Annotated in this window: 108 protein-coding genes and 1 riboswitch (2 of these 109 running past the window's edge); of the genes, 58 read left to right on the forward strand and 50 right to left on the reverse strand. The window is 65.7% G+C overall.

Features of this window, described 5'->3' with window-relative positions; translation table 11 throughout:
* Both hpaA and GDH07_RS10800 read left to right on the forward strand, forming a co-directional pair.
* On the forward strand, window positions 1–725 hold the 3' portion of the coding sequence (hpaA, locus tag GDH07_RS10795; protein WP_022639084.1) for a 4-hydroxyphenylacetate catabolism regulatory protein HpaA. It extends 196 nt beyond the left edge of the window; 725 of the gene's 921 nt are visible here — the last part of the coding sequence; its start codon lies off the left edge, out of view; its stop codon occupies window positions 723–725.
* Between the two features lie 110 nt (window positions 726–835).
* On the forward strand, window positions 836–1,927 hold the full coding sequence (locus GDH07_RS10800; protein WP_152897517.1) for a DUF1176 domain-containing protein: 1,092 nt from the start codon (window positions 836–838) through the stop codon (window positions 1,925–1,927).
* 8 nt (window positions 1,928–1,935) lie between these two features.
* Here GDH07_RS10800 and GDH07_RS10805 read toward each other — a convergent pair whose 3' ends face one another.
* Genes GDH07_RS10805 through GDH07_RS10825 form a run of 5 tightly spaced genes read right to left on the reverse strand, consistent with a single transcriptional unit; the run spans window position 1,936 to window position 7,880 of the window.
* A complete protein-coding gene (locus GDH07_RS10805; RefSeq protein ID WP_053130705.1) occupies window positions 1,936–3,597 on the reverse strand; it encodes a GMC family oxidoreductase in 1,662 nt (553 codons plus the stop codon).
* Between the two features lie 35 nt (window positions 3,598–3,632).
* Window positions 3,633–4,934 (reverse strand): carbohydrate porin, encoded by a 1,302-nt coding sequence (locus GDH07_RS10810; RefSeq protein ID WP_152897518.1) that lies wholly within the window; start codon window positions 4,932–4,934, stop codon window positions 3,633–3,635.
* A gap of 53 nt (window positions 4,935–4,987) precedes the next feature.
* A complete protein-coding gene (locus tag GDH07_RS10815) occupies window positions 4,988–6,052 on the reverse strand; it encodes a 2,3-butanediol dehydrogenase (protein ID WP_152897519.1) in 1,065 nt (354 codons plus the stop codon).
* Window positions 6,049–7,314, reverse strand: coding sequence for an MFS transporter (locus GDH07_RS10820; RefSeq protein WP_152897520.1), 1,266 nt, complete (start codon window positions 7,312–7,314; stop codon window positions 6,049–6,051). Before GDH07_RS10820 ends, GDH07_RS10815 begins: the two co-directional genes overlap by 4 nt.
* 32 nt (window positions 7,315–7,346) lie before the next feature.
* Complete coding sequence (locus GDH07_RS10825; protein WP_022639076.1) at window positions 7,347–7,880, reverse strand: 2,4'-dihydroxyacetophenone dioxygenase family protein; 534 nt, start codon at window positions 7,878–7,880, stop codon at window positions 7,347–7,349.
* A gap of 281 nt (window positions 7,881–8,161) precedes the next feature.
* Between GDH07_RS10825 and GDH07_RS10830 the strand changes: the two genes are divergently transcribed.
* Window positions 8,162–9,136, forward strand: coding sequence for an AraC family transcriptional regulator (locus GDH07_RS10830; RefSeq protein WP_152897521.1), 975 nt, complete (start codon window positions 8,162–8,164; stop codon window positions 9,134–9,136).
* Between the two features lie 182 nt (window positions 9,137–9,318).
* Here the strand turns inward: GDH07_RS10830 and GDH07_RS10835 are convergent, their stop codons facing one another.
* The 6 genes from GDH07_RS10835 to hpaB form a co-directional block, all read right to left on the reverse strand.
* Window positions 9,319–10,440, reverse strand: a complete 1,122-nt coding sequence (locus tag GDH07_RS10835) for a class II histone deacetylase (protein WP_178124041.1) — start codon at window positions 10,438–10,440, stop codon at window positions 9,319–9,321.
* A 27-nt stretch (window positions 10,441–10,467) separates the two neighbouring features.
* Complete coding sequence (locus tag GDH07_RS10840) at window positions 10,468–11,634, reverse strand: MFS transporter (RefSeq protein WP_152897523.1); 1,167 nt, start codon at window positions 11,632–11,634, stop codon at window positions 10,468–10,470.
* Window positions 11,635–11,658: 24 nt separating this feature from the next.
* Complete coding sequence (locus GDH07_RS10845) at window positions 11,659–12,531, reverse strand: transporter (RefSeq protein WP_152897524.1); 873 nt, start codon at window positions 12,529–12,531, stop codon at window positions 11,659–11,661.
* A gap of 137 nt (window positions 12,532–12,668) precedes the next feature.
* The gene (locus GDH07_RS10850; RefSeq protein WP_152897525.1) at window positions 12,669–13,646 is read right to left on the reverse strand and encodes a helix-turn-helix transcriptional regulator; all 978 of its coding nucleotides are present in this window, start codon (window positions 13,644–13,646) and stop codon (window positions 12,669–12,671) included.
* 171 nt (window positions 13,647–13,817) lie between these two features.
* A complete protein-coding gene (gene hpaC / locus GDH07_RS10855) occupies window positions 13,818–14,330 on the reverse strand; it encodes a 4-hydroxyphenylacetate 3-monooxygenase, reductase component (RefSeq protein WP_152897526.1) in 513 nt (170 codons plus the stop codon).
* Between the two features lie 54 nt (window positions 14,331–14,384).
* Complete coding sequence (gene hpaB / locus GDH07_RS10860) at window positions 14,385–15,947, reverse strand: 4-hydroxyphenylacetate 3-monooxygenase, oxygenase component (protein WP_152897527.1); 1,563 nt, start codon at window positions 15,945–15,947, stop codon at window positions 14,385–14,387.
* Between the two features lie 401 nt (window positions 15,948–16,348).
* On the opposite strand from hpaB, the gene GDH07_RS10865 reads away from it, so the two are divergent.
* Both GDH07_RS10865 and GDH07_RS10870 read left to right on the forward strand, forming a co-directional pair.
* A complete protein-coding gene (locus GDH07_RS10865; RefSeq protein WP_022639068.1) occupies window positions 16,349–17,974 on the forward strand; it encodes a methyl-accepting chemotaxis protein in 1,626 nt (541 codons plus the stop codon).
* A gap of 83 nt (window positions 17,975–18,057) precedes the next feature.
* The gene (locus GDH07_RS10870; protein WP_152897528.1) at window positions 18,058–19,236 is read left to right on the forward strand and encodes a pyridoxal phosphate-dependent aminotransferase; all 1,179 of its coding nucleotides are present in this window, start codon (window positions 18,058–18,060) and stop codon (window positions 19,234–19,236) included.
* Window positions 19,237–19,295: 59 nt separating this feature from the next.
* Here GDH07_RS10870 and GDH07_RS10875 read toward each other — a convergent pair whose 3' ends face one another.
* Window positions 19,296–20,516, reverse strand: coding sequence for a multidrug effflux MFS transporter (locus tag GDH07_RS10875; protein ID WP_152897529.1), 1,221 nt, complete (start codon window positions 20,514–20,516; stop codon window positions 19,296–19,298).
* A gap of 90 nt (window positions 20,517–20,606) precedes the next feature.
* Between GDH07_RS10875 and pdxR the strand changes: the two genes are divergently transcribed.
* The 3 genes from pdxR to GDH07_RS10890 all read left to right on the forward strand — a co-directional run bounded on the left by pdxR (window position 20,607) and on the right by GDH07_RS10890 (window position 23,333).
* Window positions 20,607–22,079 carry a MocR-like pyridoxine biosynthesis transcription factor PdxR gene (gene pdxR, locus GDH07_RS10880; RefSeq protein WP_152897530.1) on the forward strand — a complete coding sequence of 491 codons (1,473 nt, stop codon included), beginning with the start codon at window positions 20,607–20,609 and terminating at the stop codon, window positions 22,077–22,079.
* A 76-nt stretch (window positions 22,080–22,155) separates the two neighbouring features.
* Entirely contained in the window at window positions 22,156–23,088 is a 933-nt protein-coding gene (locus GDH07_RS10885; protein ID WP_152897531.1) for a DHH family phosphoesterase, read from the forward strand.
* Window positions 23,089–23,090: 2 nt separating this feature from the next.
* Window positions 23,091–23,333, forward strand: a complete 243-nt coding sequence (locus GDH07_RS10890; protein ID WP_053130677.1) for a DUF7660 family protein — start codon at window positions 23,091–23,093, stop codon at window positions 23,331–23,333.
* 16 nt (window positions 23,334–23,349) lie between these two features.
* On the opposite strand, the gene GDH07_RS10895 is transcribed toward GDH07_RS10890, so the two are convergent.
* Window positions 23,350–24,270 (reverse strand): MurR/RpiR family transcriptional regulator, encoded by a 921-nt coding sequence (locus tag GDH07_RS10895; RefSeq protein ID WP_022643967.1) that lies wholly within the window; start codon window positions 24,268–24,270, stop codon window positions 23,350–23,352.
* 308 nt (window positions 24,271–24,578) lie between these two features.
* On the opposite strand from GDH07_RS10895, the gene GDH07_RS10900 reads away from it, so the two are divergent.
* The 13 genes from GDH07_RS10900 (at window position 24,579) to GDH07_RS10960 (ending at window position 39,252) form a co-directional block, all read left to right on the forward strand.
* Window positions 24,579–26,516 (forward strand): bifunctional 5-dehydro-2-deoxygluconokinase/5-dehydro-2-deoxyphosphogluconate aldolase, encoded by a 1,938-nt coding sequence (locus GDH07_RS10900; protein ID WP_152897532.1) that lies wholly within the window; start codon window positions 24,579–24,581, stop codon window positions 26,514–26,516.
* Between the two features lie 68 nt (window positions 26,517–26,584).
* Window positions 26,585–27,490: a myo-inosose-2 dehydratase gene (gene iolE / locus GDH07_RS10905; RefSeq protein WP_152897533.1), complete on the forward strand. Its 906-nt coding sequence runs from the start codon at window positions 26,585–26,587 to the stop codon at window positions 27,488–27,490.
* Window positions 27,487–28,296 carry a 5-deoxy-glucuronate isomerase gene (gene iolB / locus GDH07_RS10910; protein WP_152897534.1) on the forward strand — a complete coding sequence of 270 codons (810 nt, stop codon included), beginning with the start codon at window positions 27,487–27,489 and terminating at the stop codon, window positions 28,294–28,296. Before iolE ends, iolB begins: the two co-directional genes overlap by 4 nt.
* A gap of 30 nt (window positions 28,297–28,326) precedes the next feature.
* The gene (locus GDH07_RS10915; RefSeq protein WP_152897535.1) at window positions 28,327–29,148 is read left to right on the forward strand and encodes a TIM barrel protein; all 822 of its coding nucleotides are present in this window, start codon (window positions 28,327–28,329) and stop codon (window positions 29,146–29,148) included.
* 40 nt (window positions 29,149–29,188) lie between these two features.
* Window positions 29,189–31,126, forward strand: coding sequence for a 3D-(3,5/4)-trihydroxycyclohexane-1,2-dione acylhydrolase (decyclizing) (gene iolD, locus GDH07_RS10920; RefSeq protein WP_152897536.1), 1,938 nt, complete (start codon window positions 29,189–29,191; stop codon window positions 31,124–31,126).
* A 33-nt stretch (window positions 31,127–31,159) separates the two neighbouring features.
* A complete protein-coding gene (gene iolG / locus GDH07_RS10925; protein WP_053130656.1) occupies window positions 31,160–32,170 on the forward strand; it encodes a bifunctional inositol 2-dehydrogenase/D-chiro-inositol 1-dehydrogenase in 1,011 nt (336 codons plus the stop codon).
* Between the two features lie 189 nt (window positions 32,171–32,359).
* Window positions 32,360–32,542, forward strand: coding sequence for a hypothetical protein (locus GDH07_RS10930; protein ID WP_083456876.1), 183 nt, complete (start codon window positions 32,360–32,362; stop codon window positions 32,540–32,542).
* Between the two features lie 52 nt (window positions 32,543–32,594).
* The gene (locus GDH07_RS10935) at window positions 32,595–33,521 is read left to right on the forward strand and encodes a sugar ABC transporter substrate-binding protein (protein WP_152897537.1); all 927 of its coding nucleotides are present in this window, start codon (window positions 32,595–32,597) and stop codon (window positions 33,519–33,521) included.
* Between the two features lie 66 nt (window positions 33,522–33,587).
* Window positions 33,588–35,135 carry a sugar ABC transporter ATP-binding protein gene (locus tag GDH07_RS10940; RefSeq protein WP_152897538.1) on the forward strand — a complete coding sequence of 516 codons (1,548 nt, stop codon included), beginning with the start codon at window positions 33,588–33,590 and terminating at the stop codon, window positions 35,133–35,135.
* 70 nt (window positions 35,136–35,205) lie between these two features.
* The gene (locus tag GDH07_RS10945; protein ID WP_053130651.1) at window positions 35,206–36,228 is read left to right on the forward strand and encodes an ABC transporter permease; all 1,023 of its coding nucleotides are present in this window, start codon (window positions 35,206–35,208) and stop codon (window positions 36,226–36,228) included.
* A gap of 353 nt (window positions 36,229–36,581) precedes the next feature.
* The gene (locus GDH07_RS10950; protein ID WP_022643977.1) at window positions 36,582–36,986 is read left to right on the forward strand and encodes a TraR/DksA family transcriptional regulator; all 405 of its coding nucleotides are present in this window, start codon (window positions 36,582–36,584) and stop codon (window positions 36,984–36,986) included.
* A 690-nt stretch (window positions 36,987–37,676) separates the two neighbouring features.
* Window positions 37,677–38,912, forward strand: a complete 1,236-nt coding sequence (locus tag GDH07_RS10955) for a methyl-accepting chemotaxis protein (RefSeq protein ID WP_425502115.1) — start codon at window positions 37,677–37,679, stop codon at window positions 38,910–38,912.
* A gap of 124 nt (window positions 38,913–39,036) precedes the next feature.
* Window positions 39,037–39,252 (forward strand): hypothetical protein, encoded by a 216-nt coding sequence (locus tag GDH07_RS10960; protein WP_022643980.1) that lies wholly within the window; start codon window positions 39,037–39,039, stop codon window positions 39,250–39,252.
* 15 nt (window positions 39,253–39,267) lie between these two features.
* Here the strand turns inward: GDH07_RS10960 and GDH07_RS10965 are convergent, their stop codons facing one another.
* The gene (locus GDH07_RS10965; protein ID WP_022643981.1) at window positions 39,268–39,498 is read right to left on the reverse strand and encodes a hypothetical protein; all 231 of its coding nucleotides are present in this window, start codon (window positions 39,496–39,498) and stop codon (window positions 39,268–39,270) included.
* A 638-nt stretch (window positions 39,499–40,136) separates the two neighbouring features.
* Here GDH07_RS10965 and GDH07_RS10970 point away from each other — a divergent pair.
* From GDH07_RS10970 to GDH07_RS10980, 3 genes are all read left to right on the forward strand, one after another.
* Complete coding sequence (locus tag GDH07_RS10970) at window positions 40,137–40,607, forward strand: hypothetical protein (RefSeq protein ID WP_083456875.1); 471 nt, start codon at window positions 40,137–40,139, stop codon at window positions 40,605–40,607.
* Window positions 40,604–40,810 carry a hypothetical protein gene (locus tag GDH07_RS10975; protein WP_152897540.1) on the forward strand — a complete coding sequence of 69 codons (207 nt, stop codon included), beginning with the start codon at window positions 40,604–40,606 and terminating at the stop codon, window positions 40,808–40,810. Before GDH07_RS10970 ends, GDH07_RS10975 begins: the two co-directional genes overlap by 4 nt.
* A 126-nt stretch (window positions 40,811–40,936) precedes the next feature.
* Window positions 40,937–41,950 carry an ABC transporter substrate-binding protein gene (locus GDH07_RS10980; protein WP_152897541.1) on the forward strand — a complete coding sequence of 338 codons (1,014 nt, stop codon included), beginning with the start codon at window positions 40,937–40,939 and terminating at the stop codon, window positions 41,948–41,950.
* A gap of 42 nt (window positions 41,951–41,992) precedes the next feature.
* Here the strand turns inward: GDH07_RS10980 and GDH07_RS10985 are convergent, their stop codons facing one another.
* Both GDH07_RS10985 and GDH07_RS10990 read right to left on the reverse strand, forming a co-directional pair.
* Window positions 41,993–44,140 (reverse strand): TonB-dependent receptor, encoded by a 2,148-nt coding sequence (locus tag GDH07_RS10985; protein WP_152897542.1) that lies wholly within the window; start codon window positions 44,138–44,140, stop codon window positions 41,993–41,995.
* An 88-nt stretch (window positions 44,141–44,228) separates the two neighbouring features.
* Window positions 44,229–44,615 (reverse strand): DUF2946 domain-containing protein, encoded by a 387-nt coding sequence (locus GDH07_RS10990; RefSeq protein WP_178124042.1) that lies wholly within the window; start codon window positions 44,613–44,615, stop codon window positions 44,229–44,231.
* A 93-nt stretch (window positions 44,616–44,708) separates the two neighbouring features.
* On the opposite strand from GDH07_RS10990, the gene GDH07_RS10995 reads away from it, so the two are divergent.
* Window positions 44,709–45,146 (forward strand): DUF3995 domain-containing protein, encoded by a 438-nt coding sequence (locus tag GDH07_RS10995; RefSeq protein ID WP_152897544.1) that lies wholly within the window; start codon window positions 44,709–44,711, stop codon window positions 45,144–45,146.
* A gap of 40 nt (window positions 45,147–45,186) precedes the next feature.
* Here GDH07_RS10995 and GDH07_RS11000 read toward each other — a convergent pair whose 3' ends face one another.
* From GDH07_RS11000 to GDH07_RS11025, 6 genes are read right to left on the reverse strand one after another with little or no spacing between them, the layout of a single operon-like run.
* Complete coding sequence (locus GDH07_RS11000; protein ID WP_068578230.1) at window positions 45,187–45,555, reverse strand: Na+/H+ antiporter subunit G; 369 nt, start codon at window positions 45,553–45,555, stop codon at window positions 45,187–45,189.
* Window positions 45,552–45,830: a K+/H+ antiporter subunit F gene (locus GDH07_RS11005; protein ID WP_022643988.1), complete on the reverse strand. Its 279-nt coding sequence runs from the start codon at window positions 45,828–45,830 to the stop codon at window positions 45,552–45,554. The genes GDH07_RS11000 and GDH07_RS11005 overlap by 4 nt, the downstream gene beginning before the upstream one ends.
* Complete coding sequence (locus GDH07_RS11010; protein ID WP_152897545.1) at window positions 45,827–46,315, reverse strand: Na+/H+ antiporter subunit E; 489 nt, start codon at window positions 46,313–46,315, stop codon at window positions 45,827–45,829. Before GDH07_RS11010 ends, GDH07_RS11005 begins: the two co-directional genes overlap by 4 nt.
* A complete protein-coding gene (locus tag GDH07_RS11015; protein WP_152897546.1) occupies window positions 46,312–48,000 on the reverse strand; it encodes a monovalent cation/H+ antiporter subunit D in 1,689 nt (562 codons plus the stop codon). Before GDH07_RS11015 ends, GDH07_RS11010 begins: the two co-directional genes overlap by 4 nt.
* Entirely contained in the window at window positions 47,997–48,341 is a 345-nt protein-coding gene (locus GDH07_RS11020) for a Na+/H+ antiporter subunit C (RefSeq protein WP_011060906.1), read from the reverse strand. The genes GDH07_RS11015 and GDH07_RS11020 overlap by 4 nt, the downstream gene beginning before the upstream one ends.
* Complete coding sequence (locus GDH07_RS11025) at window positions 48,341–51,259, reverse strand: monovalent cation/H+ antiporter subunit A (protein WP_085598849.1); 2,919 nt, start codon at window positions 51,257–51,259, stop codon at window positions 48,341–48,343. Before GDH07_RS11025 ends, GDH07_RS11020 begins: the two co-directional genes overlap by 1 nt.
* A 198-nt stretch (window positions 51,260–51,457) precedes the next feature.
* Here GDH07_RS11025 and GDH07_RS11030 point away from each other — a divergent pair, with 198 nt between their 5' ends.
* On the forward strand, window positions 51,458–51,832 hold the full coding sequence (locus GDH07_RS11030; protein ID WP_152897547.1) for a hypothetical protein: 375 nt from the start codon (window positions 51,458–51,460) through the stop codon (window positions 51,830–51,832).
* 10 nt (window positions 51,833–51,842) lie between these two features.
* Here the strand turns inward: GDH07_RS11030 and GDH07_RS11035 are convergent, their stop codons facing one another.
* The gene (locus tag GDH07_RS11035) at window positions 51,843–52,844 is read right to left on the reverse strand and encodes a DMT family transporter (protein WP_152897548.1); all 1,002 of its coding nucleotides are present in this window, start codon (window positions 52,842–52,844) and stop codon (window positions 51,843–51,845) included.
* A 16-nt stretch (window positions 52,845–52,860) separates the two neighbouring features.
* Between GDH07_RS11035 and GDH07_RS11040 the strand changes: the two genes are divergently transcribed.
* The 6 genes from GDH07_RS11040 (at window position 52,861) to GDH07_RS11065 (ending at window position 59,300) form a co-directional block, all read left to right on the forward strand.
* A complete protein-coding gene (locus GDH07_RS11040) occupies window positions 52,861–53,424 on the forward strand; it encodes a helix-turn-helix domain-containing protein (protein ID WP_053130633.1) in 564 nt (187 codons plus the stop codon).
* Window positions 53,425–53,615: 191 nt separating this feature from the next.
* The gene (locus GDH07_RS11045; RefSeq protein ID WP_152897550.1) at window positions 53,616–54,818 is read left to right on the forward strand and encodes an SfnB family sulfur acquisition oxidoreductase; all 1,203 of its coding nucleotides are present in this window, start codon (window positions 53,616–53,618) and stop codon (window positions 54,816–54,818) included.
* Window positions 54,819–54,829: 11 nt separating this feature from the next.
* Window positions 54,830–55,303: an acyl-CoA dehydrogenase gene (locus GDH07_RS11050; protein ID WP_022643995.1), complete on the forward strand. Its 474-nt coding sequence runs from the start codon at window positions 54,830–54,832 to the stop codon at window positions 55,301–55,303.
* Entirely contained in the window at window positions 55,293–56,723 is a 1,431-nt protein-coding gene (locus GDH07_RS11055) for an LLM class flavin-dependent oxidoreductase (RefSeq protein WP_152897551.1), read from the forward strand. Before GDH07_RS11050 ends, GDH07_RS11055 begins: the two co-directional genes overlap by 11 nt.
* Before the next feature lie 57 nt (window positions 56,724–56,780).
* On the forward strand, window positions 56,781–57,692 hold the full coding sequence (locus GDH07_RS11060; protein WP_152897552.1) for an acyl-CoA synthetase: 912 nt from the start codon (window positions 56,781–56,783) through the stop codon (window positions 57,690–57,692).
* 174 nt (window positions 57,693–57,866) lie between these two features.
* The gene (locus tag GDH07_RS11065) at window positions 57,867–59,300 is read left to right on the forward strand and encodes an FAD/NAD(P)-binding protein (protein WP_152897553.1); all 1,434 of its coding nucleotides are present in this window, start codon (window positions 57,867–57,869) and stop codon (window positions 59,298–59,300) included.
* Window positions 59,301–59,376: 76 nt separating this feature from the next.
* Here the strand turns inward: GDH07_RS11065 and GDH07_RS11070 are convergent, their stop codons facing one another.
* The 6 genes from GDH07_RS11070 to GDH07_RS11095 form a co-directional block, all read right to left on the reverse strand.
* Entirely contained in the window at window positions 59,377–60,483 is a 1,107-nt protein-coding gene (locus tag GDH07_RS11070; protein WP_152897554.1) for a Gfo/Idh/MocA family protein, read from the reverse strand.
* A gap of 273 nt (window positions 60,484–60,756) precedes the next feature.
* Window positions 60,757–61,524, reverse strand: coding sequence for an SDR family oxidoreductase (locus GDH07_RS11075; protein WP_022644000.1), 768 nt, complete (start codon window positions 61,522–61,524; stop codon window positions 60,757–60,759).
* A 38-nt stretch (window positions 61,525–61,562) separates the two neighbouring features.
* Window positions 61,563–62,630 (reverse strand): phosphotransferase family protein, encoded by a 1,068-nt coding sequence (locus GDH07_RS11080; RefSeq protein WP_085598831.1) that lies wholly within the window; start codon window positions 62,628–62,630, stop codon window positions 61,563–61,565.
* 170 nt (window positions 62,631–62,800) lie between these two features.
* The gene (locus tag GDH07_RS11085) at window positions 62,801–63,757 is read right to left on the reverse strand and encodes a 2-hydroxyacid dehydrogenase (RefSeq protein ID WP_152897555.1); all 957 of its coding nucleotides are present in this window, start codon (window positions 63,755–63,757) and stop codon (window positions 62,801–62,803) included.
* A gap of 15 nt (window positions 63,758–63,772) precedes the next feature.
* Window positions 63,773–64,159, reverse strand: a complete 387-nt coding sequence (locus GDH07_RS11090; protein ID WP_022644003.1) for a VOC family protein — start codon at window positions 64,157–64,159, stop codon at window positions 63,773–63,775.
* A 128-nt stretch (window positions 64,160–64,287) separates the two neighbouring features.
* Window positions 64,288–64,827, reverse strand: a complete 540-nt coding sequence (locus GDH07_RS11095; protein ID WP_152897556.1) for a cysteine hydrolase family protein — start codon at window positions 64,825–64,827, stop codon at window positions 64,288–64,290.
* Between the two features lie 496 nt (window positions 64,828–65,323).
* Between GDH07_RS11095 and GDH07_RS11100 the strand changes: the two genes are divergently transcribed.
* Window positions 65,324–66,604, forward strand: coding sequence for a serine/threonine transporter (locus tag GDH07_RS11100; protein WP_152897557.1), 1,281 nt, complete (start codon window positions 65,324–65,326; stop codon window positions 66,602–66,604).
* Window positions 66,605–66,890: 286 nt separating this feature from the next.
* Here the strand turns inward: GDH07_RS11100 and acnB are convergent, their stop codons facing one another.
* Window positions 66,891–69,500, reverse strand: coding sequence for a bifunctional aconitate hydratase 2/2-methylisocitrate dehydratase (gene acnB, locus GDH07_RS11105; RefSeq protein WP_053130612.1), 2,610 nt, complete (start codon window positions 69,498–69,500; stop codon window positions 66,891–66,893).
* A 408-nt stretch (window positions 69,501–69,908) separates the two neighbouring features.
* On the opposite strand from acnB, the gene GDH07_RS11110 reads away from it, so the two are divergent.
* Window positions 69,909–70,379: a DUF1289 domain-containing protein gene (locus GDH07_RS11110; RefSeq protein ID WP_022644007.1), complete on the forward strand. Its 471-nt coding sequence runs from the start codon at window positions 69,909–69,911 to the stop codon at window positions 70,377–70,379.
* 45 nt (window positions 70,380–70,424) lie between these two features.
* Here GDH07_RS11110 and GDH07_RS11115 read toward each other — a convergent pair whose 3' ends face one another.
* Window positions 70,425–71,288, reverse strand: coding sequence for a universal stress protein (locus GDH07_RS11115; RefSeq protein ID WP_022644008.1), 864 nt, complete (start codon window positions 71,286–71,288; stop codon window positions 70,425–70,427).
* Window positions 71,289–71,520: 232 nt separating this feature from the next.
* Here GDH07_RS11115 and GDH07_RS11120 point away from each other — a divergent pair, with 232 nt between their 5' ends.
* The 3 genes from GDH07_RS11120 (at window position 71,521) to GDH07_RS11130 (ending at window position 74,301) form a co-directional block, all read left to right on the forward strand.
* Window positions 71,521–72,126: a MiaE family protein gene (locus tag GDH07_RS11120; protein WP_022644009.1), complete on the forward strand. Its 606-nt coding sequence runs from the start codon at window positions 71,521–71,523 to the stop codon at window positions 72,124–72,126.
* A gap of 171 nt (window positions 72,127–72,297) precedes the next feature.
* Entirely contained in the window at window positions 72,298–73,008 is a 711-nt protein-coding gene (locus GDH07_RS11125; RefSeq protein WP_031321582.1) for a response regulator, read from the forward strand.
* Entirely contained in the window at window positions 73,009–74,301 is a 1,293-nt protein-coding gene (locus GDH07_RS11130; RefSeq protein ID WP_022644011.1) for an ATP-binding protein, read from the forward strand. It begins immediately after the preceding gene.
* A gap of 111 nt (window positions 74,302–74,412) precedes the next feature.
* Here the strand turns inward: GDH07_RS11130 and GDH07_RS11135 are convergent, their stop codons facing one another.
* Together GDH07_RS11135 and GDH07_RS11140 are read right to left on the reverse strand one after the other, a co-directional pair.
* On the reverse strand, window positions 74,413–75,213 hold the full coding sequence (locus tag GDH07_RS11135) for a MipA/OmpV family protein (protein WP_053130607.1): 801 nt from the start codon (window positions 75,211–75,213) through the stop codon (window positions 74,413–74,415).
* Window positions 75,214–75,219: 6 nt separating this feature from the next.
* Window positions 75,220–77,043, reverse strand: a complete 1,824-nt coding sequence (locus tag GDH07_RS11140; protein WP_152897559.1) for a serine hydrolase domain-containing protein — start codon at window positions 77,041–77,043, stop codon at window positions 75,220–75,222.
* A gap of 166 nt (window positions 77,044–77,209) precedes the next feature.
* A riboswitch (yybP-ykoY riboswitch) is annotated at window positions 77,210–77,370 on the forward strand.
* 10 nt (window positions 77,371–77,380) lie between these two features.
* Here GDH07_RS11140 and GDH07_RS11145 point away from each other — a divergent pair.
* Both GDH07_RS11145 and GDH07_RS32680 read left to right on the forward strand, forming a co-directional pair.
* Entirely contained in the window at window positions 77,381–77,953 is a 573-nt protein-coding gene (locus tag GDH07_RS11145; RefSeq protein ID WP_152897560.1) for a manganese efflux pump MntP, read from the forward strand.
* Window positions 77,954–78,033: 80 nt separating this feature from the next.
* A complete protein-coding gene (locus GDH07_RS32680) occupies window positions 78,034–78,267 on the forward strand; it encodes a zinc-ribbon domain-containing protein (RefSeq protein WP_281356327.1) in 234 nt (77 codons plus the stop codon).
* 16 nt (window positions 78,268–78,283) lie between these two features.
* Here the strand turns inward: GDH07_RS32680 and GDH07_RS11155 are convergent, their stop codons facing one another.
* Window positions 78,284–78,850 carry a GNAT family N-acetyltransferase gene (locus tag GDH07_RS11155; protein WP_053130604.1) on the reverse strand — a complete coding sequence of 189 codons (567 nt, stop codon included), beginning with the start codon at window positions 78,848–78,850 and terminating at the stop codon, window positions 78,284–78,286.
* Window positions 78,851–79,108: 258 nt separating this feature from the next.
* Between GDH07_RS11155 and GDH07_RS11160 the strand changes: the two genes are divergently transcribed.
* Both GDH07_RS11160 and GDH07_RS11165 read left to right on the forward strand, forming a co-directional pair.
* On the forward strand, window positions 79,109–80,812 hold the full coding sequence (locus GDH07_RS11160) for a hypothetical protein (RefSeq protein ID WP_022644017.1): 1,704 nt from the start codon (window positions 79,109–79,111) through the stop codon (window positions 80,810–80,812).
* The gene (locus GDH07_RS11165) at window positions 80,799–81,149 is read left to right on the forward strand and encodes a hypothetical protein (protein ID WP_022644018.1); all 351 of its coding nucleotides are present in this window, start codon (window positions 80,799–80,801) and stop codon (window positions 81,147–81,149) included. The genes GDH07_RS11160 and GDH07_RS11165 overlap by 14 nt, the downstream gene beginning before the upstream one ends.
* A gap of 25 nt (window positions 81,150–81,174) precedes the next feature.
* On the opposite strand, the gene GDH07_RS11170 is transcribed toward GDH07_RS11165, so the two are convergent.
* The 10 genes from GDH07_RS11170 to GDH07_RS11215 form a co-directional block, all read right to left on the reverse strand.
* Window positions 81,175–81,501 (reverse strand): hypothetical protein, encoded by a 327-nt coding sequence (locus tag GDH07_RS11170; protein WP_152897562.1) that lies wholly within the window; start codon window positions 81,499–81,501, stop codon window positions 81,175–81,177.
* Window positions 81,502–81,560: 59 nt separating this feature from the next.
* Window positions 81,561–83,024 (reverse strand): amidase, encoded by a 1,464-nt coding sequence (locus tag GDH07_RS11175; protein WP_152897563.1) that lies wholly within the window; start codon window positions 83,022–83,024, stop codon window positions 81,561–81,563.
* Window positions 83,025–83,125: 101 nt separating this feature from the next.
* The gene (locus GDH07_RS11180) at window positions 83,126–84,232 is read right to left on the reverse strand and encodes a polyamine ABC transporter substrate-binding protein (RefSeq protein ID WP_152897564.1); all 1,107 of its coding nucleotides are present in this window, start codon (window positions 84,230–84,232) and stop codon (window positions 83,126–83,128) included.
* Between the two features lie 105 nt (window positions 84,233–84,337).
* Window positions 84,338–85,369: an AraC family transcriptional regulator gene (locus GDH07_RS11185; protein ID WP_178124043.1), complete on the reverse strand. Its 1,032-nt coding sequence runs from the start codon at window positions 85,367–85,369 to the stop codon at window positions 84,338–84,340.
* A 137-nt stretch (window positions 85,370–85,506) separates the two neighbouring features.
* Window positions 85,507–85,785 carry an Ada metal-binding domain-containing protein gene (locus tag GDH07_RS11190; protein ID WP_053131394.1) on the reverse strand — a complete coding sequence of 93 codons (279 nt, stop codon included), beginning with the start codon at window positions 85,783–85,785 and terminating at the stop codon, window positions 85,507–85,509.
* Complete coding sequence (locus tag GDH07_RS11195) at window positions 85,782–86,399, reverse strand: DNA-3-methyladenine glycosylase family protein (RefSeq protein ID WP_152897565.1); 618 nt, start codon at window positions 86,397–86,399, stop codon at window positions 85,782–85,784. Before GDH07_RS11195 ends, GDH07_RS11190 begins: the two co-directional genes overlap by 4 nt.
* 88 nt (window positions 86,400–86,487) lie before the next feature.
* Window positions 86,488–87,411: an alpha/beta hydrolase gene (locus GDH07_RS11200; RefSeq protein ID WP_152897566.1), complete on the reverse strand. Its 924-nt coding sequence runs from the start codon at window positions 87,409–87,411 to the stop codon at window positions 86,488–86,490.
* A 20-nt stretch (window positions 87,412–87,431) separates the two neighbouring features.
* Window positions 87,432–89,669 carry a TonB-dependent siderophore receptor gene (locus GDH07_RS11205; protein ID WP_425502116.1) on the reverse strand — a complete coding sequence of 746 codons (2,238 nt, stop codon included), beginning with the start codon at window positions 89,667–89,669 and terminating at the stop codon, window positions 87,432–87,434.
* A gap of 127 nt (window positions 89,670–89,796) precedes the next feature.
* Window positions 89,797–91,134, reverse strand: a complete 1,338-nt coding sequence (locus GDH07_RS11210; protein WP_124346621.1) for a HAMP domain-containing sensor histidine kinase — start codon at window positions 91,132–91,134, stop codon at window positions 89,797–89,799.
* A complete protein-coding gene (locus GDH07_RS11215; RefSeq protein WP_053130591.1) occupies window positions 91,134–91,826 on the reverse strand; it encodes a response regulator transcription factor in 693 nt (230 codons plus the stop codon). Before GDH07_RS11215 ends, GDH07_RS11210 begins: the two co-directional genes overlap by 1 nt.
* A 193-nt stretch (window positions 91,827–92,019) precedes the next feature.
* Here GDH07_RS11215 and GDH07_RS11220 point away from each other — a divergent pair, with 193 nt between their 5' ends.
* The 7 genes from GDH07_RS11220 to GDH07_RS11250 all read left to right on the forward strand — a co-directional run bounded on the left by GDH07_RS11220 (window position 92,020) and on the right by GDH07_RS11250 (window position 97,363).
* Window positions 92,020–92,715 (forward strand): helix-turn-helix transcriptional regulator, encoded by a 696-nt coding sequence (locus GDH07_RS11220; RefSeq protein WP_152897568.1) that lies wholly within the window; start codon window positions 92,020–92,022, stop codon window positions 92,713–92,715.
* A 5-nt stretch (window positions 92,716–92,720) separates the two neighbouring features.
* Complete coding sequence (locus GDH07_RS11225) at window positions 92,721–93,506, forward strand: PhzF family phenazine biosynthesis protein (protein ID WP_152898265.1); 786 nt, start codon at window positions 92,721–92,723, stop codon at window positions 93,504–93,506.
* A 98-nt stretch (window positions 93,507–93,604) separates the two neighbouring features.
* A complete protein-coding gene (locus tag GDH07_RS11230; protein WP_152897569.1) occupies window positions 93,605–94,249 on the forward strand; it encodes a hypothetical protein in 645 nt (214 codons plus the stop codon).
* Window positions 94,246–94,725 (forward strand): surface-adhesin E family protein, encoded by a 480-nt coding sequence (locus GDH07_RS11235; RefSeq protein WP_152897570.1) that lies wholly within the window; start codon window positions 94,246–94,248, stop codon window positions 94,723–94,725. The genes GDH07_RS11230 and GDH07_RS11235 overlap by 4 nt, the downstream gene beginning before the upstream one ends.
* A 10-nt stretch (window positions 94,726–94,735) precedes the next feature.
* Window positions 94,736–95,044 carry a hypothetical protein gene (locus GDH07_RS11240; protein WP_022644035.1) on the forward strand — a complete coding sequence of 103 codons (309 nt, stop codon included), beginning with the start codon at window positions 94,736–94,738 and terminating at the stop codon, window positions 95,042–95,044.
* A gap of 36 nt (window positions 95,045–95,080) precedes the next feature.
* Entirely contained in the window at window positions 95,081–95,425 is a 345-nt protein-coding gene (locus tag GDH07_RS11245) for a hypothetical protein (RefSeq protein ID WP_152897571.1), read from the forward strand.
* A 330-nt stretch (window positions 95,426–95,755) separates the two neighbouring features.
* Window positions 95,756–97,363 (forward strand): alpha/beta hydrolase, encoded by a 1,608-nt coding sequence (locus tag GDH07_RS11250; RefSeq protein WP_152897572.1) that lies wholly within the window; start codon window positions 95,756–95,758, stop codon window positions 97,361–97,363.
* A 36-nt stretch (window positions 97,364–97,399) separates the two neighbouring features.
* On the opposite strand, the gene GDH07_RS11255 is transcribed toward GDH07_RS11250, so the two are convergent.
* The 3 genes from GDH07_RS11255 to GDH07_RS11265 all read right to left on the reverse strand — a co-directional run bounded on the left by GDH07_RS11255 (window position 97,400) and on the right by GDH07_RS11265 (window position 99,198).
* Window positions 97,400–98,095, reverse strand: coding sequence for a hypothetical protein (locus GDH07_RS11255; RefSeq protein WP_152897573.1), 696 nt, complete (start codon window positions 98,093–98,095; stop codon window positions 97,400–97,402).
* A 76-nt stretch (window positions 98,096–98,171) separates the two neighbouring features.
* Window positions 98,172–98,726: a UPF0149 family protein gene (locus GDH07_RS11260; RefSeq protein WP_152897574.1), complete on the reverse strand. Its 555-nt coding sequence runs from the start codon at window positions 98,724–98,726 to the stop codon at window positions 98,172–98,174.
* 70 nt (window positions 98,727–98,796) lie between these two features.
* Window positions 98,797–99,198, reverse strand: coding sequence for a hypothetical protein (locus GDH07_RS11265; RefSeq protein WP_152897575.1), 402 nt, complete (start codon window positions 99,196–99,198; stop codon window positions 98,797–98,799).
* Between the two features lie 373 nt (window positions 99,199–99,571).
* On the opposite strand from GDH07_RS11265, the gene GDH07_RS11270 reads away from it, so the two are divergent.
* From GDH07_RS11270 to GDH07_RS11280, 3 genes are all read left to right on the forward strand, one after another.
* The gene (locus tag GDH07_RS11270; RefSeq protein WP_022644042.1) at window positions 99,572–99,790 is read left to right on the forward strand and encodes a DUF3079 domain-containing protein; all 219 of its coding nucleotides are present in this window, start codon (window positions 99,572–99,574) and stop codon (window positions 99,788–99,790) included.
* A gap of 106 nt (window positions 99,791–99,896) precedes the next feature.
* Entirely contained in the window at window positions 99,897–100,541 is a 645-nt protein-coding gene (locus tag GDH07_RS11275; RefSeq protein ID WP_152897576.1) for a DUF2239 family protein, read from the forward strand.
* Complete coding sequence (locus tag GDH07_RS11280) at window positions 100,541–101,440, forward strand: alpha/beta fold hydrolase (protein WP_152897577.1); 900 nt, start codon at window positions 100,541–100,543, stop codon at window positions 101,438–101,440. Before GDH07_RS11275 ends, GDH07_RS11280 begins: the two co-directional genes overlap by 1 nt.
* A gap of 113 nt (window positions 101,441–101,553) precedes the next feature.
* Here the strand turns inward: GDH07_RS11280 and GDH07_RS11285 are convergent, their stop codons facing one another.
* On the reverse strand, window positions 101,554–102,135 hold the full coding sequence (locus GDH07_RS11285) for an AidA/PixA family protein (protein WP_246195942.1): 582 nt from the start codon (window positions 102,133–102,135) through the stop codon (window positions 101,554–101,556).
* Between the two features lie 293 nt (window positions 102,136–102,428).
* Between GDH07_RS11285 and GDH07_RS11290 the strand changes: the two genes are divergently transcribed.
* The 4 genes from GDH07_RS11290 to GDH07_RS11305 all read left to right on the forward strand — a co-directional run bounded on the left by GDH07_RS11290 (window position 102,429) and on the right by GDH07_RS11305 (window position 105,402).
* On the forward strand, window positions 102,429–102,848 hold the full coding sequence (locus tag GDH07_RS11290) for a helix-turn-helix domain-containing protein (RefSeq protein ID WP_152897578.1): 420 nt from the start codon (window positions 102,429–102,431) through the stop codon (window positions 102,846–102,848).
* The gene (locus tag GDH07_RS11295) at window positions 102,845–103,720 is read left to right on the forward strand and encodes an alpha/beta fold hydrolase (RefSeq protein ID WP_152897579.1); all 876 of its coding nucleotides are present in this window, start codon (window positions 102,845–102,847) and stop codon (window positions 103,718–103,720) included. The genes GDH07_RS11290 and GDH07_RS11295 overlap by 4 nt, the downstream gene beginning before the upstream one ends.
* Complete coding sequence (locus GDH07_RS11300) at window positions 103,707–104,093, forward strand: DUF4180 domain-containing protein (protein ID WP_152897580.1); 387 nt, start codon at window positions 103,707–103,709, stop codon at window positions 104,091–104,093. Before GDH07_RS11295 ends, GDH07_RS11300 begins: the two co-directional genes overlap by 14 nt.
* Window positions 104,094–104,223: 130 nt before the next feature.
* Complete coding sequence (locus GDH07_RS11305) at window positions 104,224–105,402, forward strand: PrpF domain-containing protein (RefSeq protein ID WP_343038215.1); 1,179 nt, start codon at window positions 104,224–104,226, stop codon at window positions 105,400–105,402.
* Window positions 105,403–105,522: 120 nt separating this feature from the next.
* Here GDH07_RS11305 and GDH07_RS11310 read toward each other — a convergent pair whose 3' ends face one another.
* Complete coding sequence (locus tag GDH07_RS11310) at window positions 105,523–105,852, reverse strand: low molecular weight protein tyrosine phosphatase family protein (RefSeq protein WP_103324295.1); 330 nt, start codon at window positions 105,850–105,852, stop codon at window positions 105,523–105,525.
* Between the two features lie 171 nt (window positions 105,853–106,023).
* On the opposite strand from GDH07_RS11310, the gene GDH07_RS11315 reads away from it, so the two are divergent.
* From GDH07_RS11315 to GDH07_RS11325, 3 genes are all read left to right on the forward strand, one after another.
* Window positions 106,024–106,581, forward strand: a complete 558-nt coding sequence (locus GDH07_RS11315; RefSeq protein WP_246195943.1) for a helix-turn-helix domain-containing protein — start codon at window positions 106,024–106,026, stop codon at window positions 106,579–106,581.
* A 92-nt stretch (window positions 106,582–106,673) separates the two neighbouring features.
* The gene (locus GDH07_RS11320) at window positions 106,674–107,246 is read left to right on the forward strand and encodes an HD domain-containing protein (RefSeq protein WP_152897581.1); all 573 of its coding nucleotides are present in this window, start codon (window positions 106,674–106,676) and stop codon (window positions 107,244–107,246) included.
* A 33-nt stretch (window positions 107,247–107,279) separates the two neighbouring features.
* Window positions 107,280–107,786, forward strand: coding sequence for a GNAT family N-acetyltransferase (locus GDH07_RS11325; protein WP_152897582.1), 507 nt, complete (start codon window positions 107,280–107,282; stop codon window positions 107,784–107,786).
* A gap of 11 nt (window positions 107,787–107,797) precedes the next feature.
* Here the strand turns inward: GDH07_RS11325 and GDH07_RS11330 are convergent, their stop codons facing one another.
* Window positions 107,798–109,510, reverse strand: partial view of a penicillin-binding protein 1A gene (locus GDH07_RS11330; protein ID WP_152897583.1) — the 3' portion only. Its footprint extends 630 nt past the window's final position; the window shows 1,713 of its 2,343 coding nt (coding positions 631–2,343); its start codon lies off the right edge, out of view — the gene reads right to left on this strand; its stop codon occupies window positions 107,798–107,800.

The following is a 109,510-nucleotide window of genomic DNA, read 5'->3' on the forward strand; positions in this document are numbered from 1 at the left end:
ACCGGCAATACCTGGAGTCCGGGCCGATGTTCTTCCTCACGCCGCCGACCATCGCCCATGCCTTCGTCACCGAGGCCGATGCCGAGGGCCATGTGCTCACGGTGCGCCAGCAACTGGTATGGGAGTTGATCGGCGCAGACCCGGCCCTGGCCCCGGCTCCCCAGGTGCCGCCGGCGTGCGTGGCCCTGGGCCGGCTCGGTGCCGGGTTCGCCGGCGAGGTGCGGCGCCTGGAATGCCTGTTCCATGAATTGCAGCAGGAGATCGACGGGCAGCGGGCCGGGCGCGAGCCGGCGCTGCAAGCCTTGACCCGGTTGCTGCTGATCAGCCTGCTGCGGCTCTCGGCCAACTCCCTGGAAGCCCGCCCGGCGCGCCATGAAGACCTGCAGATCTTCCATCGCTTCAACGAGCTGATCGAGGCCCACTACCTGGAGCACTGGCCCCTGGGGCGTTATGCCGGGCAGATCGGGGTGACCGAGGCGCGGCTCAACGATGTTTGCCGGCGCATCGCCGACTTGCCGTCCAAGCACTTGGTTTACGAACGCCTGATGCAGGAGGCCAAGCGCCTGTTGCTGTTCACCGGCAGCTCGGCCAGCGAAATCTGCTACCAGCTGGGGTTCAAGGATCCGGCCTATTTCAGCCGGTTCTTCCAGCGCTATGCCAAGGCCGCCCCAGGCGAGTATCGGGCGCGCCAGGGGCTGGTCACGTCGCCTGTGCCGGGTCACTGAGTGCAACAGCCGGGCTGGGTGGGCAGGCGCCGCCCGCAGGCCTTGCCGGTGGTATTCGAAACCTGGCGAGCGTGGCAGAATCCGCGCCTTTTCCGACAAGGAGCGTCGTCATGCTGCGTCCCGTTGCGTTGTCCCTGCTGATGCTTGGCGCCATGGCCTGCCAGGCCCGGGAGCTGCCCGAGCTGACGCCGCTGTGGCAGCAGCAGAAGGGCTGGATCAGCGCGTGCGACAACCGCCGCGATTGCCAACTGCTCTATGTGCCGAACATCGAGTTTGCCGAGCAGGTCAACCACCTGACGCTGATCATCCGCAGCCAGGCCGGCCCCGCGGGGCGGGTGCAACTGCAACTGGAGCACCAGGGGGCGCCATTCCAGCTGCAGGCGTTGCGCCTGGATGGCCAGCCGCTGGAACCAGCCTTGCTGGCGGCTTTGGTCGAGGAACCGCAGGGCCCAGACAGTAACCCAGAGCAACAGTATTACCGGGTCGAGGACCAGGCCCTGGCCCGCCAGTGGCTGGCACGGCTGCAGGCCGGGCAGGTGCTGGAGCTGCCCGGTGAGGAGCCGGCCCAAGTGCTCCTGGCGACTCTGCCGCACTTGCTGCACCGGGTGGACCAGGTCCAGCACCGCCAGGGCACGGCCAGCGCCCTGGCCGAACCCGGCGAGCAGCCAGCGAGCTCGGTGCCCCGGGTCCAGCCGCCCCGGGCATTGCGTCCCTACCCGGGGGTGACGCCCCTTGGCGTTCAGGAACGTGCAGGGCTGCTGGCGGCGGTGCAGGCGGCATTGCCGGCACCGAAGGCCGTGCAAGACGATGACTACGTCATGCCGCCGAGGATCGAGGTCTATCCCCTGACCGAGCAGCAGGCGCTGGTGTTCGAGTTTTCCGACTGCGGCGCCTACACCTGCCTGTTCGATATCAGCAGCCGCTCGCGGAGCGCGCCATACGGGCTGCAAGCCCTGCAGATACAAGCGTTGCCGGCTGGCAGTGTCGACCATGCCGGTGGCCTCAACTATGACCCCGAGACCGGCCTGCTCAGCAGCTACCTGATGGGGCGCGGCATAGGCGACTGCGGTGAAATGGCCAGTTGGCACTTCGACGGCCAGACCTTCCAGCTTACCGACTACCGGCGCATGCCCAACTGCAGTGGCCTGGGCTACGACCAATGGCCGGTGCTCTGGAGCGCCGAGGTGCCGAAGCGCTCCTGAGCCCGGCATCAGGTGCAAGCCTCACCCTGGGGCACGAGGCTCGCTTGCGCCCGCGCGCTGGCCAGCACCAGGTCGGCGGCCTTCTCGCCGATCATGATCGCTGCGGCGTTGGTGTTGCCGGTGATCAGCTGCGGCATGATCGAGGCGTCCGCCACCCGCAGCCCCTGCAGGCCATGGACCCGCAGCTGGTCGTCCACCACCGCCCATTCGTCATGGCCCATCTTGCAGCTGCCCACCGGGTGGAACACCGTGCCCAGGTTGTGGCGGATCCACTGCTCGATCTGTTCCTGGCTCTGCACCTGCGGCCCGGGCACCAGCTCGTCCTGCAGGTGTTGGGCGAAGGCCCGGGTCGCCGCCAGCCGGCGCACCAGGCGCAGGCCGGCCACCAGCTTGCGCATGTCCTCCGGGTGGCTGAGGAAGTTGGCCTCGATCAGCGGCTTGTCCTGCGGGTCGGCCGAGTTGAGGCGCACCCGGCCGCGGCTTTGCGGGTGCATTACCGCCACATGCAGGCTGATGCCATGGCCTACCGGCACCAGGCGTTGCGGCTGGTTCTTCAACGCCGGGGCGACGATCAGGCCCAGCTCCGGCACCGGCGAGTCCGGGTCCAGGCGCAAGAAAGCCCCGGACTCCACCGTGTTTGACGTCAACGGCCCCCGGCGCCGGGCCAGGTACTGCCAGGGCGAGCGGGCCAGGGGCAGTAAGCCCCGGGGCGACAGGCCGTAGCTCAGCTCGGGACGGCAGCGGTACATCAACACGATGTCCTGGTGGTCCTGCAGGTTATGGCCGACCCCGGGCAGGGCATGGCGCTGGGCGATGCCATGGCGTTGCAGCTCCTCGGCGGGACCGATCCCCGAGAGCAGCAACAACTGCGGCGAGTTGATCGCCCCGGCGCAGAGGATCACCTCGCGCCGCGCCAGCAGCTGGCGCACCTGGCCGTCCTGGCTGACCTCCACGCCACAGGCGCGGTTGCCTTGCAGCGACACTCGATGGCTCAGGGTGCTGCTCAGCACCGTCAGGTTCGGGCGCTCCAGCACCGGGTGCAGGAAAGCCCGGGCTGCACTGCAACGCTCGCCGTTGACCTGGGTAACGTGAAAGGGCCCGAAACCTTCCTGCTCCGGCCCGTTGAAGTCCGGGTTGTAGCTCCAGCCCAACTCCGTGGCCGCCTCGAAGAACACCCGGTTCACCGGACTGGGGCTGCGCTGCTCGGCGACGTTGAGTTCGCCGCCACGACCATGCCAGGGCGCGTCCCCGGGCTCGAAGTGCTCCGAGCGCTTGAAGTAGGGCAGCAACTCGTCATGGCTCCAGCCCTGGTTGCCGGCGGCGGCCCACTGGTCGTAGTCGTGGCGATGGCCACGGATGTAGATCATGCCGTTGATGGCGCTGGAGCCGCCCCAGACCCGACCCCGGGGGCAGGGGATCGGGCGTCCGCCGCTGGTGGCCTGGGCGCTGAAGGCATGCATCCAGTTCCAGCGCGGGTTGGCGATCAGGCGGATGATGCCCGCCGGCGTGCGTATGTAGGCGCCCGGCAGCAGGCTGCGGTCGCTGGGGCCGGCCTCGATCAGGCACACCTTGAGGCTGGGGTCGGCGGACAGTCGGTTGGCCAGCACGCAACCGGCGGAGCCGGCGCCGACCACGATGTAGTCGTAGCTGTGGGGTGGAGTTTCAGGCATGGCGGTGACCTCTTGGGCAGTCGGGGAAATCCATCTCACAACCCCAGCAGCGAGCCGACGTCCAGGCTCACTTGCAGGCCGACGACAAAGCCGTTGCCGCTCAGCTCGCGGGCTTCGGGGTTGTAGAAATTGTCCGGGTTGATCAAGTACTGGACGCTAGGCTCCAGGGTTAGTTGCCGGGTCAGGGCGATGTTCGCGTTGGCTTCCAGGGCATAGACATTGCGCCGGCCCAGGCGCGAGTCGCCGTCGTTGGCGATCCGTGCCTGCTGCTGGAAGCGCAGTTGGTGATCGTTCAGGCGCAGGTAGCTGGCCTTGAAGTTGAGCTTGTCTTGCGGGCGGTCGAAGGGCGCGAGATAGGTCAGGCCGGCCTCGGCGAAGTGGCTGAAGGGTTGCTTGGCATCGGCCGCCGCCGACAGCGAGCCGAACAGCAGCAGGGCCTGTGGCGCGCTGCCTGATCCGCCGTCGGCGCGCCACACAGCCTGCTGGAACTTGAAGAAGGCGCCAGCGCTGCCGAAGGCGGTGGCGCCGGTCAGCGGGTCTTCCTGCTTGGAGGTGTTGTAGTAGCCGTTGAGCTCGTAGTGAAAGCCATAGCCGTCCTGCCGCTGGCTGCCCACGCCCAGCAGCAGGCTGGTGCCGCTGGCATCGTCGGTGCTGAAGTCCAGGCCCTGGCGATGCTTGAGGTAGTCCACCGGGTTGGATTCGAAGGCACCGCCATGCAGGTACCACTGCGGCGTCACCTGATACTTCAGGTAGCCGCCCCAGGCCCCGTAGGGTGGCGGCAGGATACCGGTGGAGGCCTCGATGATCGGGTCGTTGCAGGTCACCGTGCTCTCGCAGTTGTAGATGTAGAAATAGCGCCGGGCGTTGGTCCGCCCCAGGCTCAGGTCGACCTGGCCGTCGAGCCAGGTCTGCTGGTAGGTCAACAGGCTCAGCTGGTTGCTGGTCAGGTCGTTGTGGATCGGCGCGCCGCCGAAGTAGCTGCCGGCGGCCCCTTGCCAGTTGCGCGAGGTGGGTACGCCGGTCCCCTGGTCGAGGATGAACAGCGTCTGCTCGACATGCAGGGCCGCACCGTCCAGGCCGGCGAAGGTCGCAAGGTCGATATCGGCGCCGACGAACAGGTCGCCGCTGTTGCCGAAGCTGTGGGGCCGGGGGCCGGTATCGAGGTTCTTCATGGACAGGCTGAGGAACTGGATATGCGGGGTGACGCCTTGTCCGGCCAGGTAGTCGCCCAGGCCGGCCAGCGGTCCGCTACGCGGTTCGCTGGCGGTAGCGGCAAGGCCGGGCAGGGGCAACAGCAGGGCGGCCAGCAGCGGGCCGAGAGCATGGGTGGCATTCATGTCGGGTACTCGTTTGTTGTTGTTCTTGTGGTGAGTGATGAACAGCGCCTCGATCAGGCTTCGGCCAGGGCCGGGCAGGGGTTTACCAGCACCTTGATCTGGCACTTGTCCTGCAGCAGGACCTCGAAACCCTCCGTTACCGCCTGCTCCAGGGACAGGCAGCGGCTGACCAGCCGCGACAGATCCAGGGCCTTGCTGGCCAGCAGCTCCAGCAACTGCGGATAGACGTCGCGGTAGCCGACGCTGCCCAGCAGGCGCAGCTCGTTGTTGACCAGGTGGAAGGCATCGAATTGCACCTGGCCCATCAGCCCCACCAGCACCGCTTCGCCGCCTTTGCGCAGGCTGTGCAGGGCATGGTCCAGGGTCTGCTGGCTACCGGCCGCCTCGAAGGCGCTGTCCAGCCCGCCATCGCTCAACTGCCGCAGTCGCTGGCGCAAGTCGGGCGCCGCGCCATCCAGGGCTTGGGTGGCCCCAAGTGCCAGGGCCAGTTGCCGGCGCCCGGGGTCCAGGTCCACGGCATAGATGCGCTCGACCCCACGGAGCCGGGCCAGCATTACCAGCAGCAGGCCAATGGGCCCCAGGCCGAACACCGCGCAGCTGGCGCCGGGTTGCAGGCTGCTCTGGTTCAGGGCGTGGCAGGCCACGGCCGCCGGTTCCAGCAACGCCGCCTGGCGGAAACTGACGCTATCGGGCAGCCGGTGCAGCATGTAGGCCGGAACCAGCGCCTGTTCGGCAAAACCGCCGTCGCCCATCAGGCCGATGAAACCCATGGACTCACAGAGGTTGTACTGGCCCGCCTGGCAATACCGGCATTGGCCGCAACGGTATTCCGGTTCCACCGCCACCCGCTGGCCGAGCAGCCCGGGATCGACCCCGGGTCCCAGGGCCAGCACCTGGCCGCAGAACTCGTGGCCCAGGGTCACGGGTGCCCGGCAACCGGACAGCGGATGCGCCTGCTGCTGGGGGATGGAGTGCGGGCCATTGGCGTATTCGTGCAGGTCGCTGCCGCAGATGCCGCAGTAGGCGACTTGCAGCAGCACCTGGCCAAGGCCGGGCTGGCGCAGTTGTACCTGGCTCAGGCGCAGGTCGCGGGCAGCATGCCAACGCAGTGCTTTCATGGGCGTTCTCCTTGCAGGGTCGGTGAGTGGAGGTTCGCGGCCTGACGCCGGGCCAGCACCGCCGGCGCGGTTTCCTTGAGCAGCAGCGCCAGGGCCGCGGCCAGCAGCGCACCGGCGCAGGACATCCACATGACGATCGACAAACCGAAGCGATCGGCGGCGAAGCCGGCGAGGGTCGGGGCGACGAAACCACCCACCAGCTCCCCGATGCCCATGATCAGCCCCAGGGCCGTGGCCATGACTTCCCGGGGCACGGTCTCCGCCGGGATGGTGGCCATGAACAGGGTGAAGCAGCCCAGCCCGGTGTAGGTCAGCAGCATCAGCACGCCCAGCAGCCACGGCGTGGGCGCGAAGAGCAGGGCCAGGGGACAGCAGGCCGCCACCAGCGAGAACAGCACCAGGGTCGGGCGCCGGCCGATGCGGTCGGAAATCGCCGGTACGCCGAACCCCCAAAGCACCCAGGCACCGCCCAGGCAGCTCATCACCGTGCCCATGCTGGCCGGGCTGTAGTCGCGGACCTTGACCAGGAAGGTCGGGGTGAAGGAGATCAACACAATGAACCAGGTCAGGAAGAAGCAGCTGATCAGGGTGCACAGCAGGATGTTGCGGCTCTTGAGCAGCGCCAGCCGACTGATACCGTTGCTGCTCGGGCCCTGTACGGACGCTGCGCGGCTGGGCGCATCCGGCTGGACGTAGTGCCAGATCAGCAGGGCGATCAGCAAGCCGGGCACCAGCGAGATGATGAACGCATGGCGCCAGCCGTAGGCCTCGGCCAGGGCCACCAGGACCGGCGGGCCGATCACCGCCCCCAGCAGGCCGGCGGCCGAGCCTTGCAGCAGGCCCATGTTCAGGCCCCGACGGTGAGGCGAGGAAGCTTCCACCATCAGCGATTGCGACAGCGGCAGGATCGGCCCTTCGGCCAGGCCCATGATGGCGCGAAACAGCAGCAGGCTGAGAAAGCCGGTGACCAGACCCGACAGCGCCGAACACAGCGAGAACAGCAGCACCGCAACGATCAAGAGCGGCTTGCGCCGGCCCCGGCGGTCCGACCAGGCCCCTACCAGCGCCCCGGAAACCGCCCAGGCCAGGGCCAGCACCGAAGACAGCAAGCCCAGGTGGCGGTTGCCCAGTTGCAACTCGTCGGCCATGAAGGGGAACAGGAAGGACAGCGCCAGGCGGTCGAAAAACACGAAGCCGAAGGTCAGGAACAGCACCCCCAGCAAGGTGTTCTCGTAGCTGGCCTTGTTGTTTTTATAAGCCATGGTGATTCTCCGCACGCAGGTCGAGGCCGTGATCAGCGAAACAGGGTGTCGATATGGGCCGCGCCCAGGCCGATGTTTTCGTAGTGCGCACGGCACATGGCGATGTAGGAATGCACGTCGAAGTAGCCGTCGGGCTCGCCCTGTTCGTCGAGCCAGATCAATGGGCCCTTGACGATGAAGAACACCCGCATCGGCTGCTCGTGTTCGTAGGCCACCAGGGTGTGGCCTTCGCCTGGGGTCTCGTAGACGAAGTCGCCGGCGGTGGCGGTCCATTCGTGCTCCAGGTAACCCCACTTGCCGGACAGGGTGTAGGCGAAGACCTCGTGGGGGTGGTAGTGGCGGTTGACCAGCCCGGCGCTGCTGGCCATCAGGATGTCGCACCAGCGGTTCTCGCTGGGGGAGATCCACAGCGGGCGCGAAGATACGGTCTCGGTGAAGGGCACGTACAGGCTCAGGTCGTCGCTGGCGGCGTCGGGCAGGTAGACCTCGGGCTTGGCGTCGGGCTTGAAGCAGTTGGCGATGGGCTGCAGGTCTTTCCAGAACTCTCGGGTGGCGGCTTCAGGCATGGTCGGTCTCTCTTGTTGTCGTGGAGTCGTCGGTGCAATGCCAGCGGGGCTGACGGCACGACTCTAGGCCGGCCAGGGGCTGGCGGTTTGTCCGGATCGGACCGCTTTGTTGTCGGTTTCGGACGGTTGCTCCACGGCGGTTGCCAGTGGGCGGGGGAAGTTGACAGGTGAGATCATTCAGATATTAATGAATGGCCGCAGGCCACGGGCTCCGTGGCTCCAGGTGCCTGGACGGAGCCTTGCCGCCCGGGAAACATCCCGCTGCCATGAGAAGAACAACAATGTCTCCATGCGCCTTGCTCGAAACCCGCCACGCCAGCACCCAGTCCATCGACCGGGACCTGCGCCTGGCATTCTGGGAGGACTACAACGCCAGCACCCTGGTGGGGCTCAAATGCAACTCCTACGCCGAGAGCGGTTTCACCGCCCGCCAGGACAACCTGCACTTGAGCGCCATGCGCCTGGCGCGGATCGTCGGCAATGAACATGTCGTGGAGCGTGACCGTTCGATGATCCGTGGCGTGCCCAAGGAGTCGATCTTCGTCTCCCTGGTCACCGACAGTGGTTCGTTCTTCTACCAGGGCGGCACTTGTCAGTTGTTGGAGCCGGGCGAGCTGGTGGTGTATCGCACCGACAAGCCCTACCTGTTCGGTTTTTCCACAGCCATGCGCCAGTTCATCTTCGATATTCCCCAGGAGCAGTTCGCCCGCCGTTGCCTGCGGCGCTTCGACCAGCCGTTGAAGATCGGCGTGCAGGGCGGTGGCCAGCGTCTGTTGTTGCGCACCCTGGCCGAGCGCACCCGGGGGTTTTTCCAGCAACCCTTGTGCGGCGCGGCCGAGGACTACCAGGAGCAAACCTTCGAACTGCTGGCCAGCCTGATCGCCGGGCAAGTGGGGCAACGGCCGATCAACGCCTTGAGCGCCTCCTATCTGCTGGCGGCCAAGCAGTACATCCAGGAGCACCTGGCGGACCCGGAGTTGAGTTGCGAGCGGGTGGCGGCGCAGGTCGGTGTGTCGCCGCGCCACCTGGCCCGGTTGTTCGCCCTGGAGGAGTGGCTGCCCAGCCGCTTCATCCTGGAGAAGCGCCTGCAACAGGCCCAGCAACTGCTGTGCAGCCCCCGGGGGGCTGCGCTGGATATCAGCGAGATCGCCTATCGCCATGGCTTTGCCAGCCAGGCGCACTTTGCCCGGGCCTTCAAGGCCCGCTACCAACTCACGCCCAGTGAAGCGCGGCGCCACGGCTCCACGCCAGCTTGAGGGCGCCTTAAAAAACGTAGGCGAGGCAGCCAGCGCAAGGCAAAACCCGGGCCAAAAAGCGCATTTTACAAAGGGCTAAATGAGCATTTTGACCGGGCTGGCGCACCAGTCGGTTTTTAACGCAGCGATGACAACGCAGGTAGTTTTTAGAGGCGCCCTTGAGTGGCCGGGCGCCGCAGGGCTCAGTGAGCGAAGGCCTCCAGGGTCTGGGCCTGGCGCTCCAGCAGCTGGCGTTGCAGGGCCAGGACCGGTTCCTTGGGCTGCTGCAGGCGCACGAACTCCAGCATCGGGTCGGTGACCGCCGTGCGGATGCCTGACAGTGCCTCCAGGGTCGCCAGGCCACAGAACGGCACGTAGGCCTCGGAGTAGCCGCCTTCATGCACCAGCACCAGGCGCCCGCCACACAGGCGCGCGGCGGCGTCGCGCAGGCACTGGGTCATTTCGCGGAACGAGTCGCTGTGCAACAGCATCCGCGCCAGCGGGTCCACGGCGTTGGCGTCGTAGCCGCAGGCGACGATGATCAGTTGCGGCTCGAAGCGCTCCAGCGCCGGCACCACGATGCGCTGCATGGCTTGCAGATAGGCGTCGTGCCCGCCGCCGGGCAGCAGCGGAACGTTGATGTTGCAGCCCAGGCCCGGGCCGCGCCCACGGTCCTGCTCGCCGCCGTAGCCGGCCGGGAAACAGCCGTCCTGGTGCAGGGACAGGGTCAGTACATCGGCGCGCTCCTCGAAGATCGCCTGGGTGCCGTTGCCGTGGTGCACGTCCCAGTCGATCACCGCCACCTTGCCCAGGCCGTGGCGGGCCTTGGCCGCCTCGATGGCGATGGCGATGTTGGCCAGGAAGCAGAACCCCATGGCCTGGTCGGCCAGGCAGTGGTGTCCCGGTGGCCGGGACAGGGCGTAGGCGTTGTCGGCCTCGCCGCTGAGCACCGCATCCACCGCGGCGATGGCCAGCCCGGCAGACAATTTGGCGATTTCATAACTGCCGGGCCCCACTGGTGCCTGGTCGCCCAGCTCGCCGCCGCCGGCATCGCTCAGGGCCTTGAAGCGTTGCAGGTAGGCGGCGCCGTGGACCCGCAGCAGGTCTTGGTCGCTGGCCGGTTCGGCGCTGCGCAGTTGCAGTTGGCGGGTCAGCCCGCTGACATCCATCAGGCTTTTCAGCCGGCGCTTGGTTTCTGGCGACTCGGCATGTCCGGCCGCGGCCGGTGGCTGCACCCAACCGCCTACCGGCAGGGTCAGGCTGTGGGGGCTGGCGCTGTGCCACAGGCACAGTTCATCGAAGAAAAACGCGGTTTTGCAGGTCATGGTGATATCCATCGTTCAAGAAAACGGTTACGAGCGGGTGGGGCGGCAGCCCAGGACCAGCGCCAGGGACAACAGGGTGAGGGCGGCGCCGGCCAGCAACAGGCCGTGGAAGCCGCCGCTGCTTTCGATCAGGCGTCCGGCCAGGGCCGGGCCGATGGCCAGGCCGACGCTGATCACCAGGTTGGAGGCGTTCATCAACCGTCCGCTGCGATCCATCTGCGCCATGCGCGCCAACACCAGCGGCAAGATGAAGGTCCAGGTGAACTTGAATACCAGGGCCGCCAGGGCGAAGCGCGCCAGTTGCGGTTGGCCGTACAGCATCAGCACCGAGCCGGCCATCAGGCCGTAGCCCAGCCACAGCAGGCCGCTGCCGGGCAGGCGGTCGCCGAACAAGGTGGCGCACAGGGCGCCGACGATGCCCATCAGGGTGGCGATGGCCAGGATGTCGCCGCTGGCCTGGGGCGAGAGCCCGGCCTGGCTGCCGATGGCGCCGATGAAGGTCCAGACCCCGCTCAGGCTGATGTAGAAAGCGAGGATGCCGAGGATGCCCAGGCCGGCCTTGAGCCAGGAGATCGGCGGGGCTGGCGTGGCGGCGTCCAGTGACTGTTCAGCACCGGCGGGAAAGCACCGTGCCAGGGGCAGGCAGAGCACCATCAGCAGCGCCAGGATCAGATAGCAGGCGCCGAGGCCGAAGTGCTCGAACAGCAGCGGCAGCAGGCTCAGGCCAATGGCCCCCAGCACCAGCTGGCCCATCACCCAGAAGCCGTAGGCGCGACTGGGGTTGGGGCTGGCGGCGGCGCTGGCCAGGCAGATGATCATCAGCGAGCCGCCGGCCAGGGCGCTGCAAAAACGCGCCACCAGCAACAGCCAATAGTCATGGACCAGCATCGACAACAGGTTGGCGGCGATGAACAGCACGGCGCTGCACAAGGCGGCGCGGCGCCAGTCCAGGCGCTTGAGCCACCAGATGGCGGGCAGGGTGGCCAGGCTCATGGCCCCCAGCTCGGCGCTGAACAGGTCGCCGATCTGGGTCGGGCTCAGGTGCCACTGGCTGGCCAGTTGCGCGGCGATGGCCGGGGCCATCAGTAGCACCGCGGGGGTGATGGCGGCGAACAGCACGATGGCCGCCAGGAGCCCCAGGGGTTGGCGGGCAGATGGCGCGGTGTCGCTCAGGGCAGGGTTGTGGCTATGCATGGCCGGGCTTCCTCGGGCGGGGGGTCAGAACACGTGGACCAGGCGCAACAGGGCGTCGGTGCCGGCGAAACCGTTGTCGGTGGCGACGTTGCGCGACAGGCTGAACATCAGTTGGTTGCGCGAATCCAGCCAGTGGCCCAGCTCGAATCCGACCTGGGTGTAGCGCCGGTGGGTGTCGTCGATGCGTCGGTCGTTGATGCGCAGTTCGCCGCCATCGGCCTGGATCAGCCGCAGGGCGCCGTAGGTGCTGGGAGTGAAGTCGTAGGACGCGAAGGCTTGCAGGCGGTACAGCGGGTCCTGCTTGAGGTCGCTGCCCAGGTAGTCATCGTTGGTGGCGTAGAACTGGGCTTCGAGGTTGGCCTCCAGGACCCACTTCTCGCCCAGGCCCTGGGTGTAGTTGTAGACGAAGGTCGCGCCCCAGCGGTTGGCCCCTGGCGAGACCCCGGGCTCGCGGCTGTGGTACTCGCCCACCGGCAGCGTGATCAGGGTCAGCAAGCCGCTGTAGGTGCGACTTTGCGGCTGGTTGATGAAGAACAGCGTGCCGCCCACCTGGGGATCGCCGAAACCGCTCTCGCGACTACGGCGCGTGGCACCGGGCAGGCGCGCATCGGTGTCGACGAAGGGCACGATGAACTGCGGCGTGCACAGGGTGCCGCACAGGTCGCTGAAGAACACCTGGCGGTAGGCCATGGCATTGACCCGCAGGTCGGCCTTGCCGGTGGTGTCGGCCGGGCCATGGAAGCTGCCGGCGCGAGTGGCGGGCAGGTACAGCACGCCGAGGCTGGTGCCTACCGGGGCGGCGAAGAAGTCCCGGGCGTTGAGATCGGCGGCCTGGGGCGACAGGCTGGCCAGGGTGCTGGCCACGGCGAGCGCGGTACGGATGAGGTTCCTGGTCATGGGCGATGCGTCTCTTGTTGGCGTTGTTGTGCGGCGCAGGGCTTGCCGGCAGGCGGCAGGGGCTGGAAACCGGGCAAAGGCTGCCCGTGACCGTCACGGGTGACGGCGCGAATCAGCGTGGGAAGGCGCGACGATGGTCAGTCGGGCGGGGCGTGCAGCAGCTGGGCGATGCGCGCCTTGTCCTTGACCCCGAGCTTGCTGTAGATGGCGCGGATGTGATGGCGCACGGTGTTGGGCGACATGCCCAGGTCGCGCGCCACTTCCTTGTAGGTCTTGCCGTCGCCGAAGCTCTGCGCGACCTCGTTTTCCCGGGGGCTGAGCTGGGGCAGCAAGGTGCGGCTGCGGGCCGCCAGCAGGAACAGGTCGCCCACCGCCTGGGACTCCACTTGCAGGCACTTGCCTTCGTAGTTGCCCAGCTCCAGGGATTGCGGCAGCTGCGGGCCGCTCCAGTGCGGCCATTCGTTGAGCAGCAGTTCGACGAAACCACTCTCGGCGCAGTGCAGCACGCCGCGCTGGTCGCAGACCGCCAGGGCCAGGTTGCGCGGCCGGGTGAGTTGCTCGCGTGTGGCCACCAGGGTGCGGATCTGGTTGGCCGAGACCGCCGCCACCAGGTGCAGCATCAGGTTGTCCAGCAGCTCGCGGTCGTCTGTGGTGAAACGCGCTGCGCCGGGTTGGCGGTACAGGGCCAGGTGGCTGCTCAGGTGGGTATGGGGGTCGATGTGCACCACGCACAACAGCTCGCCGATGTTGTACAGGCGCCCCAGCCAGTTCAGGCCGGCGCCGTTGTCCGGGTCGGCCATATCGACGATCACCGACCGGCCCGGGACCTGGTGCACCCGGCTCACGGTGACATCGACATGGCGGATCGATTGCCAGTCCGGCAGGTAGCTGGGAGGCAGGCGGTACAGGTAGCAGCTGTGTTCGTCCGGCACGCCGTTTACCAGGGCCGAGCGGCCCCACCATGCGCTGTCGAAGGGCAGCAACCTGGCGATGCGGGCCAGGGCGTGCTGGTGCAGGTGCTCGATGTCTTTGTTCTGGGCCAGTTGCTGCAAGGCCAGGACCAGTTCGCTGAAGGCCTGCAAGCGGCCGGGCGCGGGCGGGTGGGATCGACTCATGGCGCGGTACCTCGGGGCGACGTTGTTATTGTTTTCGTCACTGAAGAATCGACGGCCGGTACGCCAGGGCAGGCGTGGGCAGGACCTGGGTCGAGTATCGGCGCCTGGACCGCTGGCCGCCATCCTACAGATGCAGGAGGCGGCGCGGGGGCCAGGCCGGGAGGGTGGGGTTCAGGCGGCCTGGCAGGGCCGGGGCAGGCGGTGGAAGCTGCGGCTGAAGTACACCAGCGAATCACCGCGCTCCTGCACGCTGATCTCGTCCAGCTCCACCAGCATCAGCGAGTGGGTGCCGATTTCCTGGACCTCGGTGATCCGTCCCTGCAGGCTGGCCAGGGCATCCTCCAGCACCGGCAGGGCCTGCAGGCCGTCGCGCCAGGGGTGCAGGCCGAAGCGCTGGTCCATGGCCACGCCGGTCATGCCGGCGAAGTGCCGGGCCAGGTCTTCATGGGCGCCGCTGAGGATGTTCACGCACAGCCGGCCATTGCCCTTGAACACCGGGTTCAGGGCGCTGTTGCGGTTGACGCAGACCATCAGCGTCGGCGGGCTGTCGGTGATCGAGCACACCGCCGTGGCGGTGATGCCGCAACGGCCGGCCGGGCCATTGCTGGTGATGACGTTGACCGCCGCGGTCATGTGCGCCATGGCGTTGCGAAAGGCGAGTTGCTTGGTGTCGAGTACGGACATGAGGGTTCTCCGAAGGCCTGGGTGGCGAGGGCACGTGGCCCTCGCTGCGCACGACTACTGGCGGATACGGTCGAGCATGTTGATGTCGTCGGGGTTGGTCAGGTGCGGCACGGTCCAGCCGTCGAGGTCGTAGTCGGCCAGGCAGCGATCCACCAGGGCGGTCATGGCTCGCATCGAGCCGCTGTCCTGGGCGTGGCGCAGGCACTGCATGCGGATCTCGTCCTGGCTACCGGCGTAGTTGATCTCGTACAGCTCGTGGCGGCCGCCGAACTCGGTGCCGATGGCATCCCACAACAGCTTGAGGATCTTGATCCGCTCCTCGTGGCCCATGCCTCCCGAACCGCGGCAATAGGTGCCCAGGTACTGGTTGAGCACGGGGTCCTTGAGGTCCCGGGAACCGGAGGGCAGGTAGATCAGGCCGCTGGCCACCACCTGCTCGATGATCTTCTTGATCTCGGTATAGGCCTGGGGCGCCAGCACCCGGTAGGCCTGCAGGGCCTGGGCGCTGGGCAGGTAGACACCGTTTTGCCACTCGCTGGCATTGCCGTGCATGGCGTCGGTCAGGGACCAGAACAGGTTGCGCCAGGCCACCACTTCGCCGACCTGGGCCTGGACCCCGCGAAACTCCAGGGCGCCGGTGCATTGCAGGGCCTTGACCAGCAGGCCGCTGATGAAGTCCAGCTTGACCGCCAGCCGGGTGCAGCCCTGCATCGGGAACAACCGGCCGAACCCGCCCTGGGGGAACCACTGCCGGCAACGCTCGAAGTCGCGGTAGATCAGCACGTTCTCCCAGGGGATAAATACCTTGTCCATGATCAGGATCGCGTCGTTCTCGTCGAAGCGGCTGGACAGCGGGTAGTCGAAGGGCGAACCGCTCATGCCGGCCTGGAGTTCGTAGGAGGGACGGCAGATCAGCTTCATGCCCCGGGTGTTCATCGGCGCGATGAACATCAGGGCGAAATCGGTGTTGTCCCCCAGCAACTGGGCCGAGCCCTGGCCGACGAAGTTGTAGTGGGTCAGCGCCGAGTTGGTGGCCACCACCTTGGCGCCGCTGACGATGATCCCGCCTTCGACTTCCTCGTCCACCGAGATGAACACATCCTTGACCTGGTCCACCGGTTTGTCGCGGTCGATGGGCGGGTTGACGATGGCGTGGTTGAGGTAGAGGCAGGCCTCCTGGATGCGCTTGTACCAGGTCCGCGCGTTGTCGGCGAAGGGGCCGTAGAACTCGGCGTTGGCTCCCAGGACGCTGCCGAAGGCCGCCTTGTAGTCGGGGCTGCGGCCCATCCAGCCGTAGGTCAGGCGCGACCAGTCGGCGATGGCGTCGCGCTGCTGGCGCAACTCGTCGGGGCTCCTGGCCGAACGGAAGAACTTGTGGGTGTAGCCGCCATTGTCGGTGTCGGTGGGCCAGCACAGTTGCTCATGGGTGGCCGGGTCGTGCAGGGCATCGTACAGGCGGGCCATGGACGCGGCCGAGTTGCGAAAGGCCGGGTGGGTGGTGACGTCCTTGACCCGGTCGCCATAGATGTAGATTTCACGGTCGTCGCGCAGGCTGGCCAGGTATTCGGCACCGGTCAGCGGGCGATCGGAGGAGGCACGAAAGTCTTCGGGTTTCATATCCAGTCTCGGCGTTGTTTTTATTGACCGGGACCATGATGGGCAGCGGCGGGCGGCGCAGAAATGGCTTTTTCGGCGAATGGCTTGCACTTTCCATGGGCTTGCCGGGAACTGCCGCGAACCGGAGCAAAAACTCCTGGGCAGCGCGTTTTGGCCCATCCCTGGACCGCCCATCAGTGCTTTATCGATTCACTTCGCGTTGTGGCATTTCAGTCCTGAATCAGCGGTCATTTCCGGGATTTTTTTTACGAATCAGCCATATGAAAGCGCAACTTCGGCCGATATCCAGGATAGGCCCAAGGACCCCGGTGCCAAGGTTTCCGACGTCGGCGCAGCGCTGATGCGCGGATCATTCAATGGCAAGGATGCTGATCGTCATGTTCTCCTGCGAGAGTCGCCCTATGACCCTGCGTAACCTGAATATCGCCCCTCGAGCTTTCCTCGGTTTTGCCTTCATTGCCTTGCTGGTCGTCGTGCTGGGGGTGTTCGCGGTCAATCGCATGTCGATCATCCGCGAGGCCTCGGTCGACATGGAAGGCAACCAACTGCCTAGCGTCAGCTACCTGGGCAACCTCACGGAGAACGTGCTGCGCCTGCGGATCTTGTCGTTCCGGGTGCTGGTCAACCGCGAACCGGCGGGCCTGGCCGAAGCCCAGACGCGCATCGGCGTGCTGGTGGACAAGGTGCGCCAGGCCCAGGCCGGTTATGCCGCGCTGCCGGCCGGCCCGCAGGAGGCCGCGCTGTACAAGACCTTCTCCACGACCCTGGAGAACTACCTGCAAGCCCAGAAGGAAATGCTCGAGCTGTCGCGCCAGGACAAGCTCGATGCAATGCGCCAGCTGATCAACACCCGGATCAAGGACGGTACCGACCAGATGGGCGAGCAACTGAACCAGTTGATCGCCATCAACGCCGCCGATGCCACGGCCGCCTCCAAGGCCGCCGGCGAGCACTACGGCAGCGCGATTGCCGGGATCGTCATCGTCGCGCTGATCGCTGCTGCGCTGACCATCATCCTCGCGTTGCTGCTGACCCGCAGCATCGTCAGTCCGTTGAACAAGGCATTGAACGCCGCCGAGGTGATCGCCGGCGGCAACCTGCGCCAGAGCATCGAAGTCGACGGCAAGGACGAACCGGCGCGCCTGTTGCAGGCCCTGGCCGAGATGCAGGCGAGCCTGCGCCGCACCATCGAGCAGATCGCCGGTTCGGCGACCCAGGTGGCCTCGGCTTCCGAGCAACTGAGCGCGGTAACCGAGGAAACCTCCCGTGGCGTCCAGCAGCAGAACACCGAGATCGAGCAGGCCGCTACCGCCGTCAACGAGATGACCGCGGCGGTGGAGGAGGTGGCACGCAACGCGGTGTCGACTTCCGAGGCTTCGCAGCAATCGACCCAGGCCGCCCGTGACGGCCGCGACCGGGTGGTGCAGACCGTCGATGCGATCCAGACCATGGCCCACGACGTGCAGAACACCTCGGTGATGATCGAGGGCCTGGCCACCCAGGGCCGGGACATCGGCAAGGTCCTGGACGTGATCCGGGCCATCGCCGAGCAGACCAACCTGCTGGCGCTCAACGCTGCCATCGAGGCGGCCCGGGCCGGCGAGGCCGGGCGCGGCTTCGCGGTAGTGGCCGACGAAGTGCGGGCCCTGGCCCATCGCACTGCCCAGTCGACCCAGGAGATCGAGAAGATGGTGGCTGGCATCCAGAACGGCACCGGCCACGCCGTGGAGTCGATGCAGCAGAGCAATCAGCGCACCCAGAGCACCCTGGACCTGGCTCGCGCCGCCGGCGAGGCCCTGGAGCAGATCGCCGAGTCCATCAACCAGATCAACGAGCGCAACCTGGTGATCGCCAGCGCCTCGGAGGAGCAGGCCCAGGTGTCCCGCGAGGTGGACCGCAACCTGGTGAACATCCGCGACCTGGCGACCCAGTCGGCGGCCGGGGCCAACCAGACCAGCGCCGCCAGCCATGAGCTGTCGCGCCTGGCGGTGGAGCTCAACGCCATGGTCGCGCGCTTCGTGATCTGACCTGACGCCGCCGCGGGCGGCGCTCGACGAGTCGGGTTGCAGCACCTAGGGTTTGGGCTGAGGCGTCTTTCAAGGAGAAAGCCATGCGCTACTCAGCCCTGACCCAGCGGATCGCCGGCGAAGGTTCCGCGGCCTGGAACATCCATTACCGGGCCCTGGCCCTGCGTGAGCAGGGACGCGATGTGTTGCTGCTGACGGTGGGCGACCCGGACTTCGATACTCCAGGCCCGGTAGTCCAGGCGGCGATCGACAGCTTGCTGGCCGGCGATACCCATTATTCGGACGTACGCGGCAACCTGGCCTTGCGCAGTTGCATCGCCCAATGCCATCACCAACGCAGTGGCCAGGTGGTGGATGCCGAGCATGTGGTGGTGCTGCCGGGGGCGCAGTGCGCGGTGTTCTCGGTGGCCCAGTGCCTGGTGGGCCCAGGCGACGAGGTGCTGGTGGCCGAACCCATGTACGTCACCTACGAAGGGGTGATCGGCGCCTGTGGCGCGACCGTGGTGCCGGTGCCGGTGCGGGCCGAGCGCGGCTTCTGCGTCGACCCGCTGGACGTCGCCGCGCGGATCGGTCCGCGCACCCGGGCCATGCTGCTCAACAGCCCGAACAATCCCTCCGGCGCCAGCCTGTCCCTGGATGACTGGCAGGCCCTGGCGCGCTTGTGCCTGGAGCACGACCTGTGGCTGATCTCCGATGAGGTCTACAGCGACTTGCTGTATGAGGGGCAGCACCTGAGTCCGGGCAGCCTGCCCCGCATGGGCGAGCGCACCGCCACCATCAATAGCCTGTCCAAGTCCCATGCCATGAGCGGCTGGCGGATCGGTTGGGTGATCGCCCCGACGGTGTTGGCCGGGCACCTGGGCAACCTGGCCCTGTGCATGCTCTACGGCTTGCCCGAGTTCATCCAGAACGCAGCGGTGGTGGCGTTGTCCAGCGATTTGCCGGAGTTGGTGCAGATGCGCCAGGAGTACCGCCGGCGCCGCGACCTGGTATGTTCGATGCTGCAAGAGTGCCCCGGCTTGCAACCGGTGCGTCCCGATGGCGGCATGTTCGTCATGGTCGATATCCGCCGCACCGGCCTTGGTGCCCAGGCCTTCGCCGATGGCCTGCTGGAGGGCCATGGCGTTTCGGTGCTGGCCGGGGATGCCTTCGGCCCCAGCGTCGTCGGGCACGTGCGTATCGCCCTGGTGCTGGATTGCCAGCAGCTGGCCGAAGCTTGCCGGCGCATCGTCCGCTTCACCGCGCAATTGCCTGTGCAATGACTAGAGCTGTCATGCGATCGATCCGCTTCGCGGTGGCCGTCGATGACGTGCCGGCTGGCCTATGGCTTGGGGCGCAGGGCGAACCAGGCCAGGCCCAGGGCGAGGCTGAACAGGCCGGTCAGGGCTTGCAAGGACCCGGCAGCACTGTCGGCCAGGGCGTTGGCCAGCAGCCCGCAAGCAGCGGTCATGGCCATCTGGATGAAGAAGAACAGGCCCGAGGCACTGCCGGCCACCGCCGCATAGGGTTGCAGGATCGCCAGCTGGCAGGCGGGAATCGCCAGGCCCACCGACAGCATGATCGCCAGCATCGGCAGGACGATGGCCAGCAAGCTGTCGGGCCACAAGCTGCGGGTGGCCAGCAGCAAGCCTGCCGCCAGCAGGTTCAGCAGCGTGGCGCGGGCGATCAGGTGGTCGGCGCCGAGCCTGGGGGCCAGGTGCTGGAACAGGCGTGAGCCCAGCAGGTAACCGGCCACGGTGGCGGCGAACACCAGGGCATAGCTGCCCGAGGACAGGCCCAGGCCGCGCTGGAGCAAGGCCGGTGATTGCAGGATGAAGGGGAAATAAGTGCAGTACAGGCAGCCGATGGCCAGGGAGTAACGCATGAAGTAGCGCGTGCCCAGCAAGCGCAGGTACAGCCGTGGCAGGCTTTCCCGGGGCGTTGCCAGGGGCTGGGGCACGCGGGTCTCCGCCAGCCTGGCAAGCATCAGCAGCCACACCGCGGCCGCCACCAGGCCCAGGGCCAGGAACAGGCCGCGCCAGCCCAGCAATTGCTCCAGCAGGCTGCCAAGAACTGGTGCCAGCATCGGCGACAAGGCGATGCCCATGGACAACAGGCCCAGCAGCCGCGCCTGTTCCGCCGGCGGGCAGCGATCACGCACCATGACCCGGCCCACCAGGGTGCCGCAGCAGCCACCCAGGGCCTGTAGCAGGCGGGCGGCCATCAATACCTCGACCCGGCTGGCGAACATGCAGGCCAGGGTGGCCAGCAGGAACAGCGCCATGCCCCACAGCAGCACCGGACGCCGGCCAAACCGGTCGCAGAGCGGTCCGCCCAGGAGCATCGACAGGGCGTAGCCGAGCATGTACAGGCTCAGGGTCAGTTGCAGCTGGGCATCGCTGGCCCCCAGTTCGTCGGCCATGGCCGGCAAGGCCGGCAGGTACAGGTCGATGCTGATCCGCGGCAGGCAGACCACCACCAGCAACAGCAAGGTCCAGAGCCAGGGGGCCAGGTCTTGCGCGGCGGCGGGAGAGAGGGGCGGGGTATCGGTGGTCGGTCGCATGGTCGGCTCGCAACAAGGGCTTGGCCGGGACGTTAAGGGCTTTATGGTTTAATGCGCAGAGCCATTTACCGTCATTTCGAGTGGACCACTATGAGCCGTGGCAAATACCCCGTTCCCCTGGACTTGCCGCTGCCACAGGCCCTGGGCGAGGGCTTGGGCAAGCAGGACAGCGCCTATGGCGCCTTGCGCCAGGCGATCCTGGACAAGCGCCTGGCGGCGGGTTGCCGCTTGCCTTCGACGCGGACCCTGGCCCAGCGCTGGGCCATGTCCCGGGGCACCCTGGAGGTGGTGTTCGACCGCTTGCGCAGCGAGGGTTACGTCAGCCGGGCCGCAGGTTCCGGGACCCGGGTCTGCGCGGTGGTGCCGGATCTCTACCTGAGTGCGCCGCTTGCCGTGGCGCCTGCAGCCAGTGACGAGGATGGCCCGAGGCCGCAGCCCCAGGGCGTGCGTGCCGGCCAGCCCTTCGTCGCGCGCCTGGCCGACCCGGCGCTGTTCCCCCTGGCGCGCTGGACCCGCTCCCTGACCCGGGCCCTGGCCAGTGCCCCGGCCCAGTCGCTGTGCGACCACGACCCCGGGGGCCTGCCGCAACTGCGCCAGCAGATCGCCCAGTACCTGGGACAGCATCGGGGTATCGCATGCGAGCCTGCGCAAGTGATGGTCACCACCGGCATTCGCCATGGCCTCGACCTGCTGGCCCGCAGTCTGCTGCGACCGGGGGACGAGGTCTGCCTGGAAGACCCCGGCTACCTGTCGGCCAGGGAGTTGTTCGCCCTGGCCGGGGCACAGGCGATACCGGTGCCGGTGCTGGAGGAGGGCATCGATGTGGACCGCCTGCATGAGCATGGCGCGGCGCGGATGGTCTACGTCACGCCGGCGCACCAGGCGCCCTTGGGCATGACCATGCCGGTGTCTCGGCGCCTGGCGTTGCTGGAGTGGGCGCGGCGCAGTGGCGCCTGGGTGGTGGAGGATGACTACGACAGCGAGTTCAACTACCAGAGTGCCCCCCTGGCGGCGCTCAAGTCTCTGGATCGCGACGATCGGGTGATCTACTGCGGCAGCTTCAACAAGACCCTGTTCGCCGGCCTGCGGGTGGGCTTCATGCTGGTGCCCGACGCCTTGCGCGAGCGGCTGCTGGCCACTTTGCAGAGCACCGGGCGCTCAGTGGGGGTGATCGAGCAACTGGCCCTGGCCGACTACATCGCCAGCGGCGCCTTTTTGCGTTACCTGCGGGCCGCCCGCCAGGCCTACCAGGAGCGCCGCGACCTGCTGCTGGCGATCCTGGCCCGGGAGGCCCCGGGCTGCTACAGCATCAGCGGGCAACAAGCGGGCCTGCACCTGCTGCTGCACCTGCCGCCGGGTGGCGATGAAGCGCGGTTGCGCCAGCGCGCCGCTGCGCTCGGGATCGTCCTGCAAGGGCTGGCCGAGCATTGCCAGCAGATGCGCCCGGGCCCGGCGGTGATCATCGGCTATGCCGCCTTGAGCCTGGCGCAGATCCGCTTCAGTGGCTCGCGCCTGGCGGCCCTGTTGGTGGATGAGGCCCGGCAAGCCCGGGCCGGGGCATGACTGTCATGGCGTTGTCATATTCGCCGGCCATGCTCGGCACCCCGGCCCCAGGGCCTTCGTATTGCACAAGGACGTCATGATCATTGTCACCTCCGGCGCGGCCTACCTGGACATGGACGCCTACGCCGGCTGCATCGCCTACGCCGAATGGCTCAACCTGCGCGGCCAGCCGGCCCGGGCCCTGAGCAGCGCGCCGCTGAATGAAAGCATTCCCCAGGCCCTGCGCCATAACTGCAAGGGGCTGGATGCATCGGTGTCGATCGGCGACGACGATGTGTTCGTGCTGGTGGACGTTTCCAATCACCTGCACCTGGACCCGCTGGTGGATCTTGCACGGGTGGTGGAGGTCATCGACCATCATCCCGGGTTCGAAGGGTTCTGGGCCGAGCGCCTGGGGCCGCGTGCGGATATCCGCCGGATCGGCGCTGCCTGCACCCAGGTCTATGAGCGTTGGCGCGACTCGGGGCTGCTGGCGCAGATGAGCCGCGACAGTGCGCAGTTGCTGGCAGCCGGGATTCTCGACAACACCCTGAACTTCACCGCCCGGATCTGCACCGAGGCCGATCGCCAGGCCTATGCCATGCTGGCCCGGCACGCCGGGTTGGACGAGCAATGGCCTGCACGCTACTTCGACCAGTGCCAGCGCCAGATCGAGGAACAACTGGAGCAGGCCCTGCACAAGGACCTGAAAGTCCTCGGGGAAGAGAGCAACCTGCCCAGGCGTTTCGCCCAGTTGACCTTGTGGAATGCCGATCGCTTGCTGCGCCAGCAACGGCCCTTGATCGAAAGGGTGCTGGGGCAGTGGGGCGATGACTGGCTGCTGAACCTGATCAGCCTCGGCGAGGGGCGCAGCTACTTGCTCAGTGGTGGAGCCGCTAGTGCGCAGAAGCTGGACCGGCTGCTAGAGTGCCCGGCCGTGAATGGCCTGCACTGCCTGGACCGGCCGATCTTGCGCAAGGAGTTGCTGCGCATGGGCCTGGCCTGGCAGGCGCCGATGACCCCGAGGTAACCGTGGACCTGGATCAAGCCTTGCAGCAAGTGGTGGATGAGCGCAGTTTCCTGGCGTTCGTCCAGGCCTTGAGCGCCGACCGGCGCCAAGCCAGCGACTGGCAGAACGACTCCATCGAGGACTTCCTCGACTCCGCCCATGCCTGGGCCGAAGCCAGTGCCATGGGCGCCAGCCAGGGGTTGGCCGACGCCTCACCGTGGAAGCGTTTCGCGGTGTTCCTGTACTGCGGCAAGATCTACGAATGAGGCACCCGCTGCGCGGCTAATCCTCGAAGCCGCTCTGCTCGTGGATTTCATCCATCTTCAGCTCCAGGCGGTAGGCCACGGCGATGAACAGCGCCTGGCACAGGCACAAGGTGGCGCTCAGCGAGCGGAAGGCGAACGAGCTGCCCTCGTTGACCAGCAGCACGCTGTTGGCGCGCTTGGCGAGGGGCGAGAGGGTGCTGTCGGTGATGATCAGGGTCTTGGCCTGGTGGTGCTGGGCAATCCGCAGGCAGTGCTGGGTTTCCTTGGCGTAGGGCGTGAAGCTGATGGCGATCACCAGGTCGCCGGGGCGGATGCTGCGCATCTGCTCGCGGTAGCTGCCACCGAGCCCCGAGACCAGGTGGATGCGCTTGTTGGTGTGCTGCAGGTTGTAGACCAGGTAGTCGGCCACCGCGAAGGAGCGCCGCACCCCCACCACGTAGATGTTCTCGGCATTGACCACCAGGTCCACGGCTCGCTCCAGGGCCGCCTCGTCCAGCTCCTGTTCCAGGCGCTCGATCCCCGAGAGGGTGGCGCCGATGCAGTCGCGAGCCAGGTCGGCACTGCTGGCCTTCTGTGATTTGTTGGCGATCAGGCTGCGGATGCGCTGCTGGTAGTTCTGTACCGGCGTGGCCTTGTGGGTATAGGCCTCGCGGAACAACGCCTGCATGTCACTGAAGCCGCGAAAGCCCAGGCGCTGGGAGAAACGCACGATGGCCGAGGGGTGCACTTCGCATTCGCGGGCGATGTCGCTGATGCGATCGACCATGATCCGGTCGCGCTGCTGGCTCATGTAGCTGGCGATACGCTTGAGCTGGCGCGGCAGGCTTTCGTATTCCCGGGCGATCAGTTGCAGCAGGCCCTCGGCATCGAGCGGGCGAGTGGCGAGGTCGCTGTCCGGGGTGCCTTCGGACAAGGCCGGCTGATCGGTATGGGGCATGGTCAATCCTTCTTGCGGTGCTGATGGGGCGAGCCTGGGTAGTGCCCCTGAGACTAGGCGGACTGCGGGCAGTCTACAGGGTCGGCGCGGGGAAAATCATGCCGGCCGGGGCCTGCGGCGCATTGCTGAAACGATGCAGGACATAGATTTCGGCGTGCAGCGAACTTTAGTGGAAAAAATATTCCATGTAAAAAAATTTAGAATAAATATTGATCTGACAGTGAAAGCCGTTCTAGTCTGCACCCACCAAGAGTGCTTGCCGAGGAACCGGCGGCAGGCAGCGGCTGATAACAATAACAGGAGCCAGCATGGGCCAGGACCGCTTTGCCAGTGGGCGTCAATTGGATCTGATCTGCCTCGGACGCCTGGGCGTCGACCTCTACGCGCAGCAAGTGGGGGCCCGCCTGGAAGATGTCGCCAGTTTTGCCAAATACCTTGGCGGCTCGTCCGCCAACATCGCCTTCGGTACCGCGCGCCTGGGCCTGAAGTCGGCGATGCTGACGCGGGTCGGCGACGACCACATGGGGCGCTTCCTGCTGGAGTCGTTGCAGCGCGAAGGCTGCGACACCCGCGCCGTGCGGGTCGATGCCGAGCGGCTGACGGCCCTGGTCCTGCTGGGCCTCAAGGACCGCGAGAGTTTTCCCCTGGTGTTCTATCGCGAGAACTGCGCCGACATGGCCCTGACCGCCGAGGACATCGACGAGGCCTTCATCGCTTCCAGCAAGGCGCTGCTGATCACCGGCACGCATTTTTCCAGCGACCAGGTCTACCGCGCTAGCATCCAGGCCCTCGACTATGCCGAGCGCCATGGGGTGCGGCGAGTGCTGGACATCGACTATCGGCCAGTGCTCTGGGGCCTGGCGGCCAAGGCCGATGGCCAGACCCGCTTCGTCGCCGACCGCCAGGTCAGCCAGCATGTGCAGGGCATCCTGCCGCGCTTCGAATTGATCGTCGGCACCGAGGAGGAATTCCTGATTGCCGGGGGCGAGCCGGATTTGCTGGCGGCCCTGCGCCGGGTGCGCGAGCTGACGACCGCGACCCTGGTGGTCAAGCTCGGCCCCAGGGGCTGCACGGTGATCCATGGGGCCATTCCCGGCCATCTGGAGGACCTGCAGGTGCACCAGGGCGTGCAGGTCGAGGTGCTGAACGTGCTGGGCGCCGGCGATGCGTTCATGTCCGGCTTCCTCAGTGGCTGGCTGGAGGGGGCGGACGATGAGCGCTGCTGCCAGCTGGCCAATGCCTGCGGCGCCCTGGTGGTCTCGCGCCATGCCTGTGCCCCGGCGATGCCGACCCGTGCCGAGCTCGACTACCTGTTCGGCAGCCCGCGGCCCATCACCCGTCCGGACCAAGACCCGACCCTGCGGCGCCTGCACCAGGTCAGCGTGCCGCGCAAGGCGTGGCGGCCGCTGTTCATCTTCGCCTTCGATCATCGCGGGCAACTGGTGGAGCTGGCCCGCCAGGGTGGGCGCGAGCTCAAGGTCATCGAGCAACTCAAGCTGCTGTTCGTCGAGGCGGTGCAGCGGGTCGAGGCCGACCTGCGACGCCAGGGCGTCGAGGCCGATGTCGGCGTGCTGGCGGACCAGCGCTTCGGCCAGGATGCACTGAACGCCGCCACCGGTCGTGGCTGGTGGGTGGCGCGCCCGGTGGAGCTGCAGGGTTCGCGGCCCCTGGTGTTCGAGCATGGCCGGGCCATCGGCAGCAACCTGATCGCCTGGCCCCAGGAGCAGATCATCAAGTGCCTGGTGCAATTTCATCCCGATGACGAACCCATGCTGCGCCTGGAGCAGGAGGCGCAGATCCGCGCCCTGTACCAGGCGTCCCAGGCCAGCGGCCATGAGCTGCTGCTGGAGGTCATCCCGCCCAAGGACTTGCCCGGGGCCCATCCCGAGGTGCTGTACCGGGCCATCAAGCGCCTCTACAACCTGGGCATCTACCCGGCCTGGTGGAAGATCGAGGCCCAGGATCGCGAGCAGTGGCAGCGCCTGGACCAATTGATCCAGGAGCGTGATCCCTACTGCCGTGGGGTGGTATTGCTGGGGCTCAACGCCTCGCCCCAGGCCCTGGCCGAGGGCTTTCGCCAGGCCGCCGGCAGCAGCAGTTGCCGGGGCTTCGCCGTGGGTCGCACGATCTTCCAAGAGCCCAGCCGTGCCTGGCTGGCGGGGGAGATCGACGACCAGCAGCTGATCAAGCAAGTACAGGGCACGTTCGTCCAGTTGATCGAGGCCTGGCGCAGCGCCCGCCCGTGAACGCCCCAGGCCTTGGTGGCAAGGCGGTTTTTTAGAGTGCGATCCGAACAACAATAAAAGGTGCAGCCATGCCCGCGATCCGAATTGGCATCAACCCGATTTCCTGGAGCAATGATGACCTGCCGTCCCTGGGGGGCGAGACGCCCCTGGACACGGCGCTGGCCGAAGGCAAGGCCATCGGCTATGAGGGCTTCGAGCTCAACGGCAAGTTCCCCAAGGATGCCCAGGGGGTGGCCGAGGTGCTGCGGCCCTACGAGCTGGCGCTGGTTTCCGGCTGGTACAGCGGCCAACTGGCGCGGCGTTCGGTGGCCGAGGAGATCGAAGCCATCGCCGCCCACGTGCAATTGCTGGCGCACAATGGCGCCACGGTGCTGGTCTATGGCGAGGTGGCCGACTCGATCCAGGGCCAACCCATCGCCCTGGTGGAGCGCCCGCGCTTTCATGCCGAACAGGCCTGGCAGGAATATGCCGACAAGCTCACCGAGCTGGCCCGTTTCACCCTCTCCCAGGGCGTGCGCCTGGCCTATCACCACCACATGGGTGCCTACGTCGAATCGCCGCAGGACATCGACCAGCTGATGCGCCGCAGCGGCCCCGAGGTGGGCCTGCTGTTCGACTCCGGGCATTGCTACATGGGCGGTGGAGAGCCCCTGGAGGTGTTGCGCCGACATGTCGGGCGGGTCTGCCATGTGCATTTCAAGGATGTGCGCAAGCCGGTGGTGCAGTTGGCGCGCAACCAGCTCTGGAGCTTTCCCGACTGTATCGTCAACGGCACCTTCACCGTGCCCGGTGATGGCGACCTGGATTTTGCCGCGTTGCTGCAGGTGTTGCTGGGCGCCGGCTACCAGGGCTGGCTGGTGGTGGAGGCCGAGCAGGACCCGGCGGTGGCCCCCAGCGAGGTCTATGCCCGAAAGGGCTACGACACCCTGCGCGCCTTGCTGGCCAGCGCCGGACACGGGAGGGCTGCTCGATGAGCCTGCTGGTCAAGGGCGCGGGCGCGGGCCAGGAGCTGGTGCGACTCGAGGAAGGCCGTTTGCAGTACGTGGGTTTCGCCGCCTACCGCCTGGGCCTGGACGAAAGCCTGCCGGTCAGTGCCGGTGAACGCGAGCTATGCCTGGTGCTGCTGGCCGGGCATGTGCGGGTCGAGGGCGAAGCGCCGGGGCATGGCGCGTTCCATTGGGAGGGGATTGGCGAGCGCCAATCGGTGTTCGAAGACCTGGCGCCGTTCGCCGTCTACCTGCCGCCGGGCAGCCAGGCCCGGATCACTGCGCTGGACCCGGTGCAGCTGGCGGTTTGCGCGGCCCCCGGGTGTCGCGAGGCCGGGCTGGCGCCGCGGCTGATCCGCCCGCAGCAGTGCTCGCGCAGCGTACGGGGCAAGGGCGCCAATACCCGTTATGTCTGCGACATCCTACCGGCCAGCGAGCCTGCGCATTCGCTGCTGGTGGTGGAGGTGCGCACGCCATCCGGGCACTCCTCCAGCTACCCGCCCCACAAGCACGACACCGACGACCTGCCGCACCAGAGCTTTCTCGAAGAGACCTACTACCACCAGGTCGACCCGCCCCAGGGCTTCGTGTTCCAGCGGGTGTACACCGACGATCGACGGCTGGATGAAGCCATGGCCGTGGAGCACCACGACCTGGTGGTGGTCCCCGAGGGTTATCACCCGGTCTGCGTGCCGTACGGCTACCAGTCCTACTACCTGAATGTCATGGCCGGGCCGAAACGTGCCTGGCAATTCCACAACGATCCGCAGCACAGCTGGCTGCTCGATCTCTGAGAGCGCCACGCCATAGGGAGAGTCAGCCACATGCCCCGGCCCTTGCGTTTTGCCTTGAACCGGATGGTCGCGCCGAGCTTGTCGCTGGTGGAATTCATCGACCTGGCGCTGGAGTTGCAGATCGACGCCATCGAGTTGCGCAACGACCTGCCGGGCGTGGAAATCACCGATGGCACGCCGCCGGAGCGGGTTCGCGAGCTGTGCGCGAGCCGTGGCGTGCGGGTGCTGTCGATCAATGCGCTGTACCCCTTCGATGTCTGGAACCCGGAGCGCGAGCGGCAACTGCGGCAATTGGCCGAGTATGCCGTGGCCTGCGGTGCCAGGGGGCTGGTGCTGTGTCCGCTGAATGAGGCCGGGGACCCGCGCGATGCCGCGCAGCGGGCATTGGCGCTGCGCAGCGCCCTCGAGGGAATCGCCCCGGTACTGCGCCGGCATGGCCTGTACGGCTTCATCGAGCCCCTGGGCTTTGAGGAGAGCGCCTTGCGCAGCAAGCGCCTGGCGCTGGAGGCGGTCCGCGACACCGCTAGCCTGGATGTCCTGCGCCTGCTGCACGACACCTTCCATCACCACCTGGCTGGAGAACAGGAGCTGTTCGCCGAACAGACCGCCCTGGTGCACATCTCCGGGGTCGAGGAAGCGCAGGCGCCCCTGGAGCTGTTGCGCGACGGCCATCGAGTGCTGGTGGGCGCGGCGGATCGGCTCGGCAACGTGGCCCAACTCAAGGCGCTGTTGCACCAGGGCTACACCGGTTACCTGTCGTTCGAGCCTTTCGCCGCCTGCGTCCATGGCCTGGTGGATGTCCACCAGGCCCTGGGCGCCAGCATCGACCATCTGCGCCAGGCCCTGGAGTGAGTGCCCGGCGCCATGCCCCTATCCCTTGTAAGGAGCTGAAATGAGCACGCTACGCCTGACCATGGCCCAGGCCCTGGTGAAGTTCCTCGACAACCAGTACGTCGAGGTGGATGGACAACAGAGCCGCTTCGTCGCCGGAGTCTTCACCATCTTCGGCCACGGCAACGTGCTGGGCATCGGCCAGGCCCTGCAGCAGGACCCGGGTGGCCTGCAGGTGCACCAGGGGCGCAACGAGCAGGGCATGGCCCACGCGGCCATCGGTTTCGCCAAGCAGCGCCTGCGCCGACAGGTCTATGCCTGTACCGCCTCGGTGGGGCCTGGTGCGGCGAACATGCTGACCGCGGCCGCCACCGCCACGGCCAATCGCATCCCCTTGCTGCTGTTGCCCGGCGATGTGTTCGCCAGCCGCCAGCCGGACCCGGTGTTGCAGCAGATCGAGCAGTTCCATGACCTGGGCATCAGCACCAACGATGCCTTCAAGGCCGTGAGCAAGTACTGGGACCGGATCAACCGCCCTGAACAATTGATGAGTGCCGCATTGCAGGCCATGCGGGTGCTGACCGACCCGGCGGAAACCGGCGCGGTGACCCTGGCGCTGCCCCAGGACGTGCAGGCCGAGGCCTACGACTATCCCGAGGCGTTCTTCGCTCGCAGGGTCCACCGTATCGATCGGCGCCTGCCCACCGCGGCCATGCTGGCCGATGCCGCGGCGCTGCTGCTGGGCAAGCGCCGGCCGCTGATCATCTGTGGCGGCGGGGTCAAGTACTCCGCTGCCGGCGAGGCGCTGCAGGCGTTCGCCGAGCGTTTCGCGATTCCCGTGGCCGAGACCCAGGCGGGCAAGAGCGCGCTGCTCTCGAGCCATCCGCTGAACGTCGGCGGCATTGGCGAGACTGGCTGCCTGGCGGCCAACCTGCTGGCCCGGGAGGCCGACCTGATCATCGGCGTGGGGACGCGCTACAGCGATTTCACCACGTCCTCGAAATGGCTGTTCCAGCATCCGCAGGTGCAGTTCCTCAATCTCAACGTCAACCCCGGCGATGCCCTGAAGCTCGATGGGGTGCAGCTGCTGGCCGATGCGCGGGCCGGCTTGCAGGGCCTGTCGCAGGTCCTGGTGGAGCGTGACTATCGCGCCGGCTGGGGCGAGCAGGTGGCGACGGCCAAGGCGCAGTTGGCGGCCGAGGTGCAGCGCCTGCATGGCGTGCAGTATTCGGCGCAGGCCTTCGTGCCCGAGGTCGACGACTCACTGGACCCGGCGGTGCTGCGCGAGTTCATCGAGCTCACCGGCTCCTGCCTGACCCAGAGCCAGGTCCTGGGCGTGCTCAACCAGGTGCTGGACGAAGACGCGGTGGTCGTCGCCGCCGCCGGCAGCCTGCCCGGCGACTTGCAGCGCAGTTGGGCCAGCAAGGGGCTCAACAGCTACCACGTGGAGTACGGCTATTCGTGCATGGGCTACGAGGTCGGCGCGGCCCTGGGGGTCAAGCTCGCCGAGCCTGGGCGCGAGGTCTATGCGCTGCTGGGGGACGGCTCCTACCTGATGCTGCATTCGGAGCTGGTCACCTCGCTCCAGGAGCGGCGCAAGATCAACCTGGTATTGCTGGACAACATGGCCTTCGGTTGCATCAACAACCTGCAACTGGGCCAGGGCCAGGACAGCTTCGCCACTGAATTTCGCTATCGCGACCCGCTCACGGGCCGGCTTGACGGCGGCCTGATCCCGGTGGACTACGCCATGAGCGCCGCGGCCTACGGTTGCAAGACCTACCGGGTCACCAGCCTCGAGCAGTTGCAGGCGGCCCTGGCGGATGCCCGCCGGCAGACGGTCTCGACCCTGATCGATATCAAGGTCTTGCCCAAGACCATGCTCCATGGCTACCAGTCCTGGTGGCATGTGGGGGTGGCCCAAGTCTCTGACAGCGAGCGGGTTGCCGCCGCGTCCCGGGCCATTGCCGCCGAACTGGCCAGGGCCCGCCAGTATTGATCCTTTGCCACGAACAACCACAGGAGTACATCCATGTCTTTGCAGCTAGGCGTTATCGGGACCGGGGCCATCGGCCAGGATCACATCCGGCGTTGCAGCCAGACCCTGCAGGGCAGCCGGGTCGTGGCCGTGACCGACATCGATCGGCAACAGGCGGCACGGGTGGTCGACGACCTGCAACTGCAGGCTGAAGTCCATGCAGACGGCCATGCCTTGATCCGCTCGCCGCAGGTGCAGGCGGTGCTGGTCACGTCCTGGGGCCCCAGCCACGAGGAGTTCGTGCTGGCGGCCATCGCCGCCGGCAAGCCGGTGTTCTGCGAGAAACCCCTGGCGGTGACCGCCGAGGGCTGCCGGCGCATCGTCGAGGCCGAGCTGGCCCATGGCAAGCGCCTGGTCCAGGTGGGCTTCATGCGCCCTTATGACGCTGGCTACCAGGCGCTGAAGGCCGTGGTGGATAGTGGTCGGATCGGCACGCCGCTGATGCTGCACTGCGCCCACCGCAATCCGCGGGTAGGGCCGAACTACAAGACCGACATGGCCATTACCGACACCCTGATCCACGAACTGGACGTGCTGCGCTGGTTGCTGGACGACGACTACGTCTCGGTGCAGGTGCTGTTCCCCCGGGTTTCGAGCAAGGCCCATGGGCAACTGCGCGACCCGCAGATCGTGCTGCTGGAGACCGCCCGTGGGGTACGGATCGATGTGGAGATTTTCGTCAACTGCCAATACGGCTACGACATCCAGTGCGAGGTGGTGGGTGAGAGCGGTATCGCGCGCCTGCCCGAGCCGCCCCAGGTGCAACTGCGCAGTGCGGCCAACCTGTCCAGCGCCATCCTCATGGACTGGAAGGAGCGCTTCATCGCCGCCTATGACGTCGAGCTGCAAGCCTTCATCGATGCCGTGGCGGCAGGGCAGGTGGGTGGCCCCTCGGCCTGGGACGGCCTGGCGGCGGCGGTGGCTGCCGACGCTTGCATCCAGGCCCAGCAGAGCGGGGCCATTGTGCCGGTGCACTTGCCGCCGCGCCCCGCATTCTATGGCTGAGAGGCCCGGGCCAAGGCCCTCGAGCGGGGCTTGAACAGGGCTTGCAACAAAATTCTAAAATGAGTTGATATAGAAAATATTTTCCAATAGAGTCGTTTCCAGGTTGCCGACTACCCAGGCTGCCGGGGTCTTCAGGTTCTGCCTGGTGTCCTGGCCAGCCATCCAACAAAAACAACACAGGTGCCGTCGATGAAGATCCCTCGCTCTGCCACGCCATTGCCCTCCCGGGCAGGTGCCATTCCCCCTCGCGAGATGCCTCGCACTCCCTGGTCCTCCCGCTTGCTGTCGCTGCTGGGTTGCCTGTGTGTCGAACACCAAGGTTCGCTGCTGGGCTGCATGCCCGGCGCCCCGGTCCTGTATTCACGCGCCTGAGGCACGGCGGCGCCCGAACCGCCAACCGACAACAACGTGGAGAGCACCCTTGATGAATATCCAGACCCGAGTGGTTTCCCTGGCCCTGGCCTTGCTGCTGTCCAGCGGCGTGGCCCAGGCCCAGGTGCGGATCGGTGTGAGCATGTCGCAGTTCGATGACACCTGGCTGACCTACCTGCGCGAGTCCATGGACCAGAAGGCCAAGTCCATGCCCGAGGGCGTGGACTTGCAGTTCGAGGACGCCCGCAGCGACGTGGTCAAGCAGTTGAGCCAGGTCGAAAGCTTCGTCAGCCAGAAGGTCGACGCCATCGTGGTCAACCCGGTGGATACCGCCGCCACTCGCAAGATCACCGAGGCGGCGGTCAAGGCCGGGATCCCGCTGGTCTACGTCAACCGTCGCCCGGATGACCTGGCCCTGCCCAAGGGGGTGGTCACCGTGGCCTCCGATGACCTGGAGGCCGGGCGGATGCAGATGCAGTACCTCGCGGACAAGATGGGTGGCAAGGGCAGCGTGGTGATCCTGCTGGGCGACCTGGCCAACAACTCCACGGCCAATCGCACCAAGGGCGTCAAGGAGGTGCTGGCCAAGTACCCGGGCATCCGGATCGACCAGGAGCAGACCGGGGTCTGGCTGCGCGACCGCGGCATGACCCTGGTCAATGACTGGCTGACCCAGGGCCGCGAGTTCAACGCCGTGGTAGCCAACAACGACGAGATGGCCATCGGCGCCGCCATGGCCTTGAACCAGGCCGGGGTGGAACGCGGCAGCGTGCTGATCGCCGGGGTCGACGGTACCCCCGACGGGCTGCGCGCGGTGCAGCGTGGCGAGCTGGCGATGTCGGTATTCCAGGACGCCAAGGGCCAGGCCGAAGGTTCGGTGGAGACCGCGGTGAAGATGATCAAGCAGCAGCCGGTGGAGGCTGCGGTGTGGATCCCGTATCGGTTGATCACCCCGGACAACGTCGCCCAGTTCAAGTAGCCGGGCCTCATTCACCGAGCAAGCCGACCGGGTGCCCTGGGTGCCTGGCGGCGGGAGTAACTGAGCATGAACGCCTGTGCGTCCGTTTCGAATCCGGCCGGGATTACCCCCGTCATCGAGCCTTACCTGTTGGAGGTGATCAATGTCAGCAAGGGCTTTCCCGGGGTGGTGGCCTTGTCCGAGGTGCAGCTGCGGGTGCGTCCCGGCACCGTGCTGGCGTTGATGGGGGAGAACGGGGCCGGCAAGTCGACCCTGATGAAGATCATTGCCGGGATCTACCAGCCCGATGCCGGCGAGTTGCGCCTCAAGGGCCGGCCAGTGAGTTTCGCCTCGCCACTGGCGGCCCTGGAGGCGGGGATCGCGATGATCCACCAGGAGCTCAACCTGATGCCGCACATGAGCGTTGCCGAGAACATCTGGATCGGGCGCGAGCCGCTGGGCCGGCTGGGCCTGGTCGATCATCGGGCGATGCATCGCGCCACCGCCGCGCTGTTGGCGCGCCTGCGCATCGAGCTCGATCCCCAGGAGCAGGTGGGCCACCTGAGCATCGCCGAGCGGCAGATGGTGGAGATCGCCAAGGCGGTGTCCTATGACTCCGATGTGCTGATCATGGATGAGCCGACCTCGGCCATCACCGACAAGGAGGTGGCGCACCTGTTCTCGATCATCGCCGACCTCAAGGCCCAGGGTAAGGGCATCATCTACATCACCCACAAGATGAACGAAGTGTTCGCCATCGCCGATGAGGTGGCGGTGTTTCGCGATGGCACCTACATCGGCCTGCAACGGGCCGAGAGCCTGGACGGCGACAGCCTGATCTCGATGATGGTCGGGCGCGAGCTGAGCCAGCTGTTTCCCACGCGTGACCAGCCCATCGGCGAGCGCTTGCTGCAGGTGTGCGACCTGCGCCTGGACGGGGTGTTCGAGGGGGTGTCGTTCGACCTGCATGCCGGCGAGATCCTCGGTATCGCCGGGCTGATGGGCTCGGGGCGGACCAACGTGGCCGAGACCCTGTTCGGCATCACCCCGGCCGATGGTGGGCAGATCATCCTCGATGGCCAGGTGTTGCGCATTGGCGAGCCCCACGTGGCCATCAGCCAAGGCCTGGCGCTGCTCACCGAAGATCGCAAGCTCAGCGGCTTGTTTCCCTGCCTGTCGGTGTTGGAGAACATGGAAGTGGCGGTGCTCAAACACTATGCCGGGGCGGGGTTCGTCAAGCACAAGGCCCTGCGTGCGCTGTGCGAGGACATGTGTCGCCAGTTGCGGGTCAAGACCCCGTCGCTGGAGCAGTGCATCGACACCCTGTCTGGCGGCAACCAGCAAAAGGCCCTGCTGGCCCGCTGGCTGATGACCCGGCCGCGGATCCTGATCCTCGACGAGCCGACCCGGGGCATCGATGTCGGGGCCAAGGCCGAGATCTATCGCCTGATCGCCACACTCGCCGGCGAAGGCATGGCGGTGCTGATGATCTCCTCGGAACTGCCCGAGGTCCTGGGCATGAGCGACCGGGTAATGGTCATGCACGAGGGGCAACTGATGGGCACCCTGGACCGCAGCGAAGCGAGCCAGGAGCGGGTGATGCAGCTGGCCTCGGGCCTGGCCCTGGAACACTAGCGGCGACACACGACATTCAACCTGGGCCGGCCGCCTGCAATGGCGCCGCCCCTGATCAAGGTGGACGGTGATGAACGCAATACTGGAAAACAAACCGGCCCTGGCACCGGCCAAGAGCCGTCGGCGCCTGCCGACCGAACTGAGTATCTTCCTGGTGCTGATCGGCATCGCCCTGGTGTTCGAGCTGTCCGGCTGGGTGGTCCGCGAGCAGAGCTTCTTGCTCAATTCCCAGCGCCTGGTGCTGATGATCCTCCAGGTCTCGGTCATTGGCCTGCTGGCCATCGGCGTGACCCAGGTGATCATCACCACCGGCATCGACCTGTCCTCGGGCTCGGTGCTGGCCTTGTCGGCGATGATCGCCGCCAGCCTGGCGCAGACTTCCGACTTCAGCCGCGCGGTGTTCCCCGGGTTGACCGATCTGCCGGTATGGATCCCGGTACTGGCGGGGCTGGGGGTCGGCCTGCTGGCGGGGGCGATCAACGGCAGCATCATCGCCCTCAGTGGCATCCCGCCCTTTATCGCCACCCTGGGAATGATGGTCTCGGCCCGTGGCCTGGCGCGCTACTACACCCAGGGCCAGCCGGTGAGCATGCTGTCCGATTCCTACACTGCCATTGGCCATGGGGCGATGCCGGTGGTGATCTTCCTGGCGGTGGCGGTGATTTTCCATGTCGCCCTGCGCTACACCCGCTATGGCAAGTACACCTACGCCATCGGCGGCAACATGCAGGCGGCGCGCACGTCGGGGATCAACGTCAAGCGCCACCTGGTGATCGTCTACAGCATCGCCGGGCTGCTGGCCGGGTTGGCCGGGGTGGTGGCCTCGGCGCGGGCCGCCACCGGGCAGGCGGGGATGGGCATGTCCTACGAACTGGATGCCATCGCCGCTGCGGTGATCGGTGGCACCAGCCTGGCCGGGGGCGTGGGACGCATCACCGGCACGGTGATCGGCGCGCTGATCCTGGGGGTGATGGCCAGCGGTTTCACTTTCGTCGGTGTCGATGCCTACATCCAGGACATCATCAAGGGATTGATCATCGTGGTGGCGGTGGTCATCGACCAGTACCGCAACAAACGCAAGCTCAAACGCTGATGTCGATGCCTGGAGGCGGACGGGCAGGGCGGTAATCTGTCGCAAAAATGGCCAAATCCGCTGTCCGGTACTGCCGTTTGTCTTCTAAAAGACCTGCGCGCATGGAATTTTTTGTTATAAAAGCACTCCGATCACCAGCCCCAAAGCCCGCAATTGCGGGCTTTGTGCGGTTTGTCGGACAGATTCGCTGTCATTTCAGTTGCTGAGCCCTCAAACCGGCCTTAGACTGCCGCCCCTCGTAAATTGAGTGCCGGGTGGCGCTTGGAAGGTATGGCGCCTTTCTGATGACCCTGAAGGTCAACCGGAAACAGTTTGAATTCGCCTTAATGCACGTATTTTTTATAGAGAAATCAATGACCAAGGAAAAGTTGCTGGCCATGCCGGCGGATGACTACATGAATGCCGAGCAACACGCTTTTTTCACTGAGCTGTTGCAAGCCATGAAGGTGGAAACCCACGAGCGCATCGAGCAGAACCGGATCGCCATTGAAAGCCTGGATACCCCGGCTGACCCGGCCGACGCCGCTTCCGTCGAAGAAGAGCGCACCTGGTTGGTCAATGCCATCGATCGCGACCAGCGCATGTTGCCGCAGCTGGAGCAGGCCCTGGGCCGGATCAGTGACGACAGCTTCGGCTGGTGCGACGACAGCGGCGAGCCGATCGGCCTCAAGCGCCTGCTGATCAGCCCGACCACCAAGTACTGCATCGAAGCCCAAGAGCGTCACGAGCAGATCGACAAGCACCAGCGCCAGGCCTGACAGCCGCTGCAAGTGTTTCAAGTGCATTGATGCCTTCAGGGGCGCAGCCTAGCCGGCGCTGCGTCCCTGGAGTGCAAACCCCTCGCTACAATTGCCCTCCCTTCGGTAGCCGCGCCACGGCCACCGTTCCCTTGATCTGTTGCAATACCCATCCCGCCAGACCCTGAATAATGCCCCGCACGCGCTTCTTGCCGCTTGAGGCTGCAAGCTTGCCGCTGTGCCTGTTCCGACTAAGGGACCATGGATCATGGCGTTATAGTGGCGTTTAATGCGGCAAAACAATTAGAACGATATGGGGTGAGCAACATGTCAAGAGATGGATCTCTCGCGGTGCCTGTGGCGCAGGCGCTGGCAACTCCCGAACCTGCCCGTTGGTGGACTCCGGCGCTACAGAGTGCGGCCCTGATGGCGCTGTTGGCCGGCCAGGCCCTGGGCGACTGGCCGCTGTACCTGTGCCTGCCGCTGGCGGTGGTGGTGATCTGGTTGCCCCGGCTGCGTAGCCGCAAGGTGACGGGGGCGGTGCTGGCGGCCAGCGATGGCGAAATGTCGGCGCTGACCCGCGATCTGTCCTACAGCACTTCCCACAATGCATTGTCTGCCGCTGGCGTGGCCTATTCGGTAACCCGCTTGGCCGACAAGCTGCAATCCCAGCTGGATGCCGCGGTGCGCATCGTCGGCAACGCCGAGGTGATGATCAAGACCGAGCAGGTCACCTCGCAGCTCAGCCGCCAAGCGCTGGGAGCCGCCAGCGAAGCCCATGCCAGCAGTGCCGAAGGGCGCACGGTGTTGGGCGAGTCCATCAACCGCATGCACCTTCTGAGCCAGCGCGCCAACGACAGCCGTGAGTCGATCGAGGCCCTCAGCCAGCGCAGCGAGGAGATCCAGCGCGTGGCCCTGGTGATCCAGTCCATTGCCAGCCAGACCAACCTGCTGGCCCTCAATGCGGCCATCGAGGCGGCCCGGGCCGGCGAGCATGGCCGCGGTTTCGCCGTGGTCGCCGACGAGGTGCGCGGGCTGGCCGGGCGTACGGCGGTGGCCACCGATGAGGTCGGGGTGATGGTGGCCGATATCCAGCAGCGCACCGGTGATGTAGTGGAACAGATCCGCCAGTTGTCCGATGACCTGAATCTTGGGGTCGAGCAGGTGGAGCATACCGGTCGCCACCTGGACAACATCGCCCGCCTGGCGGCCGGGGTCGAGGAGCAGGTCAGCGAAATCGCCCGGGGCGCCGAGACCAATCGCGAACAGTTGGACAGCCTGTTCCACGCAGTGGAGCAGATGCGCAGCGACCTGGCGGTCAGCGACCAGCAGACCCGCAGCCTGGCCGAGGCGGCGGTGCAAATGGAAGGGCAGGCGGAAACCATCAGCGAGCGCCTGGCCGCGGTGGGCCTGGATGAATATCACCAGCGCATCTACGACCTGGCCCGCGAAGGCGCGCGACGCATCGCCGAGCAGTTCGAGGCCGACCTCGCGGCCCAGCGCATCAGCCTCGACGAGCTGTTCGACCGCAATTACCAGTTGATTCCCAACACCGAGCCAAGCAGGTATCACACCCGCTTCGATCGCTATACCGATCAGGTGCTGCCAGCGATCCAGGAGTCCTTGCTGCCACGCCATGACGGCCTGGTGTTCGCCATCGCCTGTACCCAGGAAGGCTACGTGCCAACCCATAACCAGGCGTTTTCCCAACCCTTGACCGGCGATCCCCAGGTGGACAACCTGCACAACCGCAGCAAGCGCAAGTTCGCCGATCGCACCGGTATTCGCTGCGGCAGCCATCAGCAGCCGCTGTTGTTGCAGACCTACACCCGCGATACCGGCGAGCTGATGCACGATCTTTCGGTGCCGATCATGGTCCAGGGACGCCACTGGGGCGGCCTGCGCCTGGGCTACAAACCCGAGCAGGCGCCATCCCGACGGGCCTGATGGCGAGCGGCGATTGTTACCGTTGGCGTAATGCTGATGTGCAATAACCGGCTGTTGTCCAGAGGCGGAAATCATTTAGCATGCCTATATCGTTAGGTTGCTAACTATTTCCGCGAGGATAGCCATGTACAAGGTCGATGTAGCGGTGATGATAGGCAGCGGCGTGCCCGGCTCGTTGCAAGCCCTGGGGCGCAAGGTGTGCTGGGTGGTACTGGTCAATGGCGAACAACGGGGTACCGCGTTCGCCAGTCGCGCCGACGCTGAGGAATGCCAGTTGGCCTGGCAGGAGCAACTGGCAGTGCTTGCCCCCGACCCGGACCGTTTCAAGCACTCGGCCTAGGCCGGCTCCACTGGCTCAAGGGGCCAGCGCGCCCTGGTCGATCGCTTGCTTGAGGGCCCTGGCTTGTTCCCGGGCTGCTGCCGCAGCTTCCTCCGAGGTCTTGAACCAGCGGTCGCGTTCCACCTGGTAGAAGTGGAACCGGCTCTTGGGCACCTTGGTGCGCAGGGCGATCACGGCCTGGTATTCGCCCCTGACTTCCCGGCACTGGCCGCGGATGAAGAATTCGCCAATATCCAGCTCTTTCATTTCCCCTCTGCTCCTTTGGCTCGTTGAGTCTCGGGTGCCCACGGAGTGTGGCCGGTGGACCCGGCGTCGAGTATTGCGTGGATGGGCAAACCGGATCCTGAGTCAGATCAGCTTGTGAGTATTTTCCTCAAGAGCGGCGCTCAAGTATCTGCAGCAGCAATGCCAGGACAGGAGTGGGGCGGCGCACTAGAATGACGCCTGCCGGTAACATGCCTGGGATAACGTTACCGGCTGGAGTGCGGTACTGGTCTTTGCTTGACTGGTGCAAAGGGTGATGGACTTGCGCTTTGCATAGTCGAAATACACAAAGTTGCTCTAGAATTGCCCCCAGCCGCCCGAAGTGGCTGCCGATTTCGGGAATTGACCAGGGTGTTTACGGCCAGCAGGCCTGTTCCAGCACTCGTTCCCTACTGCGCGGCGCCACGTTTTTCGGGTTCAGAGCCTATTCTCCAGCCTTCGACATGTGCCTATGCAATGGTGGAATGCCCCTTGCCCAGTGCCCACGGCCGCCGGAGTAGCAGGTCCACCTGAGTGAACTTCTGGTTGAGTGATTGGAGTGAGTACGCCGTCATGGCGTTTTTTTTGTGCTGCCCGTTTTTTTAAGGACAGCATCATTTTGAGTATCGGGGAGCCTTTCCTTGGCAGTAAGTAATCTTGAAATGCACGCGTTGTTTGTCTTGGGTGATTTGCGCGCAAAGCTGGTCAAGCAGTTTCAATCTCGTTTTGTCTATGTCACCGAACAATCCGCCGAAGGCATCTACATCGCCGAACTCGATACCGAGACGGCCATGGTGGTGGACGACAAGCCCCGCCTGGAACTGAAAGTAGGAGACCATTTTCGCGCTGCGGTATTGCCCAGCCGCGAAGGCGGCAAGATGGAAATCCGCTTTCGCGAGATCAAGCTGACGGTCTATGGCCTGGGCGACTACGCCTTCGTCGCCAGCCCCCTGGGGCAGGGGATAGTGTTCAGGGAAGGGCAATCGGTGGTGATGGTTTTCGCCGCCAACGAGCAGTTGCAGGAAGGCCTGACCAAGACCCTCAAGGCCATATCCGCCAAGGCCGCCAAGTGGCGCAAGGGCGAACTGATCAGCTTCAAGGCCAGCGAGTGACGAGCCAGAGCCGCGCCGAGTTCCACCAGCAGCATCTGGCCGCTGCGCGCAGCGAGGCCCAGCGCCTGTTCGCACAGAAGTCCGTCCTGCAAGGTGCCTGGTTGAGCTGGGTGGCCGCGCAGATCTACAACCTGCGGCCAGCGGCCTACGCCAGCATGGTGCGCCGCGAATTGCAGTGCCTGCAGGAGCCGCCGGACTCCTGATGCCATCCGTGGGTGCTTGAAAACACGGAACCTCTACTACAGTCAGTTGACTTAATGCTTCAGGGGCCTTGCGCTGGTGCGTCGCTGTCCCTCTTGCCCAGGACTCGACCTAGAGAGGTGCTTGCCATGAACGGATTACGTGCGCTGCTGGCCGGCAGCCTGTTGACCCTTGCTGCTCTTGGCGCGGCGCCAGCGGCGACTGCGGCGGCGCAGCCGATCCATTTCGCCGACCTGAACTGGGAGAGCGGCAGCCTGATCACCGAGATCCTGCGCACGGTGGTCGAGAGTGGCTATGGCCTGCCCACCGATACCTTGCCCGGCACCACCATCACCCTGGAAACCGCCCTGGCCAACAACGACATCCAGGTCATCGGCGAGGAGTGGGCAGGGCGCAGCCCGGTATGGGTCAAGGCCGAGGCCGAGGGCAAGGTGGTGGCGCTGGGAGACACGGTCAAGGGCGCCACCGAGGGGTGGTGGGTTCCCGAATACGTGATCAAGGGCGATCCGCAGCGGGGCATCAAGCCCCTGGCCCCCGAGCTGCGTAGCGTCTCCGATCTCAAGCGCTACAAGGAAGTGTTCAAGGACCCGGAAAGCCCCGACAAGGGACGCTTTCTCAACAGCCCCATCGGCTGGACTTCGGAGATCGTCAACAAGCAGAAGCTCAAGGCCTATGGCCTGGAGGACAGCTACGTGAACTTTCGTAGCGGTTCCGGAGCGGCCCTGGATGCCGAGATCAGCTCGTCGATCCGGCGTGGCAAGCCGGTGCTGTTCTACTACTGGTCGCCAACGCCGTTGCTGGGGCGTTTCAAGCTGGTCCAGTTGCAGGAGCCGCCCTTCGATGCCCAGGCCTGGAAAACCCTGACCGATCCCGCCGAGCCCAACCCCCGTCCGACCCGGTCCCTGGCTTCCAAACTGTCGATTGGCGTGTCCACGCCGTTCCAGCAGCAATACCCGCAGCTGGTGGAGTTCTTCGCCAAGGTCGACCTGCCCATCGGGCCGCTGAACCAGGCCCTGGCGCAGATGAGCGAGAACCACAGCGAGCCCCGGGACAGCGCCCGGGCATTCTTGCGGCAACACCCCGACCTGTGGCGTGCCTGGGTGCCCGCTGACGTGGCGGACAAGCTCGCTGCGACACTCTAGCGGTGTGTCCCGCCTGCGCCTTGCGCGAAGGCGGGACCGGCTTTAGAAGCGGGTCTGCACGGCCACCTCGAAGGTTCGCGGCGTACCCAGGTAGTAGGCCGGGGACACGTGGGCGAACTGGCCATAGGTTTCGTTGGTCAGGTTGCGCACCCGGCCGGTGATGCTGGTGTGGCTGTCGAGCTGGTAGCGCAGGAAGCTGCCGTACAGGGTGTAGGCCGGCATGGTCAGGGTGTTGGCGTTATCGGCGTATACCGAGGCCACGTAGCGGGCATCGACGCCGGCTTGCCAATTGCTCGCCAGGTCGTAGGTCAGCCACAGGTTGGCCAGCCGCGAGGGCACGTTGGTGGGGGTATTGCCCTTGCGCGAGACCACCGTGCCGTTGGCGAGCTTCTCGTTGAACGCATCGTATTCGGCATCCACCCAGGCGAAGTTGCCCTGGGCCAGCAGGCGTGGAGTGATGCGCAGCGAGCTGGCCAGCTCGATACCCTTGGAGGTCTGCTGGCCCACCGGAATGCTATTGGCCGGGTCCAGTGGATCGGTCACGGCGAAGTCCTTGCGTTCGATGCGGTAGGCCGCCACGGTCGCCGAGCCACGACCGTCCAGGTAGTCGAACTTGCTCCCCACCTCCCACTGCTTGCCGGTGGATACGTCGAAGTTCTGGGTGCCGCTGGGCTGTTCGGCGGCGGTGCTGTATTGCACATAGACGTTGGCGCTGGGCAAGAACTGCCAGGTCAGGCCCAGGCGTCCGGTGAGCGGCTCCCAGCTGCGCTTGAAGTGGCGCGGGTTGCTGGCGGTGATGGCGCGGTGGTTGGTCACGTCCAGGTCGATGGCGTCGTAGCGCAAACCGCTGAGCAGCGACAGCTCGTCGGTCAGGGCCAGGCGGTTCTCGACGAACAGCGCGCGGGTGGTGACCTGGTTGGTCTTGTCCTTGACCCAGCCCTGGCGGGTTTCTTCCAGTTCGTAGAAGTGCCCAGGACGGTAGCTGTTCGGGTCGACGCTGTTGCGTGCCGGTACGTTGTTCGGCGAATTGGTGGTGCTGTTGACCTTGTACTCGAAACCGGCGGCCCAGGTGGTGTCGAGGCCCAGCAGTTGGTCTTCGTGACGCACCTCGAACTGGTTGCCCACCTGGTTGCCCTGGTGCCGCACCAGGTAGGCGGTGGAGCGGTTCACCAGCCGGTTGTCGGGGCTGTACTGGTAGGTCTCCAGGTTGCGGTAGTCACGCTGGCTGTCCAGGTGATAGAGGGTATTGCGCAGGCTGGTGCTGTCGTTGATCCGGTAGTCGAGGATCGAACGCAGCCAGACGGTGCGCTGTTCGTACAGGCCATCGGCGACGTTGTAGTTGTTGAAGCGGTTGTGCTTGTCGATCTTCAGGTCGCCGGCCTTGGGATTGAGTACCGGCGTGCCCCAGTAGGGGCTGTCCTCGTGCTCGTCCTGATACTCCACGGCCAGGGTGTGGGACAGGTCCGGGGTCAGGTCGCTGAGCAGGGAGAACGCCAGGCTCCAGGCATCGCGTTCCTGGCGGTCGATGTAGCCGTTGCTGGTGTTGTGGCTGACATCCAGCCGCGCGAAGTGCTGCACATCGGCGCTGGCCGGGCTCAGGGCATGGTTGACCCCGAAGGCGGTCTGGGTGGTGTCGAAGCTGCCATAGCCGAGCAGGCCCTCGGCGGCCAGTTCGCGGCGTTCGGCCAGCTTGGTCACGTAGTTCAGCGAACCGCCCACGGAGCCTGCGCCATTGATCAGCGACGACGGGCCGCCCACCAGTTCCACCCGGTCGTAGATCCAGGCGTCCACAGGGCGGGCCAGGCCGGTGGCGACATTGATGCCATTGAACATCTGGGTGATCTGGCTGTTGGTGAAGCCACGATAGGAAACGAAGCCGCCGAACCCTGGAGGAGCGCTGGCATTGACCCCGGGCAGGGCATTGGCGGCGTCCTGGAAGGTACGATCGCCCCGGCGTTCGATGTCCTGGCGGTTGCTTACCGCCACCGAGGCAGGGGTTTCGCGCAGGCTCAGGCCCAGGCGCGAGGCCATGCCGCTGGATTGGTCCAGGGACAGGCCGGGCTCGGCCTCGGTTTCGTCGGCGCCGATGGTGGTGGGGGCCAGTTCAAGGCGCTGCGCGCCCCAGGCATTGGCACACAGGCAGCCCAGCAGGCTCGCCAGCAGGCTCGCCAGCAGAGGAAGGTGTTTCATTGATAGGTCCTGAATTCTTGACTAGGAAACAGCCCACGGCCATGCGCCACGCAAAGGGCGCGGTGGGTGGGGCGGGTAGGGACAAGAGTCAGGCGTGGGGCGGTGCCCGGGGACGGGCGGCGGGCCAGCTATGGTGGGCGGGGAGATCGACCTGGAGCGGGCTGGCCAGCGGCGGCGCCTGGGGCTGCGGCAGGAAAGCCAGGCCAAGGCTGGTGTTCAGCGCCGGACCCATGCCACCGGTGGAGCACAGCGGGCAACCGAAGGCCTTGGCCAGGGTCGGCAGCGAATCCTGGTCGGTGGGGGCTTGTACCGGCGCCTGGGTGGCCGGGTCGACGCTACAGAACTGCCCGCCGATGCCGTTGAGCTGCATGCCCAGCATCTGGCCATGGCCGATGCTGCAGGCGAACACGTTGAACAGGACGCAGCAATACAGCATCCAGGCAACGAGCGAGCGATCGGAACGGGCGAATTTCATGGGCCGGCACTTTAGCATCGAAGACGACGAACGTACTTACCAAAACGCGCAATCAGGTCCATTCTTCAGCGAAATTTTCCAGGGACGTCCAACATGACTCATCTGCTTGCACAGGGAGTGGCCGGAACCTTTTTATCGATCAGCCTGTTGCACCTGTACTGGGCCGCTGGCGGCAAGCGCGGTAGCGAGGCAGTGATCCCGCAGGTGCCGGGGCCCGTGCCCGGGCAGAGCCAGCCGGCCTTCCAGATACCGGCGCTGGCGACCTTGCTGGTGGCGCTGGCCCTGTTGCTGGTGGCGCTGCTGGTGTGCCTGCGGGTCGGGCTCCTGTTGCCGAGCGTGAGCCATCCGGCCTTGCAGTGGGTCATCAGCGCCATGGCCTTGCTGATGTTCGCCCGGGCCATTGGCGATTCGGAACTGGTGGGGTTCTTCAAGCAGGTGCGGGGTTCGCGCTTCGCCCGGCTCGACACGCTGTTCTATTCGCCCTTGTGCGTGGTACTGGGGGCTGGGCTGCTGGTGCTGGCCTGGGCCTGAGCAGCCCCGCAAGGCAGGCGCGGGGCAAGCCCGCGTCGCCTCAGTTGCCGGTTTCCTGGCGTTTGCTGCTGACTTCCGCCGGCACGTCGTCGCCGGCCATGCGCTTGCGGAACAGCGCGGCGCGGGCCAGCAGCAGGGTCGTCACCGGTACGGTGATCGACAGCAGGATCGGGATCAGCCAGGCATGCAGCACCGGCCCCGACTTGAGCGCCGAGAAATACAGGATCGAGGCCAGGGCCACGCTCCACGAGCCCAGGGTCGAGGCCAGGGCCGGCGGGTGCATGCGCTGGAAGTAGCTTTTCATGCGCAGGATGCCCACGGCGCCGATCAGGGCGAACAGGCTGCTGACCAGTAGCAGCAGCGCCACCAGGATTTCCACCCACAGGGGCAGTTGTTGCAGGTCGTTCATTCGATCACCTCGCCACGCAGGAGGAATTTGGCCAGGGCGAAGGAGCCGACGAAGCCGAACAGGGCGATCAGCAGCGCCGCCTCGAAGTAGGTATCGCTGGAGTAGCGAATACCCAGCACCAGCATCATCAGCATCGCCAGGATGTACAGGTAGTCCAGCGCCAGGACCCGGTCCTGGGCCGAAGGCCCCCGGAACAGGCGCACCAGGGTCAGGACCATGGCCAGGGAAAAGATGAACAGGCTCAGCAGGATCGCGTTATCCATCAGTGCGCTCATTCGAAGATCTCCATCAGCGGGCGCTCGTAGGTTGCCTTGAAGTGCTGGATGAATTGCGCTTCATCCTCCAGGTCGAACACGTGCAGCAAGAGGATGCTGCGGTCCAGCGACAGCTCGGACCAGACCGTGCCCGGCACCACCGTGGTGATGGTCGACAGCGCCGCCAGCCCGTTGGCATCGCGCAGGTCCAGGGGCACCTTGACGAACGCCGAGCGCACCGGGCGCCGGCCGTTATTGAGCACGCCCCAGGCCACCAGCAGGTTCGACACCAGCACATCGCGCCCCACCAGCAGGAACAGGCGCAGGATGGTCCATGGTCGGCGGATACGGATCGGCTGCGGGCGCAGCGGGCGCATCAGCAGTGGCGCAAGAAAGCCCAGCATCGCGCCCAGCAGCAGGTTGCCGGGGCTGACGGAGAGGTTCAGCAGCAGCCACAACAACCACAACGCCAGGGACAGGAAGGGCGAGGGGAACAGGCGCTTCATGGCTGCACCTCCATCGACAGTGCGGCCTTGGCCTCGGGGCTGAGCACCGTCCGGGTGCCCAGTACCGCCATCACGTAGTGCTCGGGATGATTGAGGTTGTCGGCGGTGTCCTGGGTGAAGCGCAGCAGCGGCTCGGCCTTGAAGCTCAGCAACACGCACAGGCCCAGCAGCGCCACTATCGGCACGCACTCCAGGCGCCGCAGCACAGGCGAGGGTCGCTCCTCGGGCGTCCAGAAGCGGCGGATGCCCAGGCGCGCGAAGGCGATCAAGGACGCCAGGCCGGAGAGGATCAGCAGTGCCAGGAAGCACCAGCCCGCCACCGGCACCTGGGTCTGCAGGCCACTGCCCAGGCCCTGGGGGTTGAGCAGGGCGGCGATCAGGTTGAGCTTGCCGATAAAGCCCGACAGCGGCGGCATGCCGATGATCAGCAGGGCACAGGCGATGAAGCTCAGGCCCAGGAAGGCCATGGTCCAGGGAATCACTTGGCCGACCACCACCTGCTGCTCATCGTCGAGGTTGCTGCCCCGGGGCGGCGAGGCCCCCAGTGGTTGCGACAGGATCTCGCCTTCGTCTTCCAGGGGCGCCTCGGTGGCCGAGCGTGAGCGTTCGATCAGTTCGGCCAGGAGGAACAGCGCGCACATGGCCAGGGTCGAGCTGAACAGGTAGAACAGCGCCGCGCCGGTCAGTGCCGGTTGGGCGAAGCCGATCACCGCGAGCAGGATCCCCGCCGAGACCAGGATGCTCAGGCTGGCCATGCGCTCCAGGCGTTGCGCGGCGAGGATGCCCAGCGCCGCACAGCAGATCGTCGCCAGGCCGCCGTACACCAGCCACTGGCTGCCGAAATAGGCCGAGGCTCCGGCCTGGCCGGAAAACAGCAGGGTCCACAAGCGCAGCACGGTATAGACCCCGACCTTGGTCATCACCGCGAACAAGGCCGCTACCGGTGCGCTGGCCGAGGAATAGGCCGGCACCAGCCAGAAGTTCAGCGGCCACATCCCGGCCTTGGCCAGGAAGGCGATGGCCAGGATCGCCGTGCCCGCGTGCAGCAGTCCACGGTCGGCCTCGGGCACCAGGGGGATCTTCATGGCCAGGTCGGCCATGTTCAGGGTGCCGGTGACTCCGTAGATCATCGCCGTGCCGATCAGGAACAACGACGAGGCCAGGAGGTTGATGGTGATGTAGTGCAGCCCCGAGGACACCCGCGCCCGTCCCGAGCCATGCAGCATCAGGCCATAGGACGCTGCCAGCAGCACTTCGAAGAACACGAACAGGTTGAACAGGTCGGCGGTGAGGAAGGCCCCGTACAGGCCCATCAGCTGGATCTGGAACAGCGCGTGGAAGCTGGCGCCGGCGCTGTCCCAGCGGGCCATGGCGAACAGCAGCGCGCTGACCCCGATGATGCCGGTCAGCACCAGCATCAGCGCCGCCAGGCGATCGACCACCAGCACGATGCCGAACGGTACCTGCCAGTTGCTCGGCAGGTACACGCCGAACGAGCCGGTGGCGCCATCGGCCTGGGTCCAGTACAGCAGGTACAGCGCCAGGCCCAGGCCCAGCAGGCTGGAGAACAGGTTGAGCCGGGCCTTGAGCGGCCGGTGTTTTTCTCCCAGCAACAGGAGCAGGGCCGCGGTCAGCAGCGGCAACAGGATAGGGGCGACGATCAGGTGCGACGACAACAGGTTCATTCCTTGGGCTCCCGACCGTCGACGTGGTCGGTGCCGGTCAGGCCCCGGGATGCCAGGAGTACCACCAGGAACAGCGCGGTCATGGCGAAGCTGATGACGATGGCGGTGAGCACCAGCGCCTGGGGCAGGGGGTCGGTGTAGTGCAGCAGGTCCTGGGGCACGCCGTCCTTGACGATCGGCTCCTTGCCGATGAACAGGCTGCCCATGCTGAAGATGAACAGGTTGACCGCGTAGGACAGCAGGCACAGGCCCATCACCACCTGGAAGGTCCGGGGGCGCAGCACCAGCCAGACTCCCGAGGCGGCGAGGACACCAATGGCGATTGCAATGACTTCTTCCATCAGGCGGCTCCGCTCTTGATCAGGGATTTGGACTGGCTGGCAGGCTTGTGGGCCCGCACCGACTGGTGCGCCAGGGCGGTGAGGATCAGCAGCGTCGCGCCCACCACCACCGCATACACGCCGATGTCGAAGAACAGCGCGCTGGCGATATGGATATCACCGAACAGCGGCAAGTCCAGGTGCAGGGTGTGGGTGGTCAGGAACGGATAGCCCCAGGCCAGCGCGCCGAGGCCCGTGGCCACCGCGAACAGCAGGCCGGTGCCCATCCAGCGCAGCGGTCGCAGGCTCATCTGCGCCTCCACCCACTGGGTGCCGGCCACCATGTACTGCAGGATGAACGCCACCGACATCACCAGCCCGGCGACGAAACCGCCACCCGGCAGGTTGTGCCCGCGCATGAACAGGTAGAAGGACACCACCAGGGCGATCGGCAGCAGCAGGCGCACCAGCACCGCAGGCACCATCATGAAGCCCAGGGCGGTGTCGCTGGCCTGGCGCGGGTTGACCAGGTCGGTGACCACGTCCGGTGCCAGCAGGCGCTGCTGGGCCGGCAGTTGCATGCTTTCCTTGGGCGGGCGGAAGCGTCGCAGCAGGGCGAACACGGTCAGGGCCACGGCCACCAGCACGGTGATCTCGCCCAGGGTGTCGAAGCTGCGGAAATCCACCAGGGTCACGTTCACCACATTGGTGCCGCCACCCTCGGGCAGGGCCCGGCTCAGGTAGAACGAGGAAATGTCGTTGGGCGTCGGCCGGGTCAGCATGGCGTAGGACAATAGCGCCATGCCCAGGCCCACGGCGACCGACAGGCTCAGGTCGCGCAGGCGGCGGATACGCGCCTTGGGCACGCTGCTGGGCAGCGGCGAGACGTCCTCGATCCGCCGCGGCAGCCAGCGCAGGCCCAGCAGGATCAGCACCGTGGTCACCACTTCCACCACCAGCTGGGTCAGGGCGAGGTCGGGGGCGGAGAACCAGACGAAGGTCACGCAGGTCATCAGCCCGCAGACGCTGACCATGGTCAGGGCGGCCAGGCGGTGATACTTGGCCTGCCAGGCGGCGCCCAGGGCGCAGGCGATGGCCAGCAGCCAGAAGGTCACGAAGACGATGGAGCCGGGGATCTTCGGCCGGTCGCCCCAGGTCAGGCTGCTGTAGAGCATGGGAATCAGCCCGGCGATCACCGCCGCCAGCACCAGCAGGAACAACTGGCTTTGCAGGCGCTTGGTGCTCAGCCGCCGTTCCAGGCCACGGGCCAGGCGGGTCAGGGCTACCAGGCAGCGTTCGAACAGGCGCTTGCCATTGAAGCGGCCCACGCCCGGCGGGTAGGCGAAGCGGCCACGCACCAGTGGCTTGCGCAGCAACAGGTAGAGGACGATGCCGCAGGACATGGCGATCAGGCTCATGATCATCGGCGCATTGAGGCCGTGCCAGATCGCCAGGCTGTATTCGGGCAGGGTCCCGCCCACCACCGGCCGCGCAGCGGCGGCCAGCAACGGCCCGATGATCTGGGCCGGGAAGATCCCCACCAGCAGGCAGGTGAACACCAGCAGCTCCACCGGCGCGCGCATCCAGCGTGGCGGTTCATGGGGCGTGTGGGGTAGGTCGGTGGCCGGCTCGCCGAAGAACACATCGACGGTGAAGCGCAGGGCATAGGCGACGCTGAAGGTCCCGGCGATGGTGGCGATCACCGGCAGGGCGATCTCGACCCAGGCGCTGGAATTGATGAACACCGTCTCGGCGAAGAACATCTCCTTGGACAGGAAACCGTTGAGCAGCGGCACCCCGGCCATGGAGGCGCTGGCCACCATGGCCAGGGTCGCGGTGTAGGGCATCAGCTTGATCAGGCCGTTGAGCTTGCGGATGTCGCGGCTGCCACTCTCGTGGTCGATGATCCCGGCGGCCATGAACAGCGAGGCCTTGAAGGTGGCGTGGTTGAGGATGTGGAATACCGCGGCCACCGCCGCCAGCGGACTGTTCAGGCCCAGCAGCAGGGTGATCAGGCCCAGGTGGCTGATGGTGGAATAGGCCAGCAGGCCCTTGAGGTCGTTCTGGAACATCGCGCAATAGGCGCCAAGCACCAGAGTACAGGCGCCGGCGCCGCCGACGATCCAGAACCATTCTTCGCTGCCGGACAGCGATGGCCACAAGCGGGCCAGGAGAAACACCCCGGCCTTGACCATGGTCGCCGAGTGCAGGTAGGCCGAGACCGGTGTCGGTGCGGCCATGGCGTGGGGAAGCCAGAAGTGGAAGGGGAATTGTGCGCTCTTGCTCAGTGCACCGAGCAGGATCAAGGGAAGCAGGACAGGGTAGAGGGCATGGGCCTTGATCTTGTCCGCGGCAGCCAGTACCTGGTCCAGGTCATAGCTGCCGACCACATGGCCGAGCAGCATGACCCCCGCCAGCAGGCATAATCCCCCGGCCCCGGTGACCATCAACGCCATGTAGGCGCCACGGCGGGCGTCGGAACGGTGATGCCAATAGCCGATCAGCAGGAACGAGAAGAGGCTGGTCAGTTCCCAGAAGAACACGATCTGGATCAGGTTGCCGGAGATCACCAGGCCCAGCATGGCGCCCATGAACGCCAGGAAAAAGGCGAAGAAGCGCGGCACCGGGTCCTGGGGCGACATGTAGTAGCGCGCATACAACGACACCAGGGTGCCGATGCCCAGCACCAGCAGCGAGAACAGCCAGGCGAAGCCGTCCAGGCGCAACACGAAGTTCAGTCCCAGGCTCGGCAGCCAGGCGTACTCCTCGCGAATCACTCCGCCATCGGCGATCTGCGGATACAGCAAAGCCACCTGGATGGTGCCGATGAGGGCAACCAGGCCGGCCAGCAGCGATTCGGTGTTACGTGCGTTGTGCGGCAACAGGGCCGCCAGACAGCTGCCCATGAATGGCAGAAGCAGTAGAACTATCAGGGACATAGGCTTCTAATCTGCGGAAAAGTATGACGCATAATACGTGCCAGGCCCTTGATCACCAACCGCCAAGCGCGGCTGGATAGCCATCGGAAATGTTACATGCGCTTTCAAAGGTAGGAGACAAATGCCCGCTTCGCCCGTTCCCGGGTGTTCGCACAAGGTTTGCCCTGCACGCAACTCATCGGACAAGGATCGACACGGATGCACCCAGCCAAAACCACCACCAGCAGCCGATTTCTCCGGCGTGGCTGCTTTGCCCTGCTGTTCACCTGCCTGGGCGCCGCGTTGGCCATCGGCCTGGAACGGCTGTACCCGCCGGCCCAGGAGATGATCAGCACCCGCAAGGCCCTGGTCATCGACGGCCCCCCGGACGACGGGCACCGCTACCTGTTGCCGCCGGGCACCGTGCTGTATTACGAAAAGGCCATGCCGGAGGGGCATGCCCGCTACCGGGCCTATTTCTATTATAAGGGCGCCATTGAAGGTGATCCGCTGCCGCTGGAGCCCAAGCACAATGGGTCCTTGATCGCCCCGGGCTGGCTTTCGAGCCCCGAGCCCGATGCGCCGTCCTTGTAGGTGGCTGGGGTCAGGGCGGTGTCGACTCACCGCCCAGTGAGGCTTCTGGCCTGTGCGTCGATCTGCGGTTGATCTTCAGCTCGCTGACGATCACCGCCAGCACGATCATCGCCCCGCCCAGCAGGGCCAGGGCGGGCAGGCGTTCCCCGGCGATGCGCCCGACGATCCCGGCCCAGACCGGTTCGCCGGCATAGATCAGCGTGGCCCGGGTCGGCGAGACGCTCTTCTGGGCCCAGTTCATCGCCACCTGGATCGCCGCGCTGGAGGCTCCCAGGCCCAGGGCGATGACCAGCAGCAGCCAGGAGAATTCCGGCAGTGTTTCCCCGGTGGGCAGCACCATGGCAAAGGCCAGTACCGAGGTCACCGCCAATTGCACCACCGTCACCCGGCGCACATCCACGCGCCCGGCGAAACTGCTGATGAGGATGATTTCCGCGGCGATCGCCACGGTGCTGATCAAGGTCGCGATCTCTCCGGGGCTGAAATCCAGGGAGGCGCCGTTGGGCCCGGACAGCAGCATCAGCCCGGTGAATGCCAGCATGATCCCCAGGCTGGGCAGCAAGCCCGGGCGCTTGCCCATGAACAGCCATTGCAACAGGGGCACGAAGGGCACGTACAGCGCAGTGATGAAGGCCGACTGGCTGCTGGGGATGGTTTGCAGGCCCACGGTCTGCAAGCCATAACCGAGCATGATGGCAACCCCGATGAAGCTACCGGCGCGCAACTCGAACAGGGTCAGGCCGCGCAGCCGCGACCAGGAGAACAGCGCGACGATGGCGGCGGCCGCGGCGAAGCGCAGGCCAACGAAGAACATCGGGCCGCTGACGCCCATGGCTTGTTGCACCAGGAGGAAGGTGCCGCCCCAGATCATGGTGATCAGCACCAGTACGGCCTCGGCCTTGCTGAGCTTGTAGGAAAAAGTGCTGGAAGTCCCGGATGTCATGGTCTTGCGTGCTACCTGAGGGGGACGCACAATGCGCCGGAAATTGGGCAGTATACTGCGCAGGCCCAGGGAGCGAGCGAATAGAGTGCATAAGGAAAACAGTCATCGGGCTTCGGTCCTGCAACATGTCAGCCTCAATGTCCGGCGCCTGCGCCACGCCGCCGGCTTGAGCCAGAGTGCCCTGGCGCAGAAGTCGACGGTCAGCCGGCGGATGCTGGTGGCCATCGAGGCGGGGGAGAAGAACGTCAGCCTCGGGACCCTGGATCGGGTCGCCGAGGCCCTGGGCGTGGCCTTCAGCGACCTGATCCAGGCCCCGGATTCCCGGGACTCCAGCCGTATCAACGAGCTTGCCTGGGCGGGGCTGATTCCCGGCAGCCGCGCAGTGCTGCTGTCCAAGGCCGAGGCCAGCCGTGAGGTGGAACTGTGGGAATGGCACCTGGAGCCTGGCGAGGAGTACCGCTCCGAGTGCGATGCCCAGGGCTGGAGCGAGCAGTTGTATGTGTTCGAGGGCTGCCTGACGGTGTTCTTCGGCGACACCGAGCGCCGCCTGGAAAGCGGCGACTTCTTCATGTTCGCCAGCCATGTACCCCATGGCTACCGCAACGATGGCACCCAGCCCACGCGCTTCGTGCGCAACGTGGTGATCTGATTCCGCGACAACTGTCCGCCTGCCAACAGTGGTTGGGCAGTTTGCCTGTTTTGTATTGCGGTGTTTTGTCGGTTTTATTCATAGCTCATTGAAATAGAAGGTTTTTATTCCTGGGCACAAGTTCTGCAATGGTCCTGGCGGCAGGCACCCGACGGGTGTCGATCTTGACCACCAGCAAGCGGAACCGGCCCATGACAGCTCCAGCCCAACCCCCTCGCACTGCCCATATCATCCGCAGCGATGCCGAAGCCATCAGCATCGCCCGGGACCTGGCCCGGCGCTTCGCCGTGGAAGCCGCGGTACGTGACCGTGAACGGCGCCTGCCGGTGGCCGAGCTGGACGAGTTCTCCGCCAGCGGCCTGTGGGGCATCACCATTCCCCGCGAATACGGCGGTGCCGGGGTGTCCTATGTGACCCTGGTGGAGGTGATCAAGATCATCTCCGCCGCCGACCCATCCCTGGGCCAGTTGCCGCAGAACCACCTGGGGGTGGTGGACATCCTGTTGCAGACCGGCAGCGAGGAGCAGAAGCGCCGCTACTTCAGCCAAGTGCTGCGGGGCTATCGCTTCGGCAACGCCTTCTCCGAGGCCGGTAGCAAGCATGTCGGCGCCTTCCAGAGCCAGATCCGCTTCGACGGCGACCAGGCCCGGATCGATGGGCAGAAGTTCTACTGCACCGGTGCCTTGTTCGCCCATATCGTCCCGGCAGTGGCCGTGGATGAGGACGGCCAGGCCCATATCGCGTTCATCGAGCGGGACAACCCCGGGCTGACGGTAATCGATAGCTGGGACGGCTTCGGCCAGCGCACCACCGCCAGTGGCGGGGTCAGCCTGCAGGCGGTGCAGGTGCCGCGCAGCGCGGTGATCCCGGCCCACCGGGCCTTCGACCAGCCCACCGCCGATGGGCCGATCTCCCAGGTGATCCAGGCCGCGATCGACACTGGCATCGCCGTCGCCGCCCTGGAGGATGCCAAGCTCCACGCCCGGCAATCCCGGCCCTGGATCGACAGTGGCCTGGACCATGGCTGGCAGGATCCCTACACCATCGCGGCCATCGGCGACCTGGAGTGGCGGGTGCACGGTGCCGAGGAAATCCTCACCCGCGCGGCCCAGGCCATCGACCAGGCCCTGGCCAGCCCTGATGCGGACAGCGTCGCCCAAGCCTCGCTGGTGGTGGCCCAGGCCAAGGTGCTGTCCACCGAAAGCGCCTTGCTCGCGGCCAGCAAGCTGTTCGAACTGGCCGGAACTCGTTCGGTGTCGGCCAGGTACAACCTCGACCGCCACTGGCGCAATGCCCGGACCCACACCCTGCACGATCCGGCCCGCTGGAAATACCACCTGATCGGCAATTTCCTGCTCAACGGCGTCAAGCCGGCCCGCCACGCCTGGAACTGAAGGACAGCCCCATGAATGCCTTGACTCGACCCGATACCCCCCAGGATGCCCTGGCCCGCAATGCCGAACAGTTGCAGCGGGCCCGAGCCCTGTTGCACCAGACCCTGGCCTACGTACGCCAGCAAGCGCGGCCGTGGCCGGGCAGCGGCTTGGCGCAGGCCAGCCAGGACCCCTACGTGATCAGCCGCTTCGGTGACCTGCATATCCGCATCGAAGTGGCCGCGGCCCTGCAGGAGCGTGCCCAGCGCCACTTGCACGCGGAGCAGGACCCGGCCCAGACCCGGGTCGCCCTGGCGGAGGCGGCGATCGCCGTCGGCGAAGCGTTGCTGGCTGCCAGCAACGCCGAGTTCGAACTCACCGGCCAGCGCAGCCCGCAGCCCTCGACCCTGGACGACCCGCTGCGTTGGAAGTACCAGTTGATCGGCAACTATCGCCTCAATGGCGTGTTGCCCGAAGGTTCGGGAGTGCTGCCTGATGCCCCGTGAGATCCGCCTCAATGCCTTCGACATGAACTGCGTCGGTCATCAGTCTCCCGGGCTCTGGGCCCACCCCCGGGATCGCTCCTGGCAGTACAAGGACCTGGAATACTGGACCGACCTGGCGCGAATCCTCGAGAGGGGCAAGTTCGACGGGCTGTTCATCGCCGATGTGCTGGGCATCTATGACGTCTACAAAGGCAACGGCGAGGCGGCGATCCGCCAGGCGGCCCAAGTGCCGGTGAACGATCCGCTGCAACTGATTCCGCCCATGGCCCTGGTCACCGAACACCTGGGGTTCGGCCTGACCGCGTCGCTGTCTTTCGAGCACCCTTATCCTTTCGCCCGGCGCCTTTCCACCCTCGATCACCTGACCAAGGGCCGGGCCGGTTGGAACATCGTCACCTCGTACCTGGAGAGCGGTGCACGCAACATCGGCCAGCAGGCCCAGACCGAGCACGACGCCCGCTATGACTACGCCGAGGAGTACCTGGAGGTCTGCTACAAGCTCTGGGAGGGCAGTTGGGAAGACGGCGCGGTGCTGCGCGACCGCGAGCGGCGGATCTTCAGCGATCCAAGCAAGATCCACGAGATTCGCCACCAGGGCAGGCACTTCCAGGTGCCGGGCATCCATTTGTGCGAGCCTTCGCCGCAGCGCACCCCGGTGCTCTACCAGGCCGGGGCCTCCAGCCGGGGCAAGCAGTTTGCTGCCGAACAGGCCGAATGCGTGTTCGTCGCGGCGCCCTCCAAGGTGTTGCTGAAAAAGACCGTGGCCGATATCCGCAGCCGCGCCGCCGAGGCCGGGCGCGATCCGTCGAAACTGCTGATCTTCAACCTGCAGACGGTGATCCTCGGCGAGACCGATGCCCAGGCCAAGGCCAAGTTCGAGGAGTACAAGAGCTGGGTCAGCTACGAAGGCGCCATGGCCCTGATCAGTGGCTGGACCGGCATCGATTTCAGTCGCTTTCGCCCCGACGAACCGCTGCAGCATGTGCATACCAATGCCATCCAGTCGGCGGTGGAGGCCTTCTCCACGGCAGATCCGAACAAGGTCTGGACACCCCACGAGCTGGCGGACTGGGTGGGCATCGGTGGTTTCGGCCCGTTGTTCGTCGGTGGTCCCCAGACCGTGGCCGACCTGTTGCAGGAGTGGGTCGAGGAAACCGACGTGGATGGCTTCAACCTGGCCTACGCCTTGACCCATGAAACCTTTATCGACGCGGTGGAACTGCTGGTGCCGGAGTTGCAGAAGCGCGGGGCGTACAAGACCGACTATGCGCCAGGTACCCTGCGCGAGAAGCTGTTCGGCGCAGGCCCCAGGTTGCCCGAGAGCCATCCGGGCAGTGCCTGGCGCGATCTCGGCGCGCAACGCCAGGTGGTAGCGGCTGCCGAGCCGGTGCGGCTGCGCCCGGCGGCGCAGCGGCCGTAGTGCGTCACTCGGTGTCCGCTGGCGGCAGCGGTCACGCGGGGGCACCAGGGAGCGGTCATGGAAATGTACGAGTCGCTGCGACACTGGGCCCGGGTGCGGCCCTTGGCCAACGCCCTGCGTCACAAGCGCCGGGGCCGTTGGCATGGTTGGCGCTGGATCGATGTACTGCGCGATGTCGAGCGCCTGGCCGATGGCTTGCGCCAGCATGGCCTTGGCTGGCGCTCCCGGCTGATCCTGAGTGGGGCGTTCGAGCCGGACCTGCTGCTTTTGGCCCTGGCGGCGCGCAGCCTGGGGGCCGAGGTGGCGAGCCTCGACGACCAGTCGCCCATCGGGGCCTTGCGTCAATGCCTGTGGCGCTGGCGGCCCAGCCATGTGTTCGTCGGCAGCGGCCGGCAACTGGCGTGCTGGATGGCGGCGGGGGAGAACGGCGTGGCCCCCGGCCTGCTGATCGTCCGTGAGTCGCCAGTCGGCTTGGCGAGTTCGCGCCAGTCCTGGCTGGCCTTCAGTCAGTTGCTGGGGCCCGGCAGTGGTTCCCGGCACCAGGCATCCTGGCGTCAGCGCAACGCTACCGGACAGTTGTGGAGCGAGGAGGGGACCCAATGGCCGGGCGGGCTGGAGGTGTTGCTCGGGCAATGGCTGGGTAGCGGGCACAGCCTGGCGTTTCCTGAAAACCAGGGTTCGGCGGCCCGTGACCGGCGCGAAGTGGCTCCTAGCGACCTGCTGCTGTCACCGCTGCGTTTGCAGGGCCTGGCAGAGGAGATCGAATCCCGCCTGGGGCCCGTCGGTAGCTGGCGCCGACGCTTGTGGGGCTGGACCATGCGCCATCCGCGCAGCGCCCTGGCGCGGCTGCTGGAGCGCCAGGTGCGGCGTGTTCTGGGCCTGGCCCGCCTGCGCTTCATCTGGCAGCCGATGCCGTCCCAAGGAGCGCTACCGGGCTGGATCGGCAGGTTCGAACGCCGCCCCGGATAGGCCACAGCGGATGGCGTCCTACTTTGGTACTGCCTGGCGAATCCGGCCGTGGTGCAAGCCTATTATCTTGCTGGGGATGTTCCAGGTGCCGGGCCAGGCATTACCCTGCTGCACGGGAACGCCCCATGCCCACCCGGGGCCAGAGTCCCGGCCAATCCTGACCGCGAGCACTTCATGAACCAGACCCCAATCGGGCAACCGGACCCTGTCCCCCGCGATGCCGAGATCCTGATCATCGGTGGCGGCCTCAGTGGCGCCTCGCTGGCCGCGCAATTGCTACGCCAACCGGGGCGGCGCCGCATCCTGGTGATCGAGCCGCGTACCGAGCTGGGGCGCGGCGAGGCCTATAGCGCCACCGAACTGGGCCATACGCTCAATGGCAATGCGGCGCGCATGAGCATCGACCCGGACAACCCCGACGACCTGACCCAGTGGCTGACCCAGCATATCGCCGAAGGTGGCTGGCCCGAATCGGCCGGCCAGCCGGTGCCCATCAGCGAGCTCTTCCCGCCCCGGGGGCTGTTCGGGGTCTATGTCCAGCAGCGTTTGGCCGAGGCCCGGGCGCTGGGTTTGGAGCAGGGCTCCTCAGTGGAGCATGTGCGCAGTGAGGTGGTGGACCTGCAGGGCCATGAGGGCGGGATTGCACTGACCCTGGCCGATGGGCGCCAGTTGCGGGGCGCGGTGGCGGTGCTGGCCACGGGCATGTTCCCCGCCGCCCGTACTCGGCAAACCCATTCCAGTGGCCTCAACGCTGCCGCCCTGGACCCTTGGGATGTGAATGCCATGGCGCGCCTGGACCCGATGTCCAGGGTGCTGATCATCGGTTCCGGGCTGACCATGGTCGATGCGGTGGTGTCGCTGGAGCAAGCCGGGCACCGGGGCCCCATCGAAGTGTTTTCCCGCCACGGGCTGCTGCCCCATGTCCGTCGGCAACCGCCGGCCTGGGTCGACTTCCTGGGCCAGGCCCCGGCGATCCGCAGCCCCCGCCAATTGCTCCGCGAGCTGCGTCGCCAGTGCTGCCAGGCCCTGGCCCAGGGTATCGACTGGCAAGCGCCGTTGGACACGGTGCGGGTGCATATCCCGCGTTTGTGGAGCCAGGCCAGCGATTTCCAGCGTCGCCAGTTCGTACGGCATGTGCGGCCCTGGTGGGAGAGCCATCACCATCGTTCGCCGCCCTTGAGCGATGAACTGGTGAGGCGCCTGCATGCCCAGGGTCGGCTGCGGATCCATGCCGCCAGCTACCAGGGGTTGGAGCCGGACAGCGAGGGGCACCTGGCGATTCGCTTGCGTTATCGCGGCAGCCGGGAAAGCACGCGGGTGTTGGGCGATGCCTTGATCAACTCCAGTGGCATCGAGTACGACTGGCGCCGGGTGGACCGGCCCTTGCCCCGGCAGCTCCTGGCCCGGGGCCTGGTGCAACCGGGACCGCTGGCCCTGGGCATCAGTGCCGAGCCCGACGGCGCGGTGCATGACGCCCAGGGCCGGGCCGGCGAACGCCTGTTCGCCATGGGCCCGCCATTGCGTGGCCTGTGGTGGGAAAGCACTGCGGTCACCGATGTGGCCCTGCAAGCCAAGGCCCTGGCCATACGCCTGGCAGCATTGTTGTAGCCGCTGGCGGGCATTGGGCTTGGCGTGATGAAGGTCCTGCGGGCCTTGACGCAGCCTCGCCCTGGCCCGGCAGCGGTTACAAGGTGATCCAACGTTGCTCCCGGGCGGCCAGGCGGATCGCTGCCGCCAGCCGTTCCACTTCCCAGGCTTCCTGGAAGTCGGTGCCGTCTCGCCCCTGGCCGCACATCGCCATGAGCAGTTCCTGCACTTCCAGGGTCTTGAGCTCGTTGTAGCCCAGCTGGTGCCCCGGCGCCGGGCTGAAGGCCGCGTAGCCGGGCAGGGCCGGGCCGGCCAGCAGGCGCTGGAAACCCGGTTGGCCGGCCCGATACAGGCGCAGTTCGTTCAGGCGTTCCTGGTCGAAGGCCAGGGTACCCAAGGTGCCGCTGATCTCGAAGGCCAGGTGATTCTTGTAACCGTGCTTGATCCAGCTGCTGCCCAGGCTGCCCCGGGCGCCATTGGCGAAGCGCAGCAGCGCATGGGCCTGGTCATCCACGGCGATGGCGCGGCGCTCATGGCTGCCGGCCCGGACAGGGCGTTCAGGGTGCACGGTATGGGTATCGGCGCACACCGCCACCACCGGCCCCATAAGAAAACGCGCCATGGCCAAAAGGTGACTGCCCAGGTCCGCCAGGGCGCCGCCTGCTTGTTGCGGGTCGCAACGCCAGGACCAGGGGGCGTCCGGATCGGCCATGAAATCCTCGCTGAATTCACCCTGGAAACTCACCAGTTGCCCCAGCTCGCCTTTGTCGATCAGCTCCCGGGCCAGGACGATCAACGGATTGTGCTGGTAGTTGTAGCCGACCCGGGTCACCACCCCGGCCGCCTGTGCGGCTTGATGCATCTGCCGGGCCTGTTCGCTGGTCACGGCCAGAGGTTTTTCGCAGTACACCGCCTTGCCGGCTGCCAGGGCCGCCATGGCCATGGGAAAGTGCAAGTGATTGGGGGTGGCGATCGCCACCAGGCCGACCTGGGGATCATCGACCAACTGGCGCCAATCCGTGTGGGCCTGGGCGAACCCCCAAGCTTTGGCACACTGCGCGGCGCGTTGCCCATCGGCATCGGCCAGGGCCGCCAGGCGCGGGCGCACCGGCAGTTCGAATACCGCACCGACACTGCGAAAAGCCAGGGCGTGGGCGCGCCCCATGAATCCGGTTCCGATCAGCCCAACGCCCAGTTCATCCATCGCCGCACCTTTGGAGTTGTTGTGGTAGGGATGGCTATTTATGGAATAAAAATTTCTTTAATTCAATATTGAGAATAAATATTCTTTTTGTGCGCCCCTGTAGGAGCATCGCTTGCTTGCGATGGTCGTTAACGATGACTTGGATTGCCTGACGGGACGCGGTGTCCTCGGGTTCATCGCGCGCAATCGAGCGTCCACCGGCTGCTGCTACAGGTTTATGTGGGGCATGAAAAAGGCAGCCTGCAGGCTGCCTTTTTGTACGGCGCAGGTGGCTCAGGACAGGAAGCCGCCATCCACGTTCAGCGCAGTGCCGGTGGTGTAGCTGGAAGCGTCGCTGGCCAGGTAGAGCACCGCACCGGCCATCTCGCTCGGGTCGGCTACGCGCTTGAGCGGGATCTGCGCCAGGGCGGCGTTGCGGATGCTGTCGTTCTTGACCAGGGCCGAGGCGAACTTGGTATCGGTCAGGCCCGGCAGCAGGGCGTTGCAGCGGATGCCGAACTGCGCGCATTCCTTGGCGAAGACCTTGGTCATGTTGATCACCGCGGCCTTGGTCACCGAGTAGATGCCCTGGAACAGCCCCGGCGATACGCCGTTGATCGAAGCCACATTGATGATGCTGCCGCCACCGTTTTCGCGCATCAGCTTGCCGGCTTCCACCGACATGAAGAAGTAGCCGCGGATATTCACGTCGACGGTCTTCTGGAAGGCACCCAGGTCAGTGTCCAGCACATTGCAGAACTGCGGGTTGGTGGCGGCGTTGTTGACCAGGATGTCCAGGCGCCCGAACTGCTCGCGGATGGCGGCGAACACCTGTTGGATCTGCTCCATCTCACCGATGTGGCAAGCAATGGCGGTGGCCTTGCCGCCGGCGGCGACGATGGCCTCGGCCACCTCCTGGCAGCCTTCGAGCTTGCGGCTCGAAACGATCACATGGGCGCCTTGCTGGGCCAGCAACTTGGCAATGGCCTCGCCGATGCCACGGCTGGCGCCGGAGACGAATGCGATCTTGCCGTCGAGGTCGAACAACTGAGTCTTGGACATGGTTTTTCCTTGTTGGGCGGTCAGGCGCCGAAGCGCCCTCAGAGGCTGGATTTGCCGATGACTTGCAGGCTCATCTGCTCCAGCAGCTTGTTCATGTGGATGAACTGCGCGAAGCGTTTGTCCTGGGTCTGGCCGTGGTAGAAGCGGTAGTAGATCTGCTGCACGATGCCCGCCAGGCGGAACAGGCCGTAGGTGTAGTAGAAGTCGAAGTTGCCGATCTGGATGCCGGAGCGCTCGGCGTAGTAGTCGACGAACTGCTGGCGGCTGAGCATGCCCGGGGCGTTGCTTGGCTGGCGGCGCATCAGTTGCACCGGCCCCGGGTCGCTGGCCTCGATCCAGTAGGCCAGGGTGTTGCCCAGGTCCATCAGCGGGTCGCCCAAGGTGGTCAGTTCCCAGTCCAGCACGCCGATGATCTGCATCGGGTTCTGCGGGTCGAGGATCACGTTGTCGAAGCGGTAGTCGTTATGCACGATGCTCGAGGTCGGATGGTCGGCGGGCATCTTGTCGTTGAGCCAGGCCTTGACCACGTCCCACTGCGGGGCATCGGGAGTCAGGGCTTTCTCGTAGCGGTCGCTCCAGCCCTTGATCTGGCGCTGCACATAACCTTCGGGCTTGCCCAGGTCGCCCAGGCCGCAGGCCTGGTAGTCGACCCGATGCAGCTCGACGAAGCGGTCGATGAAGCTCTTGCACAGCGCCTGGGTGTGGCTGGCATCGAGATTCAGTTCCGCTGGCAGGTCGGAGCGCAGGATGATGCCCTTGACCCGCTCCATGACATAGAACTCGGCACCGATCACCGATTCGTCGGTGCAGTGCACGTAGGCCTTGGGGCAGTACGGGAAGCCGTCCTTGAGCTGGTTGAGGATGCGGAACTCGCGGCCCATGTCGTGGGCCGACTTGGCCTTGTGGCCGAATGGCGGGCGGCGCAGGACGAATTCCTGCTCGGGGTATTCCAGCAGGTAGGTGAGGTTCGAGGCACCGCCGGGGAACTGGCTGATCCGTGGCGTGCCGGTCAGGCCGGGAATCTGCGCCTTGAGGTACGGATCGATCAGAGCGGCGTCGAGTTCTTCACCGGAGCGGGTGCGGGTGGACTGGTCTGTAAGCGCCATGCTTATCCCTTCTGCTTATTCTGGAGGCCAGAGATTATTGACTAATCTAATGCGCGCGCTGGCCCCCCACAATCGCGATGGGCCGTTATTGGCGTGGGTGTTGCTGGACAATCATTGTTTTTGATACAGGCGTTTGAACCGCTGCCAAGAGCATAGGCGCTGTTCGGGATTCAGCCGCGACCGGGTAGCGGCAGGGCCAGGGGGGTCAGCAAGGGCTGGCCGGAGAAGTGCGCCTGCAGGTTGCGGCCGACCATGTCCATGGTGTCGCGGCTGGCCTCTGGCGACAGCCCGGCGACATGGGGGGTGAGCACCACGTTGTCCAGGCGCTTGAAGCGCTCCGGAACCCCAGGTTCGGCATCGAACACGTCCAGGGCCGCTCCGGCGAGCCGACGCTGCTCCAGTGCCAGCAGCAGGGCCTCGGTATCTACCACGCTGGCCCGCGCCACATTCACCAGGAAACCCTCGGGCCCCAGGGCCGCCAGCACCTCGTGGTCCACCAGGTGCCGGGTCTCGGCGCCACCGGGGGTGGCGATCACCAGCAGGTCGACGTCCCGGGCCAGTTCCAGCAGGGTCGGGCAGAAACGATAGGGCTGCTCCGGTCGCGGCTGGCGGCTGTGATAGCTGACCTGCATGTCCAGGCCCAGGGCACAGCGCCGGGCGATGGCCTGGCCCACCGCGCCGAGCCCGAGGATGCCCAGGTGCATGCCGGTCAATGACGGGCGCGTGACTTTCGGCCAATGCCCCTGGCGTACCGCCGCGTCCGCCTGGGGGATGCCGCGCACCAGGGACAACAGCAGCGCCAGGGCGTGGTCGGCCACCGACGGGGCATTGATCCCGGCGCCAGTGGTCACGGCGATCCCGCGATTGCTCGCTGCTTGCAGGTCCACCTGCTCGTAGCCGGCGCCGATCACGCAGATGATCTGCAACCGGGGCAGGGCGCCGATCTCCTGTGCGCTCAGGCCCAGGGGGCCACGGGTCAGCACAGCGTCGATCTGCCCGGCGTGGTCGATGATCGCCCGGGCCCTGGCAGCGGGCGTCTGGGCCAGGATCAGCACAAAGCCCAGCGCTTCGAGCCGTGGCAGGTAGGCATTGAAATTCTCAACCAGGACCAGGACGGTGGCGGGCATGGTGGACTCCTCAGGTTATCGAGACAGGGTTTGCCGCAACTGGAAGATATTGCCTTCCGGATCGATACCGTCGCAGACCCGGGCGTCCTTGAACTGCCATTCACGTTCGGGTTCGTACAGCCGCCCGCCAGCACCGGCGGCGCGTTGCCGGGCCAGATCCAGGTCACTGACCCAGAACACTGGCTTGCAGGCGGATTCGCTGCGGGGCAGGGGGGGATCTTGCAGGACGATGCGCGCGGCGATCGCCGCCGGTACCTGGATCAGCGTCAGCTCCATGCCCTGGTGTTGCAGTTGCAGGTAGTCGGGCTGTCGCTCGCTGACGGGCCAGTCCAGCAGTGCGCTGTAGAACCGCGCCAATGCTTGTGGATCAAGGCTGTAGAGCACGAAGCCGGCAACACTCATGGGCAACTCCAGTCGGACGATGGCGAAGGCTCAAGAGTGCGCATTAGCCGGGTATTTGGCAATGCCCGGAACAGCCGTTGCCGGGGAGTGGCGCCGTGATCGGCGCGTCCCGGGCATTGATTGCAAGATCAGAAGGCGACGTCGACGGTCGCGGCGAGGGTGACGAAGGCGCCGTCCAGGGTGGTGTTGTGATGATCGATGATCTTGCGCGCCCCCAGGTATGGGGTGTCCATGCAGGTATGGGCATCCTGCACCAGCAGTGCGGTAAAGCCCAGGTCGCCGGCGGCGCGGCAAGTGGCATCGACGCAGTATTGGGTCTTCATGCCGACGATCACCAGCTCACCGACCTGGGCCTGGTGCAGGCGCTCGGCCAGCCCGGTGCCGGTGAAGCAATTGGGGCGCCTCTTGTCCAGTACGCAGTCTTGTTGCTCGTCCACTTCCAGGGTCGGCAGCAACTGCCAGAACGGGCTGCCGGGAGCGATGGGCGAGTCCGCTGTACCGGTATGGCGCATGGCGAAGATCGGTGCCCCGGCCTGGCGGGCGCGACGGATCAGCTGGTTGATGTGGTCCAGGACCTGTTCGCGCTGGTAGGGCTTGTCCGGTCCGTTGAACAGTCCGACCTGCATGTCGATGACCAGCAGGGCGCGCTTGGCGTTGGGTGAAGGCATCTTGTCTCTCCTTGTTGTGCCAGCCGGACGGAGAAACAAAAGGCCCCGTCCATTGCTGGCGGGGCCTTGGTTGTCACTGTGCTTGCTTCATCCTGCACAGCCACCACACGACCCGCCGGAGGCAGTCGTGGTGTAGGTGGTAGGGATGAGCGGATAGGCATTCATGGGTCCGATCATGCCGTTCGTCGCCGACTCCTGTCAACGCAGGCGCGGGTCGGCCGGGATTCGCCAGGGGTGAGGCGATAAGCCGCTTTGACGGGCTGATCGGCACCTGCGAAAAAGCCGCAGGACCAGGGAGAGGGCCGGGCCAGACGCCTTGCGACAAAAACGGACATTATTGCTGCAACGCAGGTGCCATTCCTCCGCTGAGTCTATGCAGCGCCCTTGGAATCCCGGACAATCGCGCCCCCCTCTGTTTGCTCGGGGTTCTGTCTGTCGGGTATTCCGACGCGCTTCGAGCCAACGGCAAACGACCGGAATGTGGAGATCCCACCGGATGAATGATCAGGCCAACAGCGTTGATCAACGCTTTGAAACGGCGGCCCCAGCGACCCTGAGCAGCTGGAATCGCCAAGACACCACTTGGATGCTGGGCCTGTTCGGCACCGCCATTGGTGCCGGTACCCTGTTTCTGCCCATCAACGCTGGCCTCGGCGGCTTCTGGCCGTTGCTGATCCTGGCGCTGCTGGCCTTCCCCATGACCTTCTACGCGCACCGTGGCCTGACCCGCTTCGTGCTCTCCGGACGTGACGGCGCCGACATCACCGAGGTGGTGGAGGAACATTTCGGGATCAAGGCCGGGGCCCTGATCACCTTGCTCTACTTCTTCGCCATCTTCCCCATCCTGCTGATCTACAGCGTGGCCCTGACCAATACCGTCGGCAGCTTCATGGAGCACCAGCTGCACATCGCCCCGCCGCCGCGGGCGATCCTGTCCCTGGTGCTGATCCTCGGCCTGCTGGCGGTGGTGCGCTGTGGTGAGCAGGTGATCGTCAAGGCCATGAGCCTGATGGTCTACCCGTTCATCATCGCCTTGCTGTTCCTGGCGGTGTTCCTGATCCCGCACTGGAACGGCGGCATCCTCGCCACCGCCGGCGATATCCCGGCGCCATCGGCCTTCCTGCATACCCTGTGGCTGGCGATTCCGGTGATGGTGTTCTCCTTCAACCACTCGCCGATCATCTCGGCCTTCGCCGTGGACCAGAAGCGCCGCTACGGCCAGCACGCCGAGCAGCGCAGCTCGCAGATCCTGTCTCGCGCCCACCTGCTGATGGTGGCCATGGTGCTGTTCTTCGTCTTCAGCTGCGTGTTGACCCTGTCGCCGGCCCAACTGGCCGAAGCCAAGGCGCAGAACCTGTCGATCCTGTCCTACCTGGCCAACCACTTCAGCAACCCGACCATCGCCTTCGCTGCGCCGCTGATCGCGTTCGTGGCCATCGCCAAGTCGTTCCTGGGCCACTACATCGGTGCCAGCGAAGGCCTCAAGGGCCTGATCATCAAGAGCGGCCGGCGCCCGGGCGCCAAGACCCTGGACCGGGTGACCGCGGCCTTCATGCTGGTGATCTGCTGGGCGGTGGCGACCTTGAACCCTAGCATCCTGCGCATGATCGAGACCCTGGGCGGCCCGGTGATCGCGGCCATCCTGTTCCTGATGCCGATGTACGCCATCCGCAAGGTGCCAGCCATGGCGCGCTATCGCGGCCAGGCGTCCAACGTGTTCGTGACCCTGGTGGGCCTGGTGGCCATCACCGCACTGGTGTACTCGCTGGCCTCCTGAGGCCGGGCTTGCCAGTCGCAACCCAATAGCTGCAAGCAACGCCGCCGGTGCTTCACTGCACCGGCGGCGTTGTCGTTCATGGGGGGATGCGGCACCTGTGCAGCAGGAAGCGCAGGAGTCGCGCAGCGCGAGCGGGTTGGCCGCAGCCTTGTTCCGGGCTCGAGGTCGAACGTCGCGGGGTTGGCGCGGCGCTCTGTTGCCGGGGGGGAGAAGGGACTGAGGTCGGGGCAATAAAAAACGCCGCGTATCGTGGAATACGCGGCGTTCTTTCTACAGCGCTAGAACCTTAGGCTTGCACCACCGGGATCTTGGCGTTGGCTGCCGCTTCGCGGAACTCGGCGATCTGGTCGAAGCTCAGGTAGCGGTAGACGTCGGCAGCCATGCTGTCGATGTCCTTGGCGTATTGCATGTACTCCTCGACGGTCGGCAGCTTACCGATGATCGAAGCGACAGCGGCCAGCTCGGCCGATGCCAGGTACACGTTGGTGGCGTCGCCCAGGCGGTTCGGGAAGTTACGGGTCGAGGTGGAGACCACGGTCGAACCGGTCTGCACGCGTGCCTGGTTACCCATGCACAGCGAGCAGCCTGGCATTTCCATGCGCGCACCGGCCTTGCCGTAGATGCCGTAGTAGCCTTCTTCGGTCAGCTGGTGAGCGTCCATCTTGGTTGGCGGAGCCAGCCACAGACGGGTCGGGATACCACCCTTGACCTTGTCCAGCAGCTTACCGGCAGCGCGGAAGTGACCGATGTTGGTCATGCACGAACCGATGAACACTTCGTCGATCTTCTCGCCCTGTACCGAGGACAGCAGGCGGGCGTCGTCCGGGTCGTTCGGCGCGCAGAGCACAGGCTCCTTGACGTCGGCCAGGTCGATTTCGATGATTTCGGCGTATTCGGCATCGGCGTCGGCCGACAGCAGCTCAGGCTTGGCCAGCCAGGCTTCCATGGCCTGGGCACGGCGCTCCAGGGTACGGGCATCGCCGTAGCCTTCACCGATCATCCAGCGCAGCAGGGTGATGTTGGACTGCAGGTACTCGGCGATGGCCTTTTCCGGCAGCTTGATGGTGCAGCCGGCAGCGGAACGTTCGGCCGAGGCGTCGGACAGTTCGAAAGCTTGCTCGACGGTCAGGTCGTTGAGGCCTTCGATCTCCAGGATGCGGCCGGAGAAGGCGTTCTTCTTGCCTTTCTTCTCGACGGTCAGCAGGCCTTTCTGGATGGCGTAGTAAGGGATGGCATGAACCAGGTCACGCAGGGTGATGCCAGGTTGCAGCTTGCCCTTGAAACGCACCAGGATCGACTCCGGCATGTCCAGCGGCATGACGCCGGTGGCAGCGGCGAAGGCTACCAGGCCGGAACCGGCCGGGAACGAGATGCCGATCGGGAAGCGGGTGTGGGAGTCGCCACCGGTACCCACGGTATCCGGCATCAGCATGCGGTTCAGCCAGCTGTGGATGATGCCGTCGCCAGGACGCAGGGACACGCCACCACGGGTGCGGATGAAGTCAGGCAGGGTGTGGTGGGTGGTGACGTCGATCGGCTTCGGATAGGCCGCGGTGTGGCAGAACGACTGCATGACCAGATCGGCGGAGAAGCCCAGGCAAGCCAGGTCTTTCAGTTCGTCGCGAGTCATCGGGCCAGTGGTGTCCTGGGAGCCGACGGTGGTCATCTTCGGTTCGCAGTAGGCACCCGGGCGCACGCCCTGGCCTTCTGGCAGGCCGCAAGCACGGCCGACCATTTTCTGCGCCAGGGTGAAGCCCTTGCCGGAGTCGGCAGGCTGCTCTGGCTTCTTGAACAGGTCGGAAGCACCCAGGTTAAGCTCGGCACGGGCCTTCTCGGTCAGGCCACGGCCGACGATCAGCGGGATACGGCCGCCGGCGCGGACTTCGTCCAGCAGCACTTCGGTCTTGAGTTCGAAGTTGGTGACCAGCTCGTTGCTGTCATGGCGACGTACTTCGCCCTTGAATGGATAAACGTCGATGACGTCGCCCATGGCCAGGTTGGTGCAGTCGAATTCGATCGGCAGGGCGCCGGCGTCTTCCATGGTGTTGTAGAAGATCGGGGCGATCTTGGTGCCGAAGCAGAAGCCACCGGCGCGCTTGTTCGGAACAAACGGGATGTCGTCGCCGAAGAACCACAGCACCGAGTTGGTGGCCGATTTACGCGAGGAACCGGTACCGACCACGTCACCGACGTAGGCGACCGGGAAGCCCTTGGCCTTGACCGCTTCGATCTGCGCCAGTGGGCCGACCGAACCTGGTTGCGAAGGCTCGATGCCATCGCGAGCCATCTTCAGCATGGCCAGGGCGTGCAGCGGGATATCAGGGCGCGACCAGGCGTCCGGGGCAGGGGACAGGTCGTCGGTGTTGGTTTCGCCAGGCACCTTGAACACGGTCAGGGTGTATTTGTCGGCGATGGCGGGACGGGCGGTGAACCACTCGCCGGCGGCCCAGGAGTCCAGCACGGCCTTGGCGTGGGCATTGCCGGCCTTGGCTTTTTCGGCCACGTCGTGGAAGGCATCGAACATCAGCAGGGTGTGCTTGAGCTGTTCGGCGGCGACGGCGCCCAGTTCGGCGTCATCCAGCAGCGCGACCAGAGTCTCGATGTTGTAGCCGCCCTGCATGGTGCCCAGCAGTTCGGTGGCGTGCTTGCGGTCGATCAATGGCGATTTTGCTTCGCCCTTGGCCACGGCGGAGAGGAAGGCGGCCTTGACGTAGGCAGCTTCGTCGACTCCTGGCGGAACGCGGTTGGTGATCAGGTCTACGAGGAAGGCTTCTTCGCCGGCCGGCGGGTTTTTCAGCAGCTCGACCAGGCCTGCAGTTTGTTCGGCGTTTAGCGGCTGGGGAACGATACCCAGTGCTGCACGCTCTTCGATATGTTTGCGGTAGGCTTCAAGCACAGTTATTACCCTCATCAGTGGTCCCAAATGGGTGTCCGGGACGCTCATCCCGAAATTGCCGTACTCATGCGCTGCGTGGCGTTGTGGGCCACTTAGCCAGAATTACCGACAATTCCTTACAGAAGCTGCTTTCAAAGTTTTACGCCTGCAGAACGGGAGCTGATGAGGGTTGGCTCCGGGCTTTTCCCCGCTGGAAAAACCCTTCGCCAACACCGCTCTGAAGGAACGACTGTGCTCGTGACGCTTTGAAAACAGCTTCAAACGGACATTGGCGCCTAAAAAGGCTGGATGATTCTACGGCAAAAAAAATCTAAACGTAAGTTGGCGTATTGAAGTTTGAGGGGTGATCAATGTTAGACAAAGGGCTAACATGCCGGCCTGTTTTGCTTTCCCGCGTGACCTTCACCTATGCCTAACCAGACCATCAAGACCCCCTGCGTCGGCCTCTGCTCCACTGTCTACGGCGACCTGGTGTGTCGTGGCTGCAAGCGCTTCCACCACGAGGTGGTCAACTGGAACGGCTACAACGAGGATGAGAAGCGCGCGGTCTGGCTGCGCCTTGAACAGCTGCTGGTGCAGGTGATGACGGCCAAGCTGGAAGTCTTCGATCCAGCACGCCTGCGGGCCCAGCTGGAGCAGCGCAAGATCCGGTTCGTGCCCCACCAGTCGGAATACTGCTGGGCCTACCAGCTGATCGCCCGGGGCGCGCGGGTGATCAACCAGTTGGATGCCTACGGGATGGTGCTGTTGCCGGAGTTTCGCGATTGGGGCTTGCCGGAGTTGCGCGACGCCATCGATCGCGAGTTCTTCCTGCTCTCCGAGGCCCACTACCAGCGCTATATCGCCCCGGGTTTCCTCAAGGACGCGCTGGGCTCCTGAGTGAGCCGCGTGGCGGGGCGGCTTGCCTCGCCACGGTTCGCTGCCTCAGGCCTTGGCGGCCAGTTCTTCGAGGTGGCTCATGATCTGCGCCGGCTTGAGCACCAGCACATCGCTGTCCAGGGCATCGAGCACGACCTCGGCGGTATTGCCGATCAGCGCCCCCGAAAGGCCGGTGCGGGCCACGGTGCCGATGATGGTCAGCGCCGCTTCCAGCTTGTGGGCCATGTGGGGAATCAGTACGTCCGCCGGGCCTTCTTCTATGTGCAGGTGGCCATCGTCGATATCGAATTCGCTCTGGAACGCCTGGCAGGCATCGCGGTAGCGTTTTTCGATGGTTTCCTTGAGCTGGAACACCGGATCGGCCGCCGACAGCATCGGCGACGGATGGGCGCTGATCACATGCAGCTGGGCCTTGGCCAGGCTGGCGATGTCGAAGCCATGGTCGACGATGCTGGCATGCAGGGCGCGGTGCTCGCCATCCAGGTTGCCGACGTCGATGGCCGCCATGACCACCCCGCCGGTCCAGGGCGTGGCGGTCTTGACCAGCAGGACCGGGGTCGGGCAGTAGCGCAGCAGTTTCCAGTCGGCTGGCGTCAGCAGGGCCTTTTTCAGCGGGGTATCGGGCAGGTGCTGCTTGATCACCAGGCCGCAACCCTCGGCCTGCTGCACGTCGATGATGGTTTCGTGCAGGCTCTCGTTCCACGCTTGTTCGGTGGTGACGCTGTAGCCCTCGCCGGTGAGGCTGCTCTTGAGCACGCTGAGCAGCGCCGAATGCTCATGCTTCTTGTCGCAGACCAGCAAGTGCAGGTGGGCCTGGGTGACCCCGGCGATCAGCTTGGCGCGCTTGAGGGCCAGGCTTTCGCCAGGCGCGGGATCGATGACCACCAGGATGCTGCGGATGCTTTGCATGATCGTGAACTCCGGCAAAGAGTGAATGGGAACTGCTCATAACTATAGTTGCTGGCACTTGGGCGGGACGTTGATGCATATCAATCGCGGTCGCTGGTGGTCTGCGGCGTGGCCGGTATAATCGCCGCCTTTGCCTGTGAAGCCCTGCCTGTACCGTGAGCCTCATGTTATCGACCACTGCTGATGCCGCCCGCCAGCCCCGCGCTGGGGCGGACCGCCCGGAAACCTGCCGATGAACTTCCCGCCCATTGATCAATTCCTCGGCTGCCGGACTCCCGATGCCTGGGTCCAGGCAGCCCTGGCCGACCAGGAAAACCTGCTGATCGACCACAAGAACTGCGAGTTCAAGGCTGCCAGCACGGCCCTGAGCCTGATCGCCAAGTACCACTCGCACATCGACCTGATCAACATGATGTCGCGCCTGGCCCGCGAAGAACTGGTGCACCACGAGCAGGTCCTGCGCCTGATGAAGAAGCGCAAGGTCGAACTGCGCCAGTTGTCCGCCGGGCGTTATGCCTCGGGCCTGCGCAAGGTGGTGCGTAACCACGAGCCGGTGAAGCTGGTGGATACCCTGGTGGTGGGGGCTTTCATCGAAGCCCGCAGTTGCGAGCGTTTCGAGGCCCTGGTACCGCACCTAGACGAAGAGTTGGGCAAGTTCTACTTCGGCCTGCTCAAGAGTGAGGCCCGGCATTACCAGGGTTACCTGAAGCTGGCCTACCAGTACGGCGATGCCGACGATATCGCCCGGGTGATCGACAAGGTCCGGGCCGCCGAGCAGGAGCTGATCGAATCCCCCGACCAGGAGTTCCGCTTCCATAGCGGCGTGCCGGCCTGGTGAACCCTGGCCCCCGGGGCGAGCCCGGGGGCAAATTGTTAAAAACTCTTAAAAAGATGAAACCTTGCAAAAAACCGTGCAGGTTCCAGGTTTTGTGCTGCGCTTTAGCCTTTCTTTAATCCTCTGCCGCATATAATGCGCGCACTCAAATCGTGCGTTCGCAGACTGGTATTTATGGATAACCTGGGTCTTGGCAAAGTATTGCTGGTGGAGGATGACGAAAAGCTCGCCGGGCTGATCGCGAATTTCCTCTCCCAGCATGGCTTTGAAGTGTTGACGGTCCATCGGGGCGATGTGGCCCTGGCGGCTTTTGATGAATTCAAACCGAAACTGGTGGTGCTCGACCTGATGCTGCCAGGCCAGAGCGGCTTGCACGTGTGCCGGGAAATCCGCGCGGTATCGGACGTCCCGATCGTCATCCTCACCGCCAAGGAGGATGATCTGGACCATATCCTGGGCCTGGAATCCGGCGCCGATGACTACGTGATCAAGCCGATCAAGCCGGCGGTGCTGCTGGCGCGCCTGCGGGCCTTGCAGCGCCGCCAGGTGCCGGAGCCCGCGGCCCAGCGTGGCGCCCTGGAGTTCGGCGTGCTGAGCATCGATCGCAGCAGCCGCGAGGTACGCTTGGGCGGCGAGTCGGTCGAGTTGACCACCATGGAGTTCGAACTGTTGTGGCTGCTGGCCAGCGCGGCGGGCAAGACCCTGTCCCGGGACGACATCCTCAACCGCATGCGCGGTATCGAGTTCGACGGCCTCAACCGCAGCGTCGACGTCTACATCAGCAAGCTGCGCTACAAACTCAAGGACAACCCCCGTGAACCGGCCTGCATCAAGACCGTGTGGGGCAAAGGCTACCTGTTCAATCCATTCGCCTGGGAGATCTGAATGCTGCGGCTGTTTCTGGGGCTCTACCTGTTCCTGGTCCTGGGTTTCGCCGGGTCGATGGCGGCAGTGCAACACATCTTCCTCAATTACCTGGCAGCCGACCTGATCGAATCCTACAACCGCGAGGCGGTCCGGGGGCCGGCCTACAGCCTGGGTGAACAGCTACGCCCGCTGGACGAAGCCGGGCGCCAGCGCCAGCTGGAGGAGCTCAAGCCGCACTATGGCCTGCTGCTGGCGCTGGTCAATGCCGATCAACTGAACCTGACCCCTCGCGAGCAGGCCCTGTTGGACTCCAGCCAATTGGTGGTGCGCGGTGGCGATTACGACGAGTTCATCTCCAGTATCGACGGCGGCTCGCAGCTGTTGAGCATCAAGTTGCCGGAAGAACAGCCGATGACCCTGCACTACAACATTGCAGGCTATGCCTTGCTCGGCGCCCTGCTAGGCATCGTCCTGTACTTCTGGGTGCGGCCGCACTGGCGTGACCTGGAGCGTTTGCGCCTGGCCGCCGAGCGTTTCGGCAGCAACGACCTGGGTACTCGCCTGCACCTGTCGCGGCGCTCCAACATCCGCGACCTGGCCCAGCACTTCAACCGCATGGCGGCCCGTATCGAAGGCCTGATCGCCAACCAGCGCGAGCTGACCAACGCGGTATCCCATGAACTGCGCACGCCCATCGCCCGGCTGTCGTTCGAACTGGACCAGCTCAAGCAGAACCCGGACCCCCAGGAAAGCCAGGAACTGATCTGCGACATGTACGCCGACCTGGGCGAGCTGGAGGAAATGGTTTCCGAACTCTTGAGCTACGCCAGCCTGGAACATGGCGCGGCCTCGATCAATCGCGAGAACATCCAGGCCCAGAGCTGGCTCGACAGCGTGGTCGGCAGCGTGACTCTGGAGGCCGAGGCGGCCGGGGTGCAGTTGCTGATTCGCTCCTGCCAGGTGGACTACGTGAGCATCGAGCCACGCTTCATGGCCCGGGCGGTGATCAACCTGCTGCGCAACGCCATCCGCTACGCCGAGCGGCGGGTGGAGGTATCCCTGGTACGCCTGGATAACGGCTATGAGGTGCGGGTCAACGACGATGGCCCCGGTGTACCGGTGGAGGGGCGGGAAAAGATCTTCGAGCCATTCTCCCGGCTCGATGCCAGCCGCGACCGGCGCACCGGCGGTTTCGGCCTGGGCCTGGCCCTGGTGCGCAGGGTCTCGCAGTGGCATGGCGGCAAGGTGGAAGTCGTGGATTCGGAGTGGGGCGGCGCCTCGTTCCGCATGACCTGGGCCAGCGCCGACTGACGCGGCACCGGGCGAGGTGACAAGCGCCCTGCATCAAATGACCAGGCCCTCGCGGGGGCTTGGTCTTCAACGCCATACGGCCCGTGATCACGGGCCGTATTCTTTGCTGCCTTAGAAGCTGTACTCGATCTGGGTGGACAGCACCGTCTGCAGGCGCCGGTCGACGATCGGGCTGTCGGCGGCCTTCTTGCCCAGGTAGTCCATCGACAGTTGGGTGGACAGCTTGGTCTGCTCGTTGAGCGGCAAGGTCCAGGTCAGGTCGGCACCGCTGCTGACCAGCCCGCCCTTGGCGTTGTAGGCGCCAAAGCGACTGTTGGCCGCCTGGGTGCTGCTGACGCCGTACCAGGTCTGCATGTAGTCGGCGTTGCCGAACAGGGTGTTGACGCTGGCGTCCAGGCTGCCGTAGCTGCCTTCATACAGGTTGGTGCCGATGCTCAGTTCCAGCTGGCTGTAGGCCCGGCCGGTATCGCGGTTGTTGTTCTTCTTCACGGCGTGGGTCACGGTGGCGCCCAGCTCGAATGGGCCCAGGTCGTAGCCCAGGTGCGCGCCGTATTGCGCCCGGGTCTTGATATCACCCATGCCCCTCAGGCGCTTGGAGCCCTGGCCCATGTGGTTCTTGTCGCGGCGCGACTCGCTCGGGCCGACCCAGGTGCTGAACGACAGGTCGCCCCATTTGTTGCCCCAGCCCAGGCCCTGCTGGGTGTTGAGGAAGATGCCGTAGGGGCTGACAACCTCGGCGCCGAGGATCGGCACCACGGTGCGCTCGTCGCTGCCGCTGTAGCGTGGAACGCTGGCCACCCCGGCGTTGACGCCGAATTTCCAATCCTCGGCATGGGCCACGGCAGAGGCCGTGGTCAGGCCCAGGGTGCCGAGCCACAGCGCGGTGGTGGCGGAGCGTTTCAGGGTTTTCATATCGGTTTAGAACCTCAGGTAGTTAGCGTTATAGGAACGTTTGAACGAGTAGCCCAGGACGTTGACTCCATTGATCTGGCGTCGCACGGTGTCGCCCAGGCCGGGACCATGGCCGGCGATCACCGCATGCGCGTTGTCCACCGGGGCCAGGATGTAGTCAGTCAGGGTGCGGCCCTGCTGCAGGCTGCGAATCATCAGGAAACCCTCTTCCAGGGCGATGCTGACTCCGCTGACGGGAGTGTTTTCCTCGCTGTCGGCAAGGGCTTCGTAGGTGCCCACCGTGGCCAGCCAGTTGTCGGGCAAAGGCACCGGATCGATGCGCTCGCCCACCGCCAGCAGCTGGCCGTGGCTCTTGGCGGTGAACACCCGATGTCCCTGGATGCTGACGACATCCAGTTGCACCCGGCCCAGGTCGCCCAGGTCCCGGAGCCAGAGGCCGAGGATTTTTTTCTGCGCCCGCAGCCAGCCATGTTCGTCGCGCAGTAGCTCGAAGCGCACGCCAGCCACCTCGCCGAACAGGCGCTGGCCCTGGTCCCTGATCCGCAGCACGCCATAGGCCGTGGCATAGAAACCGGCCAGTTGCTGGCGGTCGGCGGCTTCCGGCACTCGGCGCCGTACCGCCGGCTCCAGGTGTGGCTGGCCAGTGCCCGTGTCTTGTTCCTCGGGAGCGCCGTGGGCCTGCAGCAGCAGGCGCAAGGCCTGGGTCACCAGGCCCGGGACCAGCGTTTCGCCGGTGTCGGAGTTGCTCATTACGATCACCGCCAGCTGTTGTTCCGCCAGCACGCTGACCTGGGCATGGAAGTTGTTGCCGATGCCGCTGTGCTGCCAGGTACGAATGCCGGGGCGCACCCACTCGTCGCCGCATGGCGAGAGGAACCAGCCCAGGCCCACTTCACAGTCGAAGTCCAGGGCATTGCCGATGTTCTGCGGGCGGGTCATCTCCTGGATCGAGCTGGCCGACAGCAACTGGCGTTGCTTGTAGTGACCCTGGGCGAACAGCATCCGGACGAACTGGCTCAGGTCCCGCGGGCTGGTCCACAGGCCGCCGGCGGGAATGTCGCGCTCCGGGCTATGGCCGCTGGCGACACCATCCTGGTAACCGCGGGCGCGATAGGGCTCCTGGCGGCTGTCACCGATGAAACTCGACTGGCGCATGCCCAGGGGCCGCAGCAGGCTGGTCTGCAGGTGCTGCTCGAAGTCCTGGCCGGTGCTGCGTTCGATGGCCGCGCCCAGCAAGGCGTAGCCAAGGTTGGAATAGGCGGTGCGGGTGCCGGGGGCATTGTTCAGCCATACCCCGCTGACCTTCTGCGGCAGCTGGCCCAGGACATGGGGCGTGCGCAGGTCATGCAGGTATTCGGCGGGCATGCCGGCCTGGTGGCTGAGCAGGCGGCGCAGGGTCACTGCCTGGTCGGCGGCGTCCTGGTCGTCGTGAAAGCGCGAGCGGACGTAGAACTCCTTGAGCGTGGCTTGCAGGGGGGCATCGAGCTGCAAGCGACCTTGCTCCACCAATTGCATCACCGCCGTGGCCGTCAGCAACTGCGACAAGGCACCGGCACGGAACGCGGTGTTCTCGGTCACTTGCAGGCCCCGCTCCTTGTCGGCGAAACCAAAGCCCCGGGCCCAGATCAACTCCTGGCCGTCTACCAGGGCGATGGACAAGCCGGGCACCTGATGTTCGGCCATCTGCTGCGGGATGTACTGCTTCAGGTAGCGAATGATGCTGGCGTAGTCACCCTGGGCGATGCTTGGTGGTGTTGGCGGCTGGCCATTGCAGCCCAGGTTGCTGAGCAGGATGCCCAGCAGCGGCAGGCCAAAGAGTTTGGCGGACATGAAGCACCCGGGCACAAGGATTGGATGCCGGGAATGCTAGGGAAGGGCGTGAAGCCAGTCTTTGGCAGCTTTGTCAGGAAAATGTCAAAGAGTGTTAAACCGGCAGTTAACCGGGGGATGCAGGGCCGCTGATGAAATTTTCACAAGTGGCGGGTTAAGCTGCGCGCCTCTTTGGGGAGTAGCCTGCCACCGCTTCTTGCGGTGGAGCCTGTATCAACACTCTCGGCAACCTGCCGTGGTGCGGGCGCCGTTGCGGTTGGTGAGACCATCGACATACCTGCGCTGAAGTCGGGCGCGCGGGTATGTCGTGGACTCAAGCCCGACCGGAAGACCCAAGATGAATCCAGCCTCGATCATTTTCCTCGCCTTCGCCATGTCCACCGACGCCTTCGCGGCTGCGGTCGGCAAGGGTTCGGCCATGTTCAAGCCGCGCCTGCTCGAAGCCCTGCGCATCGGCCTGATATTCGGCGTCATCGAAGCCATTACCCCCGTAGTCGGCTGGTTCATCGGCCAGGCCGCGGCCCAGTGGGCGGCCGCCTGGGACCATTGGATCGCCTTCGCCCTGCTCTCGGCGCTGGGCCTGCACATGATCTACAACGGGGTGCGCCTGGAGGCTGAAGCCGAGCCGCAAGCGCCCAAGGCGCATGGATTCTGGTTGCTGGCGGTCACCGGTTTCGCCACCAGCATCGACGCCCTGGCGGTCGGGGTAGGGCTAGCCTTCGTCAACGTCAATATCTGGGTGGCGGCCACCGCCATCGGCCTGGCCACCATGACCATGGTCACCCTGGGCGTCATGCTGGGCCGGGCCATCGGCACGGTCATGGGGCAGCGTGCCGAGGCCCTGGGAGGCCTGGTGTTGATCATCGTCGGCAGCGCGATCCTCTATGAGCACTTGTCAGCGGTGGCTTGACCCTATAGTTACTTTAGGGTTTTTACTGGCGATCATCTCAAGAAGGAGTGATCGACATGGGCTTTTTCAAACGTCTGCTGATGGGCCATCACGGTAATAGCCACGGCGGTTCCCGGGGTGGCCATCATGGTTCCCGGGGGAATCCGCAGGGCACTGGCAGCCCCTGCCCGCAATGCCGGGCGATGAATGCGCCGGGGGCCAGGTTCTGCCAGCAATGCGCGGCAGCGCTGCTTGCGGCAGGTTGTGCGCAGTGTGGGGCGCCGTTGTCGGCGGGGGCGAGGTTCTGCGGGCAATGCGGCCGCGCCTCGGGCTGAGGCGCGGCCTGGAGGGTTACAACGCCAGGCTGTGGATCACCTGGGTGGCGTCGTCGGGGTCGATGGCGCTACGCATGCCCAGGAGCTTGGCCAGGCGGCGCATGCTGTAGTTGGTGGCCGAGTCCACCGAGTACATCTGCTGGTAGCCGTTGTGGCGGGCCTCGTCGATCAGGTGCTGCATCAGCAGGGCACCAAGGCCCTTGCCTTGCCATTCATCGGCGATGGTCACGGCGAATTCGCAGCGCCAGGGCTGGTCGTCCACCTGGGCATAACGGCTGATACCGACTTCCCGCAGTTCACCGTTGTCATGCACCAGCGCCACGTAGGCCACCCGTTGCGCGGTGCCGACATCCATCAACTGGTCGAGCAGTTGATCACCCACTTCCTTGACTTCGCCGAGAAAGCGCTGGTGCCGGGTGATGGGCGAAAGGTTTTCGATGAAGGCTTTTTCCCGCTGGCGATCCTGCGGGCGCAGTGGGCGGATCAACACATGGCTGCCGTCGCTCAAGGCGTCGATCCAGTACTGGCCTTGCTGCGCCGGGAACGGCGGGTGAGGGAGCATATCGAGAGCGCTGCTGGACATGGTCAAGTCTCCTGGGAGGCGAGGGGCGGGCTGCAACCACAGCCCTGGTTGCCCAAAGCTTCATCCTTGTGGAGGTGCGGTTGCTTGACCGGCATCAATATCTGTGGCTGTACCGGCAATCGGCTGATCACCGGTCATGGCGTGGCCACTCATAAGGCCATTGGCTATTAGGGCTATCGCTTAATATTCTGGAACTTCCCGGCTGTGCTGCGAATGAGCTGATCTACGCTCTCGAGCAGGACAGACAGGAGTCATGACATGGAGCGTCGGACCAGCGGTGCGAGGTGGTTGTGCAAGTCGTTTGCCAGTGCCCTGGCCAGCGCCGCGATGCTGCTGGGCGCCAGTGCCCATGCCCAGTCGCTGGCGATCACGGTGTCTCCCAACGTGCCCCGGGACATTCCCGGAGGGGCGCCACAGGCCTCGCTGGCGGCCGCTGCGGCCTTCGCCTGGCAAGAGTTCATCGCCCTGAACTGGCCAGCCCGCGCCGGGCAGCGCGATGTGCCCGATTTCAACCGGCCTTTCGGTGCCTCGGGTGGGCCATTGGTCTGGCAGACCTACCGCAGCAAGGTGGAGATCTTCCCGGGCAACGGTAATGCCAATGTCGGGCCGCCAGGCTATTCCCCAGCCGGGGGCCCCAGCTATGGCTACAACACGACCCCGATCTACAACTACGCGATCCCGGTGCCCGCCTGTCCCGGCCAGGCCCCCGTGTCGCAGCCGGCCTGGGTCAACCTCGATGAGATCACCCAGATCGGCCTGAACCAGATGTTCGCCGGGATCTCGTCCACGGCCCCGTCCAACCGCAATTCGCAGCCGCAGCTGGTGCGCTTCCTGGCCAAGGCCAACCAGACGCAATACAGCTATGTCGCGGCCAATCAGTATTGGTACACCAATGCCGCACTGCGCCAGGCCGCGCAGAACTTCGTCAACGGGATCAAGCAAGTGCCGCCCAGGTTCGCGGCCAGCCGAGTGGCGTTTCCCAGCGGCACCATCGAGGTCAAGTCAGCCTGGCGCAAGCTGGCCCCCACTGAAGATCCCTCGCGCTTTCACCGCCAGACCGTACGCTTCTACGAACGCAAGGGGACGAACAACGGCCTCTGCTATTTCGAAGAACAGTGGGCCATGGTCGCGCTGCATATCATCCACAAGACCCCCTCGGCCCCCAACTTCATCTATGCCACCTTCGAGCAAAGCGACAACATCCTGTTGGCCGACGGCTCGCGGGTCGAAGACCAGAACGGGGTCATCCTCAGGCGTCCGCCGGTCTCGTCACCGACCACGCCAGCCCTGAGCTACCAGGACTCGCCGAGCAATCCCCAGGTCAGGGCCAATGGCCCTTTCTGCCAGCCGGCCAGGCAGCTGTACTACCAGGAAACCCCGGGCAGCGGGAAACCCGTCGGTGGCTCGATCTGCGTCAACCAGCGCTATGAGTCGATCACCGCCGAGGTGATCCAGGCCAACCGCGATGCGCACCAGGCCATCCAGGCCTATACCCTGGGCCGGGGGATCGGGAGTTCGCCCTGGCAGTACTACAAGCTGGTCTCGGTCCAGGCCCAGCCGTTCGATGTCAGCCAGATCTCTAGAAGCGACGTCAGCCACGGCCCGGCGGTCTTCTACCAGGCCAATATCATGGTCGAGACCGACTACACCCTGCAGCAGTTCAAGGGCCGCATTGCTGCCAACGGTGCGCCGACTTCCTTCCAGGCCGCTGGGGCGCCGCCGCCACCCAATGTGTACTCCCTGACCAACCGGCCGCCGGTGGCCCAAGGGGTGAACATGGGGGGATGCATGGGCTGCCATGGCAATGCCCAGGTCGCCGGCTACGACTTCAGCTTCATCCTCAAGGGCGGCCAGGTCCGACTGCCCGAGGCTCCTGGCGGCAATGCGCTGGCCGAAGCCAGCGCCCGTTACCAGGAAGTGTTCAACCCCCACATCGAGGGCGATAGCCATGGCGCTCAATAGTTTCAAGGATGTGCAGGCCCTTCTCGACAACTTCGTCGCGCAGAACAACCTGGATATTTCCGGCGCGCCCCATGGCGCGTTCTGGCAGACCTCCTACCAGGCGTTCGTGACGGGCAACGTGCCGGGGGTACAGAACCCGTCGACGGGGCAGGCGCTGCCGATCCTGGTCAAGGGCGATGGCGCCCACTCGAACATCATCTATGCCCTGAGTGGCACCCAGGGCACCTTCTGGGGACCGACCGGAGCCTTTGGCCAGATGCCTCCGGGCGGCCCCTACCTGCCGCAAGCCCAGATCGATGAGCTCAGCGCCTGGATCAGCAAGGGCTGCCCGCAGTAGGGGCAGGGATTAGTGGCGGGGGCGATCAGTTGCTGTAGCTGGGCAGGGCGATCTCGCCGCTGATCGGCGGCTTGCGCCCACGGGTCCGCCAGTGCTCCACCAGTGCCCGGCCGTGGGCCATGCCGGCTTGCAGGGCAGCGTCGGTACTGGCGTAGTCGTTGCCGTAGGGCGGGCAGGCGAAGTGCAGGGAAAAGCACGGATGCTGGCCCTGTCCGGCCAGGCGCCCGACATAGCTGTAGCTGGAGCCGGACTGGTGCGGGTCAAGGCTCGGTGAACTGGGCTCGCGGATGACCATCACGTAGATGTCATGCTCGAACTGGGTGTCTTGGTACCAACTGCTTGAAGAATCCATGGTCCACCTCCTTGTCCGTGTCGCATCGCTGGCTGGCAGCGACAGGTCGTGCTTGTACGTTATTGTTCGATACCCGACGCCTCAGGAGCGTCGGCCAGGCCGTGGGGATGTGCGAAGGGTGCCATGGGCTGGAGTTTTTCCAGGGTCCTGGCCGCTCGCAGTACCAGGTCGTCGCGACCGAAGCGTGCGACGATCTGCAAGCCGATGGGCAGGCCTGCGGCGCTCAGGCCGCAAGGCATGCTCAGCGCCGGCTGGCGGCTGTAGTTGAATGGGAACGTGGTCGGCTGCCACATGCTGCTGGCCTGTTGCGGCCAATCGGGCGGACTCGACAATTCCACGGCGAATGGCTCGACCACCGCGGTCGGGGTCAGCAGCAGGTCGTAGTCGCTGAGAAAGGCATGCAGGACCTGGGCTACCTGGTGCCGTTCCTGCACGGCGTTGGCATAGTCCAGGGCATTGAGCTGGCGGGCCCGCAACTGGGTCTGCTGGAGAAAGTCGCTCATCAGGTGCTGTTGCTCCCCGGGAATCTCCAGGTCCACGGCGCTGGCCGCTTCCACGGGCCAGGAGCGCACGAAACCGGGGGCGGGGTTGCCGATGTCCGGCGAGGCCAGCACCAGGGTCGCGCCGGCAGCCTCCAGGCGTCGGGCCGCAACCAGGCAACTGGCGGCGATCTGCGGGTCGACATAGGCGGCATAACCCAGGTCCGCGCTGAAGGCGATGCGCAAACCCCGGACGCCATCCTCGATCTGTTCCAGGAAACCCAAGGGGGCATGGGGCCAGGCAAAGGGCTCGCCGGGCTCATAGGCGCTCATGTGTTCCAGCAACAAGGCGATGTCGCGCACATGGCGGGCGATCGGACCCTCGGCGGACATGCCACCTGGATCGATGGCCGGGCTGGTCGAAACCAGGCCGTGGCTGGGCTTGAGGCCGATCACCCCGCAGAAGCTCGCCGGGGTGCGGATCGAGCCGGCCGCGTCGTTGGCCGTGGCGGCCGGGGCATAACCGGCCGCCACCCCGGCGGTGCTGCCACCGCTGCTGCCGGCGGCATGCAGGGCGAGATCCCACGGATTGCGGGTGACTCCGGTCAAGGGACTGTCGGTCAGGGGCGTGCAAGCCAGTTCCGGCAAGGTGGTCTTGGCGATGAAGATCGCCCCGGCTTCGCGCAGGCGCGCCACCAGGGCGCAGTCGTGCTCCAGGGGCGGGCGGTTGGCCAGGGCCCTGGAACCGTTGCGAGTCTGCCAGCCCCGGATGTCGTGGTTGTCCTTGACCAGCACCGCGATGCCGTCCAGGCGGCCCATGGGTTGCCCGGCGGCCCAGCGCTCGGCACTGGCCTGGGCGGCCAGCAACGCCGCCGCATCCTGGCGCGCGCACAGGGCGTTGAGCCGTGGCTCATGCTGCTCGATGCGCGCCAAGAGGTCGCGCAACAGGTCTACCGGGGTGAACTGCAAGGTGGCGAAACCGTGCAGCAAGGCCTCGATCGACAGCTGGTGCAGGGGTGGATGGCTGGGCGTGGCTGGCGACATGGACAACTCTTCTTTCAAGGGCGCCGGATGCGCTGGCAAGTCGGCGGTGAAAGCTTGCGGCCGGTTCTGCATCAGGCCGCAAGGCTTTCGGGGCAAGTGGTTCAGCGGCCGCTGGTGACCTTGATCCAGGTCCGGGTGCGGGTGCGTTCGGCCTTGGCCGGCAGCGGCGCCAGGGGGAACAGGCGGGTCATGGTCTCGGCGCTGGGGAACAGGTCCGGGTTATCCAGCAGCGACTGCTGGATAAACGGCTTGGAGTCCGTGACGCCGTTGGGGTAGCCGACGAAGTTGCTGATGGAGGCGATGACCTTGGGTTCCATCAGGTAGTTGAGGAAGGCATGGGCGGTGTCCACGTGCTTGGCGCCACTGGGGATGGCCACGGTGTCGATCCAGGCCAGGGTGCCTTCCTTGGGAATGCGCATCTCGATATGCACGCCGTTCTTGGCCTCGTTGGCACGGTTGGCGGCCTGCAGGAAACCACCGGAATAGCCCACTGCCACGCAGATGTTGCCGTTGGCGATATCGCCCATCCACTTGGCGCTGTGGAAATAGCGCACATAGGGACGCAGCTTGAGTAGCAGGGCCTCGGCCTTGCGGTAGTCCTCGGGTTTCTGGCTATTGGGGTCAAGGCCCAGGTAATGCAGGGCCAGGGGCAGCATCTCGGTAGGCGAGTCGAGGAAGGTCACGCCGCACTGGCTGAGCTTCTTCAGGTTTTCTTCCTTGAACACCAGGTCCCAGCTGTTGACCGGCGCATCGTCGCCCAGCAGTTGGCGAACCTTGTCACGGTCATAACCGATCAGGTTGGTGCCCCACATGTAGGGGATCACGTAGCGGTTGCCCGGGTCGCTCTGTTCCAGCAGCTTCATCACCGCCGGGTCGAGGTTCTTCCAGTTCGGCAACTGGGCGCGGTCCAGGGGTTGGAAGGCCCCGGCACTGATCTGCTTGCTGACGAAGCCACTGGAGGGCACCACCACGTCGTAGCCGCTATTGCCGGTGAGCAGCTTGGCCTCGAGCACTTCGTTGCTTTCGAAGATGTCGTACTTGACCTTGATCCCGCTGCTGGCCTGGAAATCCTTGATGGTGTTGGGGGCGATGTATTCCGACCAGTTGAAGATGTTCACCGTGCGCTCGGCGGCGGCCATGGCACTGGCGGAACAGGTCAGGGCCAGGCCCAGGGCCAGGCTGGTGAATGCGGTATGCAGCGATTTCATGCGACAGCTCCATGTCTTGAAGAAAGCGAAACCTTCCGGGCGTCATTTTTCGCCGGAAGTGTCCCACAGAGAATGTTGGCAACGGTCAATAGGGGATATTTGACGTCATTCTTGCGAATTGTCTGACAGCGGACCCAGCTGGCCGGCCAATTGCCGGAAACGCCCCGGAGCGACGCCGCTCCAGCGTTGGAAGGCATGGCGGAAGCTGGCGGTCTCCTTGAAACCCAGGGCCTCGGCGATGCGGTAGATGGGCAGGCTGTGCTGTTCCAGCAACTGGCGGGCCCGGGTGTAGCGCAGCTCGTCGAGCAATTGCTGGTAGCTGGTGTCCTGGGCCCGCAGGCGTCGGCGCAGGGTGCTGGGCGAGCAGTGCACCTGGCGCGCCAGGCTGTCGAAGTCCGGCACGGCGTGCAGCTGTTCGTTGAGGATGCGCCGCACCTGGTCGATCCAGGTCGGGCGGGCGCTGAGCTCCTCGTTCAGGCGGATGCAGCGTTGCAGCATGTCGTTCTGGGTCACCAGGTCCGCCAGGGGCAGGCGCCGGTCCAGCCACTCCGGGTCGAAGCCGATGGCGTTGCGCCCGGCATTGAATTGCACCGGGCAGTTGAACGCCTGCTCGTAGCTGTCCAGGTAGGGTTGAGGCCCGTGCTTGAGATGCACTTCGCGCAGTGGCAGCGAACAGCCCAGCAGGTCCTGGCAGGTGACCCGGTAGGACGACATGCAGAAATCGGTGTTGAACACCTCCAGCTCGCTCTCGCTGTACTGGTCGGCGGTGAGCCAGGCCAGGCCGTCGCGCAGTTCCAGGTCGAGGTGGAAGAAGGTGCCCAGCAGCAACGGATAGCGCAGCGCCAGGGACCAGCCCTCGCGCAGGGTGGCGCTGGTCAGCAGGGTCAGGCCGAACATGCCGTAGGCGCAGATGTGCAGGTTGCGCCCCAGCACCAGCCCGAGGTCCGGGCGCAGGGCCACGGCATTGCCGAAGACGCGCATTTCCTGGCTGATATTGATCAGGCTGTTGGGCAGCTCCAGGTCCGCCAGCTGGATGCCGCTGCCTTCCAGCAACACCTGGGCCGGGACGGCGCTGTCGCGAAAAGCGTCCAGTACTGCTTGGGTGGTGTGCAGGGTGGTCAGGCGAAGGGCAGCCATCGACGATCTCGAAGCAGGAATCGGAAAGGCGTGACTTTAGGGGTTACGCAACGGGGGTTCAATCGACGATGCGACTTTTGTCGACCGATACCGGCATGTTCCGCTCGTATCGCCCCGTGCTACCGCTCGGAGCCTGCCTATGGGCTCGCGCCCGACTCGCGCCAGGCGCGGTAGGCCTGGGGCAGGCAGCGAGCACAGGGACGGTAGCCGGCGGCGAGCGCGGTCTGGGCATCGAGGAAGAACACTCGCTGGCGCACGTAGCCGCCCCGGGCGATGGCGGCCAGGGCGCAGGGGCAATCCAGGCGGCCATAGATCCGGCTACGCCGATGACCGCCCAGGGTCCCGGGGCAGGGGCTGGACCAGGGCTGGCCGTGGCGGTCCAGCAGGGTCCAGTGCCGCGTTGCCTGGTCGCTCATGGTGTCGGTACCCGCCACAGGTACCAGGCGGCGGTGGTGCGCCAGGGGCTCCAGGTTTGGCCCAGTTCACGCATCTGGCGCGGGCTGGGCTGGCGCTCCAGGCCCTTGAGGCGCCGGTAGCCCTCGCGTACGCCGAAGTCGTCCACTGGCAGTACGTCCTGGCGCTCCAGGCTGTAGATCAACAGCATCTCCACGGTCCAGCGACCGATCCCGGGCAGTTGCGTCAGCCGTTCGACCAGTTGTTCGTCGTCCAACTCCCGTGCAGCGTCCGCCGACGGCACCAGGCCGTCCTGGGTGGCCTGGGCGATACCCTGCAGGGTGGCCGCCTTGCGCGCGGAAAAACCGCAGCCGCGCAGCTGTTCGACGCTGCTCGCGCAGAGCTGCCCGGGGCTGGGAAAGTCCTGACCGGGAAACAACGCCCGCAGCCGGGCGAGGATCGCGTCGCCGGCCTTGGCATGCAGTTGCTGGTAGGCCACCGCGCGCACCAGCGCCTGGTAGGGCTCGCGCTCCGGCCGGGGCTGGTGCAGGCAGGGGCCGATGGCGGCGATATGCCGGGCCCAATCGGCATCCAGGGCGGCGAGGAAGGTGCTGGCAAAATCGGGGCTGGCGGGCATCGGTGATCCGGGGCAAGGGTCGGGACGCCTGGCAGGTTAGCCGCTGCGTCCCGTCCTGGCACCCCGTCCCTTGCGCTGGAACTGGGCCTCAGTCCTTGTCCGGGGACAGGTACAGGCGCTCCAGCACATAGTGCAGGGACGCCGCCAGGGTCTGGCCGTGGCTGAGTTTCTCGAAGCTGTGGTACTCAAGGGCCAGCCCGGGGACCTGGGCCAGTTGCGTGCGCAGTTGCCGGGCCCGTTGGTCGGCGTCGGGGGCCGGAGTCGACGTGGCGGCCTGGCGTGGGTCTCCCGGCTCGGCATCACCGCGCATCAGAAGCAGCTGTGCCCGATGCCCCTGCATGTGCTCAGCCAGCCCCCGGGCCTGGTCGAGGATCAGCCCATCGCCCCACCACAACGACGGGCTGGCGGCAGCATAGTGGCGAAACTCCCGGGGCTGCTTGAACAATGCCTGCAGCACCAACAGGCCGCCATAGGAATGGCCCCAGAGGGTCTGCTGCGCAGGGTCGATCGGTACCCGGGCGGCCACCGCTGGGCGCAGGCGCTCGCGCAACAGTTGCAGGAACGCTTCGCCGCCACCGCTGGGTTGTCCGGTCAAGGGGTCTTGCTGCACTTCGCGGCCAGGCTGGCGCGGGGTGTAGTCGTAGGTCCTGGCGGTGCGCTCTATGCGTAGCGGCGTCTGGTAGCCCACCGCCACCAGCAACGGCGCCTGGCCCTGGTCCAGTTGCTTGAGCTGTTGCGGGTCGAGGGCGCCGATGGCGGCGTTGCCATCGAGCATCCACAGCACCGGATAGCCGTGCTCGGGGGCGGCCTTGAGCGGCTGGCCGATCCATACCTGGTAGTGCCGCTGGCCGTCGGTGGAATCCAGTTGCAGGCTGCTGAAGCGATAGGGCAGGTCCTGGCGTTGCAGCAGGCTGCTGTCCATCCGCTGCTCGGAAGCCGGTTGGGCCGTCGCCAGGCAACTGGCGGCGGCCAGCGCCCAGCCCAGGGCCAGGCGCAAGGTCGTGGTTCTCATCAGGCTTTCTCGTTATGGGCTTAGAACGACGCACTCAGGCTGGTGTACAGGGTGCGCCCAGGTTCGTTGTAGGTGGCGGCGCCGGCCCCGGCGATATCCACCACGCCCTGGGCATTGCCTTCGCGATACAGGCGCTTGTCGAACAGGTTGTCGACCCCGGCGGTCAGACTCAGGTTGCGGGTCAGGGCGTAAGTGCCGCTGATGCCGGCGATGGCGTAGGGGGCCAGTTGCTGGGTGGCGCTGCCGGTGACCCGGTCGCCGTGGTAGTCGAATTTCTTCGGCGTCTGCTTGCCGTACCAGGCCACGTTCATCTGCAGCGACAGGTCCTGGGTGGCTTGCCAGTCGAGCATCGAGTTGAGGGTGAAGCGCGGGGTCACCGAGAGGTAGTCGCCGGTCTCCTTGTTCTTCGATTGCAGCATGTAGGTGAAGTTGTTGTTCCAGGTCAGCTGGCTGGCCAGGGGCACGGTCAGGGTGCCTTCCAGGCCTTCGACCACGGCCTTGGGCACGTTTTCCCACTCATACACCGCGGCGTTCTTGTACAGCGCCGAGCTGCCACCGCTGGCGCGACCGGTGGGCGCGAGGCCCGACTCGACCTTGTTCTTGTAGTCGTTGCGGAAGTAGGTCAGGCCGGCCACCCAGCCGTCGGCCTTGTACTCCAGGCCCAGCTCCTTGTTGACGCTGGTTTCCGCCTCCAGCTTGTCGTTGCCCCGCAGGTAGCAACTGGTGGTCTGGCCATAGCAGCCCTGGCCACGGCTGTAGAGCAGGTAGTCGGGGTTGAGCTGGTACAGGTTCGGCGCCTTGTAGGCCCGGGCGATACCGGCCTTGAGGGTCAGGCTGTCGCTCAGGGCATGGGACAGGTTCAGCGACGGGCTCCAGTTGTCGCCGACGATGCTGTGGTGATCGAAGCGCAAGCCGGGGGTGAGCATGGTGCCGGGCGCCAGCTCGATGTTGTCCTCGGCGAACAGCGAGAAGATCTGCGCGCTGATCTGGCTGCTGCGGTTGTTCGAGGCCAGGTCGGCGATGGCGCCGGCTTCCTTGGTGTCCTGGGTGTTGGAGCTGGGATCGTCGAGCTTCTGCTGCGTCCATTCGCTGCCCAGGGTCAGGGTCTGCTCGAAGCCTGCGTGCAGCGGCAGGTTGAGTTCGCCATGGGCGGTCAGGTCGCGCAGCACCGAGGTGTAGAAGTTGGCGTCGCTGAAGATGCCTTCGGTACCGCCGGCCAGGCCTTCGTTGATCCGTGTATTGCGGGTCTTCTCGTATTGCAGGTAGGCCATGGAACTGCCGAAGTCCCACTCGCCGCGGTGAGTCAGCGAGTACGTCTCGCGGTAGGTGCGGTTGGTCTCGTGGCCCAGGAGGCTCTTCACGTTCTTGTTGCTGTTGGTGTTCTGGGTGTCGCCGGTATAGATGTTGCCCTGGCGGCTGAAGCCGGCTTCGAAGTCCAGGCTCTGGTCCGGGGTCAGCTGCCAGCTCAAGAGGCCGTTGAGGTCCTTGTTGCGCACGCCCTCACGGCCGGCGGGCAGGGTGCCAGCCTGCTTGCCGGTGCGCAGCGACTCATGGCCGGCGTTGATGTCGGCGTCGTCGGAGTCGGTGCGGGCCACGTTGCCATAGACCCGGTAGCTGAGGGTGTCGGTCAGTGGCCCGTTGAGACCGAAGCTCATGCGCTGGGTCGCGCCTTCGTCCTTGTGGGCGGGGAACGAGCTGTAGAGCGTGGCATTGCCATGGGTCTGGCTGCCGGCCTGCTTGGTGATGATGTTGATCACCCCGCCGGCGGCGCCGTTGCCATAGCGGGCGGCGGCCGGGCCGCGGATCACTTCGATGCGCTCCACCTGGTCGGCCGGCACCCAGTTGGTGTCGCCCCGGGTATCGCGCTCGCCGCGCCAGCCATAGCGCACCGAGTTGCGGCTGCCCACCGGCTTGCCGTCCACCAGGATCAGGGTGTTCTCCGGGCCCATGCCGCGAATGTCGATCTGCCGGTTGTTGCCGCGCTGGCCACTGGTGGAGTTACCGGTGAGGTTGACCCCGGGCATGGTGCGGATGATCTGCGACAGGTCGTTGGCCGGCGGGCGCTTCTGGATGTCCTCGGCGGTGATCACCGAGACCCCAGGGGCCTGCTTGGTCTCTTCCTTGGCGGTGGCGACGATGCTCTGGGGCTGGAGTTCCAGAACCGGCTGCGGCGCCTCGGCATTGGCCGCCTGGACGGCATGGCTGAGCAGGCAGCAGCTGGACAGCAGGAAGGGAGCGAAAGGATGCATCGAGCGCATGGACATCGGTGATCTCCGGGACGGAAGCTGGAACAGGAAGATCACGAATGATAATGACTGCTATTTGCGAGTAAAGCGCATTAACTTTCTAAACACTTCGGCGGTAACGGGGTGGCAGCGCCTGACTTCAGGCGGCCGGCAACAGCAAGTGCATGCACAATCCCGGATGGCCGTTGCTGGCCCAGATCCGCCCCTGGTGCAGCTCCACGGCGCGCTGGGCGATGGCCAGGCCCAGGCCGAAACCCTCGCCCTGGGCCGAGCCCAGGCGCTGGTAGGGTTGGAAGATCCGCTGCAGGTCCTGTTCGGCGACCCCCGGGCCCTCATCCTCCAGGCACAGGTGCCAGTGGCTGCCCTCGCGCCAGCCGCGCAGGCTGACCCGGCCGCCCTCGGGGGAATAACGGATGGCGTTGCGCAACAGGTTCTCCAGGGCCTGGGCAATGCTGTCCAGGTGCACCTGGACCCGGCAATCGGCGTCCAGCAGGCAGGGCAGGCGCTCCAGGTTCCAGCCGCTCTCGAAACAGGCGTCTTCGCGCAGGGCCTCCCAGATCGACAGCACCTGCACTGGCTCGGTGGACAGTTGCGGGCGTTCGGTGTCGAGCCAGGCCAGGTCCAGGGTGTCTTCCAGCAGGCGCTGCATGTCGAGGATCTCGCGGTCCAGGCGCTGGCGCAGTTGCTCCGGCGGTAGCCGGCTGTCATGGGCGATGCGCAGGCGGGCCAGGGGCGTGCGCAGCTCATGGGACAAGGTCCGCAGCAGCAGGCGTTGCTGGGCCAGGCTCTGGCGCAGGCGCTCGGCCATGTGCTCGAAGGCCAGGGCCAACTCGCCGAGTTCGTCGCTGCGCCGGGCCAGGGGCATACCCGGGCCCGGGCTCTCCAGGTCGTCGGCGCGCAGGGCATCGGCGCGGTCGCGCAGGCGGTTCAACGGCAGCACCAGATGACGATAGAGCAACAAGCCGAGCAGGGCGGCCAGCAAGGTCGGCACCACCCCGTGGCTGAGCACGTGGGTCCAGGGCGTGAGGCCGCTGGGCAGCAGGCGTTCGGGCAGTTGCAGCACCAGCCGGCCCTGTTCGGGATGCTCCGGGAACTGGATGCTGACGTAGGGCAACTCGTCTTGCAGGCGCCGGCTCATGGGCCAGTCCAGCTTGCGCATGAAGGTCAGGTGGCTGGCTTCCTCGGCGCTCAAGGGCGTACTGCCGAGGCTTTGCAGGCGCTCGCCGATCACCGCGACCCAGGTGTGTTCCCGGGCGGCCAGCTGGCGCTGGAAGGCGTCGACCCCGGCCGCGCCGTCCTGGCGCCAGGCGCTTTCGGCCTGTTGCGCATAGCTGGCCAGGTACTGGCGGTCGGCCGGGTCGAGAAAGTAAGTGCTGCGTTCGGCCGACAGGCCCCAGGTCCAGATGATCCAGGTCAGCAGCAGGCAGAAGCCGATCTGCAACAGCGCCAGCTTCCACAACAGGGGATGGCGGCGCATCAGCAGCGGTCCGCTTGTACCAGGATGTAGCCGGCACCGCGCACGGCCTGGATCTGCAAGTGCTGTACGCCAATTTCGGCCAGCTTGCGCCGCAGGTTGCAGACGTGCACGTCCAGGCCGCGATCCAGGCGGGTGTAGATGCGGTGCAGCACCTGCTGGTAGAGGAAGGGTTTGCTCAGGGTCTGCCCGGGATGCTCGCGCAGGGTCACCAGCAGGCGGTATTCGGAGCCGGTGAGGCCGGCGGCGCGGCCTTGGCTGAGCACGTCCTGGGCCTGGTCGTCGAAGGCGAGCAAAGGGTCCTGGCGTTGGCTGGGGGGCGGCTGGACCCGGGCCATGCGCCGCAGCAGCGCATCGACTCGGGCATCCAGTTCGGCCAGGCTGAAGGGCTTGGGCAGGTAGTCGTCGGCGCCCCGGGTGAACCCGGTGATGCGGTCTTGTTCGGCGCCCAGGGCCGACATCAGCATCACCGGGATGCCTTGTTCGTGGCGCAGGGTATCGAGCAGGGCCAGGCCATCGAGGCCGGGTAGCATGATGTCCAGCAGTACCAGGTCGAAGTGCCCGGCGCGCAGCGTCGCCAGTCCTTCGCGGCCATCGATGCAGGCGCTGACGGCGAAGCCGCGCTGGCGAAAATGCCGGTCCAGGTCCTGGCGCAGCCGGGCGTCGTCTTCCACGAGAAGCAGATTGGGGGTCATGGGGTGGGGTACTTTGCGCAAGCGGCTGGAGAAAGGGCTTAAATGAGAACGTTTAACATCCGCGAATATTGCAGCAATGCCCCTGGCGATGCAATTGCCGTGATGGCCAGGGTTGATCGAGGTCGGGTAAACAGAAAGTTGAATATTCAACATTACGTTGATATTTTCGCCGAAGATTTTTCCCGGAGTGTCCATGAGCCAGCCTTCTTCCGCTGTCCTGGCCGAGCGCCAGCTGGTCTTGCAGGTACTGCGCAGTACCTTGCAGATGCTGGCCGGTGTGGTGGGGCCCCATGTGGAGATCGTCCTGCACGATCTCGACCAGCCCGAGCGCTCGATCATCGCCATCGCCAACGGCCATGTCACCGGGCGTCGGGTCGGCGGCCCGGTGCTGGGCGGACCGCGCCAGGACCTGGGTTTCGCCGCGGTGCTGCGGGCCTTGCACGACCGTTCCGGCAGCACCCCGCTGGTGCTGGAGAACTACCCGACCCTGGCGCCCGATGGCCGCGAGCTGCGCAGCTCCACCGTGGTCTTTCGCGACAGCGGCGGGCAGCCCTTCGCCAGCCTGTGCAGCAACAGCGACCTGAGCGGGATCGCCGCGGCCCATGCCTGCCTGGGGCAGATGCTGGGCCTGGGCAGCGCGCCCGAGCCACGGGGCGATGAGCCCCAGGACATGGAGCAACTGCTGGCCCAGATCATCCAGGCGGCCTGTCCGGAGCCCGGGGCGCGGTTGACCAAGCAGCACAAGCTCGAAGCCGTGCGCCAGATGCAGGAGCGCGGCCTGTTCATCGTCAAGGGCGGGATCGAGAAGGCCGCTGCGGCCCTCGGCGTGACTCGCTACACCATCTACAACTACCTGGACCAGATCCGCGCCCAAGGCGCTGAGGAATGACCGCGATGCAGATCGATATCTTTCAAGTGGATGCCTTTACCTCCAGTGTCTTCGGCGGCAACCCGGCGGCGGTCTGCCCGCTGCAGGCCTGGCTGCCGGACGCGGTGCTGCAACGCATCGCCGAGGAGAACAACCTGTCCGAAACCGCCTACTTCGTGCCCAAGGACGAGGGATTCGAGCTGCGCTGGTTCACTCCGACGGTAGAGGTCGACCTGTGCGGCCATGCCACCCTGGCAGCGGCCTGGGTGCTGTTCGAGCAATTGGGCGAACAGCGCGACGTGCTGCGCTTTTTCACCCGCAGTGGCGAGTTGCGCGTCAGCCGCGAGGGTGGCTTGCTGTCCATGGACTTCCCGGCCAAGCAGCCCGAAGCGGTGGAGATCCCCGCAGCCTTGTTGCAAGCCCTGGGCTTGAAGCGGGCCGAGGCGCTGTATCGCACCGACGACTACCTGCTGGTGGTGGACGACGAGCGCCTGCTGGATGAACTCAAGCCGGACTTCGTGGCCCTGGCCCAGTTCGGCGTGCGAGGCATCGCGGTGACCGCGCCGTCCCGGGCGTTCGATTTCGTTTCCCGCTGGTTCGGTCCCAGCGTCGGGGTCAATGAAGATCCGGTCACCGGTTCCGCCCACACCTCGCTGGCCCCCTATTGGGCCGAGCGCCTGGGCAAGAGTCAGCTGCGGGCGCAGCAGGGTGGGGCGCGCAAGGGCCAATTGCATTGCCAGGTGCTGGACAACGGGCGGGTGATCATCAGCGGCCATGGCGCGCTGTACCTGCGTGGCAGCATTTTCCTCTGAGGCGGTTCCCGGGAGCCTGGGCTCCCGGGAGTATTTGTGTCGGAAGCTGGCGAGGTTTAGAGTCGCGATTTTTTCGCCTGACCCGGAAGCTTCTGACAATGGATTTGATCCGCGCCTTCTCCCGCCATTCACCCAAGCCCCTGGCCCTTGTGTTGAGCCTGTGGGCCGGTAATTCGCTGGCGGCCAGCCTGAGCGACAGCCTGATGCAATGCCAGCCGGCGTTCTTCAAGGACCTGTACCAGCAGCGCGCCGAACTCGGCCGGGTAGTGGCCCTCAAGCATGACGACCAGCAAGGCATCGCCTGGATTCCGGTACCCGACCGGCACGACAATGCGACCTCCACCGCCACCTTCTCCCGCCCGCTGCAAGACAAGGGCCTGAAGCTGACCGGCTACTACGACAGCGTGTTCGACCTGGGCAGCGAGGGCATCTACTACTTCTGGGGCCTGGAGATCGATGCCAGCCGGGAAGCGGTGATGGCCGCCATGCCCCAGGCCGGCTGGCAGGAGGCGGGCGAGTACTTCATCTCCCGGCCGCAGATCAAGCCCAGCGCCCAGGCGCCCTGGCAGGACAACCCGGCGGCGGTTTCCGAGATCGCCCCGGCCCCGGGTTCTGCGGAAAAGATCCTCATGCTCAGCGTGGAGGGCGGCAAGACCCGCATGCTCTGCTCGTTGCAAGGCAGCGTCGATGCCACGTTGTTGCGCCAGGAGCGGCCAGACATGGCCCAGGGAGCAGCGCAATGAAGCGCCTGTGGTGGCTGGGTGGCGTGCTCCTGCTGGCGGGCTGTGCCCATGACCAGGCCCGCGATGCTGGCGCGGCGCGTCCCGAGGCCATGTTCAAAGTGCTGGACACTCCGGAGTCGGCGACTTACTTCGCAGCCAACTCCCTGGCCCTGTACCAGAACAACCCGCATCTGCGGCAGTTCTACCTGATCAACAACTACAGCAAGCCCACCGCCCCGGGCGATTCCAAACCCCTGATCCACAGCTCGCGGGTGGTGCGGATCATCAACTGCGAGCGCGATGAATCGGCGCAACTGGGCCGGGTGTATTTCTCCGAACCCTTCGCCCAGGGCGTGGAGGTCATGCGCAAGGAGGCCCACGCGCAATGGGCGGCCTTTCCCCGGCAGTCGGTGATCGGCGAGCTGCGCAACATGGCCTGTGGCATCGATGCGGCACGCTTGGGCGCGCCGCCGTTCAAGGGCCCCCAGGGCGATTGAGGGCAGGGCGATGGCAGCAGGACCGATACGCGAGAACAACCGCAAGATCACGCTCACCGCAGACCAGGCGTTGCAAGCCCTGGCGCAGCTGGAGTTCATCGTGCTGTCGCTGCACCGCATGGGCAGCCACTACGTGGACAAGCCCGTGGCGGACTACCAGCGCGCGACCACCGACTTCATCGACAACGAGCGCGTCACCGGACGTCTGGCGCAGGTCCGCAGGATCCTCACCGAGCCCTTCGACCTGACCCTGGGCGAGGACGATATGGACGACATCGAGCGGCATCTGCAAGGTGTCAAGCCCTGGCGCCCGGACTAGGGCCGAGCCCCACCGACTTTTTCGCAGGATCAGGACATGTCCAGAATCAGTATCGCCTTGATGGCCCCCAGCACCGACCTGGCGCTGGTGAAATTTCTCCACCAGCGCCTGGGCATGTCGTTGCGCATCGCCCGCGAGCACTTGGGGCAGGGGCCCCAGGGAGTGTTCTACAGCGCCTGGCTGTTCCATAACGACCATGTGCAACGGGAACAGGAAGTGCGCGACATCCTGGCGTTCTTCGGCGCCGCCCAGTTGCCCTTGCGGGTGCTGGAGTGCATCTCGGACCCTAGCCAGGCCGGCCCCGTTGGCCTGGACGACGAGCAGATCGATGAGCAACTGCTACTCAACCTGCTGGAGGCCTGCGATGGCTGTTATGAATGATTGCGCTCGCCTGCGACTTGCGGTCTCTGTGTTGCGCGGCATGAATGATTAAGTTGATTGCCAGCTAATTATAAGTTGGCTATTCGCTTCTGCTTAAGTTGCGATTTTTACGAATTTTCATATTCGAGATTTCAGCATTGCGTCGAACTATCAGTGTCGGTGCTTTGATTTTATTTATTTTTTCTTGGATGTTTTCTGGTTAATGGCTATTTGATGTTTGCTGACTATATTCAGGCTGTGGTCAACGGTGCGTGCAGTTGCTGCACGTCATCCAAGAATAAAAAATGCAACTGTCAGCAGCCGGGTCAAACATGACCCAGGGAGTCAGTCATGGCGAGTCTGAAGTGGGCGGGTATCTGGATCCTGGGTATCAGTATCGCCGGTTGTTCCGGGCCCGGTACGGTTATGGAGCCCTATGAATCGGCGTTGGACGTCGAGAGCACCAATGCGCAAGGTTTTCATTCCAGCCTGTACTTTCCCTCCGGCACGGCCCTGCATTACCCGGGCTACGTAGTGGCCCTGGAAAAGAGCCCACAAGCGACGGTGGGTGGGCCCAAGCCCTATCCCCAGGTCAGTTTCGTCAAGAGTGGCCGGTACATCCAGGCCGAACAACCCAGCCGCTGGGGAACGTCCAGCCAGATCGAGCGCTTCCAGAACAGCGATCCCAAGGCGATGTTCGTGTCGCACATCATCAAGAACTCGGTAGCCAGGGACGATCGTGGCGGTAATGTTCCTTACTTTTCGAAAAGTCACTGCTTTGTATATAACGCTTATGCCGCCAAACCCATATCCTTGACGCGAAAAGACTACGACCTGGCCAAGGTCAGCGATTGGCACGCCTGCGAAATATCGACCAACCTCGATAAGGTAGATGCCAAGAAGTATCAACTTTATGATTATGGAAAGTACGCGCTGGTGTCATTGCAAGACAACTTGACCAAGGACCTGAAACAGGGCAGCTACACCCATATCCTGGTAATAGTGATGGGTTGGAACACCGCGCAACAGGAAGCCATTCGCAACTTCAACGACCTGACCGGCAACTTGATGGCGGCTTCGCTCGAAGCGGCCAGCGGCCAGCAGGAAAGTCCCATCGACCGCACCAAGGCGATCCAGCCACTGGCCAAGGACCGTCCTGCTGGCAGCTTCCGGCCCCTGGTGATCGGAGTGACCTGGCCTTCCTACTGGTCCAACTCGTTCGGCAACGTGTTCAGTTATTCCAACAAGGCCAACGATGCCGACGAAATCGGTTTGTCTTGGTTGAACAAGCTGCTCAACGAAACCATCCCGCTCAGTCTCCAAGCTTCCGGCAGCCACGCCCGGGTGGTGGCCCTCGGGCACAGCTTCGGTGCTCGCGCCATGACCCGGGCGGTGTTCAGTTCGCCGGCACTGGTGCCCTTGCAGGGTGGTTTTCCCGACCAGCCCATGGTGAGCAGCCCGGTGGACTTGGCGGTCGGTCTGCAGGGAGCCATGAGCATCAACCGGTTTGCGGCGCAGCTAGGCAGTGAAGGCGCCCCTTACCGTGACTTCGCACGGCTGGACAAGACCAAGATCGTCTTGACCGCCGCCACCGAAGACTCGGCCACCGGCGCGCCCTTCGTGGTCTGGACCGACCCGGCCGGTTCCATCGGCTCCTACCGCAAGGCTTGCGCTGCGCCGGGCTCGCTGTATCAGCCGATATTCGATTGCATGACCGCCTCCGATACTTCCGCCACTCCCGGTGGCCGGTTCGAGGCCTGCAAGTATGGCCAGGCGGGATGTGTCGACCCGTTCGACGGCGCCGGCCAGGGGCACAAGGTGGCCTATATCGATGCGTCGAACGGCATCACCCAGTTCAACTCGCCCGGATCGGGTGGCGGTGCCCACAGCGATATCTACCGCCTGCCCATGGGGCGCCTGTTGTGGAAGCTGGTGGAGCAGTACGCGCCTGCTCGGTGAGGTGGCAGCAACGAGGCGCTGGGGGAGGGCGAGTGTTCAGACCTTCAGCGCCTTGAGCAGCGTTGCGAAGGCTGTCGCGCTCAGATGGGCCTCGTTCTTCCAGGTCGTCATGATGGTGCTCAGGGTGAGGTCGTCGATGGCGGGCAATGGGTACCACTGGCCCTCCAGGTACAGCTGGATGTCTTGCCGGGGAATGTGCAGGTTGTTGGCATTGCAGATGATGTATCGACTCCCCTGATTGTCCTGGGTCTGGTCGAGATGGTTCTGCCGGGCAACTAGTGCGGGGGTGGTCCTCCTGTAGCGGGCCAGCAAGCATAACGTCATCCAGCCGCCTTGAATGGGTAGTAGGCCAGTGCTGGAGAAGGTGAACTCTTTATGCAGAGCATTGATTTTGGCCTGCCCGTCGTTGAACGAGGCGTAGTAATAGAAGGCATGCACCAGGGCGCCGCCTGCGGCGGCCTGTAGAAGAGGCGGATTCTTCCTCAAGTCTTGGGTGATCTCGCCATCTTTGTTACGACAGGTCACGCGAAACTCGGTGGTAAAAAAATCTCCCCACCCATTGGCGGCCTCGGTCCTGTAGTAGAAGTCGCCCGCTGGATCCTGAGCGCAGGTCTGCATGGTTGCCAGCAAATCCGTGAGCGTCGGTGGGGCGGGCTCGGGTATTGCTGCTGGCAGTGAGAGGGACGTTGCCGAGGCATCACGGCCAAACAGACGCTTGATCCATTCGATCATCGGGCATTCATCCTTGAAGAGCCGGGCTCGCCAGAGGAGCCCGGTGGGTGTACAGGCCATAGAGGCGGCGGTGGGATTAGCGCTGGCTCGACCAGTACTGGTGCAACTGGCGGGCGGCCGGCTCGATGCTCGCCACCTGCTGCTGGTGCCGGGCGATATCCAGGTCCGCGGGCAGCTCGAAGTTGTCCTGCTCGGCGCAGTCGATGATGGTCTGCAGCAAGGCGGTCTGCGGCGCCGGCATCTGCGGCCAGTTGCCCACCGCGACCCCGCGCAGGTAGCCGAAGCACCATTCCTCGGCCAGCAACAACGATTGGCCCTGGTGCTCGGTGGCTTCCAGGCGTGCCTTGAAGCCTGCGGCGTCGCTGTCCAGTTGCACCGCCAGGCTGTTGATGTGGCGCGCGCACAGGTCGATGAACTGCCGGCATTCCTGCGGGGTTTCCCAGGCCGGGTTCTCGCCGCCCCAGATCGCCGGGAACCATTCGGCGATATCGACTTGGGCCGGGCCCGACACCAGGGCGGTGAAGTAGCCGTCCAGCTCGCAGGGGTTGAGTACCGAATGGTCGTCGCCGTACTTGAGCAGGGTGTCTTCGAGCGTCTCGAAGTCGGCGGCGTTCAGGGGAGTGTTCTGCATGATGGGCATTCCAGGGAAAAACAGCGGCGATTCTCAAGCCTTGGCGTTGTGGCTGCAAGCACCGGGCGTTTCAGGCGTCGCGCAGCAGGTCCTGGGAGTCGAGCAGGCGGTAGGCGATTTCCGGACGGATCTCCATGGCCCGGCGAATTGCGGCGGGTATGTTCTGCCGGGTCTTGCGGCACAGTCCGGGATGCTCGACCAGGACGATGGCGATGCCGCGCATGCTGCGTACTTCATTGTCGCTGGGGGTGATTTCCAGGCGGATTCCCAGTTGCTGGTACATCCGGCGTTGCATGTGCTCCAGGTCGGCCAGGTCCTTGAGATTCTCCAGGCGCTGCACCAGGCGTTTTTCTTCCTGGCGCGTGAGATTGAGGATGCGCAGGTCGGCTCCGGGAGTGCCCAGCAACTGCTCGCGTTGGCAGACGCAGGCACCGGGCGGGCAGGGTTGGCGGATCGCGGGGCTTGGATTCATGGGGATCCATCATAGCGGCGGCGTTCCGGCTTTCGCAGCTAAATCTGCACCGGGCCGGCAACGGCTCGGCAGTCTTGGAAAAGGGGGGAGGGAACCCTCGCACCGCAGGGCTGCGGTGAGAGGGAGGTGGAACACAAGGAAGGGGTGTGGGCAGGACTATAGCGACGCCGAAAACGGCTCGTCATTAGTACAGATGGACTAGTTCGCGGACCGGTTCTGCCGATATGCCCAGTGCCAGGGCCGCTGTGCCCCGGGAAACCCCGACAGTCTTTCCGGCCTCGCCACGCTGGCGGGCCGGGCTTGATCGGGATCAAGGTCGCGGCGCATGGGACGTTTTAACGTGAAGCTCCTTTCCCCGGCACCGGGAGTTCCCATGGCCAAGCCCTTTCCCCTTTCCCCCAAGCATCCCGAGCGCATCTGCTGGGGCTGCGACCGTTACTGCGCCGCCAATGCCTTGTCTTGTGGCAACGGCTCGGATCGCACCATGCATCCTTCCGAAATGCTCGGTGAAGACTGGTACCTGCATGGCGACTGGGGTTTCGACATCCCGGCCAGCGCCGAGCCAGCCCCGCCGGAGCGCGATACCCACTGAACCGGGAAGGGCCGGAGACGGCGGGTCGAATATTTTTACCCGGGTATATTGATCGGGATTTTATTACCCGGGTATTATTTGGCTTCATCTTCATGAGACCGTTGCCATGTCCGACATCCTCACCAAACCTGTCACCGCCTTCCAGGCCCAGCGCTTGCTGGCCCGTGGCCCGTTGCTGGAAGTGGCCCTGGCGGTGCGCGATGCGTCCCGGGATCCGGCTTGCGCCAGCCTGCTGGTATTCGACGATGCTACGGGGCGGGTCATCGACCTCGACCTGCGGGGCAGCGAGGCCGAAGTGACGCAACGCCTGGCGCAGGCCCCTGCACCGGGTCGCGGGCGTTACCGGTCGGCCGCGGCTGCCGAGACCGAGGTGGAGGTTGCGGCCGATTCGCCCCGTGGCCGTGGGCGGCCCAAGCTGGGGGTGATCGCCCGCGAGGTGACCTTGCTGCCACGCCAGTGGGACTGGCTGGCCAGCCAGCCCGGTGGTGCCTCGGCGGTGCTGCGGCGGCTGGTGGACGAGGCCCGGCGCAATCCCGATGCGGCGCAGCAACGACGCATGGCGCAAGAGGCTGCCTATCAGTTCATGCTGGCGCTGGCCGGGGATTTGCCCGGCTACGAAGAAGCCACCCGCGCCTTGTTCGCCGGTGATCTCGAGGGCCTGGGCCAGCGACTGCAAGGTTGGCCCGAAGACATCCGCGAACATGCCCTGCGCCTGGCCACTGGGGCCCAGTTCGTCGGGGCAGGGCAGTGATGGCCCGGCCAGGCGCCGGCCTGCAGCGCGCATCGGTCAATGGCATCGAACTGGCCTGGGACAGTCATGGCGACGAGACCGCCGAAGCGATCCTGCTGATCGCCGGCCTGGGCACCCAGATGGTGCGCTGGACCTCGGACTTTTGCCGGGCCTTGGCTGCCCGTGGGTTCCGGGTGATTCGCTTCGACAATCGCGATGTTGGCGCTTCGACGCATCTGGTCGAGGCCGATGTGCCGGATCTTGCGGCACTGCTGGCCGGTCGGCCGCCGGCGCTGCCCTACAGCCTGCAAGACATGGCCGCCGATGCCCTGGGGCTGCTGGATCACCTGGGCATCGAGCGAGCCCATGTGGTGGGGCGTTCCATGGGCGGGGTGATCGCCCAGGTGCTGGCCTGCGAGTATCCGCAGCGGGTGCGTTCGTTGACTTCGATCATGGCCAGCAGCGGCAACCCGGCCTTGCCGCCGCCCGCGCCGCAGGTCATGGCTTTGCTGACGGCACCGGCGGCAGACCCGGCGCTCGACCTGGAGGGCCATGTTGCCCAGCGCCTGGCCCTGGCCCGCTGCATCGCCGGCAGTGTCCGGGCATTCGACGAAGCGGCCCAGCGCGAGCTGGTGCTGGAGGAACTGCGCCGAGGCTGGAACCCCGCAGGTTTCATGCGCCAGCTGGCGGCCCTGGCCTGTGCCGGGGATCGCCGGGCTCGGCTGGCCAGCATCCAGGCGCCGACCCTGGTGGTCCATGGCAGCGACGACCCGCTGGTGCCCGCGGCCTGTGGCGAGGACACCGCGCGTTCGATCCCCGGTGCCGAGTGGTTGCTGATTCCCGGCATGGGCCATGACCTGCTACCGGCCTGCCAACCCCAGGTGCTGGCGGCCATCGAGCGTACGGCGCGCCAGCGCTAGGAATGGCAGGTTGTGTGGCGCCCTGGCGCTCTGGTCCAAGCGTGCCATGTGCACGAGGATGAACATGGCCCGAGGTTGCCCCCGGACCATGGCCCTGCCTGGGGCGAGGGCAGTCATCTGATATTGATATAGGGGTCCCAGTCGCAGTAGCCCACGACGTTGTTGTCCTTGTCGACGATCATGAAGGCCCAGGTGTAGGTAATGCTGCCCTGGCGTATGGCGTCACCCTCCCAGTAGAAGTTCCTGACCGTCTGGGCGATGGGCTGCCCGGATGGATTTTTCTGGTTGATGATGGGCAGGGGAGTCTGGTCCAGCACCTGGGGCGCGACGTTCTGCACATAGGCCGGGTTCTGATTGGTTACCTGGGGATTGGATTGCGTGTACTTGTACAGCAGCACCGCATGTTCAAGCCCCTTGGACAGGCTGGTGGTGCGCCAGCGGATGTGGTCGCCCTCGCGGACGTTGACCACCAGTTCGTCGGTACCCTCGGAGGTCTGGTTGGTCATGTTGCGCCGGGCCACCATGTAGATGGCCTGGCTGGAGAGTCGTCCCGATTGGTTGGTGTAGTTGTAGAGGTGGGTCGGTTGCGTGGGGTCGGTCTTCTGGATATGGAACACCCCTGTGTCGAATTTCTGGCCTTCGCTGTTGAGTATGGTGTCCACATCGATGGTGACCATGATGTCTACGTCGCTCATTTCCAGCTCCCTGCTATCAGGTTGCGCGCCCGGGTTGTCCAGGCGCATGGGGAATCACCTTTCCGGGATGCGACCACCGAGCATCGGGTCTCTGGCCCGGTATGCCGACAGCGGGCTGGATGCACTTCCATGAAGTCGCGAGTGGAATCTAGATCGCCAGTACCCAGAGTCAAATCAGCGGGCGGGAAAAACGACGACGCTGGACGAGCGGTAGCTTTTAGAAAAAATCCTTAATATTCCTATTGAGGGGAGCAATGGGTAATATTTGGCGTCCCTCTCCGGAATCATGAACCATGTACAAAGCCTTCTATTCGGTCAATGAAGCCGCCGCGCGCCTGCAACTGCACCCCAAGACCGTGTTGCGTTTCATCCGCGAAGGGCGCCTGCCGGCGACCCGGGTCGGGCGCGCCTACCGTATCGCCCATGCGCGCCTGCAGGTTCTGGCCGGCGAATCGGAGCAGACACCGGCTCGGGCCGGGCAGGCCAAGGTCACCAGCGTGGTGGACATTGCCGGTGCCAGCATCGAGTTGCAGCAGTACCTGGCGCGTGGTCTGCAAGCAGCCCTGGCGGCTCAGGGGCAGGATGTGGTGCACCTGCAGACCCTGCTCGATCCCACGCAGGACCAGCTCAAGGTGGTGCTGGTGGCTCCCCCGGGCACCGCCGCCGCGCTGCTTGGCCTACTGGACCGACTACTGCAGAACTTCGCGCCGTGAGCGGGGTGTACAAGTCGCCAGCAGGCGCCGCTGCGATCCTGGCGCAGTACCGAGAGACCCTTGGGCTGTGGCCGGTGGCTCATTCCCAGGGTTGGATCGACACCGACCTTGGCGACACCTTCGTCATCCGCTCTGGCCCCGAAGACGCGCCGCCCGTGCTGCTGTTGCACGGTTCGCAGAGCAACAGCGCCAGCTGGATGCGCCAGGTCGAGTGTTGGGCGCGGGATTTTCGCCTCTACGCCGTGGACCTGCCGGGGGAAGCCGGTCTGAGCGCTGCTGTTCGCCCAGCCTTGGACAGCGACGCCCACGCCCGTTGGCTGGAGCAGGTGCTGGATGGATTGGGGCTGGCGCGGGCAAGCCTGGTCGGTGTGTCCCTGGGGGGCTGGGTGGCCCTGGATTTTGCCCTGCGCCGACCAGGGCGGGTCGCGGCCCTGGCTTTGCTCGGGCCTTCCGGAATCGGCCGGCAGAAAGCCTTTTTGTTGCGGGCCGCGCCCTGGCTGTTGCTAGGACGCTGGGGCCGGCGTCGGGTGCGGGATATGGTGTTGGGCCCGTTGCCCCGCCAGTTGCCGCCGGCGGAGCAGGCCCTGGTGCGGCTGATCGAGGTGATCGACCGGCATTTTCTGCCGCGCCTGGCGCGCATTCCACGTTTCAGCGATGCCCAGTTGCAAGGCCTGGCGATACCGTTGCTGGTGATACTCGGCGGGCGCGATGTGTTGCTGGACAGCCTCGACAGCCAGCGCCGCCTGCAACGTTGCGTGCCACGGGCGCAGGTCCGCCTGCTGGTCGACAAGCCGCACTATGTGGGCGACCAGAGCCTGCCAGTGCTGGCCTTTCTAAACGCCGCGCTGGAGGACTCCAATGGAGCGCTTTGAGCGGCGGACACTGGCCGGGCAAGAGGTGTTGCTGGCAGCCGAGGCAGGGCCGTTGCTGGATAGCGAAGCGGCGGCGCTGCAACTGATCGGTGCGGCCTGGGAGCTGGGCGGGCGTTGGATCGTCTGGCCCGTCGAGCGCTTGCCCCAGGCCTTCTTCGATCTGCAAAGCCGGCTGGCCGGCAGCTTGGTGCAGAAACTGCTGAACTACGGCCTGAGGTTCGCCGTGCTGGGCGATATCCAACCCTGGCTGGAGCGTAGTCGGGCGCTGCGCGACCTGGTGTATGAGACCGATCGTGGTGGCGATTGGTGCTTCGTCCACGATCTGGCGGCCCTGGAACGGCGTTTGCGGGGCGAGCCGGTCCAGCGCCACTAGCCATTGGCATCGTTGGCCAGTACGGCGCTGCCAACCAACATCACGCCGGGCAGGCGGTTTATCATGCGCTGTCGTCGACCCCGAGCCTGGGTCGGCGGCCTCTCTCTCGCCCAGCCCGGAGGCGCCCGCCGTGCCCGATTCCTCTGCCACGCCCATCCCCGAATTTCCCGTGTGCCACGCCCGTGGCGGCACCTCCACCGGGCTGATCCTGGCCCGGGAAGACTTGCCCGAGGACGAAGCCCTGGTGGAGGAACTGCTGCGCCACCTGATGGGCGTACCCCTGGCTGGCGAGTGGCCGGGCAATAATCAGATCACCGGCCTGGGCCGGGGTGGCCCCACCAGCAACAAGGTGTTCATCGTCGAACGCCACCCCGGCCAGACCCGGATGATCAGCACCCTGGCGCAGTTGGCGGCGGGCAAGAGCGCCATCGACTGGAGCGTCAACTGCGGCAACATGTCGGCGGCCCTGCCGTTGTACGCCTGGCAACGGGGCTGGCTGTCGCCGGAGGTCGATGACGGGCAGATCGAGATCTACAACAGCAACACCCAGACCACCCTGCGCGCACGCCTGGGCTTCCACGCCGGCCGCTTGCTCAGCGACACGCGGATCCCCGGGGTCAACGGCCAGTTCCCCGGGGTCGACCTGTTCCTCGATGACCCGGTAGGCGCCAAGACCGGGGCACTGTTTCCCACCGGGCAGCGGGTCGACCTGCTCCACGGCGTCCCGGCCACCTGCATCGATGTGGCGGTGCCCATGGTCATTGTGCGGGCCACGGACCTGGGCAAGAGCGGGCAGGAAACCCCGGCGCAGCTGGACGCCGACCCGCTGTTCAAGGAGCGCCTGCTGGGGCTGATGGTCGAGGGCGGCCTGCGCATGGGCCTGCGCCGGCGCGACGGTGGCTTGCTGACGGCCGAGGAACTGCGGCGCAGCGAAACCATTCCCAAGATCTGCATCGTCAGCCCGGCCCGCGACGGCGGTGATATCGCCACCCGCTACTTCACCCCGCAGAACGCCCATCCGTCCCTGGCGGTATCCGGCGGCTGTTGCCTGGCGGCGGCCTGCCTGGCCGAGGGCACCGTGGCCCAGCAACTGCTGGCCCAGCCCCGGCAATTGAACGCGACCCGAAGCGAGTATCCGCTGGCCATCGAAAACCCCGCGGGCATCCTCGAGACCCTGATCAGCGCCCGCGTGCATGGCGGCGAGCTCTTGATCGATGGCGCTGCCTACCGGCGCAGCGCACAGATCCTGCTGCAAGGCCGTACCCCGCTGTACAACGCCTCCCCGGAACTGCTCCAGGCGCTTCTGTAGTGGGTTACATGGTCAATCGCTGAAGGCCCTGCGGGCCTTGTCGCAGCTTCGCAGGCTCAGCAGCGGCTACAGGTTTGGTGTAGCCGCTGCCGCAGGCTGCGTACGGGCGCGTAGCGGCCGTCAGGATTCGGGCAGGAAGGGTGGCACTCGCTGTTGCAGCAGTTGGATCAGTTGCGGGTCCATGAACTCATAGTCATCGGGAATGTTCAGGCACACCACCTGTTGCTGGTGCAGGTGCTGCTTGAAGCGCTTGCGCAGTTTTTCCCGGTGCCGGGTTTCCATCACCAGGATCAGCCCGGCCCATTGCACCAGCTCCGGGCCCAGGGGCACCTGGGCATCGTGGTTGAGCCCGGCGGACGCGGTGACGATCCCCGGCCAATCGGCGAATACCTGTTCGGCGGTGGGGCTGCGCAGCTTGTTCTGGCTGCAGACGAACAACACATTGAGCATTCTGCCGGGTTCCCTGGCTGATGGTGCCGCCGTGATGGCGGGCGAGGGCCGAGAGTTTTCGCGGCTTCGGCCCGCTTGTCCAGCGCTGGTGCGCTCGGTCAGGCCGATTTGCCGGCAGGCTGCGGCCCCGGGCAAACTGTCGCGTCTTTCCAGCCGGGACCTGTCGCTTCCATGTCCGCATCCATGTTCACCTCCCCGCACCTGGGCCTGGCCCTGCGCCGCTGGCGCCTGCTGCACCGGGTCAAGCAACAGCACGCCGCCGAGCTGTTCGGGGTGGCGCAGTCGAGCATTTCCCGCTGGGAAAACGGCCAGCAAGCCATGGAACCCAGCGAGCGCGCCAAGCTCGAGCAACTGCTGGCGGCCAACCTCAGCGCCGCCGCCGACCAGGCCCTGGCCCGGTTGGTGAACGACAGCCCGCGCGCGGTGCACCTGGTCTGCGACCTGACCCACCGCCTGCTGGCCTGCTCGCCGACCCGTGCCGGGGAGTTCGGCGTGCCCTTGAGCGAGTTGCTGGGGCAATCCTTGTGGGGCTTCTGCACCGAGGAAATCGTGCGCAAGGAGAGGGCCCTCGACGACCTCGGCTGGCGTGAAGTGCTGGCGCCCCCGGCGCTGGAGTTCTTCAGTGGCCACAACGATTCGGCCATCGTGCCCATTGCCGCCAGCCAGTGCCGCTGGACCCGCCTGAACCTGTCCGACGGCAACGCGGTGCGGCTGGTGGAAACCCTCTGACTCCAGCCTGCTCCGGTGCCACGGATATTTTATCCGTGGTCGGTTACACACATCGTGGTTAGGCTGGGCTGTCATTTCATCCAGGTTTAGCCATGAACGATCAACTCCTCGGCGGTCGCCTCGAATTCCTGCGCCAGGCGGAGCGCCTCAAGGACGTACTGCGCAGTGCCCACACCTCCAGCGGTCGCCAGGAAAGCACCGCCGAGCACAGCTGGCGCCTGTGCCTGATGGCCTTGCTGCTGGAAGACCAGCTGGGCGAGCTGGACCTTTTGCAAGTGCTCAAGCTGTGCATCGTCCATGACCTGGGCGAAGCCATCCATGGTGACATCCCGGCGGTACAGCAGGCGGCCTACCCGGACAAGGGCCAGCAGGAGCGTGAAGACCTGCAGACCCTCGCCAGTTGCCTCGATGCCCCGGCCCGCCAGCGCCTGCTGGCCTTGTGGGACGAATACGAGAATGCCAGTTCGGCCGAGGCCCGGGCGGTCAAGGCCCTGGACAAGCTGGAGACCCTGGTGCAGCACAATCAGGGGCGCAACCCAGCGGATTTCGATTACCGCTTCAACCTCGACTACGGCCGCCGCTACACTAGCGCCACGCCGCTGTTCCGAGCCTTGCGCGAGCAGATCGACCACGACACGCGGCGCCACATCGACGCGGCCGGCTGAGCGCCGGTCCCTTGCAGAGAGTATCCGCAGCCCATGAACCCGATCCTGCGCGCTGAACGTCCCGGCGATATCCCGGCCATCGAACAGCTGACCCGCGAAGCCTTTCGCGATGCGCCTCATTCCAGCCATACCGAGCAGTACATCGTCAACGCCCTGCGCAGTGCCGGCGCGCTGACCCTGTCCCTGGTGGCCGAGGAGGGCGATGCACTGCTCGGCCATGGATCGATCTCCCCGGTGGTCTTCAGCGGTGGCGAGCCCGGCTGGTTTGGCCTGGCGCCGGTCTCGGTAGTGCCGGAGCGTCAGGGCCAGGGGATCGGCTCACGCTTGATCCGCCAGTTGCTGGCGCAGTTGCAGGAGCAGGGCGCCGCCGGCTGTGTGGTGCTGGGCGACCCGGCCTACTACGCGCGTTTCGGCTTCAAGGCCGGGCAAGGACCGGTATTGCCCGGGGTGCCCCCTGAGTACTTCCAGGCGCTGGCGTTCCGGGGCCGCTGCCCGGAGGGCGAAGTGCGCTTTCATCCGGGTTTCGAGGCCCAGGGCTAGGGGCGCGGGGTTCAGAACAGCTCCTGCAAGGTGCGCTCCACGGCCGGGTTCGAGGCGGGCGCGGTACTCTCCAGCGCCGGTGCGTTCTCGCTCTTGAACAGCTCCATGGCCGTGTGCGCGGCGTCCGCGGGCGCCGCCGTGCCATCTTCCAGGTGGATGCGCCGGGTGACGATGCCCGGCGGTTCGGGCTGCGAGTAGGGGGCCTTGCCCGCCAGGGCCTGACCCATGTAGTCCATCCAGATCGGCAGGGCGATGGTCACCCCCCATTCCCGGCGGCCCAGGCTTTGCGGCTGGTCGAAACCGGCCCAGACGCTGGTCACGTAGTCGCCGTTGTAGCCGGTGAACCAGGAGTCCTTGGCGTCGTTGGTGGTGCCGGTCTTGCCGGCGATGTCCGGTCGCCCCATGGCGGCGGCAGCGCGCCCGGTGCCGCGCTTGATCACGTCCTGGAGCATGCTGGTCAGCAGGTAGGTGGTACGGCCGTCCACCACCTGTTCGGCCACGGCGGCTGGTGCCGGATTGCGCAGGCTGGGGGCGCAGCTCGGGTTGGCGGCGAAGAGCAGCTGGCCATTGCGGTCCTCGATGCGCTCGATGAGGTAGGGCGTGACCCGGTAGCCGCCGTTGGCGAACACGCTCCAGGCCGCGACCACCTCCATGGGCGTCACCGAGGCCGTGCCCAGGGCCAGGGACAGGTTGCGCGGCAGATCGTCGGCGGCGAACCCGAAGCGCCGGATGTAGTCGAGGGTCGGGTCGATGCCCATGGCCTGCACCAGGCGGATCGCGATCATGTTCCGCGAGCGATACAGCGCCTCGCGCAAGCGGATCGGGCCGAGGAAGGTGCGGTTCTCGTTGCGTGGGCGCCAGGCCGGGCCGGCGTAGTCGCTGTCCAGCACTATGGGCGCGTCGTTGACGATGCTCGCCGGGGTAAAACCGTTGTCCAGCGCTGCGGCGTAGATGAAGGGCTTGAAGCTCGAACCCGGCTGGCGCTTGGCTTGCAGCACCCGGTTGAAGTGGCTCTGCTGGAAGTCGAAGCCGCCCACCAGCGCGCGGATCGCGCCATCTTCCGCTGCCACCGACACCAGCGCACCCTGGGCCTTTGGCACCTGGCTGAAGGCCAGTGGCTGTGCATCTTGTTGTTCGACGCGGATCACATCGCCCACCTTGATCAGGTCGGCCGGTCGCGCCGGGGCGCGGCCCAGTGCGTTGTGGCTGATGAAGGGCCGGGCCCAGGCCATGGTCGACCAGGGCACGGCGTGTTCCCGGCCACTGCCATCGATGATCACCAGGCTCTGGTCCAGGACCTGGGTCACCGCCACCGCCTTCAGGCCGCCCAGGGTCGGGTAGGCCTGCAGCGCTTGTGGCCAGTCCGGCCGCGGCGTGCCACGCAGCTGGGCTTCGGGGCCGCGATAACCGTGGCGCCGGTCATACACCTTCAAGCCCTTTTGCAGCGCGCTGTTGGCCGCCGCCTGCAATGGCGCGGTGACCGTCGTCACCACCTGCAGCCCACGGGTGTAGGCCTGTTCGCCGAAACGCTCGACCATCTGCGCCCGGGCCATCTCCGCCACGTAGGGCGCGTCCACCTCGGGTTCCGGTGCGTGGTAGCGGGCCGTGAGCGGCTCGGCCAGGGCTGCCTGGTAGCGCGCGGCATCGATGCTGCCCAGCTCGTGCATGCGCCCCAGGATCCAGTCCCGGCGCTGCTTGGCCCGGGTCGGGTTGTTGATCGGGTT

The organism is Pseudomonas piscis (assembly GCF_009380155.1).
Taxonomy (GTDB): Bacteria; Pseudomonadota; Gammaproteobacteria; order Pseudomonadales; family Pseudomonadaceae; genus Aquipseudomonas; species Aquipseudomonas piscis.

What these genes read in the sequence shown, in the direction of transcription:
- GDH07_RS10800 (WP_152897517.1), top strand. Translation starts at nt 836, where the DNA reads ATGCTGCGTCCCGTTGCGTTGTCCCTGCTGATGCTTGGCGCCATGGCC.
- GDH07_RS10805 (WP_053130705.1), bottom strand. Translation starts at nt 3,597, where the DNA reads ATGCCTGAAACTCCACCCCACAGCTACGACTACATCGTGGTCGGCGCC.
- GDH07_RS10810 (WP_152897518.1), bottom strand. Translation starts at nt 4,934, where the DNA reads ATGAATGCCACCCATGCTCTCGGCCCGCTGCTGGCCGCCCTGCTGTTG.
- GDH07_RS10815 (WP_152897519.1), bottom strand. Translation starts at nt 6,052, where the DNA reads ATGAAAGCACTGCGTTGGCATGCTGCCCGCGACCTGCGCCTGAGCCAG.
- GDH07_RS10820 (WP_152897520.1), bottom strand. Translation starts at nt 7,314, where the DNA reads ATGGCTTATAAAAACAACAAGGCCAGCTACGAGAACACCTTGCTGGGG.
- GDH07_RS10825 (WP_022639076.1), bottom strand. Translation starts at nt 7,880, where the DNA reads ATGCCTGAAGCCGCCACCCGAGAGTTCTGGAAAGACCTGCAGCCCATC.
- GDH07_RS10830 (WP_152897521.1), top strand. Translation starts at nt 8,162, where the DNA reads ATGTCTCCATGCGCCTTGCTCGAAACCCGCCACGCCAGCACCCAGTCC.
- GDH07_RS10835 (WP_178124041.1), bottom strand. Translation starts at nt 10,440, where the DNA reads ATGACCTGCAAAACCGCGTTTTTCTTCGATGAACTGTGCCTGTGGCAC.
- GDH07_RS10840 (WP_152897523.1), bottom strand. Translation starts at nt 11,634, where the DNA reads ATGCATAGCCACAACCCTGCCCTGAGCGACACCGCGCCATCTGCCCGC.
- GDH07_RS10845 (WP_152897524.1), bottom strand. Translation starts at nt 12,531, where the DNA reads ATGACCAGGAACCTCATCCGTACCGCGCTCGCCGTGGCCAGCACCCTG.
- GDH07_RS10850 (WP_152897525.1), bottom strand. Translation starts at nt 13,646, where the DNA reads ATGAGTCGATCCCACCCGCCCGCGCCCGGCCGCTTGCAGGCCTTCAGC.
- hpaC (WP_152897526.1), bottom strand. Translation starts at nt 14,330, where the DNA reads ATGTCCGTACTCGACACCAAGCAACTCGCCTTTCGCAACGCCATGGCG.
- hpaB (WP_152897527.1), bottom strand. Translation starts at nt 15,947, where the DNA reads ATGAAACCCGAAGACTTTCGTGCCTCCTCCGATCGCCCGCTGACCGGT.
- GDH07_RS10865 (WP_022639068.1), top strand. Translation starts at nt 16,349, where the DNA reads ATGACCCTGCGTAACCTGAATATCGCCCCTCGAGCTTTCCTCGGTTTT.
- GDH07_RS10870 (WP_152897528.1), top strand. Translation starts at nt 18,058, where the DNA reads ATGCGCTACTCAGCCCTGACCCAGCGGATCGCCGGCGAAGGTTCCGCG.
- GDH07_RS10875 (WP_152897529.1), bottom strand. Translation starts at nt 20,516, where the DNA reads ATGCGACCGACCACCGATACCCCGCCCCTCTCTCCCGCCGCCGCGCAA.
- pdxR (WP_152897530.1), top strand. Translation starts at nt 20,607, where the DNA reads ATGAGCCGTGGCAAATACCCCGTTCCCCTGGACTTGCCGCTGCCACAG.
- GDH07_RS10885 (WP_152897531.1), top strand. Translation starts at nt 22,156, where the DNA reads ATGATCATTGTCACCTCCGGCGCGGCCTACCTGGACATGGACGCCTAC.
- GDH07_RS10895 (WP_022643967.1), bottom strand. Translation starts at nt 24,270, where the DNA reads ATGCCCCATACCGATCAGCCGGCCTTGTCCGAAGGCACCCCGGACAGC.
- GDH07_RS10900 (WP_152897532.1), top strand. Translation starts at nt 24,579, where the DNA reads ATGGGCCAGGACCGCTTTGCCAGTGGGCGTCAATTGGATCTGATCTGC.
- iolE (WP_152897533.1), top strand. Translation starts at nt 26,585, where the DNA reads ATGCCCGCGATCCGAATTGGCATCAACCCGATTTCCTGGAGCAATGAT.
- iolB (WP_152897534.1), top strand. Translation starts at nt 27,487, where the DNA reads ATGAGCCTGCTGGTCAAGGGCGCGGGCGCGGGCCAGGAGCTGGTGCGA.
- GDH07_RS10915 (WP_152897535.1), top strand. Translation starts at nt 28,327, where the DNA reads ATGCCCCGGCCCTTGCGTTTTGCCTTGAACCGGATGGTCGCGCCGAGC.
- iolD (WP_152897536.1), top strand. Translation starts at nt 29,189, where the DNA reads ATGAGCACGCTACGCCTGACCATGGCCCAGGCCCTGGTGAAGTTCCTC.
- iolG (WP_053130656.1), top strand. Translation starts at nt 31,160, where the DNA reads ATGTCTTTGCAGCTAGGCGTTATCGGGACCGGGGCCATCGGCCAGGAT.
- GDH07_RS10930 (WP_083456876.1), top strand. Translation starts at nt 32,360, where the DNA reads ATGAAGATCCCTCGCTCTGCCACGCCATTGCCCTCCCGGGCAGGTGCC.
- GDH07_RS10935 (WP_152897537.1), top strand. Translation starts at nt 32,595, where the DNA reads ATGAATATCCAGACCCGAGTGGTTTCCCTGGCCCTGGCCTTGCTGCTG.
- GDH07_RS10940 (WP_152897538.1), top strand. Translation starts at nt 33,588, where the DNA reads ATGAACGCCTGTGCGTCCGTTTCGAATCCGGCCGGGATTACCCCCGTC.
- GDH07_RS10945 (WP_053130651.1), top strand. Translation starts at nt 35,206, where the DNA reads ATGAACGCAATACTGGAAAACAAACCGGCCCTGGCACCGGCCAAGAGC.
- GDH07_RS10950 (WP_022643977.1), top strand. Translation starts at nt 36,582, where the DNA reads ATGACCAAGGAAAAGTTGCTGGCCATGCCGGCGGATGACTACATGAAT.
- GDH07_RS10955 (WP_425502115.1), top strand. Translation starts at nt 37,677, where the DNA reads ATGATCAAGACCGAGCAGGTCACCTCGCAGCTCAGCCGCCAAGCGCTG.
- GDH07_RS10960 (WP_022643980.1), top strand. Translation starts at nt 39,037, where the DNA reads ATGTACAAGGTCGATGTAGCGGTGATGATAGGCAGCGGCGTGCCCGGC.
- GDH07_RS10965 (WP_022643981.1), bottom strand. Translation starts at nt 39,498, where the DNA reads ATGAAAGAGCTGGATATTGGCGAATTCTTCATCCGCGGCCAGTGCCGG.
- GDH07_RS10980 (WP_152897541.1), top strand. Translation starts at nt 40,937, where the DNA reads ATGAACGGATTACGTGCGCTGCTGGCCGGCAGCCTGTTGACCCTTGCT.
- GDH07_RS10985 (WP_152897542.1), bottom strand. Translation starts at nt 44,140, where the DNA reads ATGAAACACCTTCCTCTGCTGGCGAGCCTGCTGGCGAGCCTGCTGGGC.
- GDH07_RS10990 (WP_178124042.1), bottom strand. Translation starts at nt 44,615, where the DNA reads ATGAAATTCGCCCGTTCCGATCGCTCGCTCGTTGCCTGGATGCTGTAT.
- GDH07_RS10995 (WP_152897544.1), top strand. Translation starts at nt 44,709, where the DNA reads ATGACTCATCTGCTTGCACAGGGAGTGGCCGGAACCTTTTTATCGATC.
- GDH07_RS11000 (WP_068578230.1), bottom strand. Translation starts at nt 45,555, where the DNA reads ATGAACGACCTGCAACAACTGCCCCTGTGGGTGGAAATCCTGGTGGCG.
- GDH07_RS11005 (WP_022643988.1), bottom strand. Translation starts at nt 45,830, where the DNA reads ATGAGCGCACTGATGGATAACGCGATCCTGCTGAGCCTGTTCATCTTT.
- GDH07_RS11010 (WP_152897545.1), bottom strand. Translation starts at nt 46,315, where the DNA reads ATGAAGCGCCTGTTCCCCTCGCCCTTCCTGTCCCTGGCGTTGTGGTTG.
- GDH07_RS11015 (WP_152897546.1), bottom strand. Translation starts at nt 48,000, where the DNA reads ATGAACCTGTTGTCGTCGCACCTGATCGTCGCCCCTATCCTGTTGCCG.
- GDH07_RS11020 (WP_011060906.1), bottom strand. Translation starts at nt 48,341, where the DNA reads ATGGAAGAAGTCATTGCAATCGCCATTGGTGTCCTCGCCGCCTCGGGA.
- GDH07_RS11025 (WP_085598849.1), bottom strand. Translation starts at nt 51,259, where the DNA reads ATGTCCCTGATAGTTCTACTGCTTCTGCCATTCATGGGCAGCTGTCTG.
- GDH07_RS11030 (WP_152897547.1), top strand. Translation starts at nt 51,458, where the DNA reads ATGCACCCAGCCAAAACCACCACCAGCAGCCGATTTCTCCGGCGTGGC.
- GDH07_RS11045 (WP_152897550.1), top strand. Translation starts at nt 53,616, where the DNA reads ATGACAGCTCCAGCCCAACCCCCTCGCACTGCCCATATCATCCGCAGC.
- GDH07_RS11050 (WP_022643995.1), top strand. Translation starts at nt 54,830, where the DNA reads ATGAATGCCTTGACTCGACCCGATACCCCCCAGGATGCCCTGGCCCGC.
- GDH07_RS11055 (WP_152897551.1), top strand. Translation starts at nt 55,293, where the DNA reads ATGCCCCGTGAGATCCGCCTCAATGCCTTCGACATGAACTGCGTCGGT.
- GDH07_RS11060 (WP_152897552.1), top strand. Translation starts at nt 56,781, where the DNA reads ATGGAAATGTACGAGTCGCTGCGACACTGGGCCCGGGTGCGGCCCTTG.
- GDH07_RS11065 (WP_152897553.1), top strand. Translation starts at nt 57,867, where the DNA reads ATGAACCAGACCCCAATCGGGCAACCGGACCCTGTCCCCCGCGATGCC.
- GDH07_RS11070 (WP_152897554.1), bottom strand. Translation starts at nt 60,483, where the DNA reads ATGGATGAACTGGGCGTTGGGCTGATCGGAACCGGATTCATGGGGCGC.
- GDH07_RS11075 (WP_022644000.1), bottom strand. Translation starts at nt 61,524, where the DNA reads ATGTCCAAGACTCAGTTGTTCGACCTCGACGGCAAGATCGCATTCGTC.
- GDH07_RS11080 (WP_085598831.1), bottom strand. Translation starts at nt 62,630, where the DNA reads ATGGCGCTTACAGACCAGTCCACCCGCACCCGCTCCGGTGAAGAACTC.
- GDH07_RS11085 (WP_152897555.1), bottom strand. Translation starts at nt 63,757, where the DNA reads ATGCCCGCCACCGTCCTGGTCCTGGTTGAGAATTTCAATGCCTACCTG.
- GDH07_RS11090 (WP_022644003.1), bottom strand. Translation starts at nt 64,159, where the DNA reads ATGAGTGTTGCCGGCTTCGTGCTCTACAGCCTTGATCCACAAGCATTG.
- GDH07_RS11095 (WP_152897556.1), bottom strand. Translation starts at nt 64,827, where the DNA reads ATGCCTTCACCCAACGCCAAGCGCGCCCTGCTGGTCATCGACATGCAG.
- GDH07_RS11100 (WP_152897557.1), top strand. Translation starts at nt 65,324, where the DNA reads ATGAATGATCAGGCCAACAGCGTTGATCAACGCTTTGAAACGGCGGCC.
- GDH07_RS11110 (WP_022644007.1), top strand. Translation starts at nt 69,909, where the DNA reads ATGCCTAACCAGACCATCAAGACCCCCTGCGTCGGCCTCTGCTCCACT.
- GDH07_RS11115 (WP_022644008.1), bottom strand. Translation starts at nt 71,288, where the DNA reads ATGCAAAGCATCCGCAGCATCCTGGTGGTCATCGATCCCGCGCCTGGC.
- GDH07_RS11120 (WP_022644009.1), top strand. Translation starts at nt 71,521, where the DNA reads ATGAACTTCCCGCCCATTGATCAATTCCTCGGCTGCCGGACTCCCGAT.
- GDH07_RS11125 (WP_031321582.1), top strand. Translation starts at nt 72,298, where the DNA reads ATGGATAACCTGGGTCTTGGCAAAGTATTGCTGGTGGAGGATGACGAA.
- GDH07_RS11130 (WP_022644011.1), top strand. Translation starts at nt 73,009, where the DNA reads ATGCTGCGGCTGTTTCTGGGGCTCTACCTGTTCCTGGTCCTGGGTTTC.
- GDH07_RS11135 (WP_053130607.1), bottom strand. Translation starts at nt 75,213, where the DNA reads ATGAAAACCCTGAAACGCTCCGCCACCACCGCGCTGTGGCTCGGCACC.
- GDH07_RS11140 (WP_152897559.1), bottom strand. Translation starts at nt 77,043, where the DNA reads ATGTCCGCCAAACTCTTTGGCCTGCCGCTGCTGGGCATCCTGCTCAGC.
- GDH07_RS11145 (WP_152897560.1), top strand. Translation starts at nt 77,381, where the DNA reads ATGAATCCAGCCTCGATCATTTTCCTCGCCTTCGCCATGTCCACCGAC.
- GDH07_RS32680 (WP_281356327.1), top strand. Translation starts at nt 78,034, where the DNA reads ATGGGCCATCACGGTAATAGCCACGGCGGTTCCCGGGGTGGCCATCAT.
- GDH07_RS11155 (WP_053130604.1), bottom strand. Translation starts at nt 78,850, where the DNA reads ATGTCCAGCAGCGCTCTCGATATGCTCCCTCACCCGCCGTTCCCGGCG.
- GDH07_RS11160 (WP_022644017.1), top strand. Translation starts at nt 79,109, where the DNA reads ATGGAGCGTCGGACCAGCGGTGCGAGGTGGTTGTGCAAGTCGTTTGCC.
- GDH07_RS11165 (WP_022644018.1), top strand. Translation starts at nt 80,799, where the DNA reads ATGGCGCTCAATAGTTTCAAGGATGTGCAGGCCCTTCTCGACAACTTC.
- GDH07_RS11170 (WP_152897562.1), bottom strand. Translation starts at nt 81,501, where the DNA reads ATGGATTCTTCAAGCAGTTGGTACCAAGACACCCAGTTCGAGCATGAC.
- GDH07_RS11175 (WP_152897563.1), bottom strand. Translation starts at nt 83,024, where the DNA reads ATGTCGCCAGCCACGCCCAGCCATCCACCCCTGCACCAGCTGTCGATC.
- GDH07_RS11180 (WP_152897564.1), bottom strand. Translation starts at nt 84,232, where the DNA reads ATGAAATCGCTGCATACCGCATTCACCAGCCTGGCCCTGGGCCTGGCC.
- GDH07_RS11185 (WP_178124043.1), bottom strand. Translation starts at nt 85,369, where the DNA reads ATGGCTGCCCTTCGCCTGACCACCCTGCACACCACCCAAGCAGTACTG.
- GDH07_RS11190 (WP_053131394.1), bottom strand. Translation starts at nt 85,785, where the DNA reads ATGAGCGACCAGGCAACGCGGCACTGGACCCTGCTGGACCGCCACGGC.
- GDH07_RS11195 (WP_152897565.1), bottom strand. Translation starts at nt 86,399, where the DNA reads ATGCCCGCCAGCCCCGATTTTGCCAGCACCTTCCTCGCCGCCCTGGAT.
- GDH07_RS11200 (WP_152897566.1), bottom strand. Translation starts at nt 87,411, where the DNA reads ATGAGAACCACGACCTTGCGCCTGGCCCTGGGCTGGGCGCTGGCCGCC.
- GDH07_RS11205 (WP_425502116.1), bottom strand. Translation starts at nt 89,669, where the DNA reads ATGCGCTCGATGCATCCTTTCGCTCCCTTCCTGCTGTCCAGCTGCTGC.
- GDH07_RS11210 (WP_124346621.1), bottom strand. Translation starts at nt 91,134, where the DNA reads ATGCGCCGCCATCCCCTGTTGTGGAAGCTGGCGCTGTTGCAGATCGGC.
- GDH07_RS11215 (WP_053130591.1), bottom strand. Translation starts at nt 91,826, where the DNA reads ATGACCCCCAATCTGCTTCTCGTGGAAGACGACGCCCGGCTGCGCCAG.
- GDH07_RS11220 (WP_152897568.1), top strand. Translation starts at nt 92,020, where the DNA reads ATGAGCCAGCCTTCTTCCGCTGTCCTGGCCGAGCGCCAGCTGGTCTTG.
- GDH07_RS11225 (WP_152898265.1), top strand. Translation starts at nt 92,721, where the DNA reads ATGCAGATCGATATCTTTCAAGTGGATGCCTTTACCTCCAGTGTCTTC.
- GDH07_RS11230 (WP_152897569.1), top strand. Translation starts at nt 93,605, where the DNA reads ATGGATTTGATCCGCGCCTTCTCCCGCCATTCACCCAAGCCCCTGGCC.
- GDH07_RS11235 (WP_152897570.1), top strand. Translation starts at nt 94,246, where the DNA reads ATGAAGCGCCTGTGGTGGCTGGGTGGCGTGCTCCTGCTGGCGGGCTGT.
- GDH07_RS11240 (WP_022644035.1), top strand. Translation starts at nt 94,736, where the DNA reads ATGGCAGCAGGACCGATACGCGAGAACAACCGCAAGATCACGCTCACC.
- GDH07_RS11245 (WP_152897571.1), top strand. Translation starts at nt 95,081, where the DNA reads ATGTCCAGAATCAGTATCGCCTTGATGGCCCCCAGCACCGACCTGGCG.
- GDH07_RS11250 (WP_152897572.1), top strand. Translation starts at nt 95,756, where the DNA reads ATGGCGAGTCTGAAGTGGGCGGGTATCTGGATCCTGGGTATCAGTATC.
- GDH07_RS11255 (WP_152897573.1), bottom strand. Translation starts at nt 98,095, where the DNA reads ATGATCGAATGGATCAAGCGTCTGTTTGGCCGTGATGCCTCGGCAACG.
- GDH07_RS11260 (WP_152897574.1), bottom strand. Translation starts at nt 98,726, where the DNA reads ATGCAGAACACTCCCCTGAACGCCGCCGACTTCGAGACGCTCGAAGAC.
- GDH07_RS11265 (WP_152897575.1), bottom strand. Translation starts at nt 99,198, where the DNA reads ATGAATCCAAGCCCCGCGATCCGCCAACCCTGCCCGCCCGGTGCCTGC.
- GDH07_RS11270 (WP_022644042.1), top strand. Translation starts at nt 99,572, where the DNA reads ATGGCCAAGCCCTTTCCCCTTTCCCCCAAGCATCCCGAGCGCATCTGC.
- GDH07_RS11275 (WP_152897576.1), top strand. Translation starts at nt 99,897, where the DNA reads ATGTCCGACATCCTCACCAAACCTGTCACCGCCTTCCAGGCCCAGCGC.
- GDH07_RS11280 (WP_152897577.1), top strand. Translation starts at nt 100,541, where the DNA reads ATGGCCCGGCCAGGCGCCGGCCTGCAGCGCGCATCGGTCAATGGCATC.
- GDH07_RS11285 (WP_246195942.1), bottom strand. Translation starts at nt 102,135, where the DNA reads ATGAGCGACGTAGACATCATGGTCACCATCGATGTGGACACCATACTC.
- GDH07_RS11290 (WP_152897578.1), top strand. Translation starts at nt 102,429, where the DNA reads ATGTACAAAGCCTTCTATTCGGTCAATGAAGCCGCCGCGCGCCTGCAA.
- GDH07_RS11300 (WP_152897580.1), top strand. Translation starts at nt 103,707, where the DNA reads ATGGAGCGCTTTGAGCGGCGGACACTGGCCGGGCAAGAGGTGTTGCTG.
- GDH07_RS11310 (WP_103324295.1), bottom strand. Translation starts at nt 105,852, where the DNA reads ATGCTCAATGTGTTGTTCGTCTGCAGCCAGAACAAGCTGCGCAGCCCC.
- GDH07_RS11315 (WP_246195943.1), top strand. Translation starts at nt 106,024, where the DNA reads ATGTCCGCATCCATGTTCACCTCCCCGCACCTGGGCCTGGCCCTGCGC.
- GDH07_RS11320 (WP_152897581.1), top strand. Translation starts at nt 106,674, where the DNA reads ATGAACGATCAACTCCTCGGCGGTCGCCTCGAATTCCTGCGCCAGGCG.
- GDH07_RS11325 (WP_152897582.1), top strand. Translation starts at nt 107,280, where the DNA reads ATGAACCCGATCCTGCGCGCTGAACGTCCCGGCGATATCCCGGCCATC.